Source organism: Brachybacterium sillae (assembly GCF_025028335.1).
Lineage (GTDB): Bacteria > Actinomycetota > Actinomycetes > Actinomycetales > Dermabacteraceae > Brachybacterium > Brachybacterium sillae.
This window is the reverse complement of sequence record NZ_JAFEUW010000001.1, coordinates 1,373,323-1,488,665: the sequence shown is the minus strand read 5'-3', so window position 1 is coordinate 1,488,665 and position 115,343 is coordinate 1,373,323. Positions and strand designations below refer to the sequence as shown.

Annotated in this window: 93 protein-coding genes, 1 tRNA gene and 16 pseudogenes (2 of these 110 only partly in view); 65 read left to right on the top strand and 45 right to left on the bottom strand. The window is 71.3% G+C overall.

Annotated elements, in window-relative coordinates; genetic code table 11:
• The 5 genes and pseudogenes from JSY14_RS06815 to hrpB form a co-directional block, all read right to left on the bottom strand.
• Positions 1–3, bottom strand: partial view of a bile acid:sodium symporter gene (locus tag JSY14_RS06815; RefSeq protein ID WP_259558019.1) — the beginning only. 885 nt of this gene lie to the left of the window's left edge; 3 of the gene's 888 nt are visible here — the first part of the coding sequence; it begins with the start codon at positions 1–3; the stop codon falls past the left edge of the window.
• 10 nt (positions 4–13) lie between these two features.
• Positions 14–1,738, bottom strand: a pseudogene (locus JSY14_RS06810) (arylsulfatase).
• A 247-nt stretch (positions 1,739–1,985) separates the two neighbouring features.
• Positions 1,986–3,005, bottom strand: a complete 1,020-nt coding sequence (locus tag JSY14_RS06805; RefSeq protein WP_259558018.1) for an asparaginase — start codon at positions 3,003–3,005, stop codon at positions 1,986–1,988.
• Positions 3,006–3,026: 21 nt separating this feature from the next.
• Entirely contained in the window at positions 3,027–4,229 is a 1,203-nt protein-coding gene (locus tag JSY14_RS06800) for a methyltransferase domain-containing protein (RefSeq protein ID WP_259558017.1), read from the bottom strand.
• A gap of 27 nt (positions 4,230–4,256) precedes the next feature.
• Entirely contained in the window at positions 4,257–6,899 is a 2,643-nt protein-coding gene (gene hrpB, locus JSY14_RS06795; protein WP_259558016.1) for an ATP-dependent helicase HrpB, read from the bottom strand.
• A 151-nt stretch (positions 6,900–7,050) separates the two neighbouring features.
• Here hrpB and JSY14_RS06790 point away from each other — a divergent pair, with 151 nt between their 5' ends.
• The 5 genes from JSY14_RS06790 (at position 7,051) to JSY14_RS06770 (ending at position 11,603) form a co-directional block, all read left to right on the top strand.
• A complete protein-coding gene (locus tag JSY14_RS06790) occupies positions 7,051–7,932 on the top strand; it encodes a 3-hydroxyacyl-CoA dehydrogenase (protein ID WP_259558015.1) in 882 nt (293 codons plus the stop codon).
• A 372-nt stretch (positions 7,933–8,304) separates the two neighbouring features.
• Positions 8,305–8,637 carry a transcriptional regulator gene (locus JSY14_RS06785; protein ID WP_259558014.1) on the top strand — a complete coding sequence of 111 codons (333 nt, stop codon included), beginning with the start codon at positions 8,305–8,307 and terminating at the stop codon, positions 8,635–8,637.
• Positions 8,637–9,323: a nucleotidyl transferase AbiEii/AbiGii toxin family protein gene (locus JSY14_RS06780; RefSeq protein ID WP_259558013.1), complete on the top strand. Its 687-nt coding sequence runs from the start codon at positions 8,637–8,639 to the stop codon at positions 9,321–9,323. The genes JSY14_RS06785 and JSY14_RS06780 overlap by 1 nt, the downstream gene beginning before the upstream one ends.
• 364 nt (positions 9,324–9,687) lie before the next feature.
• Positions 9,688–10,251 carry a hypothetical protein gene (locus tag JSY14_RS06775; protein ID WP_259558012.1) on the top strand — a complete coding sequence of 188 codons (564 nt, stop codon included), beginning with the start codon at positions 9,688–9,690 and terminating at the stop codon, positions 10,249–10,251.
• A 290-nt stretch (positions 10,252–10,541) separates the two neighbouring features.
• Positions 10,542–11,603, top strand: coding sequence for a hypothetical protein (locus tag JSY14_RS06770; protein WP_259558011.1), 1,062 nt, complete (start codon positions 10,542–10,544; stop codon positions 11,601–11,603).
• 10 nt (positions 11,604–11,613) lie between these two features.
• Here the strand turns inward: JSY14_RS06770 and JSY14_RS06765 are convergent, their stop codons facing one another.
• Positions 11,614–12,618 (bottom strand): bile acid:sodium symporter family protein, encoded by a 1,005-nt coding sequence (locus tag JSY14_RS06765; RefSeq protein ID WP_259558010.1) that lies wholly within the window; start codon positions 12,616–12,618, stop codon positions 11,614–11,616.
• A gap of 149 nt (positions 12,619–12,767) precedes the next feature.
• Here JSY14_RS06765 and JSY14_RS06760 point away from each other — a divergent pair, with 149 nt between their 5' ends.
• The gene (locus JSY14_RS06760; RefSeq protein ID WP_259558009.1) at positions 12,768–15,011 is read left to right on the top strand and encodes a RecQ family ATP-dependent DNA helicase; all 2,244 of its coding nucleotides are present in this window, start codon (positions 12,768–12,770) and stop codon (positions 15,009–15,011) included.
• A 63-nt stretch (positions 15,012–15,074) separates the two neighbouring features.
• Here the strand turns inward: JSY14_RS06760 and JSY14_RS06755 are convergent, their stop codons facing one another.
• Positions 15,075–16,583, bottom strand: coding sequence for a glutamate-cysteine ligase family protein (locus JSY14_RS06755; protein ID WP_259558008.1), 1,509 nt, complete (start codon positions 16,581–16,583; stop codon positions 15,075–15,077).
• Positions 16,584–16,817: 234 nt separating this feature from the next.
• On the opposite strand from JSY14_RS06755, the gene JSY14_RS06750 reads away from it, so the two are divergent.
• The 4 genes from JSY14_RS06750 to JSY14_RS06735 all read left to right on the top strand — a co-directional run bounded on the left by JSY14_RS06750 (position 16,818) and on the right by JSY14_RS06735 (position 20,678).
• Entirely contained in the window at positions 16,818–17,687 is an 870-nt protein-coding gene (locus JSY14_RS06750; RefSeq protein ID WP_259558007.1) for a nucleotidyltransferase family protein, read from the top strand.
• Positions 17,684–18,913, top strand: a complete 1,230-nt coding sequence (locus tag JSY14_RS06745) for a GHMP family kinase ATP-binding protein (protein ID WP_259558006.1) — start codon at positions 17,684–17,686, stop codon at positions 18,911–18,913. Before JSY14_RS06750 ends, JSY14_RS06745 begins: the two co-directional genes overlap by 4 nt.
• Positions 18,914–18,975: 62 nt before the next feature.
• Positions 18,976–19,779, top strand: coding sequence for a hypothetical protein (locus JSY14_RS06740; protein WP_259558005.1), 804 nt, complete (start codon positions 18,976–18,978; stop codon positions 19,777–19,779).
• A gap of 41 nt (positions 19,780–19,820) precedes the next feature.
• The gene (locus JSY14_RS06735) at positions 19,821–20,678 is read left to right on the top strand and encodes an aminotransferase class IV (protein ID WP_259558004.1); all 858 of its coding nucleotides are present in this window, start codon (positions 19,821–19,823) and stop codon (positions 20,676–20,678) included.
• Between the two features lie 33 nt (positions 20,679–20,711).
• Here JSY14_RS06735 and JSY14_RS06730 read toward each other — a convergent pair whose 3' ends face one another.
• Both JSY14_RS06730 and JSY14_RS06725 read right to left on the bottom strand, forming a co-directional pair.
• On the bottom strand, positions 20,712–21,665 hold the full coding sequence (locus JSY14_RS06730) for a sugar-binding transcriptional regulator (RefSeq protein ID WP_259558003.1): 954 nt from the start codon (positions 21,663–21,665) through the stop codon (positions 20,712–20,714).
• A 62-nt stretch (positions 21,666–21,727) separates the two neighbouring features.
• Positions 21,728–22,741, bottom strand: a complete 1,014-nt coding sequence (locus JSY14_RS06725) for a DMT family transporter (protein ID WP_259558002.1) — start codon at positions 22,739–22,741, stop codon at positions 21,728–21,730.
• 72 nt (positions 22,742–22,813) lie between these two features.
• On the opposite strand from JSY14_RS06725, the gene JSY14_RS06720 reads away from it, so the two are divergent.
• Together JSY14_RS06720 and JSY14_RS06715 are read left to right on the top strand one after the other, a co-directional pair.
• Positions 22,814–23,302 carry an NUDIX domain-containing protein gene (locus JSY14_RS06720; RefSeq protein ID WP_259558001.1) on the top strand — a complete coding sequence of 163 codons (489 nt, stop codon included), beginning with the start codon at positions 22,814–22,816 and terminating at the stop codon, positions 23,300–23,302.
• A gap of 106 nt (positions 23,303–23,408) precedes the next feature.
• Positions 23,409–23,738 (top strand): hypothetical protein, encoded by a 330-nt coding sequence (locus JSY14_RS06715; RefSeq protein ID WP_259558000.1) that lies wholly within the window; start codon positions 23,409–23,411, stop codon positions 23,736–23,738.
• Between the two features lie 87 nt (positions 23,739–23,825).
• On the opposite strand, the gene JSY14_RS06710 is transcribed toward JSY14_RS06715, so the two are convergent.
• Together JSY14_RS06710 and JSY14_RS06705 are read right to left on the bottom strand one after the other, a co-directional pair.
• The gene (locus JSY14_RS06710) at positions 23,826–25,391 is read right to left on the bottom strand and encodes an NAD-dependent succinate-semialdehyde dehydrogenase (protein ID WP_259557999.1); all 1,566 of its coding nucleotides are present in this window, start codon (positions 25,389–25,391) and stop codon (positions 23,826–23,828) included.
• Positions 25,392–25,612: 221 nt separating this feature from the next.
• A complete protein-coding gene (locus JSY14_RS06705) occupies positions 25,613–26,926 on the bottom strand; it encodes a M20/M25/M40 family metallo-hydrolase (RefSeq protein WP_285892257.1) in 1,314 nt (437 codons plus the stop codon).
• Between the two features lie 251 nt (positions 26,927–27,177).
• Here JSY14_RS06705 and JSY14_RS06700 point away from each other — a divergent pair, with 251 nt between their 5' ends.
• Positions 27,178–28,635, top strand: coding sequence for an MFS transporter (locus tag JSY14_RS06700; RefSeq protein ID WP_259557996.1), 1,458 nt, complete (start codon positions 27,178–27,180; stop codon positions 28,633–28,635).
• A gap of 122 nt (positions 28,636–28,757) precedes the next feature.
• On the opposite strand, the gene JSY14_RS06695 is transcribed toward JSY14_RS06700, so the two are convergent.
• The 3 genes from JSY14_RS06695 to JSY14_RS06685 all read right to left on the bottom strand — a co-directional run bounded on the left by JSY14_RS06695 (position 28,758) and on the right by JSY14_RS06685 (position 32,391).
• Entirely contained in the window at positions 28,758–29,732 is a 975-nt protein-coding gene (locus JSY14_RS06695) for a hypothetical protein (RefSeq protein ID WP_259557995.1), read from the bottom strand.
• Between the two features lie 189 nt (positions 29,733–29,921).
• A complete protein-coding gene (locus tag JSY14_RS06690; protein WP_259557994.1) occupies positions 29,922–30,650 on the bottom strand; it encodes a FadR/GntR family transcriptional regulator in 729 nt (242 codons plus the stop codon).
• Between the two features lie 79 nt (positions 30,651–30,729).
• Positions 30,730–32,391, bottom strand: a complete 1,662-nt coding sequence (locus JSY14_RS06685) for an L-lactate permease (protein WP_259557993.1) — start codon at positions 32,389–32,391, stop codon at positions 30,730–30,732.
• A gap of 201 nt (positions 32,392–32,592) precedes the next feature.
• Here JSY14_RS06685 and JSY14_RS06680 point away from each other — a divergent pair, with 201 nt between their 5' ends.
• Genes JSY14_RS06680 through JSY14_RS06670 form a run of 3 tightly spaced genes read left to right on the top strand, consistent with a single transcriptional unit; the run spans position 32,593 to position 35,785 of the window.
• Positions 32,593–33,456, top strand: coding sequence for a (Fe-S)-binding protein (locus tag JSY14_RS06680; RefSeq protein ID WP_259557991.1), 864 nt, complete (start codon positions 32,593–32,595; stop codon positions 33,454–33,456).
• Positions 33,453–35,093: a lactate utilization protein B gene (locus JSY14_RS06675; RefSeq protein ID WP_259557989.1), complete on the top strand. Its 1,641-nt coding sequence runs from the start codon at positions 33,453–33,455 to the stop codon at positions 35,091–35,093. Before JSY14_RS06680 ends, JSY14_RS06675 begins: the two co-directional genes overlap by 4 nt.
• Entirely contained in the window at positions 35,090–35,785 is a 696-nt protein-coding gene (locus JSY14_RS06670; protein WP_259557988.1) for a LutC/YkgG family protein, read from the top strand. The genes JSY14_RS06675 and JSY14_RS06670 overlap by 4 nt, the downstream gene beginning before the upstream one ends.
• A 31-nt stretch (positions 35,786–35,816) precedes the next feature.
• Here JSY14_RS06670 and JSY14_RS06665 read toward each other — a convergent pair whose 3' ends face one another.
• The 3 genes and pseudogenes from JSY14_RS06665 to JSY14_RS06655 form a co-directional block, all read right to left on the bottom strand.
• A complete protein-coding gene (locus tag JSY14_RS06665; RefSeq protein ID WP_259557987.1) occupies positions 35,817–36,026 on the bottom strand; it encodes a DUF2871 domain-containing protein in 210 nt (69 codons plus the stop codon).
• Between the two features lie 21 nt (positions 36,027–36,047).
• Positions 36,048–36,176, bottom strand: a complete 129-nt coding sequence (locus JSY14_RS06660; protein ID WP_210411798.1) for a putative transporter small subunit — start codon at positions 36,174–36,176, stop codon at positions 36,048–36,050.
• 34 nt (positions 36,177–36,210) lie between these two features.
• Positions 36,211–37,766: pseudogene (locus tag JSY14_RS06655) on the bottom strand (sodium:solute symporter family transporter).
• A gap of 436 nt (positions 37,767–38,202) precedes the next feature.
• On the opposite strand from JSY14_RS06655, the gene JSY14_RS06650 reads away from it, so the two are divergent.
• The 4 genes from JSY14_RS06650 (at position 38,203) to JSY14_RS06635 (ending at position 41,090) form a co-directional block, all read left to right on the top strand.
• Positions 38,203–38,520 (top strand): VanZ family protein, encoded by a 318-nt coding sequence (locus tag JSY14_RS06650; RefSeq protein ID WP_259557986.1) that lies wholly within the window; start codon positions 38,203–38,205, stop codon positions 38,518–38,520.
• A 34-nt stretch (positions 38,521–38,554) separates the two neighbouring features.
• Positions 38,555–38,627 (top strand) — tRNA-Ala (locus JSY14_RS06645).
• Positions 38,628–38,871: 244 nt separating this feature from the next.
• Positions 38,872–39,999, top strand: a complete 1,128-nt coding sequence (locus JSY14_RS06640) for a glycosyltransferase (protein ID WP_259557985.1) — start codon at positions 38,872–38,874, stop codon at positions 39,997–39,999.
• Entirely contained in the window at positions 39,999–41,090 is a 1,092-nt protein-coding gene (locus JSY14_RS06635) for a glycosyl transferase (protein WP_259557983.1), read from the top strand. The genes JSY14_RS06640 and JSY14_RS06635 overlap by 1 nt, the downstream gene beginning before the upstream one ends.
• A gap of 24 nt (positions 41,091–41,114) precedes the next feature.
• Here the strand turns inward: JSY14_RS06635 and JSY14_RS06630 are convergent, their stop codons facing one another.
• Positions 41,115–43,109, bottom strand: a complete 1,995-nt coding sequence (locus JSY14_RS06630) for a glycosyltransferase (RefSeq protein ID WP_259557982.1) — start codon at positions 43,107–43,109, stop codon at positions 41,115–41,117.
• A 165-nt stretch (positions 43,110–43,274) separates the two neighbouring features.
• Between JSY14_RS06630 and JSY14_RS06625 the strand changes: the two genes are divergently transcribed.
• The 5 genes and pseudogenes from JSY14_RS06625 (at position 43,275) to JSY14_RS06605 (ending at position 48,378) form a co-directional block, all read left to right on the top strand.
• Positions 43,275–44,387 carry a glycosyltransferase family protein gene (locus tag JSY14_RS06625; RefSeq protein WP_259557981.1) on the top strand — a complete coding sequence of 371 codons (1,113 nt, stop codon included), beginning with the start codon at positions 43,275–43,277 and terminating at the stop codon, positions 44,385–44,387.
• On the top strand, positions 44,384–45,763 hold the full coding sequence (locus JSY14_RS06620) for a glycosyltransferase (RefSeq protein WP_259557980.1): 1,380 nt from the start codon (positions 44,384–44,386) through the stop codon (positions 45,761–45,763). The genes JSY14_RS06625 and JSY14_RS06620 overlap by 4 nt, the downstream gene beginning before the upstream one ends.
• 178 nt (positions 45,764–45,941) lie before the next feature.
• Entirely contained in the window at positions 45,942–46,895 is a 954-nt protein-coding gene (locus JSY14_RS06615) for a WcbI family polysaccharide biosynthesis putative acetyltransferase (protein ID WP_259557979.1), read from the top strand.
• A 161-nt stretch (positions 46,896–47,056) separates the two neighbouring features.
• A pseudogene (locus JSY14_RS06610) lies at positions 47,057–47,551 on the top strand (IS5 family transposase); the annotation flags it as partial.
• 23 nt (positions 47,552–47,574) lie between these two features.
• Positions 47,575–48,378, top strand: a complete 804-nt coding sequence (locus JSY14_RS06605) for an isocitrate lyase/PEP mutase family protein (protein ID WP_259557978.1) — start codon at positions 47,575–47,577, stop codon at positions 48,376–48,378.
• Positions 48,379–48,445: 67 nt separating this feature from the next.
• On the opposite strand, the gene JSY14_RS06600 is transcribed toward JSY14_RS06605, so the two are convergent.
• Together JSY14_RS06600 and JSY14_RS06595 are read right to left on the bottom strand one after the other, a co-directional pair.
• Positions 48,446–48,922 (bottom strand): hypothetical protein, encoded by a 477-nt coding sequence (locus JSY14_RS06600; RefSeq protein WP_259557977.1) that lies wholly within the window; start codon positions 48,920–48,922, stop codon positions 48,446–48,448.
• 109 nt (positions 48,923–49,031) lie between these two features.
• Positions 49,032–49,421, bottom strand: a complete 390-nt coding sequence (locus JSY14_RS06595) for a heavy metal-responsive transcriptional regulator (protein ID WP_259557976.1) — start codon at positions 49,419–49,421, stop codon at positions 49,032–49,034.
• Positions 49,422–49,492: 71 nt separating this feature from the next.
• On the opposite strand from JSY14_RS06595, the gene merA reads away from it, so the two are divergent.
• Positions 49,493–50,941: a mercury(II) reductase gene (merA, locus tag JSY14_RS06590; RefSeq protein ID WP_432803614.1), complete on the top strand. Its 1,449-nt coding sequence runs from the start codon at positions 49,493–49,495 to the stop codon at positions 50,939–50,941.
• Positions 50,942–51,416: 475 nt separating this feature from the next.
• Here the strand turns inward: merA and JSY14_RS06585 are convergent, their stop codons facing one another.
• The gene (locus JSY14_RS06585; RefSeq protein WP_259557974.1) at positions 51,417–52,328 is read right to left on the bottom strand and encodes a cation diffusion facilitator family transporter; all 912 of its coding nucleotides are present in this window, start codon (positions 52,326–52,328) and stop codon (positions 51,417–51,419) included.
• The gene (locus tag JSY14_RS06580) at positions 52,328–52,702 is read right to left on the bottom strand and encodes an ArsR/SmtB family transcription factor (protein WP_259557973.1); all 375 of its coding nucleotides are present in this window, start codon (positions 52,700–52,702) and stop codon (positions 52,328–52,330) included. Before JSY14_RS06580 ends, JSY14_RS06585 begins: the two co-directional genes overlap by 1 nt.
• A gap of 78 nt (positions 52,703–52,780) precedes the next feature.
• Between JSY14_RS06580 and cmtR the strand changes: the two genes are divergently transcribed.
• The 8 genes and pseudogenes from cmtR (at position 52,781) to JSY14_RS06540 (ending at position 58,176) form a co-directional block, all read left to right on the top strand.
• Positions 52,781–53,140 (top strand): Cd(II)/Pb(II)-sensing metalloregulatory transcriptional regulator CmtR, encoded by a 360-nt coding sequence (gene cmtR, locus JSY14_RS06575; protein ID WP_060774483.1) that lies wholly within the window; start codon positions 52,781–52,783, stop codon positions 53,138–53,140.
• Complete coding sequence (locus JSY14_RS06570; RefSeq protein WP_259557972.1) at positions 53,137–55,041, top strand: heavy metal translocating P-type ATPase; 1,905 nt, start codon at positions 53,137–53,139, stop codon at positions 55,039–55,041. Before cmtR ends, JSY14_RS06570 begins: the two co-directional genes overlap by 4 nt.
• 66 nt (positions 55,042–55,107) lie before the next feature.
• A pseudogene (locus tag JSY14_RS06565) lies at positions 55,108–55,203 on the top strand (cadmium resistance transporter); the annotation flags it as partial.
• Positions 55,198–55,329: pseudogene (locus JSY14_RS06560) on the top strand (AAA family ATPase); the annotation flags it as partial. The pseudogenes JSY14_RS06565 and JSY14_RS06560, both read left to right, overlap by 6 nt.
• Positions 55,330–55,480: 151 nt before the next feature.
• Positions 55,481–56,011: a patatin-like phospholipase family protein gene (locus JSY14_RS06555; RefSeq protein ID WP_259557971.1), complete on the top strand. Its 531-nt coding sequence runs from the start codon at positions 55,481–55,483 to the stop codon at positions 56,009–56,011.
• Positions 56,012–56,086: 75 nt separating this feature from the next.
• Positions 56,087–57,237 (top strand): IS3 family transposase gene (locus tag JSY14_RS06550; protein ID WP_259557970.1). Its coding sequence is split into 2 segments (ribosomal slippage): positions 56,087–56,357 and positions 56,357–57,237, totalling 1,152 coding nucleotides; the frame shifts between segments, so codons are not numbered across the junction.
• A 95-nt stretch (positions 57,238–57,332) separates the two neighbouring features.
• Complete coding sequence (locus tag JSY14_RS06545; RefSeq protein WP_259557969.1) at positions 57,333–57,866, top strand: MFS transporter; 534 nt, start codon at positions 57,333–57,335, stop codon at positions 57,864–57,866.
• Positions 57,867–57,924: 58 nt separating this feature from the next.
• On the top strand, positions 57,925–58,176 hold the full coding sequence (locus JSY14_RS06540) for a hypothetical protein (protein WP_259557968.1): 252 nt from the start codon (positions 57,925–57,927) through the stop codon (positions 58,174–58,176).
• A 24-nt stretch (positions 58,177–58,200) separates the two neighbouring features.
• On the opposite strand, the gene JSY14_RS06535 is transcribed toward JSY14_RS06540, so the two are convergent.
• The 4 genes from JSY14_RS06535 to JSY14_RS06520 all read right to left on the bottom strand — a co-directional run bounded on the left by JSY14_RS06535 (position 58,201) and on the right by JSY14_RS06520 (position 63,069).
• Complete coding sequence (locus JSY14_RS06535) at positions 58,201–59,397, bottom strand: bifunctional 2-methylcitrate synthase/citrate synthase (protein WP_259557967.1); 1,197 nt, start codon at positions 59,395–59,397, stop codon at positions 58,201–58,203.
• Between the two features lie 89 nt (positions 59,398–59,486).
• Complete coding sequence (locus JSY14_RS06530; RefSeq protein WP_259557966.1) at positions 59,487–60,584, bottom strand: oxidoreductase; 1,098 nt, start codon at positions 60,582–60,584, stop codon at positions 59,487–59,489.
• A complete protein-coding gene (gene prpB, locus JSY14_RS06525) occupies positions 60,581–61,537 on the bottom strand; it encodes a methylisocitrate lyase (protein ID WP_259557965.1) in 957 nt (318 codons plus the stop codon). The genes JSY14_RS06530 and prpB overlap by 4 nt, the downstream gene beginning before the upstream one ends.
• Entirely contained in the window at positions 61,537–63,069 is a 1,533-nt protein-coding gene (locus JSY14_RS06520) for an MmgE/PrpD family protein (protein ID WP_259559595.1), read from the bottom strand. The genes prpB and JSY14_RS06520 overlap by 1 nt, the downstream gene beginning before the upstream one ends.
• 381 nt (positions 63,070–63,450) lie before the next feature.
• On the opposite strand from JSY14_RS06520, the gene JSY14_RS06515 reads away from it, so the two are divergent.
• Both JSY14_RS06515 and JSY14_RS06510 read left to right on the top strand, forming a co-directional pair.
• Entirely contained in the window at positions 63,451–65,367 is a 1,917-nt protein-coding gene (locus JSY14_RS06515) for a glycoside hydrolase family 35 protein (protein WP_259557964.1), read from the top strand.
• 91 nt (positions 65,368–65,458) lie between these two features.
• Positions 65,459–66,631: a Gfo/Idh/MocA family protein gene (locus JSY14_RS06510; RefSeq protein ID WP_259557963.1), complete on the top strand. Its 1,173-nt coding sequence runs from the start codon at positions 65,459–65,461 to the stop codon at positions 66,629–66,631.
• A gap of 149 nt (positions 66,632–66,780) precedes the next feature.
• Here JSY14_RS06510 and JSY14_RS06505 read toward each other — a convergent pair whose 3' ends face one another.
• Positions 66,781–68,160: an IS1380 family transposase gene (locus JSY14_RS06505; RefSeq protein WP_259557962.1), complete on the bottom strand. Its 1,380-nt coding sequence runs from the start codon at positions 68,158–68,160 to the stop codon at positions 66,781–66,783.
• Positions 68,161–68,326: 166 nt separating this feature from the next.
• Between JSY14_RS06505 and JSY14_RS12540 the strand changes: the two are divergent.
• The 4 genes and pseudogenes from JSY14_RS12540 to JSY14_RS06490 form a co-directional block, all read left to right on the top strand.
• A pseudogene (locus JSY14_RS12540) lies at positions 68,327–68,491 on the top strand (helix-turn-helix domain-containing protein); the annotation flags it as partial.
• Between the two features lie 123 nt (positions 68,492–68,614).
• Entirely contained in the window at positions 68,615–68,899 is a 285-nt protein-coding gene (locus JSY14_RS06500) for a nucleotidyltransferase family protein (protein WP_259557961.1), read from the top strand.
• Positions 68,896–69,255 (top strand): DUF86 domain-containing protein, encoded by a 360-nt coding sequence (locus JSY14_RS06495; protein WP_259557960.1) that lies wholly within the window; start codon positions 68,896–68,898, stop codon positions 69,253–69,255. The genes JSY14_RS06500 and JSY14_RS06495 overlap by 4 nt, the downstream gene beginning before the upstream one ends.
• A 69-nt stretch (positions 69,256–69,324) precedes the next feature.
• A complete protein-coding gene (locus JSY14_RS06490; protein WP_259557959.1) occupies positions 69,325–69,687 on the top strand; it encodes an MmcQ/YjbR family DNA-binding protein in 363 nt (120 codons plus the stop codon).
• Positions 69,688–70,031: 344 nt separating this feature from the next.
• Here the strand turns inward: JSY14_RS06490 and JSY14_RS12535 are convergent.
• The 8 genes and pseudogenes from JSY14_RS12535 to JSY14_RS06460 form a co-directional block, all read right to left on the bottom strand.
• A pseudogene (locus JSY14_RS12535) lies at positions 70,032–70,584 on the bottom strand (glycoside hydrolase family 2 TIM barrel-domain containing protein).
• A complete protein-coding gene (locus JSY14_RS06485) occupies positions 70,577–73,060 on the bottom strand; it encodes a DUF4268 domain-containing protein (protein ID WP_432803613.1) in 2,484 nt (827 codons plus the stop codon). Before JSY14_RS06485 ends, JSY14_RS12535 begins: the two are co-directional and overlap by 8 nt.
• Positions 73,061–73,296: 236 nt before the next feature.
• Entirely contained in the window at positions 73,297–73,548 is a 252-nt protein-coding gene (locus JSY14_RS06480) for a sulfatase-like hydrolase/transferase (protein ID WP_259557957.1), read from the bottom strand.
• Positions 73,549–73,573: 25 nt separating this feature from the next.
• Positions 73,574–74,683 (bottom strand): SPFH domain-containing protein, encoded by a 1,110-nt coding sequence (locus JSY14_RS06475; protein WP_259557956.1) that lies wholly within the window; start codon positions 74,681–74,683, stop codon positions 73,574–73,576.
• Between the two features lie 135 nt (positions 74,684–74,818).
• On the bottom strand, positions 74,819–75,496 hold the full coding sequence (locus tag JSY14_RS06470) for a glutathione peroxidase (RefSeq protein WP_349773597.1): 678 nt from the start codon (positions 75,494–75,496) through the stop codon (positions 74,819–74,821).
• A gap of 269 nt (positions 75,497–75,765) precedes the next feature.
• Positions 75,766–76,725: a PfkB family carbohydrate kinase gene (locus tag JSY14_RS06465; protein WP_285892256.1), complete on the bottom strand. Its 960-nt coding sequence runs from the start codon at positions 76,723–76,725 to the stop codon at positions 75,766–75,768.
• A gap of 39 nt (positions 76,726–76,764) precedes the next feature.
• On the bottom strand, positions 76,765–76,902 hold the full coding sequence (locus JSY14_RS12470) for a hypothetical protein (protein WP_349773596.1): 138 nt from the start codon (positions 76,900–76,902) through the stop codon (positions 76,765–76,767).
• A complete protein-coding gene (locus JSY14_RS06460; protein WP_349773595.1) occupies positions 76,899–78,890 on the bottom strand; it encodes an oxidoreductase in 1,992 nt (663 codons plus the stop codon). Before JSY14_RS06460 ends, JSY14_RS12470 begins: the two co-directional genes overlap by 4 nt.
• A gap of 177 nt (positions 78,891–79,067) precedes the next feature.
• On the opposite strand from JSY14_RS06460, the gene JSY14_RS06455 reads away from it, so the two are divergent.
• The 4 genes from JSY14_RS06455 (at position 79,068) to JSY14_RS06440 (ending at position 83,139) form a co-directional block, all read left to right on the top strand.
• Positions 79,068–80,357, top strand: a complete 1,290-nt coding sequence (locus JSY14_RS06455) for a nicotinate phosphoribosyltransferase (RefSeq protein ID WP_259557955.1) — start codon at positions 79,068–79,070, stop codon at positions 80,355–80,357.
• Complete coding sequence (locus JSY14_RS06450; RefSeq protein WP_259557954.1) at positions 80,357–80,983, top strand: isochorismatase family protein; 627 nt, start codon at positions 80,357–80,359, stop codon at positions 80,981–80,983. Before JSY14_RS06455 ends, JSY14_RS06450 begins: the two co-directional genes overlap by 1 nt.
• A 5-nt stretch (positions 80,984–80,988) precedes the next feature.
• The gene (locus JSY14_RS06445) at positions 80,989–81,687 is read left to right on the top strand and encodes an NUDIX hydrolase (RefSeq protein WP_259557953.1); all 699 of its coding nucleotides are present in this window, start codon (positions 80,989–80,991) and stop codon (positions 81,685–81,687) included.
• A gap of 399 nt (positions 81,688–82,086) precedes the next feature.
• Positions 82,087–83,139 carry a GNAT family N-acetyltransferase gene (locus tag JSY14_RS06440; RefSeq protein WP_259557952.1) on the top strand — a complete coding sequence of 351 codons (1,053 nt, stop codon included), beginning with the start codon at positions 82,087–82,089 and terminating at the stop codon, positions 83,137–83,139.
• Here the strand turns inward: JSY14_RS06440 and JSY14_RS06435 are convergent.
• Positions 83,057–84,367 (bottom strand): MFS transporter, encoded by a 1,311-nt coding sequence (locus JSY14_RS06435; RefSeq protein WP_259557951.1) that lies wholly within the window; start codon positions 84,365–84,367, stop codon positions 83,057–83,059. The two genes, JSY14_RS06440 and JSY14_RS06435, sit on opposite strands and share 83 nt — an antisense overlap.
• Before the next feature lie 77 nt (positions 84,368–84,444).
• On the opposite strand from JSY14_RS06435, the gene JSY14_RS06430 reads away from it, so the two are divergent.
• Both JSY14_RS06430 and JSY14_RS06425 read left to right on the top strand, forming a co-directional pair.
• Positions 84,445–84,888 carry an SRPBCC family protein gene (locus JSY14_RS06430; protein ID WP_259557950.1) on the top strand — a complete coding sequence of 148 codons (444 nt, stop codon included), beginning with the start codon at positions 84,445–84,447 and terminating at the stop codon, positions 84,886–84,888.
• 92 nt (positions 84,889–84,980) lie between these two features.
• The gene (locus tag JSY14_RS06425; protein WP_259557949.1) at positions 84,981–85,385 is read left to right on the top strand and encodes a DUF1992 domain-containing protein; all 405 of its coding nucleotides are present in this window, start codon (positions 84,981–84,983) and stop codon (positions 85,383–85,385) included.
• Positions 85,386–85,413: 28 nt separating this feature from the next.
• Here the strand turns inward: JSY14_RS06425 and JSY14_RS06420 are convergent, their stop codons facing one another.
• Positions 85,414–86,985, bottom strand: a complete 1,572-nt coding sequence (locus tag JSY14_RS06420) for an alanine/glycine:cation symporter family protein (protein ID WP_259557948.1) — start codon at positions 86,983–86,985, stop codon at positions 85,414–85,416.
• A 174-nt stretch (positions 86,986–87,159) separates the two neighbouring features.
• On the opposite strand from JSY14_RS06420, the pseudogene JSY14_RS06415 reads away from it, so the two are divergent.
• Positions 87,160–88,025: pseudogene (locus JSY14_RS06415) on the top strand (IS5 family transposase).
• Here the strand turns inward: JSY14_RS06415 and JSY14_RS06410 are convergent.
• A pseudogene (locus tag JSY14_RS06410) lies at positions 88,021–88,266 on the bottom strand (ISL3 family transposase); the annotation flags it as partial. The pseudogenes JSY14_RS06415 and JSY14_RS06410 sit on opposite strands and share 5 nt — an antisense overlap.
• 304 nt (positions 88,267–88,570) lie before the next feature.
• On the opposite strand from JSY14_RS06410, the gene JSY14_RS06405 reads away from it, so the two are divergent.
• Positions 88,571–89,665 carry a S1C family serine protease gene (locus JSY14_RS06405; protein ID WP_432803612.1) on the top strand — a complete coding sequence of 365 codons (1,095 nt, stop codon included), beginning with the start codon at positions 88,571–88,573 and terminating at the stop codon, positions 89,663–89,665.
• A 92-nt stretch (positions 89,666–89,757) separates the two neighbouring features.
• On the opposite strand, the pseudogene JSY14_RS12530 reads toward JSY14_RS06405, so the two are convergent.
• Positions 89,758–90,623 (bottom strand): annotated as a pseudogene (locus tag JSY14_RS12530) (IS5 family transposase).
• Between the two features lie 139 nt (positions 90,624–90,762).
• Positions 90,763–92,451 carry an ABC1 kinase family protein gene (locus tag JSY14_RS06395; RefSeq protein WP_259557945.1) on the bottom strand — a complete coding sequence of 563 codons (1,689 nt, stop codon included), beginning with the start codon at positions 92,449–92,451 and terminating at the stop codon, positions 90,763–90,765.
• Positions 92,452–92,619: 168 nt separating this feature from the next.
• Here JSY14_RS06395 and JSY14_RS06390 point away from each other — a divergent pair, with 168 nt between their 5' ends.
• From JSY14_RS06390 to JSY14_RS06375, 4 genes are all read left to right on the top strand, one after another.
• A complete protein-coding gene (locus tag JSY14_RS06390) occupies positions 92,620–93,753 on the top strand; it encodes a glucose-1-phosphate adenylyltransferase family protein (RefSeq protein WP_259557944.1) in 1,134 nt (377 codons plus the stop codon).
• A 1,625-nt stretch (positions 93,754–95,378) separates the two neighbouring features.
• Positions 95,379–95,957, top strand: a complete 579-nt coding sequence (locus tag JSY14_RS06385; RefSeq protein WP_259557943.1) for a helix-turn-helix transcriptional regulator — start codon at positions 95,379–95,381, stop codon at positions 95,955–95,957.
• A gap of 75 nt (positions 95,958–96,032) precedes the next feature.
• Positions 96,033–97,445, top strand: a complete 1,413-nt coding sequence (locus JSY14_RS06380) for an IS1380 family transposase (RefSeq protein ID WP_432803611.1) — start codon at positions 96,033–96,035, stop codon at positions 97,443–97,445.
• 169 nt (positions 97,446–97,614) lie between these two features.
• The gene (locus JSY14_RS06375; RefSeq protein WP_259557942.1) at positions 97,615–98,070 is read left to right on the top strand and encodes a helix-turn-helix transcriptional regulator; all 456 of its coding nucleotides are present in this window, start codon (positions 97,615–97,617) and stop codon (positions 98,068–98,070) included.
• Here JSY14_RS06375 and JSY14_RS06370 read toward each other — a convergent pair.
• On the bottom strand, positions 98,067–98,717 hold the full coding sequence (locus JSY14_RS06370; protein ID WP_259557941.1) for a helix-turn-helix domain-containing protein: 651 nt from the start codon (positions 98,715–98,717) through the stop codon (positions 98,067–98,069). The genes JSY14_RS06375 and JSY14_RS06370 overlap by 4 nt on opposite strands.
• 196 nt (positions 98,718–98,913) lie before the next feature.
• A protein-coding gene (locus JSY14_RS06365; RefSeq protein ID WP_259557940.1) for an IS3 family transposase occupies positions 98,914–100,139 on the bottom strand; the annotation gives its coding sequence in 2 pieces (ribosomal slippage) (positions 98,914–99,827 and positions 99,827–100,139; 1,227 coding nt in all).
• Positions 100,140–100,182: 43 nt separating this feature from the next.
• Between JSY14_RS06365 and JSY14_RS06360 the strand changes: the two genes are divergently transcribed.
• Positions 100,183–100,584: a TetR family transcriptional regulator C-terminal domain-containing protein gene (locus JSY14_RS06360; protein ID WP_259557938.1), complete on the top strand. Its 402-nt coding sequence runs from the start codon at positions 100,183–100,185 to the stop codon at positions 100,582–100,584.
• Positions 100,585–100,793: 209 nt separating this feature from the next.
• On the opposite strand, the pseudogene JSY14_RS06355 reads toward JSY14_RS06360, so the two are convergent.
• Positions 100,794–101,189 (bottom strand): annotated as a pseudogene (locus JSY14_RS06355) (transposase); the annotation flags it as partial.
• Between JSY14_RS06355 and JSY14_RS12525 the strand changes: the two are divergent.
• The 8 genes and pseudogenes from JSY14_RS12525 to JSY14_RS06320 all read left to right on the top strand — a co-directional run bounded on the left by JSY14_RS12525 (position 101,166) and on the right by JSY14_RS06320 (position 109,256).
• Positions 101,166–101,321 (top strand): hypothetical protein, encoded by a 156-nt coding sequence (locus JSY14_RS12525; RefSeq protein ID WP_432803610.1) that lies wholly within the window; start codon positions 101,166–101,168, stop codon positions 101,319–101,321. The pseudogene JSY14_RS06355 and the gene JSY14_RS12525 sit on opposite strands and share 24 nt — an antisense overlap.
• A 91-nt stretch (positions 101,322–101,412) precedes the next feature.
• Positions 101,413–102,981 carry a tyrosine-protein kinase domain-containing protein gene (locus JSY14_RS06350; protein ID WP_259557937.1) on the top strand — a complete coding sequence of 523 codons (1,569 nt, stop codon included), beginning with the start codon at positions 101,413–101,415 and terminating at the stop codon, positions 102,979–102,981.
• Positions 102,978–103,910 carry a glycosyltransferase family 2 protein gene (locus JSY14_RS06345; protein WP_259557936.1) on the top strand — a complete coding sequence of 311 codons (933 nt, stop codon included), beginning with the start codon at positions 102,978–102,980 and terminating at the stop codon, positions 103,908–103,910. Before JSY14_RS06350 ends, JSY14_RS06345 begins: the two co-directional genes overlap by 4 nt.
• Positions 103,907–105,001 (top strand): hypothetical protein, encoded by a 1,095-nt coding sequence (locus JSY14_RS06340; RefSeq protein WP_259557935.1) that lies wholly within the window; start codon positions 103,907–103,909, stop codon positions 104,999–105,001. The genes JSY14_RS06345 and JSY14_RS06340 overlap by 4 nt, the downstream gene beginning before the upstream one ends.
• Positions 104,998–105,066, top strand: a pseudogene (locus JSY14_RS06335) (hypothetical protein); the annotation flags it as partial. The gene JSY14_RS06340 and the pseudogene JSY14_RS06335, both read left to right, overlap by 4 nt.
• 67 nt (positions 105,067–105,133) lie before the next feature.
• A complete protein-coding gene (locus JSY14_RS06330; protein ID WP_259559705.1) occupies positions 105,134–105,706 on the top strand; it encodes an acylneuraminate cytidylyltransferase family protein in 573 nt (190 codons plus the stop codon).
• The gene (locus JSY14_RS06325) at positions 105,691–107,952 is read left to right on the top strand and encodes an N-acetylneuraminate synthase family protein (RefSeq protein WP_259559589.1); all 2,262 of its coding nucleotides are present in this window, start codon (positions 105,691–105,693) and stop codon (positions 107,950–107,952) included. Before JSY14_RS06330 ends, JSY14_RS06325 begins: the two co-directional genes overlap by 16 nt.
• A 71-nt stretch (positions 107,953–108,023) precedes the next feature.
• Positions 108,024–109,256 (top strand): ABC transporter permease, encoded by a 1,233-nt coding sequence (locus JSY14_RS06320; RefSeq protein ID WP_259557934.1) that lies wholly within the window; start codon positions 108,024–108,026, stop codon positions 109,254–109,256.
• Positions 109,257–109,490: 234 nt separating this feature from the next.
• Here JSY14_RS06320 and JSY14_RS06315 read toward each other — a convergent pair.
• A pseudogene (locus JSY14_RS06315) lies at positions 109,491–111,024 on the bottom strand (IS1634 family transposase).
• A gap of 162 nt (positions 111,025–111,186) precedes the next feature.
• Between JSY14_RS06315 and JSY14_RS06310 the strand changes: the two are divergent.
• Positions 111,187–111,399, top strand: a pseudogene (locus JSY14_RS06310) (ISL3 family transposase); the annotation flags it as partial.
• Positions 111,400–111,420: 21 nt separating this feature from the next.
• Here the strand turns inward: JSY14_RS06310 and JSY14_RS06305 are convergent.
• A pseudogene (locus tag JSY14_RS06305) lies at positions 111,421–111,579 on the bottom strand (IS3 family transposase); the annotation flags it as partial.
• 222 nt (positions 111,580–111,801) lie between these two features.
• Between JSY14_RS06305 and JSY14_RS06300 the strand changes: the two are divergent.
• The 3 genes and pseudogenes from JSY14_RS06300 to JSY14_RS06290 form a co-directional block, all read left to right on the top strand.
• On the top strand, positions 111,802–113,310 hold the full coding sequence (locus JSY14_RS06300; protein ID WP_432803582.1) for an IS1634 family transposase: 1,509 nt from the start codon (positions 111,802–111,804) through the stop codon (positions 113,308–113,310).
• Positions 113,311–113,431: 121 nt separating this feature from the next.
• Positions 113,432–114,844, top strand: coding sequence for an IS1380 family transposase (locus JSY14_RS06295; RefSeq protein ID WP_432803609.1), 1,413 nt, complete (start codon positions 113,432–113,434; stop codon positions 114,842–114,844).
• A gap of 209 nt (positions 114,845–115,053) precedes the next feature.
• Positions 115,054–115,343, top strand: a pseudogene (locus tag JSY14_RS06290) (ISL3 family transposase) (its annotated part continues 856 nt past the right edge of the window); the annotation flags it as partial.

Here is a 115,343-nt window from a genome sequence, read left to right as displayed (position 1 = left end):
CATGCGGCCCGCCTCACTGATCCACGTCGATCGGCATGAACCGGTAGAAACGGTCAGGGCCGACGTCGTCGATCACCTTGTGGCCGTCGGCCCGGATGTATCCGACGCGCTCGGCGTACTCGTCCCACTGGGAGGTCATCTCCGCCAGCAGCTGGGGGTGCTCCGCGGCCAGATCGTCCAGTTCCCGCGGATCGGCCTGCAGGTCGAACAACCGCCAGGTCTCCCCGTCGCCCCACGGCGGCATCGCCAGCACCGCCTTCCAACGGCCCCGCAGCACACTGCGGGATTCCTGCATCTCGAAGCACAGGGCATCATCCTCATCCCGCACCGGGGAGTCATCCCGGCCGGTGAGCAGCGGCGCGAGGCTGCGGCCCTCCAGGGCCGGGGGCTCCTCGCGGCACCAGGTGCCCGGACGCTCCACCCCGGTGAGGTCGAGGACCGTCGGGTACGGGTCGGTGACATGCAGCAGCTGGTCGGTGATGACCCCCCGCAGCCGCACCGGTCCGCCCGCCACGATCAGCGGGGTCTGGATGCCGCCCTCGAAGGTGGTGGCCTTGAAGTGCGACAGCGGGGAGTCCGACACCTCCGCCCAGGCGCCACCCATCGACACGAACGACCCGGGCCGGCCGCGATGCTCCAGGGAGTTGTCGAAGTCGCGGGCGATCTGCTCCTCGGAGTTCCCGGCGTCGTGCGAGGCCACACCGGAGTTCGCGCCGTTGTCGGACAGGAAGATGATCACGGTGTCGTCGAGACGGCCGGTGCGGTGGAGGGCCTCGAGCACCCGCCCGATCTGCTCGTCGACCAGCTCCACCATGCCGGTGTACAGCTCGAAGTCGCGGGTCTCCTCGGCGCGTTGCTGCGGGCTGAGCTCGTCTCAGGCGGGGAAGGCGCCGGTGCCGGGGTGCGCCTCGGTGTCGGCGGCCACCAGGCCCAGGTCCCGCATCCGGGCGATCCGGCGCTCGCGCACGGCGTCGTAGCCGTCGTCGTAGCGGCCGCGGTGTCGATCCAGCCAGTCCTCGGGCAGCTGCAGCGGGTCATGCGGGGCGGTGAAGGCCAGGTAACCGAAGAACGGGGCGTCGTCCTCGAAGCCCTCGATGTGGTCGATCATCCGATCCGCGTAGGCGATGGAGGAGTAGAAGTCCTCCGGCAGCTCATCGGTGACGTCGCGGTCATCATCCCGGTACGCGGTCTGCACGGCCTCGGTGGTGCTCAGCGGTTGGGCGTCGGCGAAGTGGCTGCCCCCGCCACCGAGGAACGCGAAGCTGCGCTCGAAACCGCGGGCGGCGGGCCGGGTCTCATCGGTGATGCCGATGTGCCACTTGCCCGCCATGAACGTGTGGTACCCGCCGGCGCTGAGGGTCTCGGCCAGGGTGGGGGCGAGGTGGTTCAGGTAGCCCTCGTATCCGCGCTGCATGTACTGGTTGCGGGAGTGGTGCGGCTGCATCACGCCCAGTCCCACCTGATGGTTGTCGCAGCCGGTCAGCAGCATCGCCCGGGTCGGTGCGCACAAGCTGGAGGTGTGGAAGCCCCGGAAACGGGCACCGCGGTCGGCGAGCTGCTGCAGCACCGGGGTCTCCAACTCCCCGCCGAAGGGGGAGATATCGGAGTACCCATGTCGTCCACGACGATGAGCAGGATGTCGGGTCGGGACCGGTCCGGCATGGTGATCTCCTCTGCGCTGGGACACCGGCCCACCAGATGGTAAGTCGTGTGCGCGCCAAGGGTACGGCCTGAGCATGAATGCGCGGGGACCGCGGGCCGGTCCGGGTCGGGGCGGCCCACCCCGCGGCCGGTCGACCCCCGCGCCCCGTGCGCCCCGGCGCTCCCGCACCCCGGCGCCCCGTGCGTGGAGGATTTCGTGGGGAATCGACGCCGGATTCCCCACGAAATCCTCCACGCACGGCTCGGGAGGTGCCCCTCCACGCACGGCTCGGGAGGGGCCGCGCCGGATCGGCTCAGGCGCAGCCGGGCCTGGGGTCCCTCCCTCAGTACGCGTACGCGGAGAAGGCGTCGCGCAGCTGCGCGGTGTCGGCGCCGCGGGACAGCAGCACCTGCAGCAGCAGCCGCGCCTTCTGCGCCGGCAGGGCGCCCGCCATGATCGCGCCGTTGGCCAGCAGATCGATCTCGCTGCCCGGATAGTCGTAGTGCCGGTCGGAGGTGCCGCCCTCCGCCACGCGAGTCGCCACCACCACCGGCACCCCGGCGTCGATCAGCGCGCGCAGCCGCGGCACCGCCGCCGCCGGCACGTGCCCCATGCCGACGCCCGCGATCACCAGGCCGTCGGCGGATGCGGCCGACAGATGATCGAGGATCTCACCGTCATCGCCCAGGCCCAGCGCCACCACCGGCACCCGCGGCAGCATCGCCGGGAGCAGCTCGGGCCGGGTGCAGGGGCGGTCCGTGGGCCGATACACCAGGTGCAGGTCCTCCTCGGCGACCAGGGCGACCGGGCCGGAGGGTTCCGAGTGGAAGGCGTCCACCGACCGGGAGCTGGTCTTCGTGACCCGGTCGGCCAGGTGCACCAGCCCGTCGAACACCGCGAGCACCCCGAGACCGCGGGCCGACGGTGCCAGAGCGGTGCGCACCGCGTCACGCAGATTCGCGGGGCCGTCGGCACCCGGAGCGTTCGCCGGACGCATCGCCCCCGTCACCACCAGCGGCTCCGGGCGCTCCCAGTGCCGGTTCAGCAGGAACGCCGATTCCTCCAGGGTGTCGGTGCCGTGGGTGAGCACCACCCCGGTGGCGCCGGCGTCGAGCGCCTCGTGGGCGAGTTCCAGTACCTGCCGCAGATGCGCCGGCCGCACCGACGGCGATCCGATGTTCGCCACCGGCCGGTGCGTCACCACCGCCTCGGCGATGGTGGTGGTGATCGGGGCGTCGCCGGCGCCGCCGGGAGTGGCCCGCAGCCCCGAGGCGTCCTGCGTCATGAAGATCGTGCCGCCCAGGGAGAGCAGCGCGACGCGACCGCGCGGGGCAGTGGGCTCAGGGGAGGGGGCGGCGGTCACGGGGAGTCCCTTCGATGGCGGTCAGGTGCCGGGCCGACGGGCCAGGCGCACGACGACCTCACTGTGGTGGGTGTGCGGGAACATGTCCACCCAGCGGGCGGCGGTGATCCGCAACGACGGCATCCGTGCCAGGTCGGTGGCGAGGGTGGCGGGGTTGCAGCTGGAGTAGACGACGTGCGGCACGGAGGAACCCTCCAGCCAGGTGGCCAGGCGCTCGCCGATCCCGCGCCGCGGCGGATTCACCACCACGGCGTCGGGCTGATCGGCGTCGGGCTGTGCCTCGGCCCAGGTGGTGGCGTCGGCGGTGAGGAACCGGGGCCGGGCGGCCGCCGGGTCGAGCGCGGCGGCGGCCTCCTGCGCCCCCTCGATGGCCTGAGCGCTGACCTCGACGCCGGTGATCTCGGCGTGCGGGAGGGCGCGGGCCAGGTGCAGCGCGAAACCCCCGAGACCGCAGTACAGGTCCCAGATCCGCGGGGCAGGTGCCGCAGGGGTCGGCGCGAAGGCGCTGGCCACCCAGGCGGCCGCCTGCCGGTACAGCTGCCCTGCCACGTGCGGGTTGGTCTGCAGGAACGCCTGCGGATGGGCCATGAGCACCACGTCGCCGGTGGGCACCGGCAGCCGCCCGGGCCCGTGCAGCGGGATCTCCGTGGGCCCCTCGACGGCGGTGGTGTGGTCCGGGTGGATGTTCGCGCTGACCTGCTGCACCGTCGGGCAGGTGGCGAGCAGCCGCGGCAGATGCTCGCGCAGACGCGGCAGCGCCTGCTCGCTGCGCAGCACGAACCGCAGGGCGTGATGCCCGTCGGGGGATGCGGTGACCAGCACGTTCTTGATCTCGCCGCGGCGTCGAGTGACGTCGTACGGGGGGATCTGGGCGCGGCGGATCAGCTCCCGGGCGGCGTGGAGCACCGGCTCGACGCCCTCCGGGTACAGGGGGCAGTCGCTGAGGTCGGCGGTGGCGGGCTGACCGGGCAGGCCCAGCACCGGGGCGGCGGCGGTGCCGGCCACCGCCATCTTCCCGCGGCTGCGGAACCCCGCCTCGGGGCCGATGATCGGCGGGAGCCACCGGAGGTCAGTCAGGTCGGGGCCGCGCGCCTCGGCCTCGGCCCAATACGGCGCGAGCAACCGCTGCACCCGCTCCTGGGCCCGCGCCACTTGCTCCTCGTGCGGGAGCGCCAGCAAGCTGCAGGAACGGCAGGTCCCGGCGTCGAAGTGGTGGCAGCGCACCCCGGGAGTCTATGGGGGCCGGTGCGTCTAGCAGGGCCCACCGGTGCGGGGCGTCGCATGGCGGGTGGTGCGGGCCGTCGCCGGGGCCGTCCACGGGTCCTCCGGCCAGGGGTGTTTCGGATAGCGGCCGCGCATTTCCCGCCGCACCTCCTGATACGGGCCGTTCCAGAACGACGACAGGTCGTCGGTGATCGCAAGCGGCCGCCGCGCCGGGGAGAGCAGATGCAGCAGCACCGGCACCCGGTCGTCGACCAGACGGGGTGTGGTCGCGAGCCCGAACAGTTCCTGCAGTTTCGCGGCGAGCACGGGCGGCTCGGGGGCGGAGGCTGCTTCGCCGCTGGGTGGGTCGGTGCGGGACGTTCGCGGCGTCTGCGGCACCGGTGGGTACTCCACCCGCGCACTGCCCCCGGAGGGCAAGGGCAGACGCTCCGGCACCAGGTCCTCCAGCCGGGAGGCCTCCGGCCAGGGCAGCAGTAGGCGCAGACCCCTGACGAGATCGAGCCCCGACAGGTCGGCCGAGCGCAGGGATGCCAGCTGCGGGGCGAGCCACAACTCGACGCTCTCCCGCAGCGCCTCGTCGTCCACCGCCGGCCACGGCGCCCCCAGTTCCCGGTGCAGCAGGGCGAGCCGCCGACGCAGCGTCGTCGCGGTCTCGGTCCACGGCAGCACCGCCACGCCCCGGTCGCGGACCTCGGTGAGCACGGCCTCGGCGATGTCACTCTGCCGGGCCGACACCGGGGTGGAGTTCAGCTCGATGGTCCCGAGGGCGCGCCGCTCCCGCACCCGCACGGCACCGCCGTCGAGCCGTGCCACCCGCCCCTCGGTGAGCAGCGGCTCCCCGGCGGCGAGGGCATCGGCCGGCGCGAGGGGCGCCGCCAGCCGGATCACCGCGCCGGTGCCGTCGGCCTGCCGACCCTGGGCGCGTTGCACCTCCCACACCGCGAGCCACGGCGCCCCGAGCAGGGGGCTGCCCTCCGGCAGGGCCGCGCGGGTGCCGGAGGCCAGCAGGTATGTGCGGGAGGTGGGAGAGACTCGGCGGGCGATCCGCTCGGGACGCGCCAGCGCCAGCACCACCCCGACCCGCTCCCCGGGCGTGGTGGCGCCGGTCAGCGGTGGGGGCGCCGTGCCCTCCGGCCCGGGTGCCGCCTGCTGACCGAGGCGCTCCAGGCGGTCGCGTTCGCGGCGCCATCGTTCGACCCCCGGCGCATCCCCGCGCCGCAGGGCTGCCAGCAGTCCCGGCAGGTCGCCGCCGTCCACGCGGTGGTCGTCGGAGATCGCGGCGACGACCTCCGCGGCGACACGGCCCGCCTCCGGGCCCGGCAGCCGCGCCGTGCCGTCGTGCAGCGCCCGCGCCTCCCGCACCCCGACCGGCCAGGTCGCGAGATCCCGGCCCGATGCGGTGGGACGCCCCGCTGCATCCACCAGATCGAGGGCGCGCAGCGTGGCCTCGGCGGCGCGGATCTCCGCGGAGGGGGGAGGGGTGAGCAGTGGCAGGTCCTCCCCGCGGGGTGCGCCCCAGCAGGCCAGCTGCAGCGCGGCGTCGGTGAGGTCGGCGGTGGTGATCTCCGGGGGCGACTGCGCGGGCATCGCCGCCGCCTCCGCCTCCGCGTAGGCGCGGATGGCGCGACCGGGCCCGAGGCGGGCGGCGCGGCCCGCCCGCTGATCGGCCTCCGCACGTGAGGCGCTCACGGTGACCAGGCCCGGCATGTCGCGGCCCCGGTCCCGGCGCACCTGCCGCGACAGCCCGGCGTCGACCACCAGGCGCACCCCGGGCACGGTCAGGGAGCTCTCCGCGACGGCGGTGGAGACGATGATCCGCGGTGGCGCCCCGGGCGGCCGGCCACCGGTGGCGCGATCCTGCTGCGCCGCGGGCAGGCGTCCATGCAGGGGCAGCACCTCACGCTGGGGTGCCAGGTCCCGCAGCAGCGCGACGGTGCGGTCCACCTCCCGCGCCCCGGGGACGAACACCAGGGCGTCGGCATCGACATCGCCGTCGTCGAGTGCGACCACCGTGGTGCGGGCCAGGTGCTCGAGGAACGTCTCGCTCACTCCGCGCTCGTCCAGGCGCGGACCGGAGGCCGGGGCGTGGTCGATCTGCAGCGGATGCAGGGCACCGGGGACGTCCACCACCTCGGCGCCACCCAGCACCTGCGCCACCGCCGCCGCGTCGAGCGTGGCGGACATGGCCACCACCGTGAGGTCCTCCCGCAGCATCCGTGCCTCGGCCAGCATCCCCAGCAGCAGGTCGGTCTCCAGGGAGCGTTCGTGCACTTCATCGAGCAGCACCGCGCCGATCCCCTCCAATGACGGGTCGACCAGCAGCCGCCGCAGCAGCACACCGGGGGTGAGCATCTCCACCCGGGTCTCGGGCCCGACGTGCCGCTCGCCGCGCACGGTGAAGCCGACGGGGCCGCCCAGCGCGGAGCCGTCCAGGGAGGCCAGTCGGCGGGCGGCGGCGCGCACCGCGATCCGTCGGGGCTGCGTGACCACCGTGAGGCCGCGGGTGCGGGAGGCGACGAGCGCCGGCAGGAGGGTCGTCTTCCCGCTGCCCGGTGGGGCGGTGACCACGGCGACACCGGTGTCGACGGCCCGTTCCAGCTGCGCGCGGGCCTCGGCCACCGGTAGGCCGGCCCCGATCGCGTCGAGGTCGAAGCGGTGCGCAGCGGGCATGCGGGGAGTCTACGGAGGCGGGGTGGGGGTGCTCGCGCCGAGACACCCCCCTTGACGCCCCACTCCCAAAAGGTTGAATATTCAAGCAATGATGCGCCGGGGAATCCGGCCGACCTGCCGCGCGGAGGCGGCACGAGAGCAATGGAACAGAGTGAGCACGCTGCAGAACCTGACCGTCCTCGGATCCGGGGTGCTGGGGTCGCAGATCATCATGCAGGCCGCCTACGCGGGCAAGGATGTGGTCGCGTACGACGTGACGCAGGAGTTCCTGGACGCGCTGCCGGAGCGGTATGAGTGGCTGCGTGGCCAGTACCGCCGTGACCTGGAGGACTTCTCCGAGGAGCGGTTCGAGGAGGCGATCCGCCGGATCCGCTCCACCACCGACCTCGCCGACGCCCTGCAGGACGCCGACGTGGTGGTCGAGGCGGTGCCGGAGAAGCTCGACCTGAAGAAGCAGGTCTGGGCGGAGGTCGGGGAGAAGGCCCCCGAGAAGACTCTCTTCGCGACGAACACCTCCTCGCTGCTGCCCAGTGACTTCATGGACGCGACCGGGCGCCCCGAGCGTTTCACCACCCTCCACTTCGCGAACCTGGTGTGGCTGCACAACACCGGTGAGGTCATGCGCACGCCGAAGACCTCCGACGAGACCTTCGAGCGCGTGATCTCCTTCGCCGCGGAGATCAACCTGATCCCGATCGCCCTGCACAAGGAGCAGCCCGGGTACGTCCTCAACTCGCTGGCCATCCCGTGGTTGGACGCGGCCCAGTCGCTGTTCGCCCGCGGCATCGCCGAACCGGAGGACATCGACACCGTGTGGCAGGTGGCCACCGGCATGGAGAACGGACCGTTCGCGGCGCTCGACATCATCGGTCTGGAGACCTCGTACAACATCACCTCGCAGTCGGAGCACCCCGACGTGCGGGCGTTCGCCGACCTCATCAAGCGCGACTACATCGATCAGGGCAAGACGGGTGTCGCAGCCGGGGAGGGCTTCTACCGCTACGACGCCGACGGCCGCCGCGTGGCCGCGTGAACCCCGGCCCGGGGGTGTGTCGATCGCTGGTGGCATGACCCCGTGACGGTGACCCTCGTGGGCCCGCACCCCCGTGCCAGAGGTGCCGGAGGCGTTCCCGCGGGAACGTTTCCGGTCGGGTTTCCTCCCCAGGGGCGGGGTGTCCCCATGGGAGACCCGGGCTCCGTGTCCCCCTCACCCGACGCGTCGCGCACCGTGATGTGCCGCCTCAGATCCAGACCATGGAACGGAGGCGGCACATCACGGGGAAGGGGTGCGGCGCATCTGGGGTGGCCGGTGACCCCACCCGGGGTGCCCTCCCGACAGGATGCAACCGGGACGCCCGCGTCCTACGCTTCTGGGGGAAACACGGATGCCCGGGAGGTGGAGGCTGTGAGCGAGCAGCGTGTCCGATTCCGCGACATCAAGCCGTACTCGATCGTCGATTCCCTCGATGAGCTCACCGGCCCGAGCGCCGGACAGATCACGCTGCCCGTCGACGTGCACTGGTCTGGGCCTCGGTCCACGTTCGACGTCCAGGACCGTGACGACCTTCAGCAGGCGTACCAGTCGATCCTCTCCAACGGCCGGCGCGAGCACCTGGTGGAGTTCCTCCACAAGGACCTGCTGCTCACGGTGTGGCCGGTTCTCGCCCTGGATCGGCGCGTGCTCGACCTGTGGTGCGATCGATTCCCCGAGATCGCCGCCATCCAGCGAGAGTTCTGATGGATCGCCAGCAGGATGCCGTCCGCCGTCGCGTCGCCAGGCTGATGCTGGAGGCTCTCGCCGGCACCGAGTATGTGCTCACCGGCGCGAGCGCCCTGGCGGAGCACGGCCTCATCCACCGTGAGACGAAGGATGTGGACCTGTTCACGGTGGGGGAGGAGGGGCAGCGCGTCCCTGATGTCATCCCACTCCTCCGGGCGCGCCTCGACGCGGAGGGGGGCACCCTCATCATCGGGCGGGAGTTCCCCGGCTTTGTCGATGGGCGGATCCAGCTCGACGGTTATGAGATCGGGTTCGACCTGGGCGCCGACTGGCGCGGGTACCCCCCGGTCCAGATGGACATCGGCCCCGTCCTCGACGTCCGAGACTCCATCGGGAGCAAGGTCGCCGCACTGTACTCCCGCAACGAATCGCGCGACTACATGGATGTCGCCGCGATCCTGCTCGACGGACGATGGAGCGCCGACCAGATCATGACCATGGGTGCTCACAATGATCCCGGTTTCGACCGCTCCGAGTTCGCCCGCATCCTCCACCCGGGTTCTGCCCGCTTCCCCTCCAGCCACCGCTTCCGGAGCTACGGTGTCACGTCGGCGCAGGAGGACGCCATGCGCGAGGCTCTCACCGTCCTGCGCGACGCCGCTCTGGGGGAGGGCCTCGACCAGGGTGATGCCGAGGAGCGCTGACCCTCTCGAGCGCGTGGCGGGCGGGCGTGCGTCCACCATCGCTCAGAATTCTGCCGCGTCGCACCGCGAGACGCGCACCACCCACCGCGAGAAAGGAGCTCCGATGGCCCAGACCTCCCGGCGCCCTGGGGGACCGGGCGCACAGCGTTCCCCCTCGCCTGCGTCGACGCCGCCTGCATCCACGCCGCCAGCGTCCACGTCGCCGACCCCGGCACAGCTGCGCGGACGCACCGACCCCGCGCGACGCGTGCGCCCGGTGGACTGGTCCGCCCGGCCCGCCTCCGTGACTCCCGACGCCACGCCACGGGAAGACCACCCCGGTGCCGCCCGTCCTGCACCGCGCCGGCGGGCCCGCACCGTACAGTTGCCGCGCCCCGAACCCGCGCCCCCGGAGGCGGCCGTCCACACCCTGCGGGAGAGCGACCCGCGCCCCGCGCTGCGGCCCTTGCGGGTGCGGGAGGAGCTGATCCGCATCGTCGGCGCCGACTGGGCGAGCGACCACCAGATCATCGAGACGGTCGCGGACCCGGAGGACGTGTGGACCGCCGACGCCGGCGTGAGTGACCACTTCCAGCGCGGGGGTCTCGTGGTGCAGGTGCGCCGGGCCGACAACGCGGTGATCGGTGTGTTCTCCCGCAGCTATGCCCTGTCGGTGCGGCCCGATGATGTGCAGCGCGGCGGAGGGGAGGACGCCCGGTCGGTGCGCGGCGGCATGGGCACGCGGCATCCGACGACGCGGCGGGAGCTGCTGGAGCGGTTGGCGGCGGCCGGCTTCGAGGTGCACGACGGCCGTACCCACGGGCGCATCACCCACCCGCTGCATCCGGGGCTGTTCGTGCCGCTCGCCTCGACCCCCGGCGACCAGCGGCGCTTCACCCGCAATGTGGTGACGCAGGTGCGGCGGGTGTTCGGCGTGGATCTGCGCTGAGGGCTCCAGGGCGGGAACGCCGAGACCGGCCGGGCAGGGGAGCACGGTGGCGGCGGGAACAGTGGCGACGGGACCGGATCGCCCCCGGACAGGAAAGTGCCCCGGCCGGTCCCCACCGGCCGGGGCCATCCCTTTCCCCCGCGTCGCCCGGATGTCGTGACTGGGGTCGCCCCCTCCTCAGTGGGCGAGCCCTCCGGCGACGCGTTGCGACTATCAGACCAGCCGTCCCGGGACGGGCGCTGTGCCGGTGCTTGGGGTTCGCTGGGAAACGCAGCGGCGACAATGAGGACATGAGCCCTTCCGCCTCGGGTCCTGCAGAAACGTCCGTCCACCTGGGCGTCGTCCTCGCCCCCGAGCTTCCGGTCGACGCTGTGGACGCCGACGCTCTCCGGGTGCGCCTGGACGCTGCCTTCCCCGGCCTGCGGTGGAGCGTGCACCTGCGACGCGAGGCCCTCGGTGATGCCGACGCCGACGCCCTCGACCTGCTGGAACTCGTGCGCGACCGGATGCTCGACGAGGACTGGGACGTCGTCGTCGGACTGCTCGACCGCCCCCTGGTGCAGGGGCACCACACCCGCACCGAGCAGGTCTCCCCGGTGCACGCCGCGGCGGTCGTCTCCCTCGACCATGCCGCCGAGCCCGCGGAAGAGGCGACCGCTCGCGTCGTCGGATGGATCCTCGGGCTGGACCCCGATGATGACGCGCCCTCGGCCACCGACCGTGCCGGAGCCGTGCGCTGGGCCCGGCAGCTCGCCGACGACGTCGAGGAACGGCGCGGAGAGTCCGGGGTCGCCTACGCCGCCCGGGTCGCCGGCTCCAACGCCCGGCTGATCCTCGGCGCGGTGCGGGCGAATCGGCCGTGGACTGTGGCGCTGACCCTCACGCGCTCGATGTCGACGGCCCTGGCGACCGGGGCGCTGACACTGATCACCACCGACCTGTGGCTGTTGGCGGCCGAGTACAACGGGGTGCAGATGGCCCTGCTGGGCATCGCCGCGGTGGGGGCGGTGACCGTGAGCCTGATGATCGGCGCGCACCTGTGGGAGCGCCCGCGTCGCTCGGGGGAACGCGAACAGGTGACCGTGTTCAACATCGCCACGCTGCTCACGGTGCTGCTGGGCGTGGTGACTCTGCACGTGCTGCTGATGATCGCGGCGCTCGCCGGTGCGGCGCTGCTGGTCGACGCGGATGTGTTCGCCGAGGTCACGGGGGAAGCGGCCACCTGGGTGGAGTACCTGAAGCTGGCGTGGTTCGTCGGCGGCCTCGCGACGATCGGCTCCGCACTCGGCGCCGGACTCGAGGATGACGACGACGTGCGCGACGCGGTGTTCACCCGCGGCAGCGGGCACTGACGGGTCGCGCTCAGCGGCCGTCGGAGCGACGGAACACCGCGGCGAGGATCGCCCCGGAGAGGTTGTGCCAGATGGAGAACACCACCGCCGGAAGAGCCGACTCGGGGGAGAGGTACTGCGCGGCGAGACCCGCGGCCAGCCCTGAGTTCTGCATCCCGACCTCGACGGAGACGGTCCGTGCGGAGCGCTCCGGCAGCCGGCTGAGTCGCGCCGCCCCGTACCCCAGCAGGTAGCCGAGGCCGTTGTGCAGCACGACGGCGAGAAGCACCATCGCCCCGGCCTGCAGCACCCGGTCGGCACTGTTGCCGACCACGGCGGCGACGACCAGGGCCACGAAGATCACCGAGATCCACGGCAGCACCGGCAGCACCCGGTCGACCAGGCGGCGCAGCAGCAGGCGCACCAGCAGACCGGCGAGCACCGGCACCAGCACGATCTTCACGATCGACAGGGCCATCGCAGCCCCGTCCACCGGCATGTAGCGGCCGGCGAGCCACAGCGTGAGCAGCGGCGTGAGCAGGGGCGCCAGCAGTGTCGAGATGGTGGTCATGGTCACCGACAGCGCGGTGTCGGCCCGCGCCAGGTAGGACACGACGTTCGAGGCGGTGCCACCGGGCGCCGAACCGACGAGGATCACGCCGGCCGCGAGCGCCGGAGGCAACCCCAGCGCGAGGGACACCGCGAGACCCAGCAGGGGCATGATCACGAACTGCGCGACCACGCCGAGGGCCACGGGCAGGGGCCGCTTCGCCACCAGGGCGAAGTCCGGCAGCGTGAGCGTCAGGCCCATCCCGAACATGATCACGCCCAGGAACACGTTCACCCAGGGGAGCATCGCCGCCGACGGTCCGGGGGCGAGGAACCCGACGGTTGCGGCAGCCAGCACGAGCAGGGGGAAGGCCGTCACCGCCAGCCGGGCAGAGCGGTCCTCCGCGGAGAGGGTCGGTGCCGGGGTCTCGGGGGAGGGATCCGGGGCCCCGTGACGTCGGGGTTCGGGGTGGGAGGAGGTCGACATGCAGGCACGGTACGCCGCCTGTTCAGCATACGGTCAGTCGTCTTGAGATATGGACGTTTCCGCGGGTGGGTGGACGGGGCGCGGGTGTGGAGGAAGCGTCGGGGGATGGGGGACATCGTCTGTCGGGCCCGGGTGACACACTCACCGACATGACAGCCCCGCCCGACGGCCCGACCGGCCCTCCGCTCGACCCGACACTCCAACTCGACTCCCTCCACCCCGACGCCCTGCACCAGGAGGCGCTGGGGGCCCTGCGCGCCCTGACCGGCCGCGCCGATGCGGTGTTCCATGACGGCCAGTTCGAGGCGATCTCCGCCCTGGTGGGTGAGGGCCGACGGGTGCTCGTGGTGCAGCGCACCGGCTGGGGCAAATCCGCGGTGTACTTCCTGTCGGCGCTGCTGCAGCGCCGCCGGGGCCGCGGCCCCGCCCTGATCGTCTCCCCGCTCATCGCTCTGATGCGCGACCAGGTCGCGGCCGCCGCGCGGGCCGGGGTGCGGGCGGTGGCGATCAGTTCCGCCAACGCCACCGAGTGGGAGGAGATCGAGCAGCGTCTGGCCGCCGCCGACGTCGACGCCCTGCTCGTCTCCCCGGAACGCCTGGTCAACCCGCGGTTCCGCAGCGAACACCTGCCCCGTCTGGTGGAACGCATGGGACTTCTGGTGATCGACGAGGCCCACTGCATCTCCGACTGGGGTCACGACTTCCGGCCTGACTACCGCCGCATCCGCGACCTCGTCGCCCAGCTCGACCCGCGGGTGCCGGTGCTCGCCACCACCGCCACCGCCAACGGCCGCGTGGTCGCCGACATCGAGGAGCAGATCGGCCGCCGCCGCGACGGCACCGCCGCCGACGTCCTCACGGTCCGCGGGCCCCTCACCCGGGACAGCCTCCGCCTGGGCTGCGTGCGACTGCCCGATGACCGCGACCGCCTCGCGTATCTCGCCCAGGTGATCGACTCCCTGCCCGGAAGCGGCATCGTGTACGCGCTCACGGTCTCCGCGGCCGAGGACCTCGCCACCCTCCTCGATGCGCCGCACCGGCCCGTGCGGGCCTACACCGGCCGCACCGACCCCGACACCCGCGCCGAGCTCGAGGAGGACCTGCGCCACAACCGGGTGAAGGCCCTGGCCGCCACCAGCGCCCTCGGCATGGGCTTCGACAAACCCGACCTCGGATTCGTGGTGCATCTCGGCGCACCCTCCAGCCCCGTCGCGTACTACCAGCAGGTGGGTCGCGCGGGCCGCGCCACCGACAGGGCCGATGTGCTGTTGCTGCCCGGCCAGGAGGATCCGCGGATCTGGGAGTACTTCGCCACCGCCTCCATGCCCGACCAGGACCGAGCCGACCGGGTGCTCGAGGCGCTCGCCGAGGCCGACGGCCCGCTGTCGGTGCCGGCCCTGGAGGCCCGGGTCGACATCCGCCGCACCCCGCTGGACCTGCTGCTGAAGGTCCTCGCGGTCGACGGTGCCGCCGAGGCGGTGCGCGGGGGCTGGCGCGCCACCGGTCAACCCTGGCAGTACGACGCGGAGCGGTACGGGCGCATCGCGGCGGCGCGCCGCGCCGAACAGCAGGCGATGCTCGACTACGAGTCCACCGACCGCTGCCGCATGGTGGTGCTCGCCGAGCAGCTCGACGACGACACCGCCCGTCCCTGCGGCCGCTGCGACGTCTGCGCTGGGCCCTGGTATCCCGACCCGGCTGAGGCCGCCGCGGGCGGGGAGGCGCGCGCCCGGGTCGAGAAGGTCCTCGATCGTGCCGGGGTGCCGGTCGAACCGCGGGCCCAGTGGCCCAGTGGCGCCGAGCGCCTCCGCATCCGTGACGCCACCGGCCAGGCCCTCACCGGGCGCATCCCCACCGAGCATCGCGCCGAGACGGGCCGTGTCCTCGCCCGCACGAGCGACCTCGGATGGGCCGCCCGGCTGCGGGACCTGCTCGCGGTGGACGCGCAGGGGGAACCGATCGACACCGAGGTCCCCGCCGACATCGGGCAGGCGGTGGTGCGGGTCCTCGCCGGCTGGGACTGGCAGGAGCGGCCCGCCGGGGTGATCGCCGTGCCGAGCATGTCCCGGCCCCGCCTGGTGGGATCGCTCGCGCAGGGCCTCGCCACCGTCGGGCGCCTGCCGCTGCTGCCGCCCCTGCAGCTCACCGAGCAGGCGCTGCAGGCGGGGCGGCCCCGCAGCTCCGGCAACAGTGCCTTCCGCCTCGCCGCCGTCGCGTCCCGCCTGAGCGTCGGGGAGGACCTCGCCGCCGCGCTCGCCGACCTCGACGGCGCCCCGGTGCTGCTCGTGGACGACGTCATCGACTCCCGCTGGACTCTCACCGTCGCAGCGCACCTGCTGCGTCGCGCCGGATCCGGGCCGGTGCTGCCGCTGGCTCTCGCACAGGTCGGGTGAGCATCCGCGGGTGGACGGGTGAACGGCCGCGGGTGGCCCGCCCGCGGCGGGATTCAGTGCGCCTCAGGCGGTGGTGGCGGTGCCGCGGTGGCGGGTGGGCACCCCCCAGCGGTGCACCGGCTCCCCGCTGCGCTGCCCGGCCAGGTACAGCTCCGTCATCTCCGCCAGGGCCTGCTGTCGGTCCCGGCCCTGCGATTCCAGTGCCATGACGGTGTCGATCTGCCAGCGGGCGCCGTTGCGGCCGGTGCGGGCCCGCTCCAGCAGCGCCTCGCCGTAACGCTCCACCACGTCCTGATCGGCGCCGAGGTCCCGCAAGCCGTCCATGGCCTGCGGGATCAGATGCTGGCGCAGCAGGTCCGCCACCCGCACCCGACCCAGCTTCGGCCAGGTGACCCGCGCCTCCAGGCCCCACCGGGCACAGGTCTCGAAGGTCTCCTGTGCCCGCCCGAAGCTCATCCGCGACCACAGCGGGCGCCGCTCCTCCACCAGCGCATGGGTGATGCCGTAGAAGAAGGCCGCGTTCGCCGCCATGTCGACCGGCGTCGGGCCCGCCGGCAGCAGCCGGTTCTCCACCCGCAGGTGCGGCATGTCCTTGCCGGGGTCGTAGATCGGCCGGTTCCACCGCCAGATGGTGCCGTTGTGCAGCATCAGCTCGTGCAGCGTCGGCGCGGCGCCCTCCGTCAGCAGCGGCTCCTCCGCCATCGAGCGTGACTCCGGGATCAGCGCCGGGAACAGCCGCACGTTCTCCTCGAACAGATCGAACATCGAGGTGATCCAGCGTTCCCCGAACCACACCCGCGGCCGCACCCCCTGCTCCTGATACTCCGGCGGTCGCACATCCAGGGACTGCACGAAGGTGGGGATGCGGGTCTCGTGCCACAGGCGCCGGCCCAGCAGGAACGGGGAGTTCGCCCCCAGCGCAACCTGCGGTCCGGCGATCGCCTGCGCGGCGTTCCAGGTGTCGGCGAACAGTTCCGGCGCGACCTGCAGGTGCAGCTGCATGGAGGTGCAGGCGGCCTCCGGGGCGATGGTGTCGAACTCGACGTCCAGTCCGCGGCCCTCGCCCTCGATGCGCAGGTGGATCTCCTCCCCGCGCAGCTGCATCACCGTCGTCTCCAGCGCCTCGTACCGGGCGCCGGGGGAGCGCCACTGGTCGCCGCGCAGCAGGTCCTCGTCGATGGTGGGCAGGTGGCCGATGGCGATCACCCGGGTGTCGTGCTGGTCGGCCGCCCGCTGCAACGTCTCCAGACGGTCGGCGAACTGCTGCTCCATCCCGCGCAGTCCCTGGCCGCGCGGGGTGGTGATCGGGAGGTCCGCCTCGGCGTTGAAGACGCCGATCTCGTGGACGAACCCGGGATCATCGGCGGTCTCCAGCACCTCCACCGCGGTGAGGGCGGGGCGGGCGTCGGGGCCGATGAGGTTCAGCTCCAGTTCCACACCGATGGTGCCCTCGGTGACGAACTCCGCGTGATCGAGGAACGACTCGAACAGGTCGAGGTTGCGGCGCAGTTCCCGCCGGTAGCGGGTGCGCTGGCTGCGCGTGTATTCGGTGGTGCCGACCTCACGTCCCATAAGTGCCTCCTGCGTCGGCCGCCCGGGGGCGGCGGGGGTGCGACGGCGTGACCGGGACGGGGGATCCCGAGTTCGGTGCGGCCCGGTGTCCCGGGGACGTCCTGTCGCCTCTGCGCAGTCTAGGGGCGGATCGGTCGGTGTCAGCGCGCTGCGGTGCCGTGGGCGGTGGCGTGGGCAGTGGGCGTGCCCGGCGGCGCGGGACCTGTGGCGAGTGCGCCTTCGTAGACTGGGCGGGTGACCTCTGCAACCGATTCCTCGTCCCCTGACCGACCGACCGGCCCCGGTGCCGCGGCGGAACGCCCCCGCAAGGCGGTCGTCCTGGCCCGCGGCCTCGGCACTCGGATGCGCCGCGCCGACGACTCCGCGCAGCTCGACGCGAAGCAGGCGGAGGTCGCGAACAGCGGTGTGAAGGCGATGATCGACGTGGGTCGCCCGTTCCTCGACTACGTGCTGTCGGTGCTGGCCGACGCCGGCATCGAGGAGGTCTGCCTGGTGATCGGCCCGGAGCACGACATCCTGCGCGACTACGCGGCGCGCACCAGCGGCGGGCGCCTCACTGTCACCACCGCCGTGCAGGAGACACCACGCGGCACCGCCGACGCCGTCAGCGCCGCCCGTGACTTCGCCGGGGACGACCGGGTGGTCGTGCTGAACTCCGACAACTACTACCCGCTGCCCGCGCTCGAGGCCCTGGTCGCCGCCCCCGGCAGCGCCCTCGTCGGCTTCGACCGCACCGCCCTGGTGGAGGGCTCGAACATCCCGGCCGACCGGATCCGCGCCTTCGCCGTCGTCGCGCAGGACGCCGAGGGGCACCTCACCGACATCGTGGAGAAGCCCGACGAGGAGACCCTCGCCGCGTACGGTGAGGCCGCGCCGGTGTCGATGAACTGCTGGATGTTCACCCCGTCGATCTTCGAGGCCGCCGCGCGGGTGGAGCCGAGTCCCCGCGGGGAGCTGGAGATCATCGACGCCGTGCGTCTGGCCCGCGACGCCGGGGAGGTCTTCACCGTGGTCCCGGCCGCCGTCGGGGTGCTCGACATGTCCTCCCGCGGGGACATCAGCGCGGTGCAGGAGGCACTGCAGGGCGTGGAGGTGCGCCTGTGAGCGACGGCCCCGCCACCGTCGGCTGGTTCGTGCCGGGCCGGGTCGAGGTGCTCGGCAAGCACACAGACTACGCGGGCGGCCGCTCCCTGCTGGCCGCCGTCGACCGCGGCCACACCGTGCGGGCCACCGCCCGGCCCGACCAGATCCTGCACGTGCGCTCGACGTTGTCGCTCGACGCCGTGGAGATCGACCTGGATGCTCCCGAGACCGTGCAGCGGCTCGGCGCCGGCCACTGGTCGGGGTATGTCCACGGGGTCGTGGACCGGCTGCGGGCGAACTTCCCGGACATGCTGCGCGGCGCCGACATCACCATCGACTCCGACCTGCCGCTCGCGGCGGGCATGTCCAGCTCCTCCGCGCTGGTGGTGGGCCTGGCGATGACCATGATCGAGCTGGCGGGGATCGACCGCACCGAGACGTTCCGCCGGGAGGTGCCCGATCGGGAGCGCCTGTCGGAGTACCTCGGCACCGTCGAGAACGGGCAGAGCTACGGCCGCCTGGAAGGCCACCGCGGGGTGGGCACCTTCGGCGGTAGCGAGGACCACACCGCCATGCTGTGCGGCCGACCCGACGCGCTCGTGCAGTACGCCTTCTGCCCGGTGCGTTTCGAACGACAGGTCCCGCTGCCCCCGGGCCTCGCCCTGGTGGTCGGGGTCTCCGGGGTGGAGGCCGAGAAGACCGGCGCCGCGAAGGACCTGTACAACCGGGTGTCGCTCTCGGCCCGCGAGATCCTCGCCCTGTGGAACCGGGACACCGGCCGGGAGGACCTCACCCTCGGGGACGCGGTGCGTTCCTCGGAGCGGGCCGGCGAGCAGCTGCGCCGGATCGTCGGTGAGGGCGGTTACCTGCCCGGCCGCCTGGCGCAGTTCCTCGCCGAGAGCGAGGAGATCATCCCCGCCGCGGCGCAGGCCCTCGCCGATGGTGACCTGCCCCGCTTCGGGGATCTGGTCGATCGCTCCCAGCATCTGGCGGAGGTCGGTCTGCAGAACCAGGTCCCGGAGACCGTCACTCTGCAGCAGCTGGCCCGACAGCTCGGCGCGCACGCCGCGAGCGCCTTCGGAGCCGGTTTCGGGGGCAGCGTGTGGGCGCTGGTCGAGGCCGACGGCGCCGACGCCTTCGCCACCGAGTGGTTCGACCGGTACGCCGAGCGCCATCCCGGCCCCGCGAACGCCGCGACCTGGCTGGTCACCCGGCCGGGCGCGTCAGCCCACCGCCTCGAAGCCTGACGCGGGGCCGACGCGACGACCGCGACGGGGCCGGGCGGCGGAGAAGACGCGACAATGGACGCATGAGCTCCTCCTCCCTGCCCTGGCCCACCGCCCCCGCCGCGCTGCCGATCGGCCCGCTGCGACCGGTCGTGGAGCGACTGTCGTCCCTGGCCCGCCGCCACCCGGACGACGTCACCCTGCTGCCCGGCCTGGCCTTCGAGGACGGTGAGGTGGCGGCCGACCCGCCGCCGGTGCTGGGCCAGATCGTCGACGAGTTCGGCGGCGTGGACGTGCGGGGCGCCGGCGGAGTGACCCTGCTGGGGGACGAGCGCAGCGACCTGGGCCCGTACTCGCTGCTCGGCGAGGCCATCACCTACCTGCCGCTGCTGGAGACGGAGGAGGAGGCCGTGATCCTCACGATCGCCGACGACGGCTCCGCCGGGGCCGTGCTCGCGATCGCCGATGATCTCGCCGTGCACCTGGCCGCCCCGGACCTGCGGACCTGGCTGGAGCACGCCGCCGCCGCGCTGGAGGATGTCGCCGCCCGGCTCGAACGCAGCGAGACCTCCGGTACCGCCCGCGACGAGGAGGCCGCGACGCTGGTGCGGGATCTCGTGCTCGGGCCTGTCGTGGACGGCACCGGGGAGGCACAGCAGGAGGAGGTGCCGGTGCTGCCGCTCGGTGCCGGGAGTGCGCTGCCGCCGGATCTCGACGGCCTGGACCTGCCGTTCGGGGTCGTGGGGGTCGCGGACCTGCGCCGCTGCGGTATGGGCGCCCGCATCGACGTGCTGGAGGCGCAGGTCGCGGGTGAGGAGCTGGACCGTCGCCTGGTGTGGCGCGACGGTGGCCGCGTGATCGTGCTGGTCGATGGGGCGCGGGAGTAATCTGACCGCGCCCGAGCCGCCCAGTCCGCCGGAGGTGCCCCATGGCCGATCCCCTCCTCGTCCTGCTCGACCCGTCGGCCCCCGATGGGCTGCGTGTCGCCCCGGAGGGTGAGGCGGCGCTGCGGGTCACCGACCTCGGTGTCACCCGCGGCGACGGGGTGTTCGAGACCATCGGCGTGTTCGACGGCCGCGCCCAGAACGTCGGCCCCCACCTGGACCGGCTGGAGCGCAGCGCCGGGATGATCGACCTGGTGCCGCCGGCCCGAGAGACGCTCGAGGCCGCCATCGAGCGGGCGATCCGGGAGCACGAGGATGTGGCCGACCTGGGCGTGCGGGTGATCGTCACCCGTGGTCCGGAGGGGGAGAACACCCCCACCGCGTGGGTCCACGCGAAGGAGTGGCCGCTCAGCACCGCCGAGCGCACCGGCCTGCATGTGGTGACCCTCGACCGTGGTGTCTCCACCACGGCGCCGGCGAGCAGCCCGTGGCTGCTGCTGGGTGCGAAGACCCTCAGCTACGCGGTGAACATGGCCGCCTCCCGGGAGGCCGCCCGCCGGGGCGCCGACGACGTCCTGTTCGTCTCCAGCGACGGTTACGCGCTGGAGGGCCCGACGTCGACCCTGCTGGTGCGGCGCGGTGACCGGTTCTCCACCACCCCCGCCGAGGCCGGGGTGCTGCCGGGCACCTCCCTGGCCGCCGTGGTGACGCGCCTGCGGGAGCAGGGCCAGGAGGTCCACGAGGAACTGCTGACCGTCGAGGATGTGCGCAGCGCCGACGCCGCCTGGCTGCTGTCGAGCGTCCGCCGCGCCGCGCCGATCCGTCGCCTCGATGACACCGACCTCAACATCGACGAGGAACTCACCGCCACGCTCAGCGGAGCGATCAGCGGCCGCAGCTGACCGCGGGGTCGAGGACCGCGGCCGACTGCCGACTCAGCGGGCGAGGACCGCGCGCGCCAGCTCGGTGTCCACCACCAGGGTGTCGACCGCCCCGGAGCGCAGCACGCTCGCGAGCCCCGGGGCCTTCTCCGCACCCGCCGCGACCGCCAGCACATCCGGCACCGCCCGCAGCTGATCCACGGTGACCGCGACGACCCGGTCCGCCGTCGGCGGTCCGAGGGGCTCCCCCGCGGCGTCGAGGAACCAGCCGCACAGGTCGGCCACCGGTCCCTGGGCCCGGAACGCCGCCTCCTCGCCCGCGTCCAGCCGCATCAGCTCCACCAGATGCGGCGAGGAGTGCACGCCGAGCGAGCCGATGCCCACCAGCGCCAGGTCCACCTCCGCGGCGGCCTCCAGCACCCGCGCGATGCTCGACTCCTGCCGCAGGGTCCGGCCCGCCGCCGCGGACTCGAGGATCGCCGGCGCGTACAGCGGCTCCGCCTGCGCCCCGAGCTTCTGCGCCAGCAACCGCAGCACCGTGTCCCCGGATTCGGTGACATCCAGGGCGCTCAACCCACCGACCAGCGGCAGCACCCGCGGGGCGGGCCGCAGTCGCGCCGACGGCAGGTGGGCGACGACGCTCTGCACCGTGTGCCCCCAGGAGACACCGATGCTGCGGACACTCCGCGCCCGCTGCGCCAGCAGCTCCGCGGCGGTCCGCGCGACAGCGTCGATGCCGGCGAGCCCGGAGGAGACCACCTGCACCTGCGTCAGGGCCGGCCAGCGGGCGGCGAGGGCCTGTTCGAGCGCCGGGTCGTGGCTGGGCGGGGCGTCGGGGTCGTGGATGATCACCTCGACGATGCCGCGCTCACGGGCCTGGGTGAGGATCCGCGAGACGTTCGAGCGGGACAGGTCCAGCTGCGCGGCGATCTCGGCCTGCGACAGGTTCTGCTCGTAGTAGAGGCGGGCCGCCTGGACGATGATCGCGGTGTCGCGCGGGGCGGGCACGGGGCGGCTCCTTCCGAGGGGGGTGGTGTCGGGCGCGGGCGCTGGGCGCGGGTGGTCCGAGCCTATGCGCGGGCGCGGCGGGCCGGCAGCACGGTAACACCGGCCGCGACCAGGGTCAGCAGCGCTCCGGCGACCGTCGCGAGGGTCAGCTCCGTGCCCTGCTGCGGCACCAGGGCGTCGAGCGCCACCGATCCGACGATCTGCCCGGCGATGGTCGTCATCGCGAGGGTCAGCACCCCGAGCGGTTTCGCCAGCGCCGCCGCCATCGCGATGAACGCCACCCCGATCGCCCCACCGGTGTACAGCACGGGCTCGGGTGGGAGTGCTCCGGGCAACCGGCCCGTGACCAGGGCGTGGGCGATGGCCAGGACCACGAGCGCCCCCGCCCCCACGATGAAGTTGTCGAGGGTGGCCACCAGGAAGTGCCCCGTGTGCTGGGATACGCGGCCGTTGACCGCCTGCTGCAGCCCCACCGCCACACCGGCCACTATCGGCAGCAGCACCAGCGGGGACAGTGGTGCCCCGGTCATCCCCGCCCCCACGGAGATCACCACCGCCAGGATCATCAGGAGGGAGCCCACCACGCGCGGGACGGTCAGGGGTCGGCTGCCTCCCGGGCCGAGACCCCTGCGGTCGACGAGCAGGCCGGTGGCGGTCTGTCCCGCCACCACACACACCAGGAACAGGGCGACCCCGAGCACCCCCACGGTGAGGTTCTGACTGAGCACGAACGTCGCCCCGCCCAGGCCGCCCAGCGTCAGCGGCCACGGGAAGACGCCGCGGCGCAGGTCGGAGGCGAAGGCGCGGGTGCGCCGACGCAGAGACGGGCGCAGCAGCACCAGCGCCGCGACGATCACCAGGCCGGTGCTGAAGGACAGGGCGGCGGCGGTGTACCCGTCGTGGATCTCGGCGGACAACCGGGCGTTGATCCGGGCCTGGACGGCGGCGAGGACGCCGCCGCTGACCGCGACCGGCAGCGCCCACCACGCGGCGGCGGCGTCGATGGGTGCGGGGTCGGCGGCTGGTGTGCCGGCGGGCGGGGTCGGCGGGAGCGGGGGAGTGGGCTGATCGGACACCGCGGCAGACTACGCCCGGTCCGTAGACTCCACGCGTCCCCGTCCGGTTCGACCCACCCCGCAGGAGTGCCCATGACCTCCACACCCCGCCCCGATGCCGCCCCTGTCCCCGGCGGTCCCCGGGTGGCGGTGAAGGCGATCATCGTGGATCGTGCCCGGGTGCTGCTGAACCGCTACCGGGAGCACGATGGCCGCGAGGTGCTGGCCCTGCCCGGTGGCGGTCAGGAGCGCGGCGAATCCCAGGCGGAGGCGCTGCGCCGCGAGTGCCGTGAGGAGATCGGTGCCGACGTGGCCGTCCACGACCTGGCCTGCGTCTACGAGACCATCGAGCGGGTCGACGGGACGCTGCGGTTCCACCAGGTGAATCTCGCGTACTGGGCCGGGCTCGCTCCGGGGGAGGAACCCGGCCTGGGGTCGGCGCCCGACAGCCGCCAGGTGGGGGTGGCGTGGGTGCCGATCCGGGAACTGCACGAGCACGACGTCCGGCCCCCGGAGCTCACCGACTGGCTGCTGTCCGACCCGGGAGCGCGCCCCACCGGCCTGGGCGTCACCGGCGCCTGAGACCCACGCGCCTGAGACCCGCGCGAGGCCCAGATGCTGGCCAGACCCGGCCCGTACACTGCGGCGATACCCCGGGATGAGAGCCCCGAGCCGATGAGGAGGACCCATGACCACCGATCCCACCCGCGACCGTTCCGACGCCGCCGACCCGATCGAGGACGTCGCCGATCCCGTCGTCGAGCCCGGCAGTGAGGGCCCCGTCGGCAGCGGTGTCGAGGGCGCCGACGACATCCTCGAGGCCGAGCGCGCCGCTCGGGAGGACGGCACTGACGGCAACCTCCCCGTCGGGGCGGCGCAGAGCCTGCCCGGGGGCGGTGGCGCCGACGATGCGACCGCCGCCGAACAGGGCAACCGGGAGGGCGACGAGATGCAGGCCGAGGAGCCGGCGCTCGACGAGCGCGGCGCCAACGCCCTCTCGGAGGACCTCGACCACTGACGCACAGGATGCGCTGACGCGCCGCGATCCTGACGTGCCGATGCCACGGCACGTCAGGATCGTTCGCGCGTCAGGGGCGTTGCCGCGTCACAGGGCCATGCGCACGTACGTCGTCTCGAGGTACTCGGCCAGGCCCTCATGGGAGCCCTCGCGGCCCACCCCGGACTCCTTGACACCGCCGAACGGCGCCGCCGGGTCCGAGGCCACACCGACGTTCACCGCGACCATCCCCGATGCGATGCCCCGCACGGCACGGGCGATCTCCCGGTGGTCCTCCGCCATCACGTAGCTCATCAGCCCGAACTCGGTGGAGTTGGCGGCGGCGATCATCTCGTCGACGTCGTCCATCACCACCACCGGGGCGATCGGTCCGAAGATCTCCTCCCGGCACACGCGGGCGTCGGCGGGCACATCGGCCAGCACGGTCGCCGGGTAGAAATGCCCGGGCCGGTCCAGGGCCTCGCCACCGGTGACGATCCGGGCGCCCCGCTCGACGGCGTCGTCGACCAGCTCCTGCATCTCGGACAGGGCCTTCGCACTGATCACCGGGCCGAGCGTGGACTCGGGTTCGATGCCGGGCCCCTCCACGAGGGAGTCCGCGACCTGCGCGAGCCTGCGCGTGAACTCCTCCGCCACGGAGGAGTGGACGTAGAAACGGTTCGCGGCGGTGCAGGCCTCTCCGTTGTTGCGCCACTTCGCCAGGCGCGCCGCCTCGGCGGCGACGTCGAGATCCGCGGAGGGCAGCACCAGGAACGGGGCGTTCCCGCCGAGCTCCATCGAGGTCCGCAGCACATGCTCGGCGGCCTGCCGCAGCAGTCCCTTCCCCACCGGGGTGGAGCCCGTGAACGACACCTTCCGCAGGCGCGGGTCGGCCATGACCGCCGCCGACATCTCCTTCGACTGCGGCGTGACCACGCAGTTCACCACGCCGTGCGGGACACCCGCCTCCTCGAGGATCTCCACCAGCAGCAGGGAGGACAGCGGCGTCATCCCAGCGGGTTTCAGCACCACCGTGCATCCCGCAGCCAGCGCGGGGCCGATCTTCCGGGTGCCCATCGACAGCGGGAAGTTCCACGGCGTGATCAGCAGGCAGGGGCCAACGGGGCGGGAGTCGACGAACATCAGCTGATCGGCGGCCGCGGGGGCGGGGCGAAGACGGCCCGGGGTGCGCACCGCCTCCTCCGAGAACCAGCGCAGGAACTCGGCGCCGTAGCTGACCTCCCCGTACCCCTCCGCGAGGGGCTTGCCCATCTCCAGGGTCATGGTCAGGGCGAGGTCATCGGCTCGCGCGTGCAGCAGCTCGAACGCCCGACGGAGGATGTCAGAGCGCTCCCGCGGCGTGGTCGCGGCCCAGGAGGCCTGCGCCTCCGCGGCGGCATCCAGCGCAGCGAGCCCCGCCGCGGCACCGTCGGACGCCGCGGCGATCGTCACCAGGGTCTCACCGGTGGCGGGGTCCTCCACCGCGAGATCCTCGGCAGCGAGGGAGACGGCGGTGCCGGAGGCGGCACCCGGACGGTCGGTGTCGGAGTTCGCGCCCGGGCGGTCGGAGCCGTCGCGGCCGTGGATCCAGCGGCCGCCGATCCAGGAGCTGCGGGGCAGCCGGTCCACGAGGTCGGCGACGGTCTCGGGTGTGATGGTGGGAAGGTCGGGCATCGGTATCTCCTGATTCCGTCGAAGCCTGCGTCAGTCGAAGCGGATCACCTGGCGGATGGCGCGGTCCCTGCGCGATATGCGCGCCTGGTTTCCAGGAAGTGGAACTCAGGTGCGCACTATGCGCACGCGGGGACGGGGTGGCGTCAAGCGTGGGTGAGGCGCACGGGGGCGCACCGGGGTGAGGCGCATGCAGGTGAGGCGCACGGGGGCGCACCGGGCCGTCAGCGTCCGACGGCCTCGATGAGCGCCGCGACGAAGGCCTCGCAGCGCTCCAGCTGCTCGGGGGTCACGAACTCGTCGGCACCGTGGGCCTGGGCGATGTCCCCGGGTCCGACCACCACGGCGGCCATCCCCGCATGCTCGTAGATCCCGGCCTCCGTGCCGTAGGTGACCTTGCCCTCCGTGCGATCCGCGCCGAGCGCCACCGCCGCCGTGGCCGCAGGCCCGTCGGGCGATCCGTCCAGCCCGTACAGCAGGTTCAGCACGGTGAGCGTCGCGCCCACCTGCTCGGCGGCGACGGGATCGGCGGGGTCCTCGGGGATCGCCCCGCGCATCTCGGCGTCGATCCGGTCGATCCGCTCCTGCAGCCGGTCCACGACCTGCTGCGGATCCAGATGCGGCAGCGCCCGGAACTCGAGGTCGACCACGGCCCGGGCCGGCACGGTGTTGATCGCGTTGCCCGCCTCGACCACGTTCACGCCGCCGGTGGAGTACGGCACCGGGTAGGCGTCGTCGCGTGGCCCGTTCTCGCGGAAGTCGTCGATGACCTCGCGGTGGTAGAAGTCGATGAATTCGGCGGCGTAGCGGATGGCGTTCAGGCCGCGCGGCAGCAGGCTGGAGTGCGCGGCGATACCGCGGAACTCCGCCCGCAGGGTGTTCATCGACTTGTGCGCGGGGATGGCCTCCATGCTGGTGGGCTCGCCGACGAAGCACACCGCGGGGCGCAGCTGCAGCTCCTCCAGCTGCTCGACGAGATGCCGTGCGCCGGTGCCGGTGGTCTCCTCGTCCCAGGTGGCGGCGATGATCACCGGCACCCGCCGCTCGGCGGCGGCGATCCGCGGGGCCAGGGCGGCGGCGACAGCGAGGTAGCCCTTCATGTCGGCGGTGCCGCGGCCGTACAGGCGGCCGTCGCGCTCGGTGAGGGTGAACGGGTCCGAGGTCCACGACTGCCCGGTGACGGGCACGCAGTCGAGGTGTCCGGCCAGCATCACGCCGACCCGCTCGGGATCGTCCTCGCCGGCCCGGAAGAGGGCGGAGGACGGACTGGGGGCGGAGGACGGGCTGGGGGCGGCGGACCCGGGGGCGGCGGACCCGGGGGCGGCGGACCCGGGAGCGTCGGTCGCCGGGTAGACCGCGATGATGTTCGCGTTGATGCCGTCGGGTTCGTCGAAACGGTGGATCTCGGCGCCGGACGCGGCCAGCACCTCCTCCAGCACATCGACCGCGCCGCGGTTGCCGGTGGCGGAGGTCGAGTCGCGGGCCACGAGTTCGCGGAGGATGTCACGGGAGGTGGTGGGACGGCTCTCTTCGCTCATACGCCCACACTACGACCCCACCCCATGCCGTCCGGGCCGCCGGGCATCGTGACCGTCCCGGAATCGGATCGTGACCTCTTCGAGTCCGAAGTTCATGCAGGTCATGCCAGGATCGAAGGGTGGAGACGCGGTGCTCCCACCGCGTGTTCGCTCCACTGTCGACTGACCCGTCGACCCGCGCCCCAGGGTGCCGGCTGCCGGGCCGGCCGTCCCCCTCGCCGCACACCCCGTCCCGACGCCAGGACCGCCCCATGACCCTCGCGCCCGACCGCCACGCCCCGACCCCGTCCACGCCCAGCCGCACCGAGCGTCTCGAATCGCTGCCGTTCACCCGCCGACACGCCCGCCTGCTGGGGACCTCGGGCATCGGCTGGGCCCTGGATGCGATGGACGTCGGCCTGGTCTCGTTCCTCATGGCCGCTCTGGCCGTGCACTGGGATCTGGGCCTGGAGGAGCGGTCACTGCTCGCCTCCGCCGGGTTCGTAGGCATGGCGATCGGAGCCGTCGTCGGCGGGGCGCTCGCTGACCGCTACGGCCGCCGTCACGTCTTCACCCTCACCCTGCTGGTGTATGGGCTTGCGACCGGGGCCTCGGCCCTGGCCACGTCGTTCGCGGTCCTGGTGGCGCTGCGCATCATCGTCGGTCTGGGACTCGGTGCCGAGTTGCCGGTGGCCTCGACCCTGGTGAGTGAGTTCGCACCCCGCCGGATCCGCGGTCGCATGGTGGTGTGGCTGGAGGCGTTCTGGGCGGTGGGGTGGATCCTCGCGGCGATCATCGGCGCCACCGTGGTGGCGCAGGGCCCTTCGGGGTGGCGGTGGGCGCTCGCCCTCGGGTGCCTGCCCGCGTTCTACGCGATCGTCGTCCGCTGGGGGATGCCGGAGTCGGTGCGGTTCCTGGAACGCCGCGGGCGACACGAGGAGGCCGAACGCACGGTCCGCGGGTTCGAACAGTCCCCGGCCGTGATGGGTGCGCGCCCGGGTGCCGTCGATGACCACTCGTCCGCGACCCCGACGGCGACGGGCCCCGGTCAGACGGTCCGCACCGCGGTCGACCGCGGTGCATCCGACCGCCATGCATCCGACCGCGAACACCCCGGTGCCGCACCGTCCGACCCCGCATCCGTCCGGCCGGGGCTGTGGTCCCCGCAGCTGCGGTACCGCACGGCCGCCCTGTGGTCCGCATGGTTCCTGCTGAACCTGGCGTACTACGGCGCGTTCATCTGGATCCCCAGTCTGCTGGTGGAGCAGGGTTTCGACCTCACCCGGTCGGTCGAGTTCACGCTGGTGATGACCCTCGCCCAGCTTCCCGGGTATGCCGTGAGCGCCTGGTTGATCGAGCGGATCGGCCGTCGCTGGACCCTCGGGGCGTTCCTCCTGGGCTCCGCCGGTGCGGCCCTGGTGTACGGCACCTCGGGGGAGGCATGGCAGATCGTGGTGGTCGGCTGTGTGCTGTCGTTCTTCGCACTCGGTGCCTGGGGCGCGCTCTATGCCATCAGTCCGGAGATCTATCCGACGGCGGTGCGGGCGTCCGGCAGCGGTGCTGCCGCCGGTTTCGGTCGCCTCGCGTCCATCGTGGCGCCGCTGCTGGTGCCGGTGCTGCTGGCGGCGGGGGGCGTCGGGTTGGTGTTCGCGGTGATCGCGGCATCCTTCGTGCTCGCTGCCGTCGCGGCCTTCCAGCTGCCGGAGCTGCGCGGCGCCGGCCTCGACTGACGCCCGCCGCGGGATACCCGCCCGCCCCACCGGCGCGGGTCCCCCGACACGCTCCCCGAACCGTCTCGAACCCTCTCCCGCAGCCCTCACGAGCGCCCTCACGAGCATCCTCAGCGGAGCCGTCAGCTGAGCAGGTCCAGCACCACCAGCGCCGCAGTCCAGCCGAGCGGGGCGATCTCCGTCGGCGTGCCGTCATGCCGCACCTTCTCCGGCAGGCTGCCGGCGGCGGTGCGGTGCGCGGTGAGCCACCCCCGCAACCGCGCCGACTCCTGCCCGTGGCCGCTCTCGCGCAGCGCCCGGGCCATGAGCGCGGTGGCGGGTGTCCAGGAGATGCCGTCACGGTGCCACCCCGCCCCCGGAGCGAGCCCCCCGGCCGGACGCGCCAGGGCCCGCACCACCTCGGGGAGAACGTCGGCGGGTGACGCCCCGATGGCGCCGGCCGGTGCCGCGGCGGAGTCGCTGGTGACGGGCGGTGCGTACGGCGGCAGCAGGAAGGCGATGCCCGCATCGGGCAGATCCCGCCCCGGGTACCGGCCGTACCCCGTGGGCCCGAAGTCCCGGGCGATGCGCTCCCGCAGCGCGGCCGCGCGCTGCGCCGAGGCCTCGGCGAGCCCTGCGGGGCAGTGGCGGGCGGCGCGCTCCAACCCGGCCGCGACCAGGGCGCAGGTCGCGATCGTCGGCTGCCGCTCCGGCCGCTCCCGATAGTCGGGGGAGGGTGGCGGAAGGGCCGCGGCCGACCCGCGTGCGGGCCGTCCACCCCGCATCACCCCCCGCGCGGAGGCCCCGCCCGGCTCGGTGACGCGCAGCAGCAGCTCCGTGCAGCGCCGGAGCGCATCACCCAGCAGTTCCGTCTCCGCGCCCGTGCCCGTGTCCGCGCCCGAGACCTGCCCGGCCCCGCCCCGCTGGGCGATCTCATCTGCCGCCCACAGGAACCAGGCGGTGCCGTCGAGCTGACGCTCCCGGTCATCGGGCGCCGCACCCGTCATCGGGTCGGTGCGGGCGGCGAACCAGCCGTCGGGCCCGCAGCGTCGCGCCAGCTGCGTGAGCGTCGCCCCCGCCCGCTGCGGCAGCCCGAGTGCCGCCCACGCCACGGCCACGTGCGCGGCATCCCGCGCGACAGCAGAACCCGCCCGCCCCGAGCTTTACCTCACAGCCTGACCCCATCCATCACGGGAACAACGAAGTGACACCACGCCACGGGACTTGACCCTGGTGCACGGCCTCACCGCCTGAACCGCCGGAGCCGTCCGTCCGGCGGGACCCCGCGCGCCGGACCCTTCGCCGGCTCAGCCGGCGGCGGGCACCCTGCCGGTCTGGGCGAGGGCGGCGAAGCCGAGGACGTGCTCCCGCAGCTCCTGCGCGGCCGCCCGGCCGTCCCCGGCGGCGGAGGCGGCCAGGATCCGCCGATGGTCGGCCTGCAGACCGGCGCGCACGGCGGGCCAGTCGGACAGCCCGGCCACGGTCTCGGTCACGTAGCCGATGGTCGCCTGACGCAGGGAGTCCAGCATCATCGCCGTCACGACGTTCCCGCCCAGGGTGGCCAGCCGCACGTGGAACTCGGTGTCGAGCAGGTGGAAGTCCTCCTCCGGCAGCGCGGGGTCGTCCATCCGGTCCAGCAGGGCCTCCACCTCGGCCAGGACGGCGACGCTCTCGGGGTCGCCGGAGGTGGCGGCGGCCGCCTGCGCCGCATCGGTCTCGAGGAGCACGCGCGCGGCGACGACGTCGGCCATCGGCAGGGACCGGGTGGCGATGTGCAGGCGCAGCGCCCAGCCCAGCGCCGCGGACGGCTCGGAGACGACGACGGCCCCCGAGTTTGGCCCGGAGCCGGCGCTGGCGCGGATCAGGCCCATGGCCTCGAGAATCCGGGTGGCCTCCCGCACGGACGCCCGGGAGATGCCGAAGCGCTCGGCCAGGGTGCGTTCGCCGGGCAGCTTGTCCCCCACGACCACGGCGCCGGAGCGCAGCTCGGCCTCGAGCCAGTCGAGCACGATGGTGTAGGCGGGGGCAGCGGTCATGGACGGACCTTCCGAGGGGGCGGGGCGGCGACCGTCCGTCCTACCGACGGACGCCGCCCCGCTCGGGTGGTGCAGGCGGTCAGCCCGCCGCCGGCAGCATCCACGCCAGCAGGTTGGACTGCAAGTACACGAGCGTGCACACCGCCAGCAGGAGCACGAGCGACCACACCACCACGCGGCGCAGGATCTCGGACTCCCGGCCCTCCATGCCGACCGCCGTCGCGGCGATCGCCAGGGACTGCGGGGAGATCATCTTGCCCACGACGCCGCCGGAGGTGTTGGCGGCCACCAGCAGGGCCGGATCGGCGCCGATGTTCGTGGCGGCGGTCTGCTGCAGGGTGGAGAACAGCGCGTTAGCGGAGGTGTCCGAGCCGGTCACGGCGGTGCCGAGCCAGCCGAGCACGGGGGACAGGAACACGAAGGCCGTGCCCAGGCCGGCCACCCACGTGCCCATGGCGACCGTCTGGCCCGAGAAGTTCATGACGTAGGCCAGCGAGAGCACGATCACGATCGTCAGGGCGGACCAGCGCATGCGAGCGAAGCAGCGGCCGATCTCGGCGATCGCGTTCCCCACCGAGAGCGGGAACCGGCCGCCGTGGTCGAACCGGGAGTAGACCACGGCCATGATCAGGCCGGCGATCAGCAGCAGCGTGCCGGGGGAGGCCAGCCACTCGAACTTGTACACGGTGCTCGCCAGGGGCGCGCCGGAGGCGTCGACGAGGTGCCCGTCGAGCCCGGGCCACGGGATCTTCGCGGTGACGGAGTTCAGGGCCGCGGTGATCGGGGGGGCCAGCTTGGCCAGGGCGAACACGGCCACGACCACGATGTAAGGCAGCACGGCCATGAAGATCCGGCCGGGGGTGAGGTCCTGCGCCGCCGAGCGGGCGGGGGCATCGAGGCGCTGGCGGGTCTCCTCGGCGCCGCGCGGCCGCCAGAAGCGCAGCAGCAGGACGGCGGCGGCGAGGGAGACCAGGGAGGCCACGACGTCGGTGAGCTCGTAGGAGAAGTGGGTCGAGGCCAGCCAGATGGCGACGGCGAAGCTCGTGCCGATCACGATCAGCGCCGGCCACGTCTGCCGCACGCCGCGCAGCCCGTCGATGATGAACACGAGCAGGAACGGCACGAACACGGCCACGAACGGGGCCTGGTGGCCGACGATCGCACCGATGTGCGTGGCGGGGATGCCGGTGAGCGTGCCCGCGGTGGTGATGGGGGTGCCCACGGCGCCGAAGGCTACGGGCGCGGTGTTCGCCAGCAGCACGGCGGTGGCCGCCCGCAGCGGGGGCACACCCAGGCCGAGCACCATGGTGGCCGTGATGGCCACGGGGGCGCCGAAGCCAGCGAGGGCCTCGAGCAGGCCGCCGAAGCAGAACGCGATGAGCACGGCCTGGATGCGGATGTCTCCGCCGCCGAGCGAGTCGAAGATCGCGCGCATGTCGTCGAATCGCCCGGAGAGCACGGTGACCTGGTAGAACCACAGCGCCATCACGACGATCCAGACGATCGGGAACAGGCCGAAGGTCGCTCCCTGGGCGGCGGCCAGCGCCGCCAGGTGGGCCGGCATGTGGAAGCCCAGCACGGCCACGAGCAGGGCCACCACGAGCGCGGCGAGCCCCGACTGCCAGGCCTTGAGGCGCAGACCGAGGAGTGTGGCGAAGAACGTCAGCAGGGGCAGGGCGCCGAGCGCGGCGGAGAGCGCGACGCTGCCGGCGGCATCGGGGGTGGGGGTGAAGGTGTGCACGGGGGTCTCCCGGTGGGCGAGGGGACGGGGCGGGATCCGGTCGGGCCGGTGATGGTCGGACCACAGTGGTCAGACGAAGGAGAATACTGTGAGGGCGGTCACCTTGCAAGGAGCTGGCGTGATATGGTCTGACCACTACGGCACCCGTGTGCTGCCGCACCGCACGGCACCCCAGGCGCCCCGTCCGGAACGGAGACCGGCATGAGAATCGCCCTGTTCGCCACATGCATCGTGGACGCGATGTATCCCAAGGTGGCCCTCGCCACCGTCCGCATCCTCGAGCGGCTCGGCCACGAGGTGGTCTTCCCGCCCGGCCAGGGCTGCTGCTCGCAGATGCACGTCAACAGCGGGTACGTGGAGGACGCCCTGCCCGTGGTGCGCAACCACGTCCGCACCTTCATGGAGGCCGACTACGACCTCGCCGTCGCCCCCTCCGGCTCCTGCGTGGCCTCGCTCGGCCACCAGCAGCCGGACGTCGCACGCTCCTGCGGGGACGAGGGTCTGGCCCGCGACGCCGAGGTCGTCGCCTCCCGCACCCTCGAGCTGTCCCAGCTGCTCACGGACGTCCTCGGCGTGACGGACGCCGGAGCCCAGCTCGGCTCCTGGTTCCCGCACACCGTGACCTACCACCCCTCCTGCCACGGCATGCGCCTGCTGCGCCTGGGCTCGCGCCAGGAGGACCTGTTGCGCACCGTCGCGGACATCGACCTGCGCCCGCTGCCGGACGCCGAGGAGTGCTGCGGCTTCGGCGGCACCTTCTCCCTGAAGAACCCGGACGTCTCCGCCGCCATCGCGGAGGAGAAGATCGAGAAGATCACCGCGTCCGGCGCCTCCCTCTGCACGGGCGGCGACGCCTCCTGCCTGCTCCACCTGGACGGGGCCATGCACCGTCGAGAGGCGCGCGGCCAGGACGGCCGCCCGCTGCGCACCGTGCACCTCGCCGAGATCCTCGCGGCCACCCGGGAGAACCCGCTCGAGGTCGACGGCCCCGTCGAACTGTCCATCCCCGCGTCGGCCGGCGCCCGCCGCGGACCGTCCGCCCGTGTTGAGGAGGCCCGCCGATGAGCACCGCACCCACCCGCGTGCGCCTGGGAATGCCCGCCGTCCGCCCCGTCCACGGCGAGGGCGAGATCCTGCTGAACACCCCGTTCCCCGAGTCTGCCCGCGAGCAGCTGGGGAACGGCCAGATGCGCGCCAACATCCGCCGGGCCACGCACACCATCCGTGCCAAGCGTGCCGGCGTCGTCGGGGAGCTGCCGGACTGGCAGGAGCTGCGCGCCGCCGGCTCCGCGCTGAAGCAGTCCGTCATGGCGGACCTGCCCGCGCTCCTCGAGCGGCTCGAGTCCGAGGTCACCGCGCGCGGCGGCGTCGTGCACTGGGCCCGGGACGCGGCCGAGGCCAACCGCATCATCACGGAGCTCGTCACCGCCAAGGGCGTGGACGAGGTGATCAAGGTCAAGTCCATGGCCACCCAGGAGATCGGCCTGGACGCCGCGCTCGAGCATGCCGGCGTGGCCGCCGTCGAGACGGACCTGGCCGAGCTCATCGTCCAGCTCGGCCACGACCGGCCCAGCCACATCCTCGTCCCCGCGATCCACCGCAACCGCGAGGAGATCCGGGACATCTTCATCCGGGAGATGCCAGAGACGGACGAGAGCCTCACCTCCGAGCCGGCCGACCTGGCCGAGGCCTCACGCCGGCACCTGCGCGAGAAGTTCCTGAGCACGAAGGTGGCGATCTCCGGGGCGAACTTCGGCGTCGCCGAGACGGGCACGCTGGCCGTCGTCGAGTCGGAGGGCAACGGCCGCATGTGCCTGACCCTGCCGGAGACGCTGATCACCGTGATGGGCATCGAGAAGCTCGTGCCCACCTTCGAGGACCTCGAGGTGTTCCTGCAGCTGCTGCCGCGCTCGTCCACGGGCGAGCGGATGAACCCGTACACCTCCATGTGGACGGGCGTCACCGAGGGCGACGGTCCCCAGGAGTTCCACCTGGTCCTGCTGGACAACGGCCGCTCCGCGGTGCTGGCCGACCCGAAGGGCCGTTCCGCGCTGCACTGTATCCGCTGCTCGGCGTGCATGAACGTGTGCCCCGTGTACGAGCAGACCGGCGGCCACGCCTACGGCTCGGTCTACCCGGGCCCGATCGGCGCGATCCTCTCCCCGCAGCTCACCGGTGTGGACGCGGGGGAGAACGGCACCCTGCCCTACGCCTCCACGCTGTGCGGGGCGTGCTACGACGTGTGCCCCGTGGCCATCGACATCCCCTCGATCCTCATCCACCTCCGGGACGAGGACGTGCAGGCCACCCACGCCGCCCGGAAGGCCCTGCGCACGGACGAGGACGCCGCCGGCGGCCCCCTGGCCCGCGCCAAGGCGGCGGTGGAGTCCGTCACGCCCTCGCAGATGGACGTGGCGATGAAGGGCGCCTCCGTGGTGATGTCCTCGGGTCGGCGCATGTCGCTGGCCGAGCGGGGACTGGGGCTGGGCCGGGTCGCGGCCGGGCCGGACCGGGTGCTCGGCTGGCTGCCGGGCATCGCCGGCGGGTGGACCGACGAGCGTGACGTGCCGGCGCCCCCGCGGGAGTCCTTCCGCAACTGGTGGGCCCGCCACAAGGATGAGACCGAGCACCGGACCGCCCTGGACGGCGTCGCGGGGCTGGACCGCCAGGAGGACGAGCACGTCGAGGAGGACGGACGATGAGCGAGGCGAAGGCCGAGATCCTGCGGCGCATCCGCGAGGCGACGGCGGACGGCCCGGTCCCGGACCCGGTGCAGCGCACCTACCGGCGGACCTCCTCCCGGGACCGGGCCGAGGTGGTGGAGATGCTGCGCGATCGGCTGATCGACTACCGGGCCTCCGTGCGGGATGAGACCGAGGAGACGGTGGCCGCGGCCATCGCCGAGCTGCTCGGCCCGGACGCCCGGTACGTGGTGCCGGCCGGTCTGGAGCCCGACTGGCTCCCCGCGGACTCGCGCGGGGCCGGCCGGGAGCGCATCACGGAGCCCGCGGTGGGTCACACGGGGGAGCGGGCCGCGGTCCGCGGCGCCCACGACGGCGAGCGCGAGCCCCTCAGCATGGACGCGCTGAACGAGGTGGACGCGGTGGTGACGTCCTCGACGGTCTCCTGCGCGGAGACCGGGACGATCTTCCTCAGCGGCCGCCCGGACGAGGGCCGCCGGGCGATCACCCTGGTCCCGGACCACCACGTGTGCATCGTTCCGCTGGACTCCGTGGTGGAGCTCTTCCCCGAGGCGCTGGCCCGCGTGGAGGCGACGGCGCCGATCACCATGGTCTCCGGGCCCTCGGCCACGAGCGACATCGAGCTCGAGCGCGTCGAAGGCGTGCACGGGCCGCGCCGCCTGGACGTGATCCTGCTCGACCGCGCTCGCTGACGCGGGCGCGGTCGGGCAGGGGTCGGGCGGCTCAGGCCCCCTCGATGACGGCGCCGCCGGTGCGGCCCGTCTCGAGGTGGGCCTGACGCTCCCGCACGCCGCCGTACAGGGCCACGAACAGCAGCGCGAGACCGGCGGTCACGAGCAGGTGGCCGAGCCCTGCGATGCCCGGGATGGCTGCCGAGGTCTCGGCGGGGGGCAGGCGGACGACCGCGTCGAGGGCGAGGACCACCAGGGTCACGGGCCGCCCCCGGCGGGTGCCTCAGATGATCGAGCGGCCCTCGCGGCGGGCCGCGGCCCAGTCGGCGAAGAAGCCGCGGGCGATCGAGACGAGGACGGCCAGCACGAGGACGGGCCACATCAGGACGTACAGGGTCAGACCGACGGTCATGCGGATGCTCCTTGCGAGTCGGGGGACGGGGGGATCAGGACACGGCGGCCGAGGTGCGTTCGACCTGCGGCAGGTCCTCGGTCGCGGGGTCGAAGTCGCCGGTCACGCGCGCGATCCGGTCGAAGTCGAAGTCCTGGCCGGAGCGGACGGACAGCCCCCAGCAGACGAGGAAGGACACGGCGTAGGCCACGAGCGAGCCCGTGAGGGTGGCGTAGTCCCGCAGGAAGCCGTAGCCGAGGAACAGCATCACGACCGAGGCGATCGCGCCGACCACGACCGCCGGGCGCAGGCCGAAGAAGCCGAAGCACATGATGCCCAGCACGACGCCCACGCCGAGGATCGCGAGGGTCCCCACCACGAATGCCCAGGCGCCCTCGATCGGGATCCACTCGAAGCGCACGGGCAGGAACACAGCCAGCGCGGCGAGGACGGACACCGTGAACGCGACGTTGGTGATCTTGCCCCAGTAGAAGGACGCGATCACGGGGAACACGAGGCAGCCCCACAGGGCGCCCACGAAGACCAGCAGGTCGAGGATGTCGAACTTGGCGGTGGCGAAGTACAGGGCCGCCGCCGTCGCCACGATCATGGTGATGCGGCCGATCAGCAGCATGGTCTTCGGGTCGGCGTTCTGGCGGCCGACCGACTGGCCGTAGACGTCCGTCATCACGATCGAGGAGAGGGCGGACAGGTCCGAGTCGGCGGTGGAGGACAGCGAGCCGATGATCATCAGGAACGCCAGGGTCACGAGCGCCAGCGGCAGGTGGTCGGCGACCATCTGTGGCAGGAGGTTGTTGACGTCGTCGTCGAGCGGCTCGACGCCCAGGTAGAGCGCCATGACGCCGAGCGTGCCGACGCCGATCACGGTGCCGCCGTAGCCGAGGGTGGCCGTGATGAAGGTGGGCTCGATGAGGTCCTCACGCACGGCGAAGAGGCGCTGGGCGATGGTCTGGTTGCCGATCGCGTAGGCCAGCACCGCGGCGATGTCCGGGGCCCCCTGGTTCATGAACGCGTCGGAGGAGAAGAAGCTCTGCTGCTGGGCCGTGACGTGGCCCGCTTCGACGCCGGTCTGGAACATGTCCGGGCCGCCCGCGGCGAAGAACACGGCGGGGATGATGATGACGGTCGCGCCGAGCATGGCCATCACCTGCGCGAAGTCGGTGAGCACGGAGGCGCGGAAGCCGGACCACAGGGTGTACAGCAGCACGCCCGCGGCCACGATCCGGATTCCCGCGCCGAAGGGCAGCGGGGACAGCAGGGAGATCAGGGCGCCACCGGCGATGAAGTTGGAGGTCAGGGAGATGACGGAGCCGAGCACGTTGGAGCCGACCAGCATGAGCTGCGAGGAGCGGCCGTGCCGGGCGTACATCACCTCGGCGAGGGTGTGGGCGCGCGGTGCGACCGTGCGGATGCGGCGGACACGCCGAACCCGATCCGGTTGCCGGCCGTCATGTAGGCGTCGGCGTTCTCCTTCTTCTTGGAGATGGCCACGGACATGATCATGGTCCCGCCGTAGAACAGCACGATGAGCAGGATCACCCCGATCACGCCGAGCTGGGTCAGGGACGCTGCGTCCTGGGAGGGCGGCATCGAACTTCCTTTCGCACGAGTGACTGTGGACGTCCCGATCCCCCGGCGCGGTCCGGTCAGGGCACGGCTCCGCAGGGCGGAGGGTGGCGTACCGATCACGTCGCGGCCAGGGGCCGGGGAGGTGGAGGGCATCCCGCCGGGTCCTGAGTCCACGAACGGCGAGCTCTCTGCTCAAGCCATCGCGGTCCCTCGGCCCTGGGCGGCGCTGTCAACACCGGCATCCTGGCGGAACGAGCCCACCCGGATGGCGCGATAATCACATGGTCGGCGCAGAAATGGCAAAAACATAGAGCCTTTTCAGCAGGGCGGGGACCATGAGTGCCCGGCACGGGAGCCGGACAGAATGGGTGGATGACCGTTCCCTCCGGCTCCCCGGCCGCCCCCCGCTTCCCGACGACGGCGCCGCGCCCTGGCGGCGGCGCTGGCCGTCGCCGTCGTGGTGCAGCTGGTGGTGCTGTACCTGCCGGGCGAGCAGGTGCCGCAGGCCGGGTTCGCCGCGCCGGGGCTGGACAAGGCGATCCACGTGGCCGTGTTCGCGCTGCCCGCGTTCCTCGCCGTGTGGCGGGGGCGGAGCGCGTGGTGGGCGCTGCCGTTCGCGGTGCACGCGCCGGTGAGCGAGCTCGTGCAGCACGCGTGGATGCCGCTGCGGACGGGGGACCCGGTGGATGTCGTCGCGGATCTGGCGGGTGTGGTGCTCGGCGTGGTCGCCGCGTGGCGCCGCCGGATTGGAGGATCGGGGGCGTCGGGCGTATGATGGTCCGGTGCACTCCCGCGGGAGGGCATGACCTGGGGCTATAGCTAAGTTGGTAGAGCGTTTCGTTCGCAATGAAAAGGTCAGGGGTTCAATTCCCCTTAGCTCCACGGACCGTCCCGGTCCGCGATCCTCGAGGTCGCGGGCCGGGACTTTCTCGTGACGGGGCGTGTGCGCCTGCCCTGCCCTCACCCCCGGGAGGGGGCCGGCGCTTCCGAGGGGACCCCCCGGGTGTCTACAGTGCCGGGGTACGTCAGCGCGGACGTGATGCGGTCGTCTCACCGCAGGTCAGTCGCGCTTCTGCCGCCCCGCACGGGGCCGTTCGGCCCGGCCCGGGCCGGGAAGGGGACGCCGATGCGCATCAGCGTGCTCACCCACATGCTCCACCCCATCCGTTCGCCCTACGAGGGCGGGCTGGAGAGGCACACGGCCATGACCGTGGAGCACCTCGTGCGCCGGGGCCACGACGTCACCGTCTACGCGCGGGAGGGCACCCGGCTGCCGGGCGACGTCGTCGCCGTGCTGCCCGCCGAGGGCGCCGGCCCGGGCCGCGCGGGCGCCCGCGTGCGCGAGGAGGCCGCCCGCCGGGCCTGCGCGCTGATCCTCGACGGCGACTCCGACGCCGTCCTGAACAACTCCCTCTCCCCGGCGCCGCTCGAGCTGCTGCGCGCCCGCCCCATGGTCACCGTCCTGCACACGCCGGCCACGCTGGCGGAGGTGCTGGCCGTCGTCGACGCCCCGGGCTGGACGGCCCCCGACCACCATCGGTGGGCCTCGGTGTCCGCGTCGAACGCGCTGGCCTGGCAGCACCGGCTGCCGCGCGTGGACGTGGTGCCCAACGGGATCGAGCTGCACCACTGGGTCTCCGACGCCGTCCCCGTGCGCGGCCGCGCCGTGTGGTCGGGCCGGATCACGGCGGAGAAGGGCCTGCACGTGGCGATCGACGCCGCCCGGATCGCGGGCATGGAGCTGCACTTCGCCGGGCCGATCTCGGACGAGGAGTACCACGCCCGTGAGGTCGTGCCGCGGCTCGGCCCGGACACCGTCTACCACGGCCACCTCGACCACCACGCGCTGCCGCACATGCTCGCCACGGGCGATGTCTTCCTGGCCACCCCCCTGTGGGCCGAGCCGTTCGGGCTCGCCGTGGTCGAGGCCATGGCGCTCGGCGTGCCGGTGGCCGCGCTGCTCAGCGGCGCGATGGGGGAGATCGTCGCCCCGCAGGCCGGCGCGCTGGCCGTGCACCACACGGCGCAGGAGCTCGCGGTCTCGATCCGCCACGCCCGCCGCAAGGACCGGGGACGCGTGCGTGCGTGGGCCTGCCGGTTCAGCGCGGAGACCATGGTGGAGGGATACGTGGACCTGCTCGAGCAGGCCGCCGAGGACGCCCGCGATCTCGCCGCCGCCGAGGACGCGTACGGGTTCGACCCCCGGGAGGTCCCGCGCCCGTCCGCCGACGCGGCGGACCTGGAGTCCCTCTGATGGCCCCGGCCCGCAGGCGGGTCCTCTACTACGCCCACCAGCACGGGGCGGGGCACCTGCGGCACGCCGCGGGCCTGGCGTCGACCGGGGCGTTCGACGTGACCGTCGTGACCGCCCACCCCCGGGCGGCCGCACTGCTGCCCGCGGACGTCCCCGTCATCCCGCTGCCCTCGGACCTCGTGCCCGGCCACGAGCAGCCGGCGCGCTCGCCCCTGCACTGGTCCCCGGTGGGGCCCGAGATCCGGGCGCGCTTCGACGCCCTCCACGCGGCGGCGCAACGGGTGGACCCGGACGTGTGCGTGGTGGACGTGTCCGTGGAGGCCGCCCTGTTCCTGCGCCTGGCGGGCTGGCCCGTGCTGCACCGCCGCATGCACGGCGAGCGCACCGACCCCGCGCACGCCCTCGTCTACGCCGAGGCCGACGGCCTCTTCGCCCACTACGCCGCCGAGCTCGAGGTCCCCGCCTGGCGCGCCGCCCACGCGGACCGGGTCACCTACCTCGGGGTCGCGGACGTCACCGGCCGACTCGGCAGCCGCGCCACGACGACGTCGACGGCCGGCGCCGCCCCGCGCGTCACCGTGATCGCCGGGACGGGCGGCGGCGGGGTGCGGGCCGCGGACCTGGCCCGGGCGGCATCCGCCGTGCCGGAGGCGACGTGGGAGGTGTACGGCCCGATCGCCGGGGTGGGCGAGCCGGAGGCGCCGGGCGGGCTCGCGGCGGAGGCGATGCCCGCCACCGTGACGCTGCACGGCTGGGTCCAGGCGCCGGCCCGCCGGGCCGCGGACGCCGACGTCGTGGTGGTCTCGGCCGGGCACAACGCCGTGGTGGACGCCGCCCGCTCCGGCCGCCCCGTGGTGCTCGCCCCCGAGCCGCGGCCGTTCGACGAGCAGCGCGTGTTCGTCCGCGAGATCCACCGGGCCGCGGGCGTGCCGTGGTGCGCGTGGGAGGACCCGGACGCCGACTGGGCTGGCGCGGTGCGCGGCGCCCTCGCGGACCCGGCCGCCGCCGACCGGCTCGCGGGCCTGCTACTCGTGGCGCCGGACGAGCACCGGCGGCGCTGGGAGGCGGCGATCGAGGGCGCACTGGGCTGAGTCCGGGCCCGCCGCCCTCGGCCCTCAGTACGCGGCGTCGTCGCGGCGGGCGGCCGTCAGCTCCGCCTCCGTGGGGTGACGCAGCAGCTCGAGCCGCTCGCCCTCGGGGTCCCACGCGATCAGCCCCGCGTCCGCGAACGCGCGCAGCCACCCCTCCATGGCCCATCGGCCGTGCACCTGCCGGAAGCGGCGGGCGTTGACCAGGATGTCCTCGAGGTGGTGCAGCGGCGGGGCCATCACCCCGTGGTGCTGGTGGAACGCCTCGGCGGGGCTGAACCGCAGCGTCAGGCCGGCGTCGCGGGCGCGGAAGGCCAGGTCCGTGTCCTCGGCGCCGTAGCCGGTGAAGCCCGCGTCGAAACCGCCGATGCGGGCCAGGTCCGCGCGCCGCAATGCCAGGATCAGCGTCCACACGAGGTGCCACTCGTCCGAGGGGCCGGCGGTCAGGTGCGCGCGTGCCCGGTGGGGCACGGAGAGGCGGCGCAGCAGGGTGTCGGCGCGGTGCGAGGTCAGGTCGGCGTCCCCGACGCCGCGGGTCCAGCCCGGCCGCAGGTAGCGGGGCCGGCCCATCACCACGGACCCGGGGTGGGCCGCGACCTCCGTGGCCAGCACGCCGACGGTCTCGGCGGCCGGGATGCAGTCCACGTCGAGGAAGACGAGGATCTCGCCGGTGGCGAGCTCGGCCGCGCGGTTGCGGGCCTGCGCCAGGGGCAGGCCGGCGTCGGCGGCCACGTGCCCCACGGTGACGGGCAGGTCCGTGGCCGGGACGCGCCCGTCCGGCTGGCCCATGAACACCACGACCACCTGGTCCGGGCGGCGGTGAGAGCGCTCCAGCCCGGCGATCACGCGGGCCAGGTGCTCGTCCCGGTGCCCCGTGATCACCAGCACGGACACGCTCGGCAACGCTCCGCGCGCCCGGGCGAGGGCCTCGCGGTAGACCGCCACGTGTGCGGCGGCCACGCGACGGCGCTGCCGGGCCCGGGCGGCCGGGTCGGCGGGGGCCGTGCGCGCGCGGGCGCGCACCAGCGTCTCGAGCGCGTCGGCGAGGGAGTCGGGATCCTCCGGGTCGAACGCGGCGAGCGAGTCGGGGGTCAACCAGGCGCCGGACTGGTCCGCGATGTGCCCGATGTCCGCGACGGCCACCGGCACCCCCAGGTCCCGGCACATCTCGACCCAGCCCGAGTGGGTGCCGATGCGGTACGGCAGCACGGACACGTCCACGTCGCGCAGCAGCGCGTGCAGGGCGGGGTCGTCGAGCCGGTCGTGCTGCCACAGCTCGAAGCCGTGGTGGGCGCAGCCCGCGCGCAGCGCGGCCAGGGCGTCCTCGTCCTGCACGGTGTCCTGGACCTCCACGGTCACCCGCGCGTCGAGGCCGCGGTCGGCCAGCGTCGCGACGGCGGCGGCGAGCACCGGCAGCAGCGCCACCGGGGCCACCTGGGCCCGCAAGTCCTTGGCGTGCACCAGCAGGCGGGCGGGGGCGGCCGCGCCGTCGCCGTCGTCGGACGCGTCGGGGGGCAGCGCGCCGGGGGCGTCGTCGTCGCCCTGCGCCACGAGGTCCTCGAGCGGGACGATGTGCGGGTGGGGGACCACGAGGGCGCGCACGCCGTAGTCGCGGGCGAGGGTCGCCGCGGCGCCGGGGGTGAGCGTGAGCACGGCGTCCGCGCGGCCCAGCAGCACGGCCAGGCGGTCTCGGTGGGGGCCCTGGTCCGTCAGGTGCGGGTTCTCGAGGTCGTGCACGGTCACGACGACGGCGCCCCCGTGCGCGTGCTGCGTGTCCAGGGCGGCGGCCAGCTGGGCGGGGCTGAAGTGCTCGAAGCCGAAGTGCACGTGCAGCACGTCCGGGCGGTGCTCGGCCAGCCACTCCGCGTCCAGGGCCCGGGGCGGCCACCACTGGTGCGCGGGCGCGCCCGGCACCGGCGGGTTCGGCAGGAACTCCACGTCCGGCGCGGCGCCCGGGTCGAGGGGGCGGATCGCGCGGGTGTACGGGTGCTGCGCGGGCACGTGCTGGACGGTGATGCTCACGGGGGAGGGCCTCCTGACCTGGGGGATGCGATGCCGCGCGGGCGGCGTGTCCCCGTCCCGGGCCGGGGGTCGCGGAATCTAGTCTGTCAGGGCAGGATCGGAGAATCGGAGCAGCGACATCCTGTCCGTTCCGACGCGCCGCCGCGTCGAGGAGCGCCGCCGCAGGTGAAGAGGATCGTGGACGTGGACTCGCAGCCGCAGGGACGTGTGCTGTACGTGACCGTGGGCGCGCCGGAGCACGGCGTGGTGCGCCATGGCCGGCAGACCGCCGCCGCCCTCCGCCGGGTGGGCGCCGAGGTGGAGCTGCTCACGGCGGAGGACGTCGCGGCGTTCCGGGGCCTCGTGCCCGTGCTGGAGGAGGCGCGCGCGCTGGGCGCAGCCGTGCACCTGGACGTCACGGACGCGCTGTTCGGCCCCACCGCGACCGCCGCCGCGGACCTGCTCGTCGACGTCCTGCCCGAGGGCACCACGCTCACCCTGCACGACATCCCGCAGCCCGCCGAGGGCGACGGCCGCTACCGCCGCCGCGGCGAGGCATACGCGCGGCTCGCCCAGGCGGTGGACGGCGTCGTGGTCTCCTCGCAGCACGAGCGGGCGCTGCTGGCGGGCCTGGTGGACGTGGCCGCGGACGTGGTCCCGCTGCCCGTGGAGGACCGCCGGGCCACGGCCGCCCGCGCCGAGCCGGTGGTGCCGGAGAGCATGGCCGGCCTCGACCGGGACCTCGTGCTCTTCGGCTTCGTCTACCCGGGCAAGGGGCACGCCCTCGCCCTGGAGGCCCTCACCGAACTGCACCGCCAGTGGGGCCCGGACTCCGGGGCGCCGCGCCGGCTGACGGCGCTCGGACCCGTCAGCGCCGGGCATGACGACCTCGTGGCGGAGCTGACCCGCGACGCCGAGGCGCGCGGCCTGGAGTTCCGCGTCACCGGGTTCGTGCCGGACGAGTTCGCGGACGCGGCCCTGCTCTCGGCGGGCATCCCGTTCGCGGCGCACCGCAACGTGTCCGCGTCCGGGTCCCTGGCGGCGTGGACCTCGGTGGGGCGGCGGGCCATCGCCTCCGCCGGCCGCTACACGGAGGAGATGGAGCGCCTGCGCCCGGGCACCCTGCGGCTCGTGCACCCGAACGGGTCGCCGGCCTTCGCGATGGCCGAGGCGATCGCCGAAGCGGTCGAGGACCCCGAGCGCACGTGGCTGGGCCCCGGCGTGGACCTCTCGCCCGGGGCCGAGGACTGCGCGCGGATGCTCTTCGACGTGCTCCGCCGCGTGCACAGGTGGACGTGAGCGCCGCCGTCTCCGTGGTGGTGCCCTACTACCGGGCCCAGGCGGACCTCGACCGGCTCACGGCCGCGCTCGCGGCCCAGCGCGGCCTGACCGGGGGGCTGCAGCTCGTGGTGGCCGACGACGGCTCGCCCGTCCCGCCCCGGGTGGACCCGGGCCTGCCGTTCGACGTGGTGACCGTGCGCCAGCCGGACCGCGGGTTCCGCGCCTCGGCGGCTCGGGCGCTCGGGGCGGAGGCGGCCGACGGGGACGTGCTCGCCTTCCTCGACGGGGACATGCTCCCCGAGCCCGGGTACCTCGCCGCGGCGCTGGCAGCGGTGGCCGCGGCGCCCCGGGACGCCGCGGTGGTGGGCCGGCGGCGGCACCTGGCCGAGGCCTGGCTGGAGCGGGCCTGGGCGGACGGCTGGCGGCCCGGGCACGAGGTGCCCGCAGACGCCCGCCTGGCCGATCCGGCCTGGATGCGCGAGGGGTACCGGGCCACGGACGACCTGCGTCGCGCCGACTCCACCGGCTACCGGTACGTCATCTCGGCCGTGCTCACGGTGGCGCGCGAGGTCTACGAGGACGCCGGCGGCTTCGACCCCGCCTTCGTGGGCTACGGCGGGGAGGACTGGGAGCTGGCACACCGGCTGTGGCGCGTGGGGGCGGCCCTGCGCCACGCACCGGGCGCGGTGGCGTGGCAGGCCGGCGCCGACTTCGGCGGACGCTGCGACGCCGCCGAGGCCGCCCGGGTGAAGGCCCGCGAGGCGCTCGTGCTCGCCTCGCGCATCCCCGCGACGACGGCCCGCGGCTACGGCCTGTCCCTGGCCGGCCCACTGCGGGTCGAGGCGCGCGTGCGGGTGCCGGAGGGCGCGGACGGCGCGGCGGCGGCCGTGGTGGCGGTGGACGCCGTGCTGTGCGCGGCGCCGGGGGCGCGGGTCGGCGTCGTAGGCGGCCTCGACGAGGCGGCGGCGCGCGCGCTCGGCGACCCCCGCGTGCGGCTGCTGGGCGAGCCTGACGGCGACGCGGCGGCACCCGAGGACCTGCCGCCGACGCCGGCGCGCGGCGACCTCGACGCCGCGCGGTCGGTGCCCGACTGGTCCGTGGACGTGCGCGTGCCGCTGCGGCCCGCCGCGGCCGGAGCCCGGCCTGACGCTGACGCCGTCGCCGCGTGGCTGCTGCGCCTGGAACGGGCCGGCGTCGAGCGCGTGGAGGTGCTGGGCGAGCCGGGCGAGCGGGCCGAACGCGACGTGCTCGCCGTGCTGACGTGTGCGCGGGCGCGGTGGCGGCACCGGCGGGGCGGGACGGCGCGGGTGTGGCGGGTGCCCGCCTCCCGGCTGGGCTGGGCGCCCGTGGCCGCCGTGCCGGACCTCGAGGCGTGGTGGGGCGGCTGGGGCTGAGCGGGCCGGTGCCCGCGGGGCTGGCAGAATCGCGGACAGGACGGAACACGGGAGGACCGATGAGCGAGCTGGACGAGCTGGACTTCGTGGCGCTCTCCGCGTTCCTGGCCTGGTGGTTCGGGAAGACGGGCGTCGACTGGATCCGGCGCGAGGACGGCTGAGGAGAGAGGACGCCGGCGTGCACGAGGACGAGGGACGACGCCGGCACTACGGGCACTTCTACGGGCTCGAGGACCTGCCCGAGGACGACCTGCTGCTGGTGTGGGGCAACTGCCAGGGCGAGTCGTATCGGCGGCTGCTCGGCGGGGAGCCCGGCACACCGCTGCACGGGGCGGACCTGGTGAGCGTGCGCGTGCCGCCCGCCTTCGAGGCCCAGCCGGACGAGGTCGCGCACCTGGAGCGGCTGCTGCCGCGCGTGAAGGCGCTCGTCACCCAGCCGATCCCGCACGACTACCGGGGCATGCCCATCGGCACGGACCAGCTCGTGGCCCGGCTGCCTGAGGACGCTGCCGTGGTGCGGATCCCCGTGGTGTACGACGTCTCGCGCTTCCCCTGGCAGGTCACCCTCCGCAACTGGAAGTTCGCGCCCGGGGCGGCCGAGCGGCCGGGGGAGGACCCGCCCGTCGTGCCGTACCACGACCTGCGCGTGCTGGCCGAGGCGGCGACGGGCCGTCGTCGGGAGGTGGCGCCGGCGGCGATCCGCGAGGCCGCGGCCGCCTCCGTGCAGGCGCTGCGGGCGCGGGAGGAGGCGAAGGGGACGCTGTCCATGGCGGACCTCGTGGCGGCGGAGCGGGGCGTCGGCTTCTACACCGTGAACCACCCGACCAACACGGTGCTGACCCGCGTGGCCGAGCGCGTGGCCGAGCACCTGCCGGGCGACGTCGCCGTCCAGCCCGTGCCCGCCTCCCGCGTGCTCCTCGGCGGGGTGCGCGCTCCCCTCGAGGCGGTCGTGGTCGAGGCCCTCGACCTCGACGCCGAGCCGACCGAGGACTGGACCGTGGCCGGTCAGACCGTCCCGGCCGAGCAGCTGCGACAGACCCACCTGGACTGGTACGCGCAGAACCCGCAGGCCGTGGAGGTGGGGCTGCGCAAGTACGCCGACCAGCTGCGGCTGCTGGGCCTCGCCGGCTGACCCAACCCCGCCCCGCCGCGCCGAGCGCTTTCGTTCGGGAAACGGCGGCGTGTCGCACCACTTTCGTTCGGGAAACGGCGCGCTCCCAGCTGTTCGCGCCCGCGGCGGCGAATCGTCGACGCATCTGACCCTTCTGGCGGCCGCGGGCCTGCCCAGAAGGATCAGATGCGCAGAAGGGGCGCTCCCGCGGCGGTCTGACGACGAAGAATCATCTGGTCTGTGATGGCAAGGGCAGGGTGCTGGCGTTCGTGGTGACCGGCGGGCAGGTGGCGGACACCACGATGCTGGCCACCACGCTGGAGCAGATCAGCGTTGCCGGGGCCCGTGGGCGGCCCCGGACACGGCCTGACCGCCTGATTGCAGACAAGGGCTACCCCTCGAGGGCGAACCGGGCCTGGCTGCGCCGGCATGGCATCGCGGCCACGATCCCCGAGCGGGCCGATCAGATCACGCACCGGCGCAGACGCCCGGGCCGGCCGATCGACTTCGGTGAAGACCAGCGCCAGCGCTACCGGGGACGCAATGTCGTGGAGCGGTGCTTCAACCGGCTCAAACAGTGGCGAGGGATCGCGATGCGTTCGGACAAGTACGCCCGGAACTATCACGCCGGGCTCAGCCTCGCAGCGACACTGCACTGGCTAGCGACCATCCTTTAGCAACACGCCCTACACTGGCCGACATGACCTCGCAGCCTTCCAACCAGCCCACCACGTCCCCGGCCGACCGCGCACGCACCCTCTCAGCCCTGCACGCGGCCCCGGAGATCCTCCGGGTGGTGAACGTGTGGGACGTCGTCTCCGCCAAGGCGATCCTCGCCCTGCCGGAGACCAAGGCGATCGCCACGGCCGGCCACTCGATCGCCGCGACCTTCGGCTACGCGGACGGGACCATCCCGTTCGACATCACGCTGGACATGGTCGGCCGCATCGTCGAAGCAGCCGGTGACATCCCCGTCACCGCGGACCTCGACGACGGCTACGAGGACACCGGCGAGACCACCCGCCGCGCCATCGGCGTGGGCATCGTCGGGGCGAACATCGAGGACCGGCTGCGGCCGCTCGGCGAAGCCACGGCGCGCGTCGAGGCCGTCGTCGCCGCCGGTGAGGCCGAGGGCGTGCCGTTCGCGCTCAACGCCCGCACCGACGCCATCGTGCGCGGCGGCGACCGTCCCGTCGAGGAGTCCATTGCCGATGCGATCGAGCGCGGACGGGCCTACCTCGACGCAGGCGCCGACCTCATCTTCGTCCCCGGCGTGCTCGACGCCGACGTCACCCGACAGCTCGTCGAGGGTATCGGGGAGCGCAAGGTCAGCGTCATCGGCCTGCCTGGAGCGCTCAGCGCGGCCGAGTACCAGGCGCTCGGCGTCGCCCGCATCTCCTACGGACCCACCACCCAGCGCGTGGCGCTCACCGCGCTGCAGGACGTCGCGAAGAGCCTCTACGCCGACGGCGTGATCCCCGAGTCGACGCGCGCGCTGAACTAAACTCGGCGAACCCACAGGGCGACGGCGAGCACGAAGTAACGACGCGCCTATCCGCGGAATCTCTAACTCACTCGACGCCGAAGTCGAAAGCACCCTGCTGCCGGCGCCCGAACTTCTCCCGCAGGAAGTTCCCGGTCGTCGCCAGCTGCGAAGACATGTGACTGTGCCGGCTGGAGTGCAGAGCTTCGGCTTGCCCCGAGAGGAGGTGCAGCTGCTCGACCAGCTCTTCATTCGCGGTGCGACCGTTCGACTGGCGGACCTCCACCATTCCTGCCGGAATCGCGAGGTAGCCCCTCAGAACCGCAGGGAAGTACTCCCGTACAAGGGCCCCGAGCTCGTACTGCAGCCGCGCGTCGCCCGACGGCTCTCGTCGCTCCGCCTCCGTGACGGCGTCCAGGACCTGGCACGACTCGAGGATTGAGACGTACGCCTCGGCGGGGAGCCTGTGCTTGTTCTGCTTCGCGTACGCCCCGATCCACGAGAGAGCACCGGACAGGTCGTCGTTCGTGGCGGGAATCGCCGCCGGCGCCGGCGCATTCGCCACCGGTTCCTCGGTGAGCTGCGGGCCCTGCCCTCGGCGAGGCCTCTTAGCTAACACCCCAACGCAACAGAGTGGGCCGCCATGCGCTGCCACGGGCCCGTGAACTTCGGTGTCACAGGTAGCGGCAGACATCCTCGGGGGAGCACGTGGCCGGGTCGCCGGCGGCGGCGTCCTCGCGCAGGTCGGCGATCGTGGTGCGTAGCTGCGCGAGCTCGGCGAGTTGCCGGTCGATCACATCAAGGCGGGTGTCGAGCAGGTCGGTGACGTGCCGGCAGGGGGCCTGCCCCCGGTCGCGGATGTCCAGCACCTGACCGATCTGGGCCAGGGTCAGCCCGGCCGCTTGCCCCCGGCGGATGAAGTCCAGCCGGTCGAGCACCTCGGCGCCGTAGTCCCGGTAGCCCACCGGGGTGCGGTCCGCGGCGGGTAGCAGCCCGACCTCCTCGTAGTACCGCAGGGTCTTGCTCGTCGTGCCCGACGCCCGAGCCACCTCACCGATCCGCATGCCACTCATTCTCCCCCTTGACCTTCCAGTGCACTGGAAGGTCGATCCTGAGGGCGATGAAGGAGGAGTTCATGACGGCAACGGCTAACAGCAGGTCGTATGACCTGGCAATGATCGGGTCCGGTGGGGCGGCGTTCGCGGCCGCGATCCGCGCCACCAACCTCGGCAGACGGGTGGTGATGATCGAGCGTGGCACCGTCGGCGGTACCTGCGTGAACACCGGGTGCGTGCCCTCCAAGGCCTTGCTCGCGACCGCCGAGGCCCGCCACGTCACACTCGACGCCTCCCGGTTCCCCGGCCTGCCGCTCCCCGAAGTCCGGCCGGTCGACATGCCCGCCTTGATCGCCGGCAAGGATCGGCTCGTCGGGTCACTGCGTGGCGAGAAGTACCTGGACCTGGCCACCGAGTACGGATGGGATCTCCACCCCGGGGACGCCACGTTCGTCGGCACACCCAGCGAGCCGGCACTGCGCGTCACCGGCCCTGACGGCACGGTGGAGACGGTCCGGGCCGCACACTACCTCATCGCCACCGGCTCCAGGCCCTGGGCGCCGCCGGTCCCCGGCCTGCAGGAGGCCGGTTACCTGACCTCGACCACCGCGATGGAACTGGACCACGTCCCGGAGTCGCTGCTGGTCATCGGCGGCGGCTACGTCGCGATGGAGCAGGCCCAGCTCTTCGCTCGGCTCGGCGTCCGGGTCACCATGCTGGTCCGCTCACGGCTGGCGTCCCAGGAAGAACCCGAGGCGTCCACCGCCCTGGATGAGATCTTCACGGACGAAGGCATCCAGATCATCCGCGGCGCGGTGCCCAGCGCGGTCCGCCGCGACCCGGCCACCGGCGAGGTCACGGTCACTGCCACCACCACTGACGGCTCACAGGAAGTCCGGGCGGCCGAGGTACTCGTCGCCACCGGGCGCCGCCCGGTCACCGCCACGCTCGGTCTCGACACCGTCGACGTGCGCACCGGCGACCACGGCGAGGTGGTCGTCGACAGCCATCTGCGCAGCACCAACCCGCGCGTCTGGGCTGCCGGTGACGTCACCGCCCACCGTCAGTTCGTGTACGTCGCCGCGGCCCACGGCGCCCTCGTCGCCGACAACGCCCTCACCGGCGCCGGCCTCGAGGTCGACTACCGCCACCTGCCCCGGGTCGTGTTCACCAGCCCCGCCCTGGCCGCCGTCGGGATGACCGAACGGCAGGCCTCCGCTGCCGGGATCCGCTACGACAGCCGTGTCCTGTCACTCGCGCACGTCCCACGCGCGATCGTCAACCGCGACACCCGCGGGTTCATCAAGATGGTCACCGACGCCGACACCGGCCGCATCATCGGCATTACCGCCCTGGCCCAGGACGCCGGCGACCTCGCCGCCGCCGGGGTCTACATGCTCGAGGCCGGCATGACCACCAGCCAGGTCGCCAACCTCTGGAGCCCCTACCTGACCATGGCCGAAGGCCTCAAGCTCACCGCGCAGGCCTTCACCACCGACATCGCCAAGCTCTCCTGCTGCGCGGCGTGAACCTGCCCCGCACACAGGGACACCGATAGGGGACCGCCTCGCCCCGGGGCGCGAGACAAGAAAATGGGCGCCGATCAGCCCTACTTACTGGCACCCCTGCGTATCGGACCTGCAACCACCGGGGAGTTCAGTCGATGCAAGAACTCCCGTCCCAGGCCTATATCTGGACGTCTTCACGACCTCTACGTGCTCGACCCGACGAGGACAGCACTGGACGACGCGATGACCGCCTTGCGGCGCCGCCATGAGGCCGCGGTCCGTTTGGGCCGCGTCACCGCACCACCATGACCACGATCGTCACCACGTAAGCCGCGGCGACCAGACCGATCCCAGCAGGGTGAGCACCACCCCGCGCCGGGCCGGCCGCTGGCCCTCGTCCGGCCCGGGGCCCTTGCCGTGCTTCGCGGTCATCGCGCGCTCCTAAGACGTTGCTCAAGCATGTGCGGCTCTCGCGAGCGGGCTTCCGTGCCGAGTGCTACCAGCTCAGGTCGTGACAGCCGTCGCTGCCGGCGCCCTCCACCTGCAAGGTGGCATGGGCGATACCGTAACGGTCGCGCAGCACCCGGCGCGCGCCGGCAAGCACGGCGCCGTGGTCCGCGCCCTGGTCAGCGACCAGGTGGGCCGTGGCCACGTTCATCCCCGACGTCAGGGTCCACAGGTGCAGGTCGTGGACCTCCTCCACCCCCTCGACCGCGCCCAGGTCACCGGCGACGTCCTCCGGGTCCACCCCTTCCGGGGCGTGCTGGCCCAGCACCGCGATCACCTGCCTGCCCAGAACCACCGCCCGGATGATGACGAAGACCGCGATGAGCGCCGCGACCACGACGTCCCAGATCGGCTGGCCGGTGAGGATGATCAGCACGCCGGCGACCATGGCACCCACCGACCCGGCGGCGTCGGCGATCACCTCGTAGTAGGCGCCCTTGACGTTCAGGCTGTCCTTGGCCCCGCTGCGCAGCAGCAGCATGGAGATGATGTTGATCACCAGGCCGGCGAAGCCGACCGCGAGCATGGCGCCGGAGGCCACCTCCGGCGCGTCGCCCAGCCGGCTGATGGCCTCGACCACCACGTACACCCCGACCGCGAGCATCGCCAGCACCGCCAACGCCGAGGCGAACACCTCGGCCCGGTAGGAGCCATAGGTGCGTCGCCCCGTGGAGTCCGGCCGGCTCGCGATGCGCGTCGCCAGCAGCGCCGCACCCAGCACGACCACATCGGCAGCCATGTGCCCGGCATCCGACAGCAGCGCCAACGACCCCGACACCAGCCCCGCGACCAGCTCGATCAGGAAGAAGCCCGCCGTCAGGGCGAACGCCCCCGCCAGCCGCCGACGGTAGCGGCCACCGGCATGCCCGGTCGCCGGGGCATGGCTGTGTCCCGCCCCCATCAGCCCTGCCCCTCGTGGCGGGCGTGCTCACGGGAGACGTCCAGCAGCATCCGCACATGCCCGTCAGCGAGGCGGTAGTACACCATCCGCCCCTCCCGGCGGTTCTCGACCACCCCAGCGGTACGCAGCACCCGCAGCACCTGGGACACCGACGCCTCCGCGACATCGACCGACGCCGCCAGGTCACACACGCACAGCTCGCCGGCCTCCAGCAACGCATACAGCACCCGGGCACGGCGCGGGTCCCCCAGGAGCTTGAACAGCCCGGCCAACCTGCCGGCCTCGCCCTCGTCGGGGATCCTCTCCCGGGTCAGCGCCACCTTCTCCGGATGGACGGCGGTGACCTGACACGAATCCAACGGCGTCACACTCATGCCACGATCATACACCTATGCAGATATCAGTAGCGGGAGCCACACACGAGAGGTCAGCAGGTTCTGTATGGTCAGCGCATGCTGACTATTGCTTCGCGGCTGGACGTGATGAACCGGCTGGGCCGGGCGATGGCCGACCCGACCCGCTCCCGCATCCTCATGACACTCCTCGAGGGCCCGAGCTACCCGGCGGTACTCGCCCGCGACCTAGGCCTGACCCGGTCGAACGTGTCGAACCACCTCACCTGCCTGCGGGACTGCGGCATCGTCGTGGCCGAGCCCGAGGGGCGCCAGACGCGGTACGAGATCGCCGACCCCCACCTGGGGGCGGCGATGACCGCGCTGGTCGAGGTGACGCTGGCCGTCGATGAGAACGCCCCGTGCGTGGATGCCACCTGCACGGTGCCCGGCTGCTGCCCGAGCGGGACCGTGGCATGAGGGCGACCACCCACACCCCCGTCGAGGAGCTCGAGACCGACGACGAGCACGAGACCCCGTGGTGGGCTGACCGCGCCGTCCTGATCCCCATCGCCTCGGGGGTCGCGTTCGTCGCCGGGCTGGCCTGTGAGTGGTCCGGCGCCCAGAGCGCGGCGCTGGTGCTGTTCTGGGTCGGTCTGCTGCTCGGGGCCTCCACGTTCGTCCCCGGTGCGCTGCGCAAGCTCGCCACGGGCAAGCTCGGCATCGCGCTCCTCATGACGATGAGCGCCACCGGCGCGGTCATCCTCGGCCACGTGGAGGAGGCCGCGGCCCTGGCCTTCCTCTACTCCATCGCCGAGGCCTTGGAGGACCGGGCGATGGAGCGGGCGCGTGCCGGGCTGCGCGCGCTGCTCAAGCTCGTGCCCCAGAGCGCCACCGTCCTCACCGACGGCCATAGCGCGAGCGTCCCGGCCCGTGACCTGGCCGCGGGGCAGGTCATGCTGATCAGGCCCGGTGAGCGCATCGCCACCGACGGCATCGTCCGCAGCGGGCACAGCAGCGTGGACACCTCGGCGATCACCGGTGAGTCCATCCCCGTCGAGGTCGGCCCCGGTGATGAGGTGTCTGCCGGGGCGATCAACGCCGCCGGAGCCCTGCAGGTCGAGGCGACCGCGCCCGGCACCGACAACTCCCTGACCACGATCGTGAGCCTGGTCGAACGCGCCCAGGCCGAGAAGGGGCAACGCGCCCGGCTGGCCGACCGCATCGCCCGTCCGCTCGTGCCCGGCGTCCTGGTCCTGGCCGTGCTGGTCGCGCTCATCGGCTCACTCGCCGGTGACCCGCAGACCTGGATCACCCGCGCCCTGGTGGTGCTCGTGGCCGCCTCCCCGTGTGCGCTGGCGATCGCGGTGCCGATCACCGTGGTCTCCGCGGTCGGCTCGGCCAGCAAGTTCGGCGTCATCATCAAGAGCGGTGCCATCTTCGAACGATTCGGGGACATCGGGCACGTCGCCTTCGACAAGACCGGGACCCTGACCCGCAACCAGCCCACCGTCACCGCCGTCGTCCCCGCCGCCGACGTCACCGAGCAACAGGTCCTGGCCTGGGCCGCCGCGCTCGAGCAGCACAGCACCCACCCCCTCGCCACCGCCGTCACCCACGCCGCCCCTACAATCCCCGCCGCCCAGGGCACCACCGAGGAAGCCGGCCACGGAATCCACGGCACCGTCGACGGCGCCGTAGTGCTGGTCGGCAGCCCCCGCTGGGTCGACCCCGGCGACCTCACCTACCGGGTCCGTGACCTGGAGGCCCAGGGGATGACGGTCGTCGTCGTCCACCGCGACGGCGCGGTCGCCGGGGCGATCGGGGTGCGTGACGAGCTCCGTCCCGAGGTCCCCGAGGTCATCACGACCCTGGCGGGCCAGGGCATCGACGTCACGATGCTGACCGGAGACAACGAGCGCACCGCCCGCGCCCTCGCGGCCCAGGCCGGCATCAGCGACGTGCGCGCCGAGCTGCGCCCCGAAGGCAAGTCCGCCGCCGTGGGCGAGCTCAGCGTGCGCCGGCCCACCGCGATGATCGGTGACGGCATCAACGACGCCCCCGCCCTGGCCGCGGCCGACGTCGGGATCGCGATGGGAGCCACCGGCTCCGACGCCGCGATCGAGTCCGCCGACATCGCCTTCACCGGCCAGGACCTGCGCCTGCTGCCCCAGGCCATCGCCCACGCCCGACGCGGACGGCGCATCGTCAACCAGAACATCGTCCTGTCACTGCTCATCATCGCCGCGCTGCCACCCCTGGCCATCACCGGCGTCCTGGGCCTGGCCGCCGTCGTACTCATCCACGAAGTCGCCGAGGTCCTGGTCATCCTCAACGGCCTGCGCGCCGCACGCACCCACCAGCCCACGCGCGGACACTGACCCCCGCGGACCAACGCGGCCCCACTGACCCACCGCCGGCGGTCCGGCGCGCCCTGAAAGGCACCGATGGAACTGCTCACCCCGATCCTGCAGGCGATCGGTCTGTTCGTGGCCACGAACATCGACGACATCATCGTCCTGTCCCTCTTCTACGCCCGCGGCAACTTCCGGCTCCTCGAACGCCTCTTCCCCCAGATCCAGCGGGTCCTGAAGATCAACGAACTCGACACCATCACCAACGACGTCATCGAAGCCGCACAGAGCACCCTGGTCATCGGTGTCACCTGACCCCGCCACGAAGCGACCGAAGAACCCCGCCATTCAGCAGACGAAGTCACACACGCTGCCCCGTCGCATCCCGGACGCCCGCCACAAACGACCGTCTTCGCCATCCTCACCTGGCTACGCACATAAGGGGGACACGCCCTAGAGTGACCGCATGACGACGACCCACGACAGAGCCCTCGTTCTCGGCGGCGGTGGCCTGGCCGGCATCGCCTGGGAGACGGGGATCCTCCTCGGCTTGGAGCGGCACGGCATCACGCTGCGCTCGGCCGACCTCATCGTGGGCACGTCGGCTGGCTCAGCCGTGGCTGCCCAGGTCGCGGGCCCCACCTCACTCGACGACCTGTTCACGATGCAGATCGAGGGGGCGGTCCAGGAGATCCCCGGCAAGGTCGGGCCGCTCAACATGCTGCGACTCTTCCGCGCCGGGCGAGGACACCGGGACGAGCGCACGGCCCTGGTCAAGGTCGGGGCGCTCGCCCTGCGGGCCAGGACGGTCGCCGAGCCCGTGCGTCGCGCCGTCATCGAACAACGCCTCCCCGTGCACACGTGGCCGGAGCAGGCCCTGAAGATCCCGGCAACGAACGCCCGCACCGGTGAGGTGCGCGTGTTCGACGCCACCGACCGCGTCGACCTCGTCGATGCGGTCGCGGCCAGCTGCGCCGTCCCGACGGTATTGGGCTGACCCCGTTTCGTAGGTCCAGTCGTTATGAGAGTCGTCCTGTTGCCCGCGGTCGCGGGCAGGGAGACTGGTCAGATCATGACGAACAGCAGGAAGCGTCACACCCCCGAGCAGGTCGTCCGTAAGCTCGGGCAGGCCGACAGGATGCTCACCGATGGTCAGGACGTCGCGGCGGTGTGCCGGGAGCTGGCGGTGTCCGAGCAGACGTACTACCGGTGGCGGAACCAGTACGACGACCTCAAGGCCGACGACGCAAAGCGCCTGAAGGAGCTGGAGAAGCAGAACGCGACCCTGAAGCGTCTGCTCGCGGAAGCGGAGCTGGAGAAGGCCGCGCTCAAGGAGCTGGCTGAGGGAAACTTCTAAGCCCGGACAGGCGCCGCGCCGCCGTCGATCACCTCAAGCGCAAGGTGCGGGTGAGCGAACGGATGGCGTGCCGTCTGGTCGGGCTGAGCCGCTGCGCGTACCGGCGACCGCTCAAGGGCGACACGGTCACGGACCCGGATCGGGCGCTCAGGGAGTGGCTGCGCGCCTGGGCGAAGGACCATCCCCGCTACGGGTATCGGCGGGCGTATCACGACGCCCGCGCCGAGGGGTGGGTGGTGAACCACAAGAAGATCCAACGCCTGTGGCGTGACGAAGGGCTCCGGGTCCCGCAGCGGCGTCGACGCAAGCGCGTCGGGTCCTCGACCGTCGACGCGCCGACGGCGGACGCGCCGAACGTGGTGTGGGCGGTGGACTTCCAGTTCGACGCCGACGAGCACGGACGATTGATCAAGATCTGCTCGATCGTCGACGAACACACCCGGGAGTGCATCGGCGGCCTCGTGGAGCGCTCGATTACCGCCGACCGACTCACCGCCCACCTCGAGGACCTCGTCGCCGCCCGGGGCGCCCCGGCGGTGCTCAGGTCGGACAACGGGCCGGAGTTCATCAGCGAGGCGATGGCCGACTGGGCCGGCACCCGCACCGGCCTGTCCTACATCCCTCCGGGCTCGCCGTGGCGCAACGGGTACGTCGAGTCGTTCAACAGCCGGATCCGCGACGAGTGCCTCAACATCAACAGCTTCTACTCGCTGCTGCACGCACAGGTCATCATCGGCGACTGGAAGGACGAGTACAACCACCACCGCCGGCACTCCTCGCTCGGCTACCTAACCCCAGCCGAGTACGCTCGGCAGTGCACCCATCAAATGGAAACCGACGACTCACAGAACGTCCGGACCGAATGAAGGGGGCGGCTCACTCCCGCCACGTCCCGCCCGATCCGCCGCGACATCGCCGCGGTGCGGGTGCCGGATCTGACGCGGAAGTTCGATCTCGGGGGTTGGTGCTGTTCATCATCGCCACCCTCGCCCTGATGATCGTGCTGCTGTTCGGCTCCGACCTCGGGTGGGCGGACCCGGTGGTGCTCGCCCTGGTCGCCGTCGCGCTGGTCACCGGCGTCGGGTTCGTGATCGTCGAGAGGCGCCAACGGCAACCGTTCATCGCGCTCGGACTGTTCCGCAACCCCACCTTCACCGGTGCGGTGGTGTCGAACTTCCTGATGAACGCGACCGTCGGCATGCTGCTGGTGTCCCAGCAGTTGGTCCAGCTCGCCGGTCACCGGCCCGACGGCTCCCGCTACACCGCGATGGACGCCGGTCTCATGAGCCTCGGTTACGCGGTGTTCGTCATCGGTTTCATCCGCGTCGGGGAGAAGCTGCTGCAGCGCGTCGGGCCGCGCAAGCCGATGATCTGGGGCCCGCTGATCGTCATGGTCGCCACGGTGATGCTGATGATGACCCACGTCATGGTCGGCACCTACGTGATCCTCGCGATCATCGCGTACAGCCTCTTCGGCCTCGGCCTGGCCCTGTAGGCCACGCCCTCCATCGACGGCGCCCTGGCGAGCCTCCCGGCCGCGCAGGCCGGAGCCGGTGCCGGCATCTACAAGATGGCGTCGTCCCCGGGGTGGGGCGATCGGTGCCGCCACCTCGCTGGCGCTGTTCACCGCGCTGATCGAGAACCCCACCGGGTGGCTGGACCCGTTCATGCAGGGGCGCACCGACAATGTCGCCCTGCGGGAGGCCGCGTTCTACGCCATCGGCCTGACCGTCGTGTTCCTGGTGCTCGCCGCGCTCGCGGCCCTCGCGATCCCGAAGGGGAAGCTGCAGGAGAACCGCGACTGACGACGGGCACCGCCCGCCCCGGCGTCAGGGCAGGTGCCGCTCCTCCACGCCGTCGTACGCCGAGAGCGGGCGGATGAGTGCGTTGTGGGCGTGCTGCTCCCGCACATGCGCGGTCCATCCGGTGACACGGCTGGCGATGAACAGGGGCGTGAACATCTCGGTGTCGAAACCCATCAGGTGGTACGTGGGGCCCGCCGGGTAGTCGAGGTTGGGGTGGATCCCCTTGGCCCGGCCCATCGCCTCGCGCAGGCCGTCGTACAGCCCGAGGATCTCCGGCCGCTCGTAGTGCGCGATCATCCGCTCCAGGGCGGCGTGCATCGTCGGCACCCGGGAGTCGCCGTTCTTGTAGACGCGGTGCCCGAAGCCCATGATCTTCTGCTTGCGGGCCAGGGCGTCGGTCAGCCAGGCCTCGGCCCGGGCGAAGGCCTCCTCGCGGCTCTCGTCCTCCCGCAGACCGATCTCGTCGAAGGTGTGCATCACCGCCTCGTTGGCGCCGCCGTGGAGCGGGCCCTTCAGGGCGCCGATCGCACCGACCACCGCGGAGTGCAGATCCGACAGCGTCGAGGCGATCACCCGGGCGGTGAAGGTGGAGGCGTTGAAGGAGTGCTCCGCATACAGCACCATCGACACCCGGAACGCATCGACCACCGGTGCCGGGGCGGTCTCCCCGAACGTCATCCACAGGAAGTTCTGGCAGTAGTCGAGGTCGTCGCGTGGCGGCACCAGTCGGCCGACGCCCTGCGGGTCGTGCGCCTCGAGCTCCCCGCGCACGTCCCAGCGGCGCCGCTGCTCGTAGGCGACGATCGCCGGGAGCTGGGCGAACAGTTCCCGGGCCTTGCGCAGTTCCGCCTCCGGGGAGATGTCCTCCGCCGACGGCTCCAGCGCGCCGAGCACCGACACGGCGGTGCGGACCGCGTCCATCGGGTGGGTGTCGGCGGGCAGGGCATCGAGCACGCCCTGCACGGTCTCCGAGAGGCCGCGGAGGCTGCGCTCCTGGCGCTGGATCTCCGCGAGCCGGTCCGCGTCAGGCAGGTCCCCGGTCCACAGCAGGTCCGCGACGGCCTCGAACGGTGTCGACTCCGCAAGCTCCTGCACCGGGTAGCCCCGGTACAGCAGGGTGTTCGTGGCGGTGGAGACCGTCGAGATCGCGGTGGTGTCGGCGACCACGCCGTTCAGGCCGCGGCGGATCTCGGGCTCGGGGGAGGCGGAGGGGGTGCTCATGAGGTGCTCCTTCGCAGCGGAGGGGTCGGGTCGACGGCGGCGGGCGGGGATGCGGCGGGAGTGCGGTGGGAATCCAGCGGGGGCCGGGGTCAGGAGGGGTCGGCGGACACGTGCCGGCCACGCACCAGCTGCCGCGGCCACAACCCGGGGTCGACGGGATGCTCCCGGGTGGAGAGCACCCGTTCCGCCTCCAGTGCCCAGTGCGGGTTGCGCTGCCAGGGGCGGGCGAGCATCACGGCATCGGCCCGGCCCTCCCGGATCACGGCGTCGGCCCGCTGCGGGGTGTCGATCAGACCCACCGCATTCACCCCCACGCTCCCGTCCTGCGGCAACGCCTCCCGCACGGCCTGCGCGAAAGGCGTCTGATAGGCGGGGCCGAGGGTGATCTGCTGGCGCGGATCCAGACCACCGCTGGAGATGTCGAACCACACCGCCCCGGCGGCGTGGGTGCGCCGCACCGTGGCCAGCGTGCGCTCGAGGGTCACACCCCCGTCGACCCAGTCCGTGGCCGAGAGCCTCACCATCACCGGCAGGTCGGGCACCGCGGTCGTGATCGCACGGATGATCGCCTCCAGCAGGGTGGTGCCATCGGCCCAGCGGTCATCACGGTCGTTCGACAAGGGCGAGAGGAACTGGTGCAGCAGGTAGCCGTGGGCGGCGTGCAGCTCCACGGTCTGGAATCCGGCGTCGCGGGCGCGCTCCGCCGCCCGGGCGAACGCCGGCGGCAGGCCCTCGACCTCCTCGGTGGTCAGGGCACGTGGGGCGGGCAGCTCCCCGAAGGGCAGGGCGGAAGGGCCGACGGTCGACCAGCCGAGGGGTGCGCCCACCGGTCCGCCCCCGGCCCACGGCCGATCCGTGGAGGCCTTCCGGCCGGCATGCCCCAGCTGCACCGCGGCCACAGCCCCGAGCTCCCGGATCCGCTCGGCGATCGGTGCCCACGCCTCCACGTGATCGTCCGACCACAGCCCGGCACACCAGGGGGAGATGCGTCCCTCCGGCACCACCGCGGTGGCCTCGGTCATCACCAGTCCGGCGCCGCCGCGGGCGAAGGACGTGAGGGTCTCCCGATGCCAGTCACCGACGAGGCCATCGGCCCCCTCACAGGAGTACTGGCACATGGGGGAGACCCACGCCCGGTTGCGGACCGTCAGCGGTCCCAGGGCGATCGGGTCGAACAGGCCGGTCATCGAGCCCCCTCCTCGTCGCTCTCGTCATCGGTCGCACCTGCCGCCGATGCAGCGGCACCGGGCACCTCGAAATCCACCAGGTGCTGGTCGAAGCGGGTGTAGGAGGCGTAGTCGTTCAGTGCGTAGAGGCGTGCGCGGGTCTGCATCCGCTCCACCGCCGGTTCCAGGGTGCCGTGGGCGGCGAGCTCCCGCAGTTCCCGCTCCATCGCCCCGAAGGCGATGCGCAGCAGGGAGACGGGGTGGATCACCAGGTTCACACCGACGGAGGCCAGCTGCTCGTGGGTGAACAGCGGCGACTTCCCGAACTCCGTCATGTTCGCGAGGATCGGCACGTCCACGGCCTCACGGACCGCGGCGAACTCCTCGAGGGTGCGCAGGGCCTCCGGGAAGATCGCATCGGCGCCGGCATCGACCAGGGCGCGGGCGCGGTCGGCGACCGCCGGCAGGCCCTCCACCCCACGCACATCGGTGCGGGCCATGATCAGCAGCTCCGGGTCGCGGCGGGCTGCGACCGCCGCGGCGATCCGCTGCACCGCCACGTCCAGCCCCACGACCTCCTTGCCGTCGAGGTGGCCGCAGCGTTTGGGGTTCACCTGGTCCTCCAGGTGCAGGCCGGAGACCCCGGCGTCCTCCAGCAGCTGCACCGTGCGGGCCACGTTCATCGGCTCCCCGAACCCGGTGTCGGCGTCGATCAGGGTCGGAAGATCCGTCATCCGGGAGATCTCCGCGCCGCGGCGCGTGACCTCCGTCAGCGTGGTGAGGCCGACGTCCGGCAGTCCCAGCTCAGCGGCCATCACCGCGCCAGAGATGTACACGCCCTCGAAGCCGAGTTCCTGGATCAGCGGCGCCGACAGCGGCGTGAACGCCCCGGGGAACCGTTGCAGGGTGCCGGAGGTGAGGCCCTCGCGCAGGGCGAGGCGCTTCTCGGTGGGGGTGCGGGTGGTGTGCAGCATCAGAACAGGCCCTTCGGGGAGGCGGTCAGATCGACGACGCCGTCGGCGGCCCGCACCGTGAGCCGGTCGAGTTCCCCGGCGGGCAGTTGCTCCAGCTCGACGACGGCCGTCAGGAACCGGTCGATCTCCGCGTCCTCCACGATCCCCTGGGCGAGGGTGCGCAGCTTCTGCTCGTACTGCGGACGGGCGAAGGGGCGGGCGCCCAGCGGGTGGGCATCGGCCACGGCGATCTCGTCGCGGATCACCTCCCCGCTGGTGAGGGTGATCTCGAGGGCGCCGCCGAAGGCCTTCTCGGCGAGGTCGTCCGAGTGGTAGCGGCGGGTCCACTCCGGGTCCTCGACGGTGCTGATGCGCTGCCACAGCTCCACCGTGTCGGGCCGCTGCGCCCGCTGCGGGGTGTAGGAGTCGACGTGATGCCAGGTGCCGTCCTGCAGCGCCACCGCCACGATGTACGGGATCGAGTGGTCGAGGGTCTCGCGCGAGGCCTGCGGATCGTACTTCTGCGGGTCGTTCGCCCCGGAGCCGATCACGTGGTGGGTGTGGTGGCTGGTGCGCAGCAGGATCGAGGAGACGTTCGCCGGGTCGGTGACCTCCGGGCGCTCGCGGTGCAGACGACGGGCGAGGTCGATCCACGCCTGCGCCTGGTATTCGGCGGAATGCTCCTTGGTGTACGTGTCGAGGATGGCCCGCTTGGGTTCCCCGCGCTCCGGCAGCGGCACCTGGTAGCGGGCCTCGGGGCCGTCGAGCAGCCACGCGATGACACCGTCCTCGCCCTCGTAGATCGGCACCGGGGAGGTCTGGCCGCGCATCGCCCGGTCCACCGCCTCCACCGCCATCTTCCCGGCGAAGGCGGGGGCGTGGGCCTTCCAGGTGGAGATCTCGCCCTTGCGGGACTGCCGGGTGGCGGTGGTGGTGTGCAGGGCCTGCCCGATCGCCTGGAAGATCGTCTCCTCGTCCAGACCCAGCAGGGTGCCGATCCCGGCCGCGGCCGACGGCCCCAGATGGGCGACGTGGTCGATCTTGTGGCGGTGCAGGGAGATCGCCCGCACCAGATCCACCTGGATCTCGTACCCGGTGGCGAGACCGCGTACCAGGTCGGCGCCGGAGCAGCCGACGTGCTGGGCGACGGCGAGGATCGGCGGGATGTTGTCCCCCGGGTGGGAGTACTCGGCGGCCAGGAAGGTGTCGTGGAAGTCGAGCTCACGCACCGCCACCCCGTTGGCCCATGCCGCCCACTCCGGGGAGGTGCGCCACGGGGTGCCCATCACCCCGGCGCCGCGTCCACCGGAGGCGGTCGGTCCCGTCGGCACGGTGTGCGCGAGGGCCTGGGCGCGGGCGGAGACGATCGGCGCGCGGGTGAGGGAGGCCAGCGCCACGGCGGCGTTGTCGATGATCCGGTTGCCGATCATCTCGGCGACCGCGGGCTCCACGGCGACCGGGTCGGTCGCGACCTCCGCGAGGCGCCAGGCCAGCTGCTCCTGGCGGGGCAGGTGATCGGCGGACGGGTGGACGCGGACCTCGTGCTGCTTCATCGGGCACCTTCGAGCGGGGTGGTCGCCGTGACCGGTGGGTGACGGCGCTGTCGGAGCCACTCTAGGCGGTGGGGCCCAGCTCGTTCTGGCGGGGAGAGCGGAGGCCAGGCGCTGGCGGGTGAGGGCGGAGGCCAGGCGCTGGCGGGTGAGGGCGGAGGCCAGGCGCTGGCGGGTGAGGGCGGGGCGTGCGGCCAGGGCGAGGAGACGGGTGGGTGTCTTGCGCAGCTCACGAATGGCGGACACCCCGTGTCCGCCATTCGTGAGGACCGCCCGCAGGACACCTGTCCGGTCGCGCCGGACCTGTGGGACCCGGACCCGTGGGACCCGGACCCGTGGGACCCGGACCCGTGTGCCACCGGGCTGCGTGAAAGGATCGGCGTCATGCCGACGTCCCCCGCCGCCGCATCCCCGCAGCTCGCAGCTCGCCTGGTCCCCACCCCCGAGCGTTTCCTCCGCGACGGGCAGCCCCACGTGATCATCTCCGGAGCACTGCACTACTTCCGTGTGCATCCCGAACTGTGGAGGGACCGCCTGCGGCGTCTTGTGGCGATGGGCTGCGACTCCGTCGAGACGTACGTGGCATGGAACCTCCACCAGCCGCAGCGTGGGGTGACGACCTTCGACGGAATAGCGGATCTCGGGCGTTTCCTCGACCTGGCGGGGGAGGAGGGCCTCGATGTCATCGTCCGACCCGGCCCGTACATCTGCGCGGAGTGGGAGGCCGGCGGCATCTCCGCCTGGGTGCTGGCCGACCGTGGCATGCACCTGCGCTCCCGGGACCCGCGCTGGCTGGACCCGGTCGACGCCTGGTTCGACCAGCTCATCCCCATCATCGCCGCGCGCCAGGCCTGCCACGGCGGACCGGTGGTGATGGTGCAGGTGGAGAACGAGTACGGCAGCTACGGTGACGACACCCAGTACCTCGAGCATGTGCGCGACGGTCTGCGCCGCCGCGGAATCACGGAGCTGCTGGTCACCAGTGATGGCCCGGCCCGCATGTGGCTGAGCGGAGGCACCGTGGAGGGGGCGCTCGCGACCCTCAACTTCGGATCCCGCACTGAACAGGTGCTGGAGATGGCGGCGCAGGAGCTGCCCGATCAGCCGCAGATGTGCATGGAGTTCTGGAACGGCTGGTTCGACCACTGGGGGGAGGAGCACCACACACGCTCCGCCGACTCCGCCGCCGCGGAGCTGGAGACCATGCTCTCCCGGGGGATGAGCGTGAACTTCTACATGGCCCATGGGGGCTCGAACTTCGCGCTGTGGGCCGGCGCCAACCATGACGGCGTCCTCCAGCCCACCACCACCAGCTACGACTACGACGCCCCGATCGCCGAGGACGGCACCCTCACCCCCAAGTTCCACGCGTTCCGGGAGGTCATCTCTCGCCACCGCGACCTGCCGCCGCTGGCGGAGCACCTGCAGCAGTTGGGTCTCACCGAACACCCCGCCGCTCTCCCCGCCGGGGAGGTGACGGTGGAACGACGGGTGCCGCTGCGACGCACCTCTCTCTGGACAGCACCCGGTCCGGTGCATCCCGTCCCGCCGTCCTTCGAAGAGGCTGATCTGGACCGCGGCCTGCAGCTGCTGCGTCGCCGCGTGGAGATCGAGGCGGCCGAGCGCGACGGGGAGCTGGTCCTGGACCCGCTGCGGTTGTACGGCCTGCGCGATCTCGCGCAGGTGTACGTGGACGGCTACCTCGCTGGCGCCGTCGGCCACGGTCACGAGGACCCGGCCCGCATCGACCTCACCCCGCTCGCCCCTGTGGTGCTGCCGGACGGCGCGCGGCGTGCCGAGGTCACCGTGGAGATCCTGGTCGAATCCCTGGCCCGCGTGAACTTCGGTCCCCACCTGGGTGATGCGAAGGGGATCTGCGGGGGCGTGTGGCATCGCGTGCGCTACTTGAACGACTGGGAGACGCACTGTTGGCGCCTGCCGGGGATGGCGCCGCAACTCACGGCGCTGCTGGAGGACGACGCCTCGATGCGGGCCGACGGCCCCGACCCCATGGTCGCCGACGGCCCGGCCGACGGCCCCGACCTGACCCTGCCGCTTCTCGTCGGCGCTTCCTTCACCGTCGACGACCCGGCGGATGCGCATCTCGACATGTCGGGGGCGGGCCGCGGCGTGGCCTGGGTGAACGGGTTCTGTCTGGGGCGCTACTGGTCCGTCGGGCCGCAACGGACGCTCTACATCCCGGCCCCCGTCCTGCATCCCGGGCGCAACCAGGTGCTGCTGCTGGAGATGGAGGAGAGCTCCCCCCGGCTCGCGCTGGTCGGCGGGCCGGTCCTCGACTGATCGACAGCGCGGCGTTCCGCCAGAGCAGCCGGACGCTCCTCAGCCCCATCGACCTGCCCTCCTGACCGGCCACGAGAAAGGCAGCCCTCCCATGTCCGACCTGCCTATCGGCGTCATCGGCCACGGCGCGCGCGGCGGCCTCGCCCGCCACGCCCATCACCCCGGCGAGGGATCCCGCGTCACGGTGGTCGCGGACCCGTCCGAGCGGGCGAAGGAGGACGCCCGCCGGCTCTACGGTGAGGACGTCGTGTGTGTCGATTCAGTGGAGGATCTGCTGGCCAGCGGCCAGGTCGATGCCGCGATGGTGCTGCCCCCCGACGACGCGCATGCGTCGATCGCGCTGCAGACCCTCGGCGCCGGACTCCCGACCTTCTGCGAGAAGCCGATGGCGATCCACCTGGAGGACGCCGACGCGATGCTCGGTATGGCCAAGGAGAAGCGGGCGCGGTTGTACATCGGCCACAACATGCGGCACATGCCGGTGGTGCGGCAGATGAAAGCGCTGATCGACGAGGGCCGTATCTGTCGGGTACGCGCGATTTGGTGCCGTCACTTCGTGGGCGCCGGTGGAGACTTCTACTTCAAGGATTGGCACGCCGAGCGGGAGCGAGCCACCAGTCTGCTGCTGCAGAAGGGCGCCCATGACATCGATGTGATCCACTGGCTCGCCGGCGGTTACACCCGCCGGGTGCAGGGCATCGGCAACCTCGCCGTGTACAGGGACATCACCGACCGGCGCGATAACTCCGACCGCCGCATGTGGGACTGGTACAGCGACGACAACTGGCCACCCACCGCGCAGAAGGAACTGAACCCGGTGATCGACGTCGAGGACATCTCCATGATCTCCATGACCCTCGACAACGGTGTTCTGGCCTCCTACCAGCAGTGCCACTTCACCCCCGACTACTGGCGCAACTACACGGTGATCGGGGACGCCGGTCGTCTGGAGAACATGTCCGACAGCGGCGGCGGCCAGATCCACCTGTGGACCTCGCGCCACGGCGGCCCCGGCCAGCCGGACCAGGTCGAGGTGATCTCCCGCGGCGATGGCGGCCACGGCGGCGCCGACCCGAACCTGGTCGCGGAGTTCGTGCGCTTCGCACGCGACGGCGGTGCCACGGATGTCTCCGCGGTGGCGGCCCGCGAGGCCGTGGCGACCGGCATCCTCGGTGCGGAGTCGATCTGTCGCGGCGGGGAACCGCGCGATGTGCCAGCCCTCCCGCAGGACGTGCGAGAGTACTTCGAGAATGGTCAGGCCTGAGCCTGGATCCGCCGAGCCGGTTTTCGTGGCGTCGTGAAGGCGTTTCGGGCGCGGGCTGAGTAGGCGCTTCGGAGAAGGGCGTGAAAGGTCTGCCGGTCTGCCCGGCTTTCCCACTTCGGGTTCCTTCTCGTCGGGACAGGGGCTGGCGGTCAAGCCGCTCTTGGTCGTGGACTGCTGGCGGCGTCGAATAGCGTTTCCCAGTCGGGTTGCCAGGGCCAGTTGCGTGGAAGGTGGAGCAGCCAGGAACGGGCGCGGTTGGCGATCCTGGCCGGCACGGCGATGAGGTGAGCGCGGATCGTGGCGGTCCTGGCTCGGGCGTGGAACTTCGAGGCGAGCACGCCGGCGGCCCGGGTGAGGTTGAACGCGATCGCCGCGAGCACGGCCCAGGCGCTGTTGGCGGTGAAGACCCCGGAGGGGCAGTGCGCCAGCGGCCCGTTCTTCAGGTCCGCGATGACCTGTTCGATGATGGCGTGGTCGCGGTGGGCGGCCTCTGCCTCGAGCATCGACAGCGGTGAGTCGGTGAAGACCGCGTGGTAGCGGTAGGCGGTGAACAGCCCGTCCTGCTCGCCGGTGGCGGTGGCGGGGTTGAGCCGCTTGACCCGGCGCACGATCAGCCGGGCGGTGACGTGGTCGGCCTTCTTCCGGGAGGTGAAGGCGGTGTAGGGGATCTCGGCGACTTCCGCATCGGAGATCCACCGCTGCTCGGCTTCGTCCCAGATCGACTCCGGGTACTTGATCCCCACCCAGGCCTCCTCCGGGATCTGGGAGATGGCGGCGACCACGCCCGCGTCCATCCTGGCGGTGATGGAGAAGTAGGCCCCGGTCCGGCGCAATGCGGCGATGACGTCGTGCTGGTAGAACGCGGAGTCGGCCCGCCCGGTGATCTGCCCGCCGGCCCCGGCCTTGCGGGCGGTGGCCATGGCCTCGGCGATCATCCGGTGAGCCCCGCGCGGTGACTTCACCGACCCCTTGCGCAGCCGGATGGCGGCGATCACTGGCGCCGCCAGTGGCGTGGACACCGTGGCCACCAGCGCGTTGAGCCCTTTGACCTTGTTGTAGCCATACCCCGCGCCCTGCTTGGCGTACCCGTGGGTCTGCCGGATGGTGTCGTCGATATCCAGGTAGGCCATCCCCTCAGCGCCGCGCACCAGTCCCGGCACCCGCGCGGTCAGCGCGATCAGCAGCCGGGAGTTGATCGCATCCAGCTGGCGCACGTGCCCGAACGTGTAACCGCGAAGGTGGGTGCCCAACGTCGTCGGCGCCCGGCGGGCGGTGAACGCCCGGCCCATCCCGCCGTGGCGCAGCAGGTCCATGTCGCTGATGCTGTCCGCCCCGGCGACCATCCCCGCGACCAGCGCCGGCACCTTCACCGCCGCGTTCGCCCCGGCACTACCAGCCACCGTGACGAACTCCTCGACGAGATCCGACAGGCCGGCGGACTCGGCCAGCAACATCACCGGCACCAACCCCGCGGCCGCGATCAGGTTGTCGTCATCGAACTCGGCAGAGAAATTGTGGGAGACTCGCACTACCGGTGCTCCTGTTGCTCAACGGGTTTGGAACCTTCGCCAGTCCCATTCTCGCTGGTCACAGGAGCATCCGGCTGTTACGACTCACCTCCCGCACTCACCCGGCCGGCGGATCCAGGCTGAGGCCCGGTGGCATTGCTCACGAAGTGAGCAATAGACTCATAGCATGCCGCAGACCGTTCCGTTCTTTCGCTCCGAGCTCCAGGAGCAGGTGCTGCGTGAGTTGCACCGCTCCCAAGTGCCGCTCTCTGCGTCCGACGTCGCGCGCCAGATCGGGATGCCCGTGTCCACGGTCTCACGGGAGGTCCGCTCTCTTGTGGCGTCTGGTGTGCTGACATCACGGCGGTCGGGCCGTCGAACGCTAGTCACCTTGAACGACGCGTCCCCGTTCGTGCCGGGATTGCGGATGATTCTGGGCGCGACTACGACCGGGAGATTTCGTCCGTCGTCGCCCTTGGCATGGAAGGTCGCCGCCCACCGCAAGGAGCTGCGTCGCCTCACGGAGAAGTACGGCCTCCGGCGATTGAGACTTGTCGGATCCGTCGCGCGAAACGAGGACGGCCCCGACTCCGACGTCGACCTCATGGTCGACGTGCCGCGCGGACGGAGCCTGGGCGATCTCGCCGCCTTCGCGGACGAAGCCCGAGACCTGCTCGGGGTCGATGTCGATGTCGTCGACTCCGCCTCGGTCGTGCCGGACGTGGCCCGGACGGTGTCACGCGAGGCGGTCACCCTGTGAGTCCAGCGCAGCGTAGTCCCCGCTGGCACGTCCAGCGCTCCCTCGATCACGTCGCCCGACTACGCGCGCACCTTGACCGAGGCCTCGACCTTGACGACCCGCTGCTCCATGACGCCGTCTCGATGCAGCTCATCGCCGCGATAGACGCACTGATCGCCGCGAACTCGGTGGAAGACGGAGTTGTGGCGGCAGCGTTCGGTGACGCATGGCGGCGCATGGTCGGGATGCGCAACATCTTGGTCCACGAGTACGTCATCGTCGACGTCGATCTCCTGCACAGCGCCGCGACGACGGAGCTCGACTCCCTCGAGGAGCACGCCCGGCGCCTGCTGGACACGCTGGGGTCCCACGAGTAGCCCAAGACCCGCCCGAACCATGCCCCGCACCTCGCGGCGGATGTCAGCGGCACGTGGCAGGTTCGTGGCGTGCCCGACAGACCTGATGTCCCGCTCGACGTCGTCGAACGGCTGAGTGCCCTGCTCGACTTCCCCGAGTGCGTCGAGGAGGACGCCTGGACCGGCGTGCGCTGGCGCGTGCGCGGGAACACGGTGGCGCACGTGTTCGGCGGCGAGGACCAGTGCTTCCGCATCGTCTTCCGGGCCGAGCCGGAGGAGGTGGCGGCGTTCGAGCACCTCGGCGAGCCGTACTTCAGGGCCGGCTGGGGCACCGACGTCGTCGGCATGCTGCTCGACGAACGCACCGACTGGTCGGAGCTCGCCGAGCTGCTCACCGACTCCTACTGCATCCAGGCGCCCGCGCGCCTGGCAGCGTCCGTCGTCCGGCAGTGAACCGCAGCACCCGGTATGACGTCGAGCATGCCTCAGCGTTCCTCACCGTGTACAGGGACGCCGGACCTGTACACAGTTAGTGCCGGGGCGTCGAAGCTGTCAGTGCATCGCAACCAGAGCGCCGACGGTGCATTCATCCCATACAGGCTGGGCGCCTGGATAAGAACCGCTCATGCTTCGCACGATCATGTGAGGCTTCTATCCAGCATTGCCAAGAGGCTTCGGGCAGCACGTCCGGCGGCCGTGACGACATGCGCGTTCGGTCTCGAGCCCGTAGAACGGGTGCCGTCGGGCGTGCGGGCGGGCGATCCGTGGTCGACCCACTCCCACACAAGCGCGCCGAATCATGGGGTTGGAGCCGGCGACGAGGTCGATCTCCTCCGTCTGGCCGCCCGGTCCGTTGCCCATGGCAAGCGCGTACTCGCAGAGGACGAAGGGCAGGGCCGACGGCGGGCGTCGATCGCGGCATCGGGCAGCGGCTCCTCCTCACCGCGGGCGATGAGCGCCATCTCCTCGATCGGGGTACATGCGCGAGTAGACGTCGACGCGCGCGCCGGTCCAATCGCCCTCGTCGTGCACGGTGGCGTCGAGCGCGCGGACCGTTGCGGCATGACCTCGACGTTGCCGCCGGCACCCGACTCGTTGCCGAGCGACCACGTGACGGTGCTCGGGTGATGGCCATCGCGGCGGACAGTGCAGTTGGCCCGGTCGGCGAGGACGGGCGCCCGCGACTCGTCGTCGGTGGGTTGTTGCGCCAGCCGTGCAGTCGAAGCCGTGGGTCGCGAAGTCGTTCTTGTCGATGACGTACAGGCCGTACTCGTCGCACAGGTCCAAGAGGCGCGGGTGCGGCGGGTAGTGGCTCGTGCGGACCGTTGACGTGGTCAACCGCTCAGACATCCGCGAGGTACGCGGGCAGCACCTTGGCGAAAGCGTCGGCCTTTTCGACGAACCACTCGACCAATTCGGGGACCTCGGCGTCGTCCAAGATGTCCCCTGGACGGGTGACCTCGAGTTTCGACGCGTTGTGCTCCGGCATGGGGTCCCACTCGACCGTGAAGCCGAGGTCCGCCTCGATGGCCTCTCGTCGACTATGAAGTGCCTCGAAGAGTTCCATGTCGTTCACGATCCACAACATCGCTCGAAGGGTCTTCGTGTGTGTGATGACCTGCAGGGAGATGTGGCATCGCGAGTCGCCCACGGCCACGTCGTACCAGTAGTGGAGGGGCGGCGTGCGCCAGCCGGCCACGTGCGGTGCCCCAGCGAGCCCGGCCTCTCTGACCTTTCTGAAGAACTCTCGGCGCGCGAGTCTGAGTGGGGTGACCTTCGATCCGCCGGAGCCTGTTCCGTGCGAGCGTGCGCGCCACGCAGCCACGGTCGCCTCATCGACATCGAGTCCAGCCTCAGCCGCAAGTTCTTCGGCACCGATGAACTGCGCGGCATCGGCACGCCCGTCGGCGCCGAAGGTCACTCCCTCGTCTTCCAGAACGTCGCGCGGGTCGTCGGTCCGGCCGGGTTCGGACCACCGGAAGCCCGGAGAGACGGCCCCTCCGCTCTGGAGGACGCGCCAGGCGTTCGCCATGGGGTAGGTGGTGATGATCTGGGCCAGTGCTTGCGCGCCCGTGCTCGCGACCAGCGCGACGTCGCCGTAGGTGGTCCATCGCCCCGCGGGGATCGCCGCGACGATCGCAGCGACCTGTGTCCGGATCGTTGACGGTTCGTCGCCGGGTCCGACGAGCTTCTCGTCCGGGCCCGGCCAGAGCTCGATGATGCGCTCGGCGAGGCGTTCACCGCGTGCCGTGATCTCCGTCGGTCCCCAGGTCGCGGACTTCGCGATCTCGAGGTTCATCGCCACACCGCTCTTCGCGAGCAGTTCACGCTTCTCGTCGAAGTGCTTGTTGCTCAACTCGCTGTTGTAGCCGCTCAGCGTTAGGTTCCCGAGCGTGTGCACGAGGCGTTCGTGTTCCAGGTCGACGTCGGCTCCGGGTGCCAGAGACGAGGCGAGCGTCGCACGCACCGCGGGCGTCATCGTCTGTGGCAGGACGTGCTCGATCGTCAGGTGCCGGGGGTCGAGGCTGACGATCTCCTTGGGTCGGTACGACTCTTCCAGCCACTGCAGGATGAGTTTCTTCTGGGCCGCGCGCCCCTGCCAGTAGAACGCCACACTGGTGGCCGCGTCACGAACCTGCTTGTCGGTGGCGAAGTACTTCCGGCCGCGGGACAGGTAGTCGCGCAGCCCGACATCGACACGCTCCGCAGCGCTCACGTGACCAACAGCGTCGAGCAGCGTCCTGTTCAGGTTGGCGGTCGCCCGGCCGATGACGATGCGCCGGACGAAGTACGACTCCAGGATGGTCAGCGCGGCGGCGACCTCGTCGTCGGTCGCCGTCCCGGCCGCACGACGAGCGAGGATCTGCATCACGACGGGGTACGCCGTCGTCGACCCCCATGCGCGGATCCTGGTCAGCCGGCGTCGCACCTCGGGGTGCGGCTCCCCCTCCGGGTTCAGGATCGTCGCGAGGACGTCACCGAGCTTGGCCACGCGCAGGACCTCGGCCTCGATCTGCTCAGCGGTGGTGAGCTGCTCGAGTCGGCGCTGTTGCCCGATATACGTGTCGGACTGTTTGGCCCGTTCATCCGTCTGGACGAGGTCGAGCCAGAACAGCAGCTCGAGGTTGTCCGCGTCCAGGCGCTTCTCGAGCGGCACCCACACGTTGGCGTACACCGTCGCGGCCCGGTCTCCGAGCCGCATGAAGAGGTAGTTCTTGAGCAGATCGCTCTGCGTCAACCGGAGTCCCGTGTTGTTGAGCGACTCGAAGATGCGGTGCGCGTTGTCGCCGGGCTCCGCCGTGACCACGACGAGCGCGAGCCCTCGAACGACGGCAGCCTCGATCAGTGCGAGATCGTGTGGGTCGTCAGGGTCGTCGGCCGCTGCAATGCGCGACCGGAAGAACCGGTATGCCTCCCCGATGTTGTCCTCGCCGCCCGCCGACGGCGACCGCCCGAGCACCGCGCTGTACGCGTCCCTGTCGGCCTGCGTGGGTTCCACCTTGTGCGGCTTGCCGGCGTCGTACACGTTGATGAGGTACTGAGCATCGATCCCCTGGGCGCGTTCGACGTCGCCGACTTCGTACAGATGGTCTCGCAACGCGGCCAACAAGAGGGTCAACGTCGTCAGGCGCTGCTGACCGTCGACGACGAGATACTTCTGGATGCCGATCGTGCCGGAGTCCGGGCTGCTGGCCAGGACCAGGGACCCGATGAAGTGGGACGCCTTCGGGTCGGTGCGTAGCGTGTCGGCCAACTCCGCAACATCGACCCAAAGCTGGTCAAGCTGCTTCTTTCCCCAGGAGTACACGCGCTGGTAGAGCGGCACCTGGTACTGCTTCTTGCCCTCAAGAACTCCAGATAGTGTCCCGTTCTCGGCCCGGACCACACACGTCTCCTCGCACTGCTCTGATGGGTTGACGTCACAATAACGGGCACGGGGACGGGGCCGACCGTCGGCGTCCCCGCCGCGCGGGTGAAATGCGCGGTCGAGATGCGCCAGCGTCACAAGAGTGCGTGCCCTACGCCTCAACTCGGGGGCAGAATGAGTCGCCCCGGCGTGTCCTATGCGGCGGGGAAGTTCACGCCCTCCCGGTAGCCGTAGCGTCCGTGCAGCGCCGGCGACTTGCCCGTGAACCGGGCGACCCGAGCCGGCACGCAGGTGGGGGTGGAGGAGTAGGCGCGGGAGAAGCGGTTGCCCCGCCGCGCCATCTGATCCAGCCACGGGGTGTCGATGTGCTCGTTGCCATCGGCCCCCAGCGCATCGGCCCGCATCTGGTCGACGCAGACCAGGATGATGTTCGGACGATCGGTCACGGGATCCACCGGGTCGGGCTCGGCGTCAGTCCTGCGGGCCCCACGGGGCGGAGCCGCCCTGCGGGGCGCGTCCCTGCTCCCGGGCCTCCTGCTCCGCCAGACGTGCCTGGTACTCGGCCTCCTGGGCGCGGCGGGCGGCCTCGGCTCGACGCCGTTCCTCAGCCCGCTGACGGGCCCAGTGCGCCTCGTCGTCGTCGGCCTGGGCGTCGGCATCCTGCGCGGCCTGGGCCTGAAGCATGGCGTTGCGGACCTCCTCGCCCATCGACGCCACGGACCCGGGGTTCGACGGCAGGTACAGCACGTTCGAGCGGCCGTTGCGGGCGATGTCCTGCATGGTGTCGAAGTACTGCGTCATCAGCAGCAGCTGCTCGGCGGAGTTCTCGATCCCGACCCGCTTGAGCATCTCGTACTGTTCGGCGATGCCCATCGCGATGGCCTTGCGCTGCGCGGCCACGCCCTCACCCTGCAGACGCTTGGACTCGGCCTCCGCCTCGGCCTGCGTGACGCGCTTGATCTTGTCGGCCTCCGCCAGGGACTGCGCGGCCACGCGGTCGCGCTGGGCGGCGTTGATGGAGTTCATCGAATCGCGCACGCGGGCGTCGGGGGAGATGTCCTGCACCAGGGTGTTGACGATGTTGAACCCGAACTCCTGCATACGCGCCGACAGGGTGTTCTCCACGCTGCGGGCGATGTCATCCTTCGATTCGAAGGCGGCGTCGAGCTCCAGGCCCGACAGGGCCGAGCGCACCGTGTCGAACACGTACGAGCGGATCTGCGCCTCCGGGTTCGACAGCCGGTAGTACGCGTCGACGACCTGGTTCTCCTTGATCACGTACTGCACCGCCACCGGCACCGTCACGAACACGTTGTCCTTCGTCTTAGACTCGATGTTCACTTCGAGCTGCTGGATGCGCAGCGAGATCGGCCGGGTGGTGCCGTCGATGAACGGCATCTTCATGTTCAGGCCCGGCCCCGCGACCCGCAGGAACTTGCCGAAACGCTCGACGATCACCATCTCCTGGGTGTGGACGGTGAACAGCATGCTGGTACGGAGCCCGCCGAACAGCAGGATCGCCAGGACGACAAGGAAGATGAGGCCGACCAGACCTCCGAAACCGGTGATGATGCCTTCCACGGATCCCCCCAGGGTGCAGTGCCATCAGAAGCAGAGACGTTGATCTGCCTCACACGCTAACAGTGGGCCCCGACATGCGGGACCCGACGATGGTCGACATCCCGGGGACGGCCCCGGCGCACGGACCGACGGAGGTCAGTCGGTCGGACGCCCGGCCTCCAGGTCGGTGAGCATCATGTCGATGCGGCGGGCGATGCGGCGCGGGGGAAGCGGGGGCGCATACCGGCGCACCACCTGCCCCTCGGGGCCGATGAGGAACTTCGTGAAGTTCCAGGAGATCCGCCCTCCGATCACCCCCGCCTTCTGCGCTTGTAACCACTGCCACATCGGATCGGCGTCGGGCCCGTTGACGCGGACGCGGGCGAACAGAGGGAAGGTCACCTCGAACAGGGAGCGGCACAGCTCCTCGACCTGCTCGTCCAACGGCAGTTCCTGGCCGAGGAACTGATCGCACGGAAAACCGAGCACGGTGAAACCGCGGGGGCCGAAGGTGCGCTGCAGGTCCTCGAGCTCCTCCAGCTGGGTCGCGAGCCCGCAGCGGGTGGCGGTGTTCACCACCAGCACCACCTGGCCGCGGTAATCGGACAGCGGCCGCCGGTCGCCCTCGATGGTGCGGGCGGTGAAATCGTGCAGGGAGAGCGCCTCCTCGCCGATCACCGTGCCCTGCGAGGACAGGGAGGTGCGGCGCGTCCCCGCGCCGGTGCGTCGGCGGGGTCGCCCAGGGGCGGCGGGTCGATCCAGGGTCAGAGTGCAACGGGAGGCGAGGGCGTGGTCCGTGGCGGACACGACCTCGCGCACAGCGGTTTCGGACATGGGTCACCTCAGGTGAGACCCCCGGTCCGCGGCCGGTCCCCTCGGCGCGGGCTGTGACGGGCGTCTCGCGCCGAGAATGTTACGTGTCGGTCACCCGCGGGTGGAAGGGGGAAATGTCACGGCTCGGTGAAGGTTTCGTGTGCCCCGCGCTCCCAGCTCTCGATCGGGCCGACGACCACCCGGAACAGCGGGTGCGCCAGCAGGCCCTCCCGCCAGCCCGCCACCAGTGCGGCCCGGTCCAGCAGGCGGGGGGTGCAGGCTCCACAGCCTCAGTGCTGCTCCTCGTCGGACCCCTCCAGGAAGGCCTCCACCTCCGCGCGGGTGGGCCCGGTCACGGGCCCGCGACGCGTCACCTTCAGAGCCGCCGCCGCGTTGGCCCGCAACGCCGCCTCCTCCCAGTCGGAACCGCGGATGAGCTCCGCCAGCAGCGCCCCGGTGTGGGTGTCCCCGGCGCCGTTGGTGTCGATCGCCCGCTGCGGGAACCCCGGCACGTGGGTGCCGCGGCCGCTGCAATGCACATGGCAGCCGTCCTCGCCGTCGCGCAGCACCACCACCGCTCCAGGGGCCAGGCGCCGGCGAAGCACCGCCGCGGCATCCCCCAGGTGGTCCCGGCCGGTGAGCTGCCGGGCCTCGGCGGCGTTCGAGGTCCACAGGGTGGTGCGCCGCAGCATCCGCTCGATCACCTCCGGCGGAAGATCCGCGAACGGGGCGCCCGGATCCAGCACCACCTGCACCCCGTCGGGCACGGTGTCGAGGAACGTCAGCAGGGCATCGCGGGTGACGTCCAGCAGGGTGTACCCGGAGACGCACAGCCAGTCCCCGGGCCGGGGCTCCAGCCTCGCGAAGTCCTCGGCGGTGACGGCGCGCTCCGCCCCGAAGGTCACCACGAAGGTGCGCTCTCCGCTGGGTTCCAGCAGCACGTAGCAGGGGCCGGTGTCGACGTCAGGCACCGGATCGGTCACCAGCTCCACCCCGTCACCGGACAGAGCCTCACGGATCAGATCACCGTGCGGGCCCGTGCCGACGGTGCCGCCGTGCACCGCGCGGGCCCCGAACCGCGCGGCCGCCACCAGGATCGTCACAGCGCCCCCGGCGTAGGCAGTGGAGCGCTCGGCGTGCACGTTGCCCCCGCGGGGCGGCATCGCCGGCACCTCGATCACGACATCGACGAGAGCCTGCGCGGTGTGCAGCACCCGCGGCGCGGCGGAGCGGGAGTCAGAGACGGTCACGGGGATCCTCCTGCGGATCGGCGGACGGGCGGATGGGTCTCACAGCGCGGCCGCCACCTCGACGGCGCGACGGATGGCCCGCTCGGCATCCAGTTCCCCGGCATGCTCGGCGCCACCGATCACATGCACGCGGGGACCGTCGCTCAGGGCCGCGAGCTCCTCGGCCGGGCCGGTCACCGACTCCTGACCGATGCACAGCACCACGGTGTCGACCACGAGCTCGTGGCCGGGGCGGGGGCCTCGTCGGTGGCACGCTCGGGCTGCTCCTGCCAGTGCAGCCGGAGGGCGCCGTCCGGCAGATGCTCGATCCGGTCGTACGTCACGCCGCGATGCTCGACCACCCCGGCGTGCCGCAGTTCGGCGCGATGCACCCAGCCGGTGGTGCGGCCGAGCGTCGCACCGATCTTCCCGGGGCGTCGCTGGAACACGTGGACCTCACGACCCCCTGGCACCGTCGCCTCCGACCCGCGACGTGGCCCGCCGTCCGGTCGCACACCGCCGCGGTGTTCGTCGGGGTCGGCCACACCCCAGCGCTCCCGCCACGCCGGCGGGTCCTGCGTCAGCGAGAGGGCCGGGGCGGTGAGGAACTCGCAGACGTCGACGCCGATGCCACCCGCCCCGATCACCGCCACCCGGCGTCCGGCCGTGGCCCGGCCCTCCAGCAGATCGGCGTAGGTGAGCACGCGCTCGCCGTCGGGGGTGAACCCGGGCAGGTCGCTGCGGCGCGGCTCCACCCCGGTCGCGATGATCACGTCATGGAAGGCCTGCAGCTCCCGGGCGGTGGGACGGGTGTCGAGTCGGACCCCGACGCCGTGGGCCAGCAGGCGGGTGCGCCAGGCGCTGATCGCGCGGGCGTAGTCCTCCTTGCCGGGGATGCGAGCCGCCAACCGGAACTGCCCACCCAGGTCCCCGGTGGCCTCGAACAGGGTGACGCTGTGGCCGCGCTGCGCCGCACTCACGGCGGCCTCCAGCCCGGCCGGTCCGGCACCGACCACCGCCACCCGCCGCTGCCTCCGCGGTGGGACCGGGTGCAGCACCAGCCGCTGCTCGCGTTCATGCACGGCCCGCGGGTTCACCACGCATCCGGCACGTTGACCGGCGAAGACACGGTCCAGGCAGGCCTGGTTGCAGGCGATGCAGGGGATGATCCGGGCGGCCTCCCCGCGGGCGAGCCTGTTCGGCAGCTCCGGGTCGGCCAGCAGCGGTCTCGCGAGGGAGACGAGGTCGGCGTCCCCGCGGGCCAGCACCTGCTCGGCGATCTGCGGGTCGTGCAACCGGTTGCTCGCCACCACCGGCACCTCCACGGCCTCCCGTAGCCGCGCGGTCAGGGGCGTGAACACGGCCGGCGGCACGGAGGTGGCGATCGTCGGGATGCGGGCCTCATGCCAGCCGATGCCGGTGGACAGGACGTCCACCCCGGCGGTGGTCAGCTCCCGCGCGAGCGTCACGGTCTCCTCCCACGTCTGACCGTCCGGCACCAGGTCCAGCAGGGAGATGCGGTACGACAGCAGGGCCCGCTCACCGATCGCCTCACGCACCGCCCGGGCGACCTCCAGCGGCAGACGGCGGCGGCCCTCGGCATCCCGGCCGTAGCGGTCGCGGCGCCGGTTCGTGGCGGGCGCGAGGAACTGGTTCAGCAGGTAGCCCTCGCTGCCCATGATCTCCACCCCGTCGTACCCGGCCTCGACGGCGAGGGCGGCGGCGCGGGCATACGCCCGGACGGTGCGGCCGATGCCCCACCGGGTCAGGGCCCGCGCCCGCACCGGCGAGATCGGTGCCTGCGTGCGGGAGGCTGACACCGGCAGCGCATGGCCGGCGTACCGGCCGGCGTGCAGCAGCTGCAGCAGGATCCGCCCGTCGTGCTCGTGGACCGCGCGGGTGACCGCCACGTGGCGGCGGGCCAGACGCTCGGTGAGCACCCCGCCGCGGCGGGTGAGGCGGCCGGCCCGGTCAGGGGAGAGACCACCGGTGACCATCAGACCGACGCCCCCGCGGGCGCGTTCAGCCATGTACGCGACGAGATCCTCGAGGTCGGCGGGGGAGTCCTCCAGACCCACGTGCATCGATCCCATGACGATGCGGTTGCGCACCGTGAAGCGCCCCAGGTCCAGGGGGGAGAGCAGGTGGACGGGGCGCGGGGCCCCGCCGTGGGCCTCGACGGTCATGCCTGGGATTGTGCCAGCACCCGCCGACACGCCGGCCGTCGCACGGCATCGGCCGACGGAATCCGCGGTGCCGGGCGGTCAGGGCTGCCGTCTCCCGCCCGCGTGCAGGGGGAGTTCGTACCCTGGCCTCAGACCCTCGGCCTCATCCCTGGCCCCACGCCGTCGGAAGGATCCTGCGTGGCCACCACCGCCCTGCTGACCGACATGTACGAGTACACGATGCTGTCGGCGATGCTCCACGACGGCACGGCCCGCAACGACGCGGTGTTCGAGGCCTTCGCGCGGCGCCTGCCGGAGGGGCGACGGTTCGGGCTTCTCGGCGGCACCCAGCGTCTGCTGCCGCTGCTGCAGGAGTTCCGATTCGACGAGCCGACGATCGGTTTCCTGCGCGAGTGCGGGGCGATCAGCGACGCCGCCGCCGACTACCTCGCCGATTTCCGGTTCACCGGGGAGGTGCGGGGCCTGCCGGAGGGCAGCGTGTACTGGCCGGGCACCCCGGTGCTGACGGTCGAGGGGGAGCTCGGACAGTGCGTGCTGCTGGAGACGCTGGTGCTGTCGGTGCTGAACCACGACTCCGCGATCGCCTCGGCCGCCGCGCGGATGGTGATCGCCGCTCAGGGCCGGCCGATCATCGAGATGGGAGGCCGCCGGGTGCATGAGGAGGCCGCGGTGGCAGTGGCCCGCGCCGCGTACCTCGCCGGATTCGGGTCGACGTCGAACCTGGAGGCCGGGCGGAGATTCGGCATCCCGGTGGCGGGAACCGCCGCGCACGCGAGCGTGCTGGCGCGCCGCAGCGAACGGGAGGCCTTCGCCGCGCAGGTCGCCACCAGCGGCCCCGGCACCACCATCCTGGTCGACACCTACGACATCGCCGAGGGCATCCGCACCGCGATCGATGTCGCCGGTCCGCAGTTGGCGGGGGTGCGGATCGACTCCGGAGACCTGCTCGTGGAGGCGACGAGGGCCCGGGCCCTGCTCGACGAACTCGGCGCCACGGACACGCAGATCTCCGTCACCAGTGACCTCGACGAGTATCTGATGGAGCATCTGCAGGGTGCCCCGATCGATCGCTACGGGGCGGGCACCCGTGTGGCCACCGGCTCCGGACACCCCACCGCCGGGATGGTCTACAAGCTGGTGGCGGTGTCCGATGAGCCCGGCGGGCCGCGCCGCTCCGTGGCGAAGGCCAGCAGCTCCAAGCGGTCGGTGGGTGGGGAGAAGTCGGTGTTCCGCTTCCCCGACGGCCGCGAGGTGTGGACCACCGACGGCACCGTCCCGACGGGGGCCGAGCCCGTGCAGGTGCCGTTGCTGCGCGGCGGCGACGCCGTGGGGGCGGAGGATCTGGCGACGGTGCGGGAGCGTGTGGCCCGGGAACTGGCGCAGTTGCCCGCCGTGGCGCGGCGGATCAGTGCCGGGACGGCGCTGCGCAACAGTGAGGAATGGGATCCAGCGGAGGAGGCCGAGTGATGACGAGGACCATGCTGATCGTGGTGGACGTGCAGAACGACTTCTGTGAGGGCGGTGCGCTGGGTGTCGACGGTGGCGCCGCGGTGGCGCAGCGTATCGCCGCTCACCTGCGCGACCACGCCGAGGATTACGACATGGTGGTGGTCTCCCAGGACTGGCACGACCCCGACAGCGACAACGGCGGGCACTTCAGTGACGCCCCCGATTTCGTGGACTCCTGGCCGGTGCACTGCTGCGCCGGGAGCGAGGGGGCCGAGCTGCATCCGGCGCTCGCCGCGGCCCTGGAGGAGGTGGGCACGCGGCTGGGGGATCGCCTGGTGCGGGTGCGCAAGGGCTTCGGGGAGCCCGCCTATTCGGTGCTGGAGGGCACCGTGACGGGTGGGCCGTCCGATGGGGCGCCGTTCGGGGAGCTGCTGGCGGATGTCGATGAGGCGGTCGTGGTGGGTCTGGCGTACGACTACTGCGTGCGCGCCACGGCGCTCGGTGTGCGCGGCGAGTCGGAGGAGACCCCGGTCGCTGCCGCTCCGACCGTGCAGATCCCGCGGGACCTCACCGCCCCTGTGCACAGCGACGTGTCGGCCCTCGAGACCGAACTGCGGGGCCACGGCATCGAGATCCGGAGGTGAGCAGGATGCCCGACGCGAACCCCTCCACCACCCCCACCGTGTCCGGGCCGGGCGCGCCCGCGCGGTGCGAGATCCAGGTGTCGGTGGACGTGGCGATCCTGTCGATCCGCGACGGTGCCCTGCGGGTCCTGCTGGTGCAGCGGACCCAGGAGCCGTACGCCGGCCACTGGGCCCTGCCCGGCGGCCTGATGGAGGTCGAGGAGACCCCGGAGGACGCCGCCCGCCGCCAACTCACCGCCAAGACGGGCCTCGACGCGAGCGAGCAGCGATTCCACCTGGAGCAGCTCGCCACATATGCGACACCAGGCCGTGATCCCCGCGCTCGGGTGGTGTCGATCGCGCACCTGGCCTTCGTGCCGAACGTGGACGACGGTATGGGTGATGCCCGCTGGTGGTCGGTGGACGAACTTCTCGAAGACCCCGAGGCGCCGCAGCTCGCCTTCGATCACCGCGAGATCGTGACCGACGCCCGCGAGCGGGTGCGCGCCAAGATCGAGTACACAACCCTGGCGGCGCAGTTCGTCGACGAGCCGTTCACCATCGCGGAGCTGCGTGCGGTCTACGGGGCGGTGTGGGGGATCTGCCCGACCGCGCCGAATTCACCCGCGCCGTGCTGTCGACCGAGGACTTCGTCGAACCGGAACCGGGCAGCGCCACCGGGGCACCCCGTCCGACGCTCTACCGCCGCGGCCCCGCCACGGTGATGCAGCCCGCACTGCTGCGTCCCGGCACCCGCCCCACCCGCGGCCGCTGAGGGCCCAGAGGCGTCGCGTCTGGTCGTCCGACGGGCGACCCGACCACGCGGGTCCCGGGGCCAGGGCGCGGAGACTCCCGAGTGGAGGACACGCGGTGTCCGCAATGGCGCACGGGAACTCCAGATGAGACCGCAAATGCGGACATGGACTGTCCGCCATCCGTGAGCATGTGGGAGCGGACTCTCCTGCGCGGCCGGGCCGTGGTGGCGCACCTGGGGCGGGGACATGCGGGGCGCCCCGTTGGGGGACATGCGGCACACCTCGGATCGGCTCGTGTGTGGCGCCTCAGTACGTTGCCTCGCGAAATTACGTCGCGCCCCTCCGGTGCCGCGTGATCTGATCGACCGCATGCAGATCACTGTGCGCCCCTTGGACCTCGGCTCGGACGCCGATCTCGACGCCGTCGCGCGCATCGACGATGCCCACGATCAGCTGCTGTTCGGCGGAGTCGAACCGGCGACCGTCGCCCAGCAGCGCAGCCTTTTCTCCGACAGTCCCTACTCCTCGGTGCGCGTGGCGGTGGCGGAGGTCGAGCAGATGGAGGGTCAGGTGATCGCCGGGTACGCCTCCGTCTCCCAGTCGCTCCAGGAGAACCTTGACACCGTCTACGTCGACATCACGGTCCACCCGGCGCTGCGCGGTCACGGCGTCGGCACCGCACTTCTGGAGCAGGCCGTGATCCCGATGATCCGCGAGACCGGCCGCACCCTCGTGTCGGCCTGGGCCGCCGGACCGTCCGAGGGTGAGGTCGAGGACCCGGCCCTGCCGCAGGTGAAGCTCGCCCACCGGCTCGGCCTGGAACGACGCAACGTGGCCGTGTGCCGCGCCCTCTCCCTGCCGATCGACCCGGAGCTGTTGCGTCGGCTGGGGGCCGAGGCCGCCGAGAAGATCGGCGACTACCGCGTGGAGGTGTGGGATGACGAGATCCCCGAGGAGCACCTCGAGACCTACGGCACGTTGCTCACCCAGCTCGAGGTCGACGATCCCGACGAGGAGTTCGAGTACGAGGCCGCGACCTACACTCCCGACCGTCTGCGCACCATGCAGCAGCGGCGGCGGGAGCGTGGAATCCGGGTCCTGACGGCGGTGGCCATCGCTCCTGACGGCAGTTTCGCGGGGAACTCAGAATTGCACTGGCGTCGCACCGAGGGAACCACTCTGTGCTGGCAGGAGAACACGCTGGTCATGCCACAGCACCGCGGGCACCGGCTGGGACTTGCCCTGAAGGTCGCCACGCATGCCCGCATCGGGGAACTGGCTCCCGGGGTGGAGCAGATCGTCACGTGGAACTCTCACGTCAACCCGTGGATGATCGCGATCAACGAGAAGCTCGGATACCAGGTGAGGTTCCGGGAGATCGCCTACCAGGGACGGCCCGCGGCCACAGCACCACGGCGGTGACCGCCGCGGCGGCGGCGAGCGCTGTGAGACCCCAGGCCGCGCCGGTGAGGCTCCATGCTCCGAGCCACCCCGCCAGGGGGTAGGTGAGCAGCCAGCAGGCGTGGGACAGCGAGAACTGTGCCGCGAACACTGCCGGAAGGTCACGCGGATCGACGCTGCGCCGCAGCACCCGGCCGACCGGGGTCTCCGCCATCGACCAGCCGACGCCCACCGCCGCCCACAGCACGCCCACGAGGACCACGGATCCGCGAGGCAGACCCAGGGCGATGAGCGCACCCGCCACCACCAGGAGCACTGCACCCCCGAGCATGACGCGCCGTTCCCCGACGGGGCCGCGCCCCCGTAGAAGCCGGGGGAGCGCGAGCGCGGCGAGCATCGACCCGGCCCCGTGCACCCCCAGCATCACCGCCACGTCCGGTTCTCCCAGCTCCAGCACGTCGCGGACGATCACCACCGTCTGCACCAGCACGAATGCCCCCACGGCCGCCACGGTCAGGTGCAGTGCGAGGACGGCCCGCAGCGCCGGGATCGACAGGAACAGCGTCGTTCCTCGGCTCACCCGCCGCAGGAACGGCAGCTCACCACCCGTCCCCTCGGTCATATCCCGGGCGTCATCGTTCGCGTCCCGGACGTCGTCGGCCGCGTCCCGGCCCGCGGCTGTCGCGGGGATCGCGGCACCGAGCACCAGCAGGGCGGAGACGGCGAAGCCGAGACCGGTCCCCACGAACAGGCCCGTGAACGGCACCACCAGCAGCAGCGCGGCCGCCAGCAGCGGTGAGAGCACCGCCTCCAGGTCGTAGGCCAGGCGGGACAGGGACAGCGCCGCGGTGTAGTCCTCCTCATCGGGCAGAACGTCTGGGATCACCGACTGGAACGTCGGCGTGAACGTGGCCGACGCCGCCTGCAGCACGAACACCGCGATCAGCACCTGCCAGGTCTCGGAGAGGAATGGCAACAGCAGGGCGATGGCCAGCCGGACCATGTCCGAGGAGATCAGCACCAGTCGGCGCGGCGCCCGATGGACCAGCGCCGTCGTCACCGGGGCGACCAGCACGTACGCGATCATCTTCACCGCCAGGATGGTGCCCAGCACGCGCCCGGCGCCCACCCCGGCGATGTCATGGGCCAGCAGACCGAGGGCCACCGTCAACAACCCGGTGCCGGCCAGCGCTACGACCTGGGCGGCGAACAGGCGGCGGTAGGTCGGGTGGCGGAGAGCGGTCAGCACGTGCATACCCTACGGCGGTATCCCCGCCTCGCCGTCCAGAGGTGTCGTCGCACGCTGTCGCGTGCTTTCATGGGCGCATGAGCGAACAGCGCATCGTCACCGCGTCCCGCGAGATCTCCGCCGCACCCGAGGCGATCTTCGAGCTGATCGCCGATCCCGCCCGGCAGCCCGAGTGGGACGGCAACGACAACCTGGGAGAGGCCCCCACCGGACAGCGCGTCAGCGCCGTCGGCGACGTCTTCCGCATGGTCCTCACCAAGGGGTCCGTGCGAGAGAACCACGTGGTGGAGTTCGAGGAGGGCCGCCGCATCGCCTGGAAACCCGCCCCGGAGGGTGAGCAGCCGCCCGGGCATCTGTGGCGGTGGGAGGTGGAGCCGCTGGGGGAGGGCCTCACCCGCGTCACTCACACCTACGACTGGACCGCCCTGACCGACGAGAAGCGCATGGCCAAGGCCCGCGCCACCACGGCGGAGAACCTGCGGGCGTCGCTCGACCGTCTGGCGCAGCACGTCCAGTCGTGAGACGTTCCCGCGGGAACGTCGGCCGGTCCCAGGGAGCGGGGCGGCCCGGGGATCCGCGCAGGGCCGACCACGCTGACACGCCGGAGGATCCGGTGCGCCCCCACCCGCACCGCCCCGCGGTGTGGGACCGCGGGGCCGACGCCATGGACCGCGCCGCCGCGGAGGGGGCCTTCGACGACCTGCCCCTTGCCGGTCAGCCGCTGGATCTGCGTGATGCCCACGACCCCGACTGGTGGGTGAAGCGCCGCCTCGCCGCCGGGGACATCGAGCGGGAGGCGCTTCTGCCGCTGCCGGTGTTGTTGCGCCGTGAAGCCGCCCGGCTCGACGACACCCTCGCCGCCTTCACCCGCGAGGAGCAGGTGCGTGAGTACGTCGCCGACTACAACCGCCGTGTGCGTGACGACGCACTCGCCGCTCCCGGCCCGTTCGGCGGGGCCGTGCCACTGGACCCCGAGATGACCGTCGCGCGGTGGCGCCGGGTCCGGGGCTGGGAGTGACGGGGCGCGGGCCGTCCACCCAGGCTCGTCAGCGATCGTCGGAGGCCGTCGAGTTCTCGGTCTCCGGCGCCTGCTCCAGTTCCAGGTCACGGGTGTCGGGCGCGGTCTCGGCGACGGTCTCGATGGCGGCGTCGACATCACCGGTGCGGGCGTGCTCGTCGGCCATCTGCTCCCACAGCGGTGCGTTGGTGATGCCCACCCGGCGCGGGTCGAACACCGGGTCCAGGCCCTGCCGCTTCTGCCGGTCGTAGTCCTTCATCAGCGTGATCGCCTGCCCGCTCAAAAGCACCAGCGCCAGGATGTTCACCCAGGTGTACAGGCCGACCCCGAAGTCGGCGAACGCCCAGGCCATATCGGATTTCTGCAGGGCGCCGTACACCATCGACGCCGCCAGCAGCAGGTGGGCGATCATGCCGGCCACCCGCTGCGCGGTGTGGTTCTTCACCAGGTAGGCCAGGTTCGTCACCGCGTAGAAGTCGAAGGACAGCAGCGTGGTGAACGCGAAGAGGAACACCGCGAGTGCCACGAGCGTCGGCCCGAACGCCGGGAGCACGGAGTCGATGGCGATCTGCGTCCACGCCGGGCCCGCCTCCACCCCGGGGAGGTTCTCCACGATGGTGGTCGTCCCGTCGGGCCCCAGCACGTTGAAGCTGTTGGTGGACAGGATCATCAGGCCGGTGACGGTGCAGACGAACAGGGTGTCGACGTACGCGGAGAACCCCTGGGCGAGGCCCTGCTTCACGGGATGGGAGACGTTCGCCGCGGCGGAGGCCTGCGCCCCGGAGCCGGTGCCGATCTCCGTGGAGTACACGGCACGGCGCACGCCCCAGGCGATCGCCGCGCCGAGCATGCCCGCATACACCGAGTCGGTGGCGAAGGCGCTGCCGACGATCAGACGCAGCATCTCCGGCACCGCGGACGCGTTGAGGACCACGACGACCAGGCCCACCAGGATGTAGGCGGCGGCCATGAACGGCACCACCAGGCCGACGGTGCGACCCAGCCGGTGCATGCCCCCCAGCACGATCACCAGGAACAGCACGGCCATCCCCACGCCGGTCCACAGCGGGTCCCAGCCCCAGGCCTGCGCGGTGGCGGCGGAGACGGCGTTGGACTGGATCTGCGGACCGGTCAGGGTGGTGGCGACGACGGTCGCGGCGGCGTACGCGGCGGCCAGCCAGCGCCAGTTCCGGCCCAGGCCCTCGAGGATGTAGAACGCCGGACCGCCGCGGAACTCACCCTGCACCTTGTGCTTGTACAGCTGCGCCAGGGAGCTTTCGGCGACGGCCACCGGCGCGCCCAGCAGCGCGGTCACCCACATCCAGAACAGGGCCCCGGGACCACCGGAGTGCATCGCCACCGCCACCCCTGCGATGTTCGCGACGCCGATGCGTCCGCCGAGGGCCATGGCGAATGCCTCGAACGAACTGATCCCGGCGCTGGTGCGGCCCCCGTGGAGGAGCTGCCCCACCATGTCCCCGACCAGACGCACCTGCGGTACGCCCATCCGCACCGTGAAGTAGGCGCCCAGCAGGAGGATCAGGATGACCATGGGGAGGCTCCACATGATCTCGTTGGCGGAGGTGATGAACGCTTCCATGGGGTCCCTTCGCAGACGTCGATGTCGGCGCACAGGTCGGCTGCGCGCAGCGTCGGCGTTCGACCCTACGTGATCCAGGTCTCAGGGTGGGGTGAGGGTGGGCCGCGGGTAAGGGGAGCGTGTTAGGCCGTGTTGCTAAATGCTGGTTCGGGGCCTTCGGGTGATCTTTGAGGCGTGTCGCGAGGTGTCATCACGGACGGGGTCTGGGAGCTGATCTGGGACGTGTTCCCGCCGGTGAGGACACGGGGCCGTCCTCCGGTGGATCGGCGCACGGTGGTCGAGGCGACCGGGTGGCGGTTCCGCACGGGATCGGCGTGGCGAGACCTGCCCGATCGGTTCGGGAGCTGGAACACGATCTACAAGAACTTCCGCCGGTGGGCGAGTGACGGCGTCTGGGAGGACTTGCTCACCCATGTGCAGAAGCGGGCGTCGCTTCAGGGTGAGATCGACTGGGTCGTGTCGGTGGATTCCTCGATCGCGCGTGTCCATCAGCATGGCGCGACCCTGCCCCGGGTCACAGGGGGATCCGTCGAACGACAAGAAGTCCGGGCCGGAGCCTCCTGACCACGCGATCGGCCGGTCACGGGGTGGTTTGACGACGAAGATCCATCTCGTCTGCGACGGGAAGGCCCGGGCGCTGGCGTTCGTCCTCACTGGCGGGCAGGTCGCAGACACGAGCATGTTCACCTGCGTACTCGACGAGATCCACGTTCCCGGCCGAGGGCCTGTGGGCACGAGGCCGGATCGGGTGCTCGCGGACAAGGGCTACCCCGTCGAAGAAGAACCGGGCCTGGCTGCGCGAGCGCGGCGTCAAGGCCACGATCCCCGAACGGGGCGACCAGATCGCTCACCGCCGCAAGCGTCCGGGCCGTCCGATCGACTTCGGCGATGAGCAGCGGGAGCGTTACAAGGGCCGCAACGTCGTCGAGCGGTGCTTCAACTTCGTGAAGCAGTGGCGAGGACTCGCTTCCCGCTACGACAAGACCGCCCGGTCATACGCGGCAGGGCTCTGCCTCTCCGCCGCCTTGCAATGGATTTAGCAACACGGCCTAGCAGCGTCGTCGGCCGGTGCCCGAACGGTTCATGCGCCAGCGGGCGCGTCACCGTGTCCCGTGGCGCGCCCTCGGCGCCGCACTTCCGACACCACGGGTCGTCCTCGACGACGCGGCACTCGATCACCGCCCGATCTGGCTCGAGACGCTGCCCAACGGCCTCGAGGCCGAGCTCGTCGAGACGGCAGAACGTGGTCAGGTCGGGCGCGGCGAAGGTAGCGTGGTGCAAGTCGAGGTCTTCCGGCGGATGGGCAGTGTAGGAACTTTCATCTTGGAAGACCTCGACGTCTATCCACGAACCAGCCGCCCACCCCCGACTACACCGTCAACTGCGAAGAGCCCCTTACAGTTGGCAGAGACTATGCGGTGTGGGATGCTCCCCGTAGGGGGAGATCGCCGGTGTCTTGCGAAGAGGCGCCGGCGATCCACCTCTTTCGCCGTCGCGGCGCATCGTGCGTCGCTGCGCTGTCCATGAGAGGGGTAGATCAGGGATGAGGATCACGTGGCCGAGCACGGTCAGGACGATCCGACGGGTGAGAGGCACCGCTGCACCAGTGGTCCTGGTATCCTGTGTGGCCCTGGCATTGGCGGGGTGCACAGGCGCGGACACCGGTTCCGCTACCCCGGACGCATCGCCTGCCTCCTCCGCTTCGGAACCGGCCTCTGAGCCGCCTGCCGTCGCGGCATCGGCGGGCGGGGACTGGTCTGCCACGGCAGCGCAGGTCGCACCGAGCGTGGTCTCGATCTCGGTGCGCACCTCGCAGGACGGTGGCGCCGGATCCGGCGTGATCATCGACGAGCAGGGCCACGTGGTCACCAACCACCACGTCATCGCCGGGGCCACCGAGGGCGGGCAGATCCTGGTGACGCTCGCTGACGAGCGGGTCTTCGAGGCCTCCGTGCTGGGCAGCGATCAGGCCAGCGACCTCGCGGTCCTGGAGATCGCCGATGCTCCCGCAGACCTGACCCCGATCGAGGTCGCCGATTCCGACGAATTGGTGGTCGGCGAACCCGTGATGGCCGTGGGCAACCCGCTGGGACTGTCCGGCACGGTCACCACCGGCATCGTCAGCGCGCTGGATCGTCCCGTGACGGCTGGCAGCGCTGAACCGTCGGCGTCGGGGGCGCAGGAGCCCGTGGTCACCAACGCCATCCAGACCAGCGCCGCGATCAACCCCGGCAACTCCGGGGGCGCCCTGGTCGACGCGAACGGCCAGCTGGTGGGCATCAACTCCTCGATCGCCGCACTTGGCCCCGAATCCGGCAACATCGGCATCGGCTTCGCGATCACCTCACGGCAGATGCGGTCCGTGGTTGACCAGATCCTGGAGACCGGCACCGTCCAGCACGCCTACCTGGGCGTTGGTGTGGGCGACGTGATCGTCGAGGTCGACGGGGCCCAGCGGTGGGCCGCAGGTGTCGCGAACGTGGCACCCGACGGCCCCGCAGCGCAGGCCGGCCTGCAGGAGGGCGATGGCATCCTCGCGATCGACGACGAGGCCGTGGACTCCGCCCTCTCGCTGATCGCGCAGATCCGTGAACGGCCGGTGGGCACCGAGGTCACCCTCGACATCATCCGCGACGGTGAGGCCCAGGAGGTCACGGTCACCCTCGACGCACGGCCCTGAGCAGTGGGCTTCGGGAGTGAGTCGGCGGCAGAGCCGACGAAGCACGGTCACCCGCCGCGTCGGTTGTCGCGCGTCAGACTTAGGCCGTGTTGCTAAATCCATTGCAAGGCGGCGGAGAGGCAGAGCCCCGCCGCGTATGACCGGGCGGTCTTGTCGTAGCGGGAAGCGAGTCCTCGCTACTGCTTCACGAAGTTGAAGCACCGCTCGACGACGTTGCGGCCCCTTGTAACGCTCCCGCTGCTCATCGCCGAAGTCGATCGGGCGGCCCGGACGCTTGCGGCGGTGAGCGATCTGGTCGCCCCGTTCGGGGATCGTGGCCTTGACGCCGCGCTCGCGCAGCCAGGCCCGGTTCTTCTTCGACGGGTAGCCCTTGTCCGCGAGCACCCGGTCCGGTCTCGTGCGCGCGGGCCCTCGGCCGGGGACGTGGATCTCGTCGAGTACGCAGGTGAACATGCTCGTGTCTGCGACCTGCCCGCCGGTGAGGACGAACGCCAGCGCCCGGGCCTTCCCGTCGCAGACGAGATGGATCTTCGTCGTCAAACCACCCCGTGACCGGCCGATCGCGTGGTCAGGAGGCTCCGGCCCGGACTTCTTGTCGTTCGATGGATCCCCCTGTGACCCGGGGCAGGGTCGCGCCATGCTGATGGACACGCGCGATCGAGGAATCCACCGACACGACCCAGTCGATCTCACCCTGAAGCGACGCCCGCTTCTGCACGTGGGTGAGCAGGTCCTCCCAGACGCCGTCGGTCGCCCATCGCCGGAAGTTCTTGTAGATCGTGTTCCAGCTCCCGAACCGGTCGGGGAGGTCTCGCCACGCCGATCCCGTGCGGAACCGCCACGCGGTCGCCTCGACCACCGTGCGCCGATCCACCGGAGGACGGCCCCGTGTCCTCACCGGCGGGAACACGTCCCGGATCAGCTCCCAGACCTCGTCCGTGACGACATCTCGCGACACGCCTCAAGGATCACCCGAAGGCCCCGAACCAGCATTTAGCAACACGGCCTAGTGAGCGGCAGCCCGTCAGCGCGGCCCACCGCGTCGGCCGCCTGCCCCACCACCCAGGAGCCGGGCACTCGCGCGTGCCGGGGGTGTCTCAACTGCCACGCAGGTTCCGTCGTACGAATCTTCCGGCGGTGCGCACGGGGCCGGCGCCGGCGGCCAGCAGCATGCCCATCAGGGCCGTGGTGCCGCCCGCGCCGATCAGCAGAGGGTCCCTCATGCGGCCCCCGGCCGACGGCTGCGAGGCCAGCACCGTGGAGATGCCTACCAGTAGCGCGCTCATCGTCATGCCCACGATCAGGCGGTCAGCAGTGTTCTCCATGCGGCTGATGACCTTGTCGAGGTCCGCGGCGTCGATGTGCACGTCCACGCCGCGGCTCTCGTAGTCGTCCAGCAGGCGCAGTGCCCGCTGGGGCAGGTCGGTGCCCAGCCGCAGCGCGGTGCGGCCCGCCATTCCCGCTCGCCGGGCCAGCGCCTCGGGGCTCAGCAGCTCGCCCATCGCGATCGGCAGCACCTCTTCGAGCACCGTCGCGACCTGGAAGCCCGGATCCAGGGTGACGGCGCTGGACTCGGTGAGCACCAGCATCCGCAGCAGGGCCGAGACGTCCGAGGGCAGCTGCAGGCGGTGGCGGCGCAGCAGCGCGGTGATGCGCTCCACCACGGCGGCGACGGAGATCGCGCCCAGCGGCTTCTCGGTCAGCATGTCCAGCAGTTCGGACACGTCGCGCGAGAGCCGCCTGCGGTCCACCCCGCCGCGTGGGGGCGCCAGCTGCAGCAGGGCGGAGACCGCGCCGTCCTCGTCCTGTCGGCCCAGGGCGAAGGCGAGCCACAGCAGGTGCTCGCGCACCTGCGGGGAGAGGGTGCCGACCATCCCGAAGTCGATCAGCCAGATGGTCCCGTCGGTCTCCACGAACAGGTTGCCGGGGTGCGGGTCGGCGTGGAAGAAGCCGTCCACCAGCACCATCCGCAGCAGGGACTCGGTGGCGTCGTGGGCGACCTTGCGGCGGTTGATGCGGGCGGCGTCCAGCGCGGCGGTGTCGGTGATGACCATCCCGGTGACGAACTGCTCGGTGAGCACCTCGGAGGTGGTCAGCTCCCGGTACACGCGGGGGACCCGCACCGTGCGGTCCTCGGCCAGGTTGCGGCGCAGACGACGCGCGTTGTCCGCCTCGGTGCGGTAGTCCAGCTCGCGGCGCATCATGCGATCGAAGGCCGCCACCACCGACTCGATGTCGGCGTCACGGGCGAGGGACCACTCGCGGGAGGCCAGGGCCGCCAGGGAGCGGATCAGGTCCAGGTCCGAGTGGATCATCTCCGCGGCACCGGGCTTGCGCACCTTCACGATCACCTCGGTGCCGTCCTGCAGGCGGGCGCGGTGGGCCTGGCCGATGGAGGCCGACGCCAGCGGCACCTCGTCGAAGTGCGAGAACAGCTCGTGCGGGTCCGCGCCCAGCTCGCGCCGGATCGTCTCGGCGATCTGCGCATAGGTGACGGGCGAAGTGCTGGTCTGCAGCTTCTCCAGCTCCGAGGTGTACTCCAGCGGGAGCAGGTCGCGGCGGGTGGAGAGCATCTGGCCGAGCTTGACGAACGTCGGCCCCAGGTCCTCCAGGGCGCGGCGCAGGCGCATCGGGCCGGGGACGGGGCCGGAGTCGTCGCCGGAGAGGTGGCGGTACACCAGTCCGGTCATGTGCTCGCGCAGGCCGATCTGATCGGCGAGGGCCGACATGCCGTTGCGCACCAGGACCTCGGCGATCCGACGGTAACGGGCGGTGACGGAGGCCATGATGGCCATGCTAGCCAGGGGTCGGGTGGGGCAGCGTGGTGCGAAGCGGAGATTCCTACCGTTCGTACCGCATCCCGGATGCGATCGACGTCGCTCCGGGCCGATCCTCAGCATCGGGGAGTAGAAACCTCCCAGCCACTCCTGCCGACCACCCGAGAGGCCCCCACCATGCGCATCCCACGAGTGCTCGCGATCGTCCTGGCCGGTGGTGCCGGGTCACGGCTGGACGCCCTCACCGACCACCGCACCAAACCGGCGGTGAGGGTGGCGGGCAACTACCGGTTGATCGATGTGGCCCTGTCCAACCTGGCCAACAGCCACGTGCGCGACGTGTGGGTCATCGAGCAGTTCCTGCCGCACGCCCTGAACGAGCACCTGTCCAACGGCCGGCCCTGGGACCTGGACCGCACCCACGGCGGACTGCGGATCCTGGCCCCGTTCACCGGCGGCACCGGGGAGGGCCTGCCCGAGGGCAACAGCGACAGCCTGTGGCACTTCCGCAGGCAGATCGCCTCCTTCGAACCTGAGCTGGTGCTGGTGATGAGCGCCGATCACCTGTTCACGCTGAACCTCACCGACGTGGTGGACACCCACCGGGACGCCGGCGCCGACCTCACCATCGTCACCACCCGCCACGACGGCGACGCCAGCCGCTACGGCGTGGTGAAGGTGGGCACGAAGGGCGTAATCGAGGAGTTCTGGTACAAGCCGGAGGAGCCGCCCACGGACCTCGTGGTCACCGAGACGTTCTGCTTCGACGGGCCGGCCCTGCTGACAGCCCTGGAGGAGCTGGGTGGCGAGGACGGCCTGGACGACTACGGGGAGGACCTGATCCCCCACTTCGTCGAGAACCACACCGTGGTCGAGCACCGGCTGGAGGGCTACTGGCAGGACATCGGCACCCTCAGCGCCTACTGGCGCGCGCACATGGAGCTGCTGGACGGCACCGGCGTGGACCTGGACGATCCCGAGTGGCCGATCTTCACCGCCCCGCCGCAGCTCGTGCCCGCACGAGTGGGCAGCAGCGCCGACGTCGCCGAGTCCATGCTGGCCTCCGGCTCGGTGGTGAAGGGGGTCGTGCGGCACAGCGTGATCGGCCCGTCGGTGCAGGTCGAGGAGGGTGCCCACCTCGAGGACTGCGTGGTGCTGGACGGGGCCCGCATCGGCGCCGGCGTGCACCTGAGCGGGTGCATCGTCGACGAGGGCGCACAGCTGGAGGGCCCCATGGAGGTCCGCACCAAGGACTGCGCCACCCTGATCAACGGTGCCGGCGAGGTGGTGCGCACCGAGCAGGTGGGGTGAGCGCCAGCGGTCGGGCGGGGCCAATCCAGCTGCTCACGCTCCCGTCCACGGGCACGGGCGACCAGGTCGTTCGCACTCATGATGACGCCGGGGGCGAGGAACGCCTGCGGATCCAGATCCGCCCGGGAGCGCACCATGATCACTGCCGTCTCCCCGGCCAGCAGGGTGTGCAGCTGGGTCTGGGCCACCGCGTCCGGGTCCACCTTGTCGGCCAGCACGCACAGATCGCGCACAGTGCCGGAGGCGCTCACGATGATCTGGTACCCGTCATCGACACGGCGGACAGTCGCCTCCACGGCGTCCTCGGGAATGGCGCTGTCCTTGTCCTCGGCGAAGAAGTGCACGGTGCGGCCATGGCCCTCGGTCGACTCCACCACGAGCACTTCCCGGTCCGCGTCCTGCGGGGTGGCGAGGTCCTCCGGGATCCGCACGGATGCCACGCTGCGCGGGGGCACCTCGACATCGATCTCAGTTCGCGCCAGCACCTGGCCGGTGTGGTCCTGACGGCGCAGCAGCAGGCGCGAGTCGAGCTGCTCGTCCGTGTCGTTGCCGACCGAGACGATCTCGCCGTCCTCACGCGGCTGCACGGTGATCAGGACGGGCGCGTATATGTCCCGCAGGGCGTACCACAGCAGCTTGCGGCGGCCGTCGCCGTCGACCGCGGCCCAGCTGGTCACGGGCCAGCAGTCGTTCAGCTGCCACACGAGGGTCCCGGCGCACACCGGCCAGTGCGACCGGTAGTGCCCGATCCCGCAGATCAGGGCGCGGGCCTGGTTCAGCTGCGTGGTGAAGTGGAAGTCCTCGTAGCCCACCGGCGCCGGCACGTGGGCCGCGAAGCCGCGGTACAGCTTGTCCTGGCCGCCCGAGGCCTTCTGGTGCGACAGCATCGTCTCGGAGTCCTCGCGCAGAGGGCGCTCGCTGACCATCCGCTCCACCGTGGCGTAGTTCGCTGCCCCCTGGTAGCCGAACTCCGCGGAGAAGCGGGGCACGTTGTCGCGGTACCGGGTGTAGTCGTTGTCGTCACCGCTCCACCACGCCACCCAGTTGTGGATGGTTCCGTGGTCGGGGCTGCCCGGCTTGGAGACGTCCCCGCGGGAGTAGGGGCTCGACGGAGAATAGCTGCGGGTCGGGTCCAGCTCGGCCATCAGTGCCGGGAACAGGTCGAGGTAGTACCCCAGGCCCCAGGCCGCACCCTCCTCGAGCTTGTCCTTCCACCCCCACGTGTAGTACCCGATGACGTTCTCGTTCGAACCGTTCCAGTGCACCAGGGAGGGGTGCCAGGCCAGGCGCACGATCTGCTCGCGTGCCTCGGCCTCGATCTCGCTGCGCAGCGGCTCCTGCTCCGAGTACGAGGCGTGTCTGGGGTGGTGTTCTCGTTGCCGCCGGTCCAGATGGCGAACAGCACCCCGGGCGCCACCTCGAAGGCGACGTAGCGCGGGCTGGTGAAGGTGGGCTCGATATCGAACAGGTCGCTGTAGAAGGCGGTGGACCGTTCGGCGTCGCTGACGTAGATCAGGAACAGGTTGGGTGCCGACATGATGTCTCCTCGGATCGGTGGATCAGGTGGCCTCATCCGACCAGCCAAAGACGACACCTTCTGTCATGTTTTGTGTGAGGATCGGGCCATGAAGTCCTCGCGGCTGTTGTCGATCCTGCTGCTTCTGCAGACCCATGAACGGATGACGAGCAAGGAGCTGGCCCGCCGGTTTGAGGTGTCACCGCGCACGATCCTGCGTGACGTCGAGGCCCTTTCAGCCGCCGGCGTGCCGGTCCACACCGAGCAGGGCCGGGGCGGTGCGATTGTGCTGGACCGTCGGTCCCGGCTGGACGTGGCGCGCCTCGATCCGGCCGAGCTGCAGTTGCTGACCGTCGCGGGTCTGGACGCCAACCCTCTCGAGCAGGTCGGGCTGCAGGCAGTCAACGCCAGCGCCCAGGAGAAGCTGACGGCCGTTGCTACGAGAGGGCAGGTGCCCACCAGCTCGCACTTGTCCGAGGTGCTTCTCATCGATCCGTCAGGGTGGTTCACGACCGGCCGGGAGCTTGACCTGACCGATCTGCTGGCCGCCGCGCGGGAACGGCGACGCATCCGCCTGCGCTACCGACACAGCGGAGAGACCACTGGACAGTGGCTCACCTCCGACCCCTACGGGCTCGTGAACCTCGAGATTTCACGGGGGTGTGGTCCCGATCGGCGGACGGCATAAAGAAAGGTGCTCCTGGCCTGGGATGATACGAGGTGTTGAGACCCGTACCCATCCGCTGGAAGGAGCACCTTTCAGGTGTCCCACCCTACCTTGTTCTTCTACCCCCGTCCGCGGGTGGACGTCGCTGAGGTCCCGGCCCTCTCGCATGCGGGCGCGGTGCTGCTGACCGACACGATCCACGCCACCGGCCTCGCCTCTTCGCTGCGGGAAGCACTGGCTCCTTGGACGAAGCCACTGGCCGAGCACCACGCGGCGAAGGTCCTGCTGGACCTCGCACTCACTCTCGCGATCGGCGGGGAGCATGCTTCGGATGCTGATCTGCTGCGGTGCGAGCCGGGCCTGTTCGGTGATGTCGCCTCGGCCCCGACGATCTCCCGCATGCTCACCACCCTCGCCCAGGACGCGCCCGCGGTGATCGAGGCGATCTCCCAGGCCCGCCGGGCCGCGCGTGAAAGAGCCTGGACCCTCGCCGGAGCGCATTCCCCGGCTGCGGGGGTCAGTGCGAAGAACCCGCTGGTCGTCGACCTCGATGCCACCCTGATCAACGTCCACAGTGAGAAGGAGCAGGCCGCACCGACGTTCAAACGCGGGTTCGGCTATCACCCGTTGTGCGCGTTCCTGGACCACGGCAGCGAAGGGACTGGGGAACCGCTGGCGATCCAGCTGCGCCCCGGCAACGCCGGCTCGAACACCGCGGCTGATCACATGACCGTCACCCGGCAGGCTCTCGCGCAGCTGCCTGCGGGCCTGCTGGCCCGGGGTGGGCGGGGGTCGAAGAAGATTCTGATCCGCACCGACGGGGCCGGCGGCACCAAGGACTTCCTGGCCTGGCTCCAGCGGCAGCGTCTGGCCTACTCAGTGGGGTTCACTCTCCCTGCGAACACTCCTGACCTGCTGAAACGCCTCGATGAGGCGGAGGCGTGGACCCCGGCCTACGACACCGAGGACGAGGGGATCCGCGACGGGGCGTGGGTGGCGGAGCTGACCGGGCTGCTGGACCTGTCCGGGTGGCCTGCCGGGATGCGGGTGATCGTGCGGAAGGAACGTCCTCATCCTGGGGCGCAGCTGCGGATCACCGATCACGAGGGGATGCGCATCACCGCGTTCGCGACCAACTCTCCGCGCGGCCAGCTCCCGGTCTTGGAGCTGCGGCACCGTCGCCGGGCGCGCTGCGAGGACCGGATCCGTAACGCCAAGGACATGGGCCTTGAGAAGTTGCCGTTGCAGGGTTTCGCGCAGAATCAGCTCTGGTGCCAGATCGTCCAGCTCGCCAGCGAGCTCGTCGCCTGGATGCAGACCATAGCTCTGACCGGCCATGATGCGCGGAAGTGGGAGCCCAAACGGCTCCGCGCGCGGTTGTTCGAGATCCCCGCGACCCTCGTGCGCCGCGCCCGGCACAAGGTCCTCCACCTCGCCGAACATGCACCCGAAGCCGTGAGGGTCCTGACCGGCGTCAACCGGCTCCGCACCACCGTCGCACAGACCTAACCCGGCGAGACCACCCGCCCCACCGACCAGCATCAACCTCTCGGGAGTGGAACCCGACCGCCCGCAACGGACACTGCGACGATCTGTCACACCCGAATGCCACAATCAGCAGCTCAACACCGGCAACGACGCCGACCCACCCCGCTCACCAGCCCCATGAAACATCGAGGTGAACAAGGCCGGCTCCTGGTACCTCGTCGCCGACGTCAACGGGAAACCCCACATGTTTAAAACAACCCGCATCGAAGATCGCGAGGCCCTCACGGATACCGCGGTACTGCGAGCGGACTGCGATCTCCGCTCGGTGTGGTGGGATCTGCTGACCGACTTCCAGTCGGCACCCGGTATCGAAGTGCACGCGCTGCTGCGCTCAACCCGCCTGGACCTGGCTCAGCGAATTCTCGGAACCCGCATCGCCAACATCACCAACACCGACGAAGAGTGGATCACTATCACCGTCCGCTATCCCGACGTCGAATCGGTCCGGCAACTCCTCCAGTTCGGCGACCACATCCGCATCCTGAGTCCGGTTGAAGCGGTCACCCGGTTCCACGACGTCGCCGCCCAGATCATGCAGGCCCACTCCTCGAACAGCTCAACCAACGTCCCCGGCCAGTACAGCTAGTGGGCGGTCGTGTAACGGACCGCGCGCGTATTCCCCGTTCCCGTAACTGCTCCCTGCTGAAGCAAGGGCTTTAGGGCCACCTTCGCCAGATCGTTTGAAACGCCCAGCGCCTTAGCAATATCTCCGATTTTGAGCCCGTCGGTGCCTGAAAGTAGACGTAGAATCTCGTCGCGCAGTTTAGTCAACTGGTCCTCGGCGGTATGGGTGCGCGGCAGAGGGAGCTCTTGGCCTATAAGGGTCCCGAGGCGATCTTCGAGAGAAGTGAACGAATCGTATTGCATGCGATCCATGCCCCTAAGATCTGAAGGCACGTCTTCAGTCCTTGTTTTAGATGGATCGAAGGCGATGTATGACGTTGCATTCATCCCCAATGCGAGGCCGAGCTCCAGGGCCACGTTCGGGTTCCATCCTGTGATGTCGTATATCCCAAAGCGAGACTCTTGGATGTACCCCTTGATCTTCTCGAGAATGTGGAGATCGGATATTCGCTCATCTGCAAACACGAACTTGACTCGGAAGGCCTTGCCAACCTCGTTATAGGGGCGCCTATAGTCATCCTTTGGTATTGAATACGGATAGGCGACAAATACTTGTCGAATTCCCGAGCTAGGTAGTGCCGCCGACTGTGGCGATGACTGCTCCGACATAATGTTTCCTTTGATTTGCTAGCATGTACAGGAGGTATTTGCGCGGACGGTGTCGCGCCGACGGACGGGCAGGGGACTGATGCACGATCAGGTGTCAGCTTGGTTTAGGCCGCCAGGGTGACGGTCAGGTTCATGATGGTCTCATATTCGACGGGGGTCGGGCCTTGACCCCTGGTGGTGGACACGGGGGTGGTGGTTACGCAGGGATGGCCAGGGTAGCGGCCAGGGAGGCTTCGTAGGTGAATGGGGCTTGGTAACCGCAGGCTGAGTGGCGTCGGCGGGTGTTGTACCGGTTGGCCCACCAGAAGATGCGGCGCCGGCAGGTGACGGCGCCGGGGAAGGCGTGCGCGCCGGCGAGGAGCTCGCGTTTGCAGCTCGCGTTCAGGCTCTCGGCCAGGGCGTTGTCAGCGCTCGAGCCGACCGCGCCCCGGGAGAGCCTGAGTCCGTGTCTGGCGGCAGCAGCGGCGAAGTCCTTGGAGACGTACTGGGCTCCGTGGTCGCTGTGAAAGATCGCCCCGGCCAGGGACCCGCGGGCTGCGGCGGCCATGTCGAGGGCGTCGGTGACCAGGCTGGTGCGCATGTGGTCGGCGATGGCCCACCCGACCAGTGCCCGGGAGCAGCAGTCGATGACGGTGGCCAGGTAGAGGAACCCGCCGGTGGCGATCGGCAGGTAGGTGATGTCGCCGACGTACTTGCGGTTCGTTGCCTCGGCGGTGAAGTCCCGCTTGATCAGGTCCGGGACGTCCTGGTCGGCAGGGGCCGGGATCGTGGTCCGCACCCGGCGACGCAGCCGCAGCCCGGGCAGGTGATGCTCGCGCATGACCCGGGCCACCCGTTTGTGGTTCACCCGCTCATCGGGGTCGACGCCGTCGTTGAGCTCGGCAGTCACCCGTGGTGCCCCGTAGGCCGGGTCGTCCTTCTGCACCGCCCGGATCCGGTCGGCGAGCACCTGGTCGTCGACGGCCCGCTGCTCCCGGGCAGGGGCAGCCTCGACCCAGGCGTAGAACGAGGACCGGTTGATCTCCAGCACCTGGCACAGCCGCTTCACCTCGTAGGTGTCTCGGTGGTCGGCGACGAACTGGAAGCGGCTCACCAGTTCGTCTCCCCGGCGAAATACTTGGCTGCCTTGCGCAGGATGTCGCGCTCGGTCGCCAGCATCCGCTTGTCGTCCTCCAGGCGACGTACCTGGGCCTCCAGGCGGGCGATCCGGGCCTGTGGGGACTCACCCTCGGGCGCGTCGCTGTGCGGGTCGGAGGCTTCGGTCCTGGGGCCGGTGTACCCCTGCTCGCGCCGCCAGGTCGCCAGCGTGCCGCGGGAGACGCCGAGATCGGCAGCGACCCCCCTCAACGTGGCGCCCGGGGTGTGCTCGTACAGCTCGACCGCCTCACGCCGGAACTCATCGGTGTAGTTCTTCCTGGGCATGGTGTAGATCTTCTCGCTTCCTCCAGCCAGTGCTGGGTTCGGCGTGTCCACCCTCCGGGGTCAGGGCCCCCGAGCTCTCGCCGAGGACGGAGCGTTCGCGGCATTCGTCGCCTTCTGCGAGCTCCTGGCGAACTCGTCACCGGCACCGGAAGGAACCGGGGACGATACGACGGCGTCCGCCGTCTGGCTCTGGTACGCGGCGAAGGCGACCCGTCCCGGGCCCGTGGCCGACGCCTTCGCCGCGGCCTGGTCCCGAACCGAGGAGCATCTCGCGGTTGTCATCGCAGATCTGTACCCCGCGCTCGATCCGGCAGACGAGGCGGCTCATCTCCTCGCTGTTCTCGACGGCATCGCCGTCGCGCGGGCTGCGCAACCTCAGCGGATGCCGCTCACGCGGGCACGGATGCTGGTGCGGCGGCATCTGGACTGCCTGTCGCGGCGATGATCCACGGCGTTGTCAGGACGCCCAGCTCAGCGCTTCGAACCAGCGGGAGATCGCACCCTCGCTGCCGTGGCAGCCCTGCTCCCCATCACCAACCCCGTCGGCGCTCTGGCCGCCTTCGCCGGTCTCACCGCCAATCAGCCCAAGGACCACCTGGGTCAAGTCCCTGGAAGTGGTGTAACAGCCTTCGAAGCAATGGGGGCGTGAGTCGGTCAGGTCTTCAGGGTCGGCATCACCTCCGTGCCCATCCCGGTGGCCGATTCCTGCGTGCAGGGCTCGCTGCACCTGGCGAGCAGCTCGAGCCCGAGGTAGCGGCGGCCCTCGGCCCATTCATCGGTCTGCTCGGCCAGCACGGCCCCTACGAGCCGGATGATCGCGTCTCGGTTCGGGAAGATGCCCACCGCGTCCGTGCGACGCCGTATCTCCCGGTTCAGCCGCTCGGCAGGGTTGTTCGACCAGATCTGGGACCACACGTCCCTCGGGAACGAGGTGAACGCGAGGATGTCCTCTCGTGCTGCATCGAGGTGCCCAGCCACCGCGGGCAACCTGTCCTGCACGTAGTCCAACAGGCGCTCGAACTGGGCATGCACGGCCGGCCCGTCGGGCTGGGGGTCGGTGCCAGTGCCTTCGCCCGGATCTGTCCGACGGAACGCGTGGACGTGCTCATCACCGATGCCGAGGCCGATCCCGGGGAGCTCGCCGCGCTCCGGGCGTGGGGGGTCGAGGTGCGGGCGGTGTGACGTTGGCTGGGGTGATCACCGCCATCTGGTCATTTCGCCGCCCCCCGGTACGATGGCCGAGTTCGTCGGGCACCACGGGAGGAATGGTCGCGTGACCATTGAAGATTTTTTGAGCATGCTGTTGCGCAACGCGCTGCTGCTGCTGGGCCTGACCATTCTCGGCGGTGCCGCCGGATACGGCCTGTCCTACCTGAAGAGCCCGGTCTATGAGGCGACGGCCCTCGGGTACGTCTCGGCGTCCTCGGAGGTCGACGCGGAGGGCAATCCGGTCTCCCAGGCCAGCGGCAACATGCAGTTCCAGTACGCCAAGGCGCAGACCTACCTCCCGCTGTTCAACACCCGGGCCGTGGGCGAGAACATCGTCCAGTCGCTGCAGCTGCAGTCCAGCCCCGACGCGGTGGCCGGCTCCCTGCAGGCCACCCTGGACCCGAACGCCCCGATCATCACCGTAACCGCCCAGGCGCCGAGCCCGGAGCGGGCCAGCGCCATCGCCAACGCCGCCGTCGAGGCCGCCGCGGCGGAGGCCCGCCAGCTGGAGTCCGGCGGCAACGAGAACGCCCGCGTCAGTGTGCAGATGGTCCCCTACCAGACCGCTCTGACCCCCGACGCCCCGGTCTCCCCGGATCGTCCGCGCTACGCCCTGATCGGCGCCGTCCTGGGCCTGTCCCTCGGCCTGATCCTCTCCTGGCTGCGGTCGCGCCACGACTCGCGCGTGCGCACGGTGGAGGATGTCGAGCGCACCGTGGGCCTGTCGACCCTCGGCGTGCTGCCCGACCTCAAGGAGCTCACCCGCGACAAGGACGGCCCCCTGCCGGAGCCGAAGTCCTTCGCGGCCCGCGAGGCGCTGCGCAAGATGCGCACGAACCTGCAGTTCATCGACGTCGACAACCCGCCGCGCGCCATCGTGGTCACCTCCAGCTTCCCGGGTGAGGGCAAGTCGACCGTCTCCGGCAACCTCGCTCGCGTCATGGCACGCGCCGGCCACCGCACCCTCCTCATCGACGCCGACATGCGCCGCCCCGTGGTGGCCAAGGAGTTCGGCCTCGATGGCACCGTGGGCCTGTCCCAGCTGCTGGCCGGCAGCGTCACTCCGGCGGAGGTCATCCAGCAGGTCGAGAACGGCCGCCTGCACGTGCTCGTCTCCGGCCAGGTGCCGCCGAACCCGTCGGAGCTGCTGGGCTCCCGCCGCATGCAGGAGCTCATCGCGGAGCTGCGCCAGAACTTCTTCGTCATCATCGATGCCCCGCCGGTGCTGGCGGTGACCGACGGCCAGTTGCTGGCCCGTCACGCCGACGGTGCCGTGCTGGTGGCCGTTCCCGGCCGCACCCGCGTCGAGAGCCTGCGTCGCGCCGCGGTGGCCATGCAGAACGTCCAGGCCAAGGTGTTCGGTGTGGTGCTCAACCGCGCCTCCACCAGCCGCATCAACCGCATCGCCTACGGTGATGCCGAGTACGGCTACGGCTACGGCGTGTACGGCAGCTACTCCTACGGCAGCAAGGGGTACGCCGACGCTTCCCGCAACGCCCAGATCGACGAGATCGAGGTGGCGGATCCGGTCACGCCCGACGCGCACCGCGCCGAGGACGGCGAGCAGACCTCCACGAGTGGCGGTCGCCGCGCCCGGCGGGTGCTGCCCACGGCCGGGGACTCCGCGGAATGATCTCCGCGCTCGGCGTCGTCATCCCCGTCCACGGGGCGATCGAGCCGGTGCTGCCGTTGCTGGACGCCCTCCTCGGGGAGGGCGTCCCGGACGCCGACCGCCCCGCCCAGGTGGTGGTGGTCGATGACGCCAGCCCGCATCCGGTCGACGCCGCGCGCCTGCCGGAGGGCGTCGAGTTCGTGCGTCGTGAGGTCAACGGCGGTTTCGGTGCCGCGGTGAACACCGGCATCGACCACCTCACGACACCCCTGGCGCTGGTGCTCAACAGCGACCTGGAGATCCCACCCGGTTTCGCCCGCACCCTGGTGGAGCACGCGGCCCCGTGGCAGCCCGCCGTGGTGGGCTGCCGCAACGCCGATCATTCGGGGCGCAGCGGGTACGCGGCGCGCGTGTTCCCGACCACCGCCCACCAGGTGGTGGAGTGGCTCGTGCCGCTGGCGGGACTGCGCCATCTGGATCTGCTGCACCGTGCGGTGGGCCATGACATGCGCGCCGAGCGTGGCCACGGCATGGTGCCGGTGGACTGGGTCTCCGGCGCCGTCATGCTGCTGCCGGTCGCTCAGGTGCGCGCCATCGGCGGGTTCGACGAGGGGTACTTCATGTACACCGAAGAGGTGGACCTGCAGAAGCGTCTGCGCGGGCAGGGGATCCCTTCGCTGTACGACACCGACCTCACCGTGCTCCACGTGGGAGGGGCGTCCTCCGGTGGGGAGCTACGGCGTCGCCGCTGGCTGGTCGGGGCACGCATGCGCTACGCCCGTAAGCACCGCAGCGTCGTCGCCCTGCGCCTCGGGCTGACAGCCGCGAGCGCAGTGAACCTCGTGTGGCAGACGGGGCGCCGCCTCGCCGGCCGCGATGTCGACCCCTTGGGCGCGGCCCGCGAGGAACTGTCACTGATCTGGACCGCTGGAAGGGATCTGCCGCGATGACCCGTTCCCCCTCAGGCTTGGTGCACCCGGAGAGCCTCGAGCTCTGGAGGGAATGGCAGAGCTCCCGGCATCCCGCACGGCGTCTGAAGCACACGGTGCTCGGTGCCGCCCGCCGGGTCCGCCCGCGGCCTGAGGAGCAGGAACAGGCCCCCGCCGGGTCCGAGTTGGTGGTGCGCACGCGTCGGGGGGAGGCCGGGGGAGCGCTGCTGCTCGCTCTGGACAGCGGATCCCCCTCGAACCTCGCTGCGGTGCTCTCCGCCCTGCCGTACCTGCGCTCGACGGTGCACGTGCTGGCGCCCCGTGAGGTGCGGCCGGAGGCCCTCGCGGGTGACGACTGGGAGGAGCAGGCGCTGACCGGTGATCCTGTGGCCCAGTTGCGCGAGCTCACCCCCTCCGCAGTCCTCTCTCTGGGGCATTTCCTCAGAGCCGGGGAGCTGGCGCATGAGGTGGCCACCGTGCGGGACGTGCCCGAGCTGGTGATCCAGCATGGCGCCCTGACCCCGTATGCACCGCCGCTCCCGGGTGGGGCCACCCTGCTGGCCTGGAGCGACGCCGACGGCGCGTTCTGGCGCTCGGGGCGCTCCGACGTAGCGGTGCGCACCGTCGGGTCGCAGATCCTGTGGGAGGCCGCTCACGAGCCCGAGGGGGAGCCTGTCTCCCCTGACGCGACCCCGGTGTTTCTCGGGCAGATGCACGGGGCGGAGCTGCCGCGGCGGGTCACCGCCGGCGCCGCCTACCGGTTCTGTCGCCAGACCGGGGCGGAGTACCGCCCCCACCCGATGGAGTCCGACGTGATCTCCCGGACGGCGCACAAGCTGTTCCGCCGCCGTGGGATCACCTTCGCCGACACCTCGGTGCCCCTGCGGGAGGTGGCGCGGCCGGTGGTCGCAGTGTTCTCCACGGGTGTGCTGGAGGCTGCCGTGCGCGGGGTTCCCGCCTGGGTGTACGCCCCGGAGGCACCGGCCTGGGTGCACGAATTCTGGGACCGGTACGGCCTGCGCCGATGGGGCGGGGAACCGACGCCGCGGCCCCGCCTCGCCGCCGACGAGCCCGCCAGCCTGGTGGCGCAGGCGCTGGAGGGTGCCGCATGACCATTCTTGTGGTGATCCCCGCGCGCGGTGGGTCCAAGGGCATCCCGCGGAAGAACCTGCTGCCGGTGGGAGGGCGCCCGCTGATCGCCTGGACCATTGCGCAGGCGGTCAGCGCCCGGGAGGCGGGGGGACGTGCTGGTCACCGTGTCCACCGAGGACGCGGAGATCGCCGAAGTCGCCACGGCTCACGGCGCCCGCGTGATCGATCGTCCCGCCGAGCTGGCGGTCGACACCGCGCCCACCGAACCCGTGATCCTGCACGCCATGGATGTGGTGGAGGCGGAGGGTGTGGAGCTCGACGCCGTGATGCTGCTGCAGGCCACCAGCCCGGTGCGCCGGCCCGATACGATCCAGCGCGCCATCGTGCAGTTCCGCGAGTCCGGGTGCGACAGCCTGGTCGGTGTCGTCCCGGAGTCGCCGTTCTTCTGGCATCTGCCGCCGCAACCGGGGGAGTCGGCCGTCCCCGCCTACGACGTGGAGGCCCGGCCCCGCCGCCAGGAGCTTCTGCCCGAGCAGATGCACTACTTCGAGAACGGGAGCCTGTACGTCACGGCCCCGCACATCTACCGCACCCGCACCAACCGCATCGGAGGCCGCGTCGGCCTCTTCGTGCTCGACGAGGTGGAAGGCGTGGACATCGACACGATCTCCGACGTCGCCTCCGCCGAATCCATGCTTCACCGACTGGGATGGAGTCTGTCGTGATCCTCGACCGCCGCACCGACAAGTACACCGTGAGCGCGGACGCCACCGTGCTGGAGGCACTGCGTGCCATCAGCGACAACCAGGCCCGGGTGGTGTTCCTGGTGGACACCCACGGCACCATGCGCGGCACTCTCACCGATGGGGACGTGCGCCGCTGGCTGGTGGCCCGCACCGCGCCCGATCTGTCGACGCCCTCGATCGAGGCCGCCAACACCGGCTTCGTCTCCGTGCCGGAGGGCACCCCGGTGGCGCAGATCGCCGAGCGTTTCGGCCACGGCGTGGACCGCATCCCGGTGCTCGACGAGCGCGGTCACCTGGTCGCGGTGGCGGCGCCTGATGAGCGGTCCCTCACCATCGGCCGGCACACCGTCGGCGAAGGTCGGCCGGCGCTGATCATCGGCGAGATCGGCAACAACCATCAGGGCGATGTGGAGCTCGCGAAGACCCTCGTCGACCACTGCGTCGACGCCGGGGTGGACGTGGTGAAGTTCCAGCTGCGCGACATGGCGAGCCTGTATCGCTCCGGCGGCGCCTCCAGCGAGGGCGAGGACCTCGGCCCGCAGTACACGATGAATCTGCTGGCGAAGTACTCGCTGAGCGTGGAGGACATGTACCGCGTCTTCGACCACTGCGCCCGGCGCGACATCGACGTGATCTGCACGCCGTGGGATATCGCCTCCGCTGACGCTCTGCAGCGGTACGGCGTGCCCGGGTACAAGATCGCCTCCGCGGACCTCACCAACCATGAGCTGCTGGCGCATGTGTCCGACTTCGGCTCCCCGATGATCGTCTCCACCGGCATGAGCACCGAGCAGGAGATCACCTCGGCGGTGGAGCTGTTGCGCGCCCACGGCGCCCCGTTCGCGCTGCTGCAGACGCAGTCCACCTACCCGGCCCCGCTCAAGGACGTGAACCTGCGGTACATGGACCGTCTGGCGGAGCTGGGGGACTGCCCCGTCGGCTACTCCGGCCACGAACGCGGATGGCATGTGCCGGTGGCGGCGGTGGCGCGCGGCGCCGCGATCATCGAGAAACACGTGACGGTGGACAAGACCCTCGAGGGCAATGATCACAAGGTGTCGCTGCTGCCCGAGGAACTGGCGAGCATGGTGCGGCAGATCCGGGACGTCGAGGAGGCACTCGGGTCCGCAGCACCGCGGTCACTGTCCACCGGTGAGCTGATGAACCGCGTGAACCTGGCGAAGTCTCTGGTGGCCACCCGCGACCTGCCGGCTGGTCATGTGGTGCAGGAGCAGGACCTCGCCGTCAAGAGCCCCGGCCGGGGACTGCAGCCTGACCAGAAGCAGCGTCTCCTGGGCGTGACGCTCCAGCGAGACGTCCCTGCAGGGGACTTCTTCTACCCCGGAGACCTCGCGGGCGAGGAGCACGGGCAGCGGCAGTACTCTTTCCACCGCCCCTGGGGCCTGCCGGTGAGGTTCCACGACTTCCGCAGCCTTCTCGATGTCTCCGAGCCCGATTTCCTCGAGTTCCACCAGTCCTACAAGGACATGGACCTCGAACCGTCGGAGTTCTTCGAGCCCGGCGAGCGCCTGCCCCAGTTCTTCACCGTCCATGCCCCCGACCTCTACGCCGGGGATTTCCTGATCGACCTCGCCTCCCGTGATGAGGAGATCTGGGAGCGCTCGATCCGTGAGGTCCAGCGAGTGGTGGACATGACGCGGGAGCTGCGCCAGTGGTTCACCTGTGACGAGGATCCGATCGTCATCGTGACCATGGGTGGCTTCCTGCCCGACCGCCACGTGCGCCCCGAGGAGCGGCGCCCGATGTACGAGCGGGTGCAGCAGGGCCTGGAGCGGATCGACGAATCGGGTGTGCGACTGACGGCGCAGACCCTCCCGCCGTTCCCGTGGCTGATGGGCGGCCAGCAGTACCACAACCTCTTCATGGAGCCGGAGGACACGGTCTGGTTCTGCGAGACCTATGGTCGGCGTCTCACCTTTGACGTCTCCCATTCGAAGCTCGCCGCGAACTTCTTCCGTCGGCCCTTCAGCGAGTACGTCGATCTGATGGGCCCGTACACGGAGCACCTGCATATCGTGGACTCGGTGGGTGTCGATGGTGAGGGTGTCCAGGTGGGTGAGGGTGAGGTCGACTTCCGTGACCTGGCTGAGCGCATGGATCGCCTGGCCCCGAAGGCCCCGTTCATCCCGGAGATCTGGATGGGTCACGTGAACAACGGGCAGGGGTTCTTCACGGCCCTGGATCGGTTGCAGGCATGGTTCTGAACGCGGCCAATGCTCCGATGGGTCTGACGTCGAAAGTTGCAGGTCACGGCCGAGACTCGGACTGGAATCGTGTGACGCTCGGGAAGCGGGTCCTGGGCGGGATCAGCGACACCGCCCACAGCGTCGGTCGCGTGCGCATTCCCGAGTTCCTGCTGTTCTTCTTCTTGGTGATGTACCCGATGGTGGTACCGGGCGGCCTCGCGTTCCGGTTCGATGCTGTCATCCTCGTGGTGATTTGCATATACGCGATGTTTCGGCGACCCCAGTACTCGCTCGGATGGTTCGGGGCGTTCATTCCGCTGCTGGCAGTAGCCGTCCCCTACCTCAGCTTGGTCTCCGAGGCCAACGTGGACGGTGGCGAGGTGGCGGACTGGCGAACGCGTCTCATCCGGATCATGACCGTCATGGCGTTCGTGTTCATGAGCTCTACGGGTCGCGTGGATCTCTGGTCAGGCGCCCTGGGGTGGCTCACGGCCCTGATCGTGAACATTCCCCTGTACTATGCGGGACTCACGACGGACCTGTACGCCGGATTCCTGACGGGTGTCCTCGAGGACAAGAACGTGGCGGGCCTGGCGTATGCCCTGGGCTTGGTGATGCTGCCGATGATCGTGCGGCGGTGGCTCTTCCTGCTGCCGCTGATGAGTGTGTTCGCCATGGCGCTGTGGCTCACAGGTTCCCGCACGTCCATGGGTGGTGCGGCGGCGGGTCTGGTATGGATCGTGGTGGCGCCGAAGATCCCTCTCCTTGCTCGCCCGTTCCTCGCATGGTTGCTCTACTGGGGTATCGGATTAGTCCAGGAGGACTTCTCGCAGATCGGGGTGTTCTCTGACCGCGAGGGCAGCGATCAGCTGCGAGCGCGAATCGACGCCGCGTCCAAGATCAAAGTGGAGGAGACCGGCTTCTTCGGCCAGGGCCTCGGTGAGGCGTATGCCTTCGTGGGCGAGAAGGCATGGTTCTTCCACAATTCGTTCTGGACCCTGCTGGTGGAGGGGGGCTGGCCGTGGGCGGTCCTCATCGTCGCCATGACGGTGGTGGCGATGACCCCCATCTGGCGCAAGGTGGAGACCCGCGACCAGGCGATCGTCCAGGGGCTGGGGGTGGTCATCCTGGTGTGCTCTACGCGTCTGGGTGAGGTGTTCATCACGACCGCCTGGGGTCTGGTGATGGCTCTCGCGATCCACGCCTGGATATCGGGTCGGGAGCTGACCGACCCCGACAGTGCGCAGCTGGACCCCCGGGGGCGCAGTGACCTTCCGTCCGGCGTGATACGACACCGGGAGTGGAGCGAGAACGCCCCCTGATCGTCGGTCGCGGCAGAATATTCGCCACTGCCGCCGGGGTTGTGACATCAGTGATCGTGTGGCCACCTGAACGGATGAAAGTGCACAGAGGTTTGTGGGCTCTTCCCAGATGAGGGTGTAGCGCACGTCGTGCGGCGGGCCGGCGCGTCGGTGGCCGGATAGAGGTCGAGGTCTCCCGAGGATGAGAGCTCCTACACACTCAGCCCGAAAGACCTCGACCTGACTTGGACCTCTTTAGTGTGTCACTCGCTGAAGGACGTGTCGGGCGTCGTCGGTGAGTTCGGGGCTCGCGGTGATCTTTTGCCCGGCGATGGTGATAGTGACGTCCTGGAGGGGACGGAGTGTCCGGATGATCCGGCGGATGCTGAACCCGGTCGCTGCTTGGAGGTGTCTGGCGATCGCCAGGGCCGTGAACACGATGGTGAGGTGGGCTTCGATCGCGTCACGGGTGCGGTGGAACATGGGCCTGGCCTGCAGGTCTGTCTTGCTCATCCGGAATGACTGCTCGACATGCCAGAGGGCGTGATAGCTGGAGACCACCTCCGCCGCCGGCATCGTGGCGGCAGGAATGTTCGTGACGTAGCCCTTCAGCCCGACCAGACTTCGTGCCCGCTCGAGCGAGGCCGTATCGAGGGATCGGCCGCTCGCGGTGGTCTTCACGAATCTGGTCGACTTCACCGACGCGTCCCGTCGATCACGGCTCGGGCCCGGTTCTCCTGCGCGGTGAGGGTGTGATTGTCCCGGGTGGCACGCTTGGTGCGGTAGCTCCAGATGGCACGCCAGTGCCCGGGATGCTCCTCTGCGTCCCAGACCGGCTCCTTGCGGCGCTTCGTCGTGGAGGGTTTCGTGTTCCCGTGGCGGGGCGTGATGGTGTCGATCAGCTGCCCGTCCGTGAACGCGTCCCCGTTCCAATGGAAGTGATTGGCCAGGTCACCCGGGGCTTTCGTCTGTCGTGAGCCGACGATGAACTTCAGGTCCGCTTCGTCGAGCTCGCGCAGGTTGGCCGCCGAGAGCATCCCGGCGTCCGCGACCACGACCATGTCAGCGAGGTCGTTCCGGGCCTGGAACTGGCGGATGATCGGGACGATCGTGCGGGTCTCAGCATGGTTCCCCTCGAAGCAGCCGATCTCCAGCGGGAACCCGCCCCGGTCCACGAGCAGGCCGACCACGATCAGCGGATCCACGCGGCGTTCCTTCGAGTAGCCGACCTTCCTCAGCGCATCCTCGTTCTCCGCCTCGAAATAGAGCGTCGTAACGTCGTAGAGCACCAGCGAGATGTCGCCGCTGGTCGCGGCATGCTCGAAGCACCTCGTCGCGATCTGGCCGCGGTAGTCGTTCGTGGCGATCCGGGCCAGGCAGCGCTTCATCGTCGAGCGATGCACCGGGTCGATCCCGACCTCCGCCAGCACTCTGGCGGAGTCGCTCATCGAGGTCGGCTCGATCAGGCGTGCGGCGACGAGCTGGAAGAATGCCTCATCACCGATCGCCGTGAACCCCAGCGCCGCCCACGCGGACTGCAGCGTCTCCAGCAGCAGCCGGGACTGCTTCGACGTGATCGTCGCGGGGCTCGTCGACGTTGCTGTCCCCAGGTCGAGGACGCCCTGACCAGCGTTGATCTTCTCCCGACCCGCCTCCATCAGGCCGGCGAGCTCGGCTTCGGTATGAGCCGACCCGAGATGCTCCAGGACCACATCCCGACGGTTCCGCCGCTCAGCAATCTGCACAGCCGTCGCCCCCGACGCCGTCCTACCTTCCGCAGGAACACCACCCGCTTAGTGTGTCACTCCAGGCAGGCGCGAAGCGCTCACCAGCACCGATACACCCAAAACCCGCGTCGATACCCCAGAGAGGTCCAAGTCAGGTGGCCGGATAGAGGTCGAGGTCTCCCGAGGATGAGAGCTCCTACACACTCAGCCCGAAAGACCTCGACGTGCACGACGCTACCGTCGGCGGGCGCGCTGATGCGTTCGCCAGCCCCGACCTGACTGCCTTCTGCCGCCTCGACGAACTCGGCCTCGTTGTCACCGGGCAGCGACTCGAGCCGGATCGTGCCGTATTGGCCTGCCAGGTGGTCGAGCCCGACCAGTGGTGCCGGCGCTGCGGCTGCGAAGGGAGACCACGTGACACTGTTGCGCCCCGGGTCTGATGCAGGCTTCGTTGTCTGTCACCGTGCCCGGGTGAGCTCGGCGGGCTGATCGTCGCGCGTGGTCCGGTACGCCTCCTCGACCTCGGCTGGGGAGCGTTGGGCGAGCTCGCCGTGGACGCGGCGGTGGTTGTACCAGTCGATGTACTCGGCGACGGCGATCTCCACGTCGTTGATCGACTGCCAGCCGCGTCCGCGTTTGAGGGCTCTTCACGGTTCGTGCGGGGTGATCGCGACGAAGGTCCACTCCCGCCGCTCTCAGCAGGTGCGAGACGTCCCCGTGGCCGGGACCTGACTTTTATCAGTCGGCGCGAGATTCTGGATCGGCGGGTCGGTGACCTGCGGTGATGTCTGGTTCGGGGGCTGGATTTGTGCACTAACCGGGGGTCGTAGAGTGCGGCGGTGGCCTACATCCGCACGGTGAAGACCGCCTCTGGGGCGCGGGCGGTGCAGATCGTTCACTCTACGCGGCGCGGGTCGAAGGACATCGAGCACATCGGCTCAGCGCACTCCGATGCCGAGATCGAAGCCCTCAAGGCCGCGGCGCGGCAGCGGCTGGCAGCGGGGCAAGACGAGCTCGATCTCGGGCTCGGCAGGCCCGGCTCGGGTGGGCCGTTGCCGATTACCACCACCCGGATGGAGCACCTGATCGGTGCGATCGAGCGTGTCTACGTCGATCTGGGCCTTCAGGCCGCGGCGCAGGGAGATGAGGTCTTCTTTCACCTGGTGCTGGCCCGCCTGGTGGAGCCGACGAGCAAGCTGGACTCGCTGCGGGTGATCGAGGAGACCGGCCTGGCCCCGGTGTCCTACCCGACCGTTAACCGGCGCCTGCCGCGCTACGCCAAGCCGGCCTTCCGTCAGGCGTTGGCGGCCGCCCTGGCCGCGACGGCAGAGCTGGGGCCAGCGGCGTTGGTGCTCTACGACGTCTCGACGTTGTATTTCGAGGCCGACGAGGGTGACGGTTTCCGGGAGCCGGGGTACTCCAAGGAGCGGCGGATCGATCCGCAGATCACCATCGGGTTGCTGACCGATGCCGCCGGGTTTCCGTTGATGGTCAACGCCTTTGAGGGCAACAAGGCCGAGACGAAGACGATGCTGCCGGTGATCGAGGCGTTCAAGGCCACCTACAACCTCACCGTGGTGGCCGATGCCGGGATGCTCAGCCACGACAACCGGGACGCGATCGAGGCCGCCGGGTTGTCCTACATCCTCGGCGCGCGGATCGCCGAGGTCCCGTACGTGATCGAGAAGTGGCTGGCCGAGCACCCCGGGCAGGGGCCGGAGGACGGGCAGATCTTCACCGCCAAGACCTTCACCGGCCCGGCCGGCAACCGCCGTGAGGGGCGAATCTACTACCAGTACCGGGCCGCCCGGGCGCGGCGGACGTTGCGGGGGATCGATCAGCAGGTCGCCAAGGCCGAACAGGCCGCCGCCGGCAAGGCCCCGGTCAAGCGCAACCGGTTCCTGACCGTCACCGGCGAGGAACGGGCCGTCAACCGTGAGTTAGAGGCCAAGGCCCGGGCCCTGGCCGGGATCAAGGGCTACCTGACCAACCTGTTGCCCGAGCAGGCGTCGGCGGAGTTCGTCATCGGCGCCTACCACCGCCTCTGGCAGATCGAGAAGTCCTTCCGGATGTCCAAGCACGACCTCGCCGCCCGGCCGATCTACCACCGCCTGCAGGACTCCATCGAGGCCCACCTGAGCATCGTCTTCGCCGCCCTCGCCGTCGCCCGCCGCCTCGAGCACCTCACCGGCTGGTCACTGAAGAAGTTCGTCACCACCGCCCGGCGCTACAAGACCGTCACGATCCGCGCCGGCGACCACAACATCACCGCCGCCGACCCTATCCCCGACGAGCTCCGCGACGCGCTCGACCGCATCCACCGGCCACCGTCACGCAGTGCTCACTAACCTCGAGATTTCACGGGGGTGTGGTCTCGACCGGCGGAATGAATGGCGAAAGGTGCTCCTGGCCTGGGATGATACGGGTTGTTCAGACTCGTAGCCATCCACTGGAAGGAGCACCTTTCAGGTGTCCCACCCTACCTTGTTCTTCTACCCCCGCCCGCGCGTGGACATCGCTGAGGTCCCCGCGGTCTCACACGCCGGCGCGGTGCTGCTGACCGACACGATCCACGCCACCGGCCTCGCCCCTTCGCTGCGTGAAGCACTGGCTCCGTGGACGAAACCGCTGGCCGAGCACCACGCGGCGAAGGTCCTGCTGGACCTCGCACTCACTCTCGCAATCGGCGGCGAGCACGCTTCGGATACTGATCTGCTGCGATGCGAACCGGACCTGTTCGGAGACGTCGCCTCGACCCCCACGATCTCCGGCACGCTCACCACCCTCGCCCAGGACGCGCCCACCGTGATCGAGGCGATCTCGAAAGCCCGCCGGGCCGCGCGGGAAAGAGCCTGGACCCTCGCCGGAGACCATTCCCCGGCTGCGGGGGTCAGTGCGAAGAACCCGCTGGTCATCGACCTCGATGCCACCCTGATCAACGTCCACAGTGAGAAGGAGCAGGCCGCACCGACGTTCAAACGCGGGTTCGGATACCACCCGTTGTGCGCGTTCCTTGACCACGGCAGCGACGGGACCGGGGAACCACTGGCGATCCAGCTGCGCCCCGGCAACGCCGGCTCGAACACCGCCGCTGATCACATCACCGTCACCCGGCAGGCTCTCGCGCAGCTGCCTGCGGGCCTGCTGGCCCGGGGCGGGCGGGGGTCGAAGAAGATCCTGATCCGCACCGACGGGGCCGGCGGCACCAAGGACTTCCTGGCCTGGCTCCAGCGGCAGCGTCTAGCCTACTCAGTCGGGTTCACTCTCCCTGCGAACACTCCTGACCTGCTGAAACGCCTCGATGAGGCGGAGGCGTGGACTCCGGCCTACGACACCGAGGACGAGGGGATCCGCGAGGGGGCGTGGGTGGCGGAGCTGACCGGGCTGCTGGACCTGTCCGGGTGGCCTGCCGGGATGCGGGTGATCGTGCGGAAGGAACGTCCTCATCCTGGGGCGCAGCTGCGGATCACCGATCACGAGGGGATGCGCATCACCGCGTTCGCGACCAACTCTCCGCGCGGCCAGCTCCCGGTCTTGGAGCTGCGGCACCGTCGCCGGGCGCGCTGCGAGGACCGGATCCGTAACGCCAAGGACATGGGCCTTGAGAAGTTGCCGTTGCAGGGTTTCGCGCAGAATCAGCTCTGGTGCCAGATCGTCCAGCTCGCCAGCGAGCTCGTCGCCTGGATGCAGACCATAGCTCTGACCGGCCATGATGCGCGGAAGTGGGAGCCCAAACGGCTCCGCGCGCGGTTGTTCGAGATCCCCGCGACCCTCGTGCGCCGCGCCCGGCACAAGGTCCTCCACCTCGCCGAACATGCACCCGAAGCCGTGAGGGTCCTGACCGGCGTCAACCGGCTCCGCACCACCGTCGCACAGACCTAACCCGGCGAGACCACCCGCCCCACCGACCAGCATCAACCTCTCGGGAGTGGAACCCGACCGCCCGCAACGGACACTGCGACGATCTGTCACACCCGAATGCCACAATCAGCAGCTGAACACCGGCAACGACGCCGACCCACCCCGCTCACCAGCCCCATGAAACATCGAGGCTAAATTGATAAAACTCGGGTTTGAGGGCTCTTCACGGTTCGTGCGGGGTGATCGCGACGAAGGTCCACTCCCGCCGCTCTCAGCAGGTGCGAGACGTCCCCGTGGCCGGGACGGTTCAGGTGGTGTGGGCCAAGCGGCGCTGGTTCTGCCTCGAGCCGGCCTGCGCCCGGCGCACGTTCTGGGAAGCCACCGACCAGGTCCCCCGATACGCACGCTCGACCACCCGGCTGCGCGATCAGGTCGTCTCTGCGGTGATCACCTCGGGCCGGGCGGCCTCGGAAGTCGCTCAGGCCCATGGCGTCTCGTGGTGGCTGGTCCAGGCCGCGCT

Coding starts and splice junctions, on each gene's coding strand:
- JSY14_RS06680 (WP_259557991.1), top strand. CDS start 32,593: ATGAGAATCGCCCTGTTCGCCACATGCATCGTGGACGCGATGTATCCC.
- JSY14_RS06395 (WP_259557945.1), bottom strand. CDS start 92,451: ATGGCCTCCGTCACCGCCCGTTACCGTCGGATCGCCGAGGTCCTGGTG.
- JSY14_RS06450 (WP_259557954.1), top strand. CDS start 80,357: ATGACGAGGACCATGCTGATCGTGGTGGACGTGCAGAACGACTTCTGT.
- JSY14_RS06555 (WP_259557971.1), top strand. CDS start 55,481: ATGACGACGACCCACGACAGAGCCCTCGTTCTCGGCGGCGGTGGCCTG.
- JSY14_RS06660 (WP_210411798.1), bottom strand. CDS start 36,176: ATGACCGTCGGTCTGACCCTGTACGTCCTGATGTGGCCCGTCCTCGTG.
- JSY14_RS06595 (WP_259557976.1), bottom strand. CDS start 49,421: ATGCGGATCGGTGAGGTGGCTCGGGCGTCGGGCACGACGAGCAAGACC.
- JSY14_RS06735 (WP_259558004.1), top strand. CDS start 19,821: ATGGCCGATCCCCTCCTCGTCCTGCTCGACCCGTCGGCCCCCGATGGG.
- JSY14_RS06780 (WP_259558013.1), top strand. CDS start 8,637: ATGGATCGCCAGCAGGATGCCGTCCGCCGTCGCGTCGCCAGGCTGATG.
- JSY14_RS06715 (WP_259558000.1), top strand. CDS start 23,409: ATGACCACCGATCCCACCCGCGACCGTTCCGACGCCGCCGACCCGATC.
- JSY14_RS06710 (WP_259557999.1), bottom strand. CDS start 25,391: ATGCCCGACCTTCCCACCATCACACCCGAGACCGTCGCCGACCTCGTG.
- JSY14_RS06705 (WP_285892257.1), bottom strand. CDS start 26,926: ATGAGCGAAGAGAGCCGTCCCACCACCTCCCGTGACATCCTCCGCGAA.
- merA (WP_432803614.1), top strand. CDS start 49,493: ATGACGGCAACGGCTAACAGCAGGTCGTATGACCTGGCAATGATCGGG.
- JSY14_RS06345 (WP_259557936.1), top strand. CDS start 102,978: ATGATCTCCGCGCTCGGCGTCGTCATCCCCGTCCACGGGGCGATCGAG.
- JSY14_RS06570 (WP_259557972.1), top strand. CDS start 53,137: ATGAGGGCGACCACCCACACCCCCGTCGAGGAGCTCGAGACCGACGAC.
- prpB (WP_259557965.1), bottom strand. CDS start 61,537: ATGCTGCACACCACCCGCACCCCCACCGAGAAGCGCCTCGCCCTGCGC.
- JSY14_RS06635 (WP_259557983.1), top strand. CDS start 39,999: ATGGCCCCGGCCCGCAGGCGGGTCCTCTACTACGCCCACCAGCACGGG.
- hrpB (WP_259558016.1), bottom strand. CDS start 6,899: ATGCCCGCTGCGCACCGCTTCGACCTCGACGCGATCGGGGCCGGCCTA.
- JSY14_RS06325 (WP_259559589.1), top strand. CDS start 105,691: ATGGAGTCTGTCGTGATCCTCGACCGCCGCACCGACAAGTACACCGTG.
- JSY14_RS06675 (WP_259557989.1), top strand. CDS start 33,453: ATGAGCACCGCACCCACCCGCGTGCGCCTGGGAATGCCCGCCGTCCGC.
- JSY14_RS06390 (WP_259557944.1), top strand. CDS start 92,620: ATGCGCATCCCACGAGTGCTCGCGATCGTCCTGGCCGGTGGTGCCGGG.
- JSY14_RS12525 (WP_432803610.1), top strand. CDS start 101,166: ATGCACGGCCGGCCCGTCGGGCTGGGGGTCGGTGCCAGTGCCTTCGCC.
- JSY14_RS06385 (WP_259557943.1), top strand. CDS start 95,379: ATGAAGTCCTCGCGGCTGTTGTCGATCCTGCTGCTTCTGCAGACCCAT.
- JSY14_RS06690 (WP_259557994.1), bottom strand. CDS start 30,650: ATGACCGCTGCCCCCGCCTACACCATCGTGCTCGACTGGCTCGAGGCC.
- JSY14_RS06535 (WP_259557967.1), bottom strand. CDS start 59,397: ATGAGCACCCCCTCCGCCTCCCCCGAGCCCGAGATCCGCCGCGGCCTG.
- JSY14_RS06440 (WP_259557952.1), top strand. CDS start 82,087: ATGCAGATCACTGTGCGCCCCTTGGACCTCGGCTCGGACGCCGATCTC.
- JSY14_RS06430 (WP_259557950.1), top strand. CDS start 84,445: ATGAGCGAACAGCGCATCGTCACCGCGTCCCGCGAGATCTCCGCCGCA.
- JSY14_RS06670 (WP_259557988.1), top strand. CDS start 35,090: ATGAGCGAGGCGAAGGCCGAGATCCTGCGGCGCATCCGCGAGGCGACG.
- JSY14_RS06770 (WP_259558011.1), top strand. CDS start 10,542: ATGAGCCCTTCCGCCTCGGGTCCTGCAGAAACGTCCGTCCACCTGGGC.
- JSY14_RS06340 (WP_259557935.1), top strand. CDS start 103,907: ATGACCCGTTCCCCCTCAGGCTTGGTGCACCCGGAGAGCCTCGAGCTC.
- JSY14_RS06445 (WP_259557953.1), top strand. CDS start 80,989: ATGCCCGACGCGAACCCCTCCACCACCCCCACCGTGTCCGGGCCGGGC.
- JSY14_RS06470 (WP_349773597.1), bottom strand. CDS start 75,496: ATGTCCGAAACCGCTGTGCGCGAGGTCGTGTCCGCCACGGACCACGCC.
- JSY14_RS06580 (WP_259557973.1), bottom strand. CDS start 52,702: ATGAGTGTGACGCCGTTGGATTCGTGTCAGGTCACCGCCGTCCATCCG.
- JSY14_RS06700 (WP_259557996.1), top strand. CDS start 27,178: ATGACCCTCGCGCCCGACCGCCACGCCCCGACCCCGTCCACGCCCAGC.
- JSY14_RS06740 (WP_259558005.1), top strand. CDS start 18,976: ATGAGCTCCTCCTCCCTGCCCTGGCCCACCGCCCCCGCCGCGCTGCCG.
- JSY14_RS06420 (WP_259557948.1), bottom strand. CDS start 86,985: ATGGAAGCGTTCATCACCTCCGCCAACGAGATCATGTGGAGCCTCCCC.
- JSY14_RS06460 (WP_349773595.1), bottom strand. CDS start 78,890: ATGACCGTCGAGGCCCACGGCGGGGCCCCGCGCCCCGTCCACCTGCTC.
- JSY14_RS06585 (WP_259557974.1), bottom strand. CDS start 52,328: ATGGGGGCGGGACACAGCCATGCCCCGGCGACCGGGCATGCCGGTGGC.
- JSY14_RS06640 (WP_259557985.1), top strand. CDS start 38,872: ATGCGCATCAGCGTGCTCACCCACATGCTCCACCCCATCCGTTCGCCC.
- JSY14_RS06520 (WP_259559595.1), bottom strand. CDS start 63,069: ATGAAGCAGCACGAGGTCCGCGTCCACCCGTCCGCCGATCACCTGCCC.
- JSY14_RS06760 (WP_259558009.1), top strand. CDS start 12,768: ATGACAGCCCCGCCCGACGGCCCGACCGGCCCTCCGCTCGACCCGACA.
- cmtR (WP_060774483.1), top strand. CDS start 52,781: ATGCTGACTATTGCTTCGCGGCTGGACGTGATGAACCGGCTGGGCCGG.
- JSY14_RS06765 (WP_259558010.1), bottom strand. CDS start 12,618: ATGTCGACCTCCTCCCACCCCGAACCCCGACGTCACGGGGCCCCGGAT.
- JSY14_RS06755 (WP_259558008.1), bottom strand. CDS start 16,583: ATGGGACGTGAGGTCGGCACCACCGAATACACGCGCAGCCAGCGCACC.
- JSY14_RS06530 (WP_259557966.1), bottom strand. CDS start 60,584: ATGACCGGCCTGTTCGACCCGATCGCCCTGGGACCGCTGACGGTCCGC.
- JSY14_RS06370 (WP_259557941.1), bottom strand. CDS start 98,717: ATGTCGGAGCAGTCATCGCCACAGTCGGCGGCACTACCTAGCTCGGGA.
- JSY14_RS06510 (WP_259557963.1), top strand. CDS start 65,459: ATGTCCGACCTGCCTATCGGCGTCATCGGCCACGGCGCGCGCGGCGGC.
- JSY14_RS06605 (WP_259557978.1), top strand. CDS start 47,575: ATGACCTCGCAGCCTTCCAACCAGCCCACCACGTCCCCGGCCGACCGC.
- JSY14_RS06720 (WP_259558001.1), top strand. CDS start 22,814: ATGACCTCCACACCCCGCCCCGATGCCGCCCCTGTCCCCGGCGGTCCC.
- JSY14_RS06515 (WP_259557964.1), top strand. CDS start 63,451: ATGCCGACGTCCCCCGCCGCCGCATCCCCGCAGCTCGCAGCTCGCCTG.